This window comes from Bradyrhizobium sp. LMG 9283 (assembly GCF_045571415.1).
Lineage (GTDB): Bacteria > Pseudomonadota > Alphaproteobacteria > Rhizobiales > Xanthobacteraceae > Bradyrhizobium.
Genome location: NZ_CP120691.1, coordinates 7,782,763 through 7,894,627, shown reverse-complemented (window position 1 = coordinate 7,894,627; position 111,865 = coordinate 7,782,763). Strand labels below are relative to the sequence as shown.

Here is a 111,865-nt window from a genome sequence, read left to right as displayed (position 1 = left end):
CTCGGCATGATCGGCATGGCGATCGCGGTCGCTACCACGCTCGCAAGCCATCCGCCGGCGGACGGCGTGGCCTGGATTCTCGTGATCCTCGCCGTCGCGATCGGCGGCGGCATCGGCGCGGTGATCGCCCGCCGCGTGCCGATGACCTCGATGCCGGAGCTGGTCGCCGCCTTCCACTCGCTGGTCGGCATGGCCGCGGTGCTGGTCGCGGCTGGCGCATATTATGCGCCCGAAGCCTTCGATATCGGCACGCCCGGTCACATCCACACCCAGAGCCTGGTCGAGATGTCGCTCGGCGTCGCCATCGGCGCGCTGACCTTCACCGGCTCGGTGATCGCCTTCCTGAAGCTGTCTGCCCGCATGAGCGGCGCGCCGATCATCCTGCCGGCGCGGCACCTCATCAACATCGCGCTCGCGATTGCGCTCGTCGTGTGCATCGTCGGCCTCGTGATGACCGGCAGCCCGGTGTTCTTCTGGCTGAACGTGATCCTGGCGCTCGCGCTCGGCGTGCTCATGATCATCCCGATCGGCGGCGCCGACATGCCGGTCGTGATCTCGATGCTGAACTCATATTCGGGTTGGGCCGCGGCGGGCATCGGCTTCACGCTCGGCAATTCCGCGCTGATCATCACCGGCGCGCTGGTCGGCTCCTCCGGCGCGATCCTGTCCTACATCATGTGCCACGCGATGAATCGGTCGTTCATCTCGGTCATCCTCGGCGGCTTCGGTGGCGAGACGGCTGCTGCCGGCGGTGGTACCGGCGAGCAGAAGCCGGCCAAGCTCGGCTCGGCGGACGACGCCGCCTTCATCATGAAGAACGCCTCCAAGGTCATCATCGTGCCCGGCTACGGCATGGCGGTGGCTCAGGCTCAGCACGCGCTGCGCGAAATGGCCGACCTCCTGAAGAAGGAAGGCGTCGAGGTGAAATACGCCATTCACCCGGTCGCTGGCCGCATGCCCGGCCACATGAACGTGCTGCTCGCCGAAGCCAACGTTCCCTATGACGAGGTGTTCGAGCTGGAGGACATCAACTCCGAATTCGCGCAGGCCGACATCGCCTTCGTGATCGGCGCCAACGACGTCACCAATCCGGCGGCGGAAGAGGATAAGTCCTCGCCAATCTACGGCATGCCCGTGCTTCAGGTCTGGAAAGCCGGTACCGTGATGTTCATCAAGCGCTCGCTGGCCTCGGGTTATGCCGGCATCGACAATCCGCTGTTCTATCGCGACAACACCATGATGCTGCTCGGCGACGCCAAGAAGGTCACCGAGAACATCGTCAAAGCGATGTGATCGCGGAAGGGACCGTGGCCATCAACAAAGGATGGCGCCGGTCCCATTCCATGCGGCCCAATGCCATGCGCGAGCGGCGCGTCAAATGGCACGCTGCCCCACAAGGTGGCGTGCGGCTGCCGCGATGGTTCGGCGAGCCTCCGGCCCGACGTCATGAAATTGCTGCGGAGCCGTCGCAAGCCCTAGTCTCAACCGAGGGCGGGCCGTGCAATGATGACCATCGTCAAGTGGATCGCCATTGTGCTCGTGACCGTCTATTGCGCCGGTCTCCTCGTGCTGTATGTCCGCCAGCGCGAGATGCTGTTTCCGATTCCGCCCGTCGGCCGCACCGCTCCCGATGCTGCGGGCCTTCCCGAGGCGGAAGAGCATGTCCTGACCACGTCGGACGGTGAGAGAGTCATCGTCTGGCACGTGCCGGCCAAGCCCGGCCATTCCGTGATCCTGTACTTCCCGGGTAATGGCGATTTTCTCGCCGGCCGCATCAGCCGTTTCAAGGCGATGACCGCCGACGGCACTGGCCTCGTTGCCCTGTCCTATCGCGGCTATGCGGGCTCGAGCGGGATGCCGAGCGAGCAGGGCCTGCTGTACGACGCTGCGGCCGCTTACGCCTTCACCACTGCGCGCTATGGAGCGGAACGAATCGTCGCGTGGGGCTTCTCTCTGGGGACGGGCGTGGCGGTTGCCATCGCCTCGGAACATCGCGTTGGAAAGCTCATCCTGGAGGCGCCTTATACATCGACCGTCGACGTTGCGGCTTCGTCGTTCTGGTTCGTTCCGGTCCGCCTTCTGATGCGCGATCCGTTCCATTCGGACCAGCGCATGGCGCGCGTCACGGTGCCGCTGCTTGTCATGCATGGCACTAATGATCTTGCCATTTCGATTATGTTCGGAGAGCGTCTGTTCGCACTCGCCCACGAGCCCAAGCGGTTCGTTCGCATGGTGGGCGGCGGGCACGACAATCTCGATCAATATGGCGCGATCGAAACGGCGAGAGGCTTCATTGGCGGCTGACAGCTTGGTTAAACGTTGCGTTCCTGCACTCGCTGTCTCCTGCTTGACGCTTCTGCCGCAGAATGCGCTGGCGGCGACGGGGCTCGATGGTGCGGCGATGCGCTGGCCCTATGCGCTGCCCTTTGCCGGCTTGTTGCTGTCGATCGCCTTGGGGCCGCTGTTTTTTGCGAAATTCTGGCACCATCATTACGGCAAGATCGCCGCGGCTTGGGCGCTGCTGGCGCTCGCCTCGCTCGTCTTCTTTGCCGGCGGCATGGCGACGTTGGCGGCGCTCGTTCACGCCATGCTCGCCGAATATCTCGGCTTCATCGTGCTGCTGTTCTCGCTCTACGTCGTGGCCGGTGGCATTCTCATCACAGGAGACATCAAGGCGACGCCAGCGACCAATGTGGGCATCCTCGCCCTGGGCACGTTCGGGGCGAGTGTCGTCGGCACCACAGGTGCCGCGATGATTCTGATCCGCCCCTTGCTCCGCGCCAACCGGCTGCGGCGCCACAACACCCATGTCGTCATCTTCTTCATCATCCTGGTTGCCAATGTCGGCGGCGCGCTGAGCCCGCTTGGCGATCCCCCGCTCTTCGTCGGCTTCCTGCACGGCGTCGACTTCTTCTGGACCACGCGGACCATCTGGTTGCAGACCGTGATCGTGGCCGGGCTGCTGCTCGCGATCTTCGTCACCGTCGATGTCTGGCGCTTCCGGAGCGAGCCGCCGCCCGATGACACCGGCCCCGCGCAGCCAGTCCGCATCCGCGGCCTCGTCAATTTGCTGCTGATCGCGGCCATTGTCGCCAGCCTGCTCGCCTCGGCGATGTGGAAGCCCGGCATTGCGTTCGACCTTCTCGGCACTAAGCTGGGGCTGGAGGATGTCGGCCGCAATCTGGTGCTGCTGGTGATCGCGGCGCTGTCGGTGTGGCTGACGCCCGATGAGCACAGGCAGGCCAACGGCTTCACCTGGGAGCCGATCCGCGAGGTCGCCAAGCTGTTTGCGGGCATCTTCGTCGCCATCATCCCGGTCATTGCCATGCTCAATGCCGGCCATCACGGTGCGTTCGCTTGGCTGCTGTCGGCCGTGACGGAGCCGAACGGCGTACCGCGCGAGGCTGCCTATTTCTGGTTCACCGGCCTGATGTCCGCGTTCCTCGACAATGCGCCGACATATCTGTTGTTCTTCGAGCTCGCTGGTGGCGACCCGCAGGTGCTGATGCATGAGCTCTCGGGCACGCTCGCTTCGATCTCCATGGGGGCGGTCTACATGGGTGCGCTCACCTATATCGGCAACGCGCCGAATTTCATGGTGAGCAGCATTGCCAGCGAGAATGGCATCGAAATGCCGAGTTTCTTCGGCTATCTCCTCCGCGCGGGCGCCGTGCTGATCCCGCTGTTCCTGCTGCTGACGTTCCTGCCGGTCGCCCCGATCCTGCAGTGGCATTGAATCTCGCGCCTGATTTGATACTGCTCATTCCAGCAACTGGAAGCGGTGGATGAGCGCATATAGTCCGATGCCCCGGTCGGCCTGGATATTCCCAGCGCTGGCTGTGCTGTTGTTCGCAGGCGTCAGCGCGACGGGTTATGTGTTCACGCTGTCGTTTGGCGGGCTCCTCTTCGCCATCGTCCTTCTGGTTGTCCTGTTCGGCACGGTGTTCGCCGCTGTTCATCATGCCGAAGTGATCGCGGAGCGGGTCGGCGAACCCTATGGCACGTTGGTGCTGACGCTCTCGGTGACCATCATCGAGGTGGCGCTGATCACCACGATCATGCTGGGCGACAAGCCTGCCCCGGCACTGGCCCGCGACACCGTGTTCGCCGTGGTCATGATCGTCTGCAACGGCCTCGTCGGCCTCTGCATCTTCATCGGCGGCCTGCGCTATCGCGAGCAGGGTTTTCAGCTCTCCGGCGCCAACGTTTATCTCAGCGTGCTGTTCGCGCTCGCGACCATCACGCTGATCCTGCCGAACTACACCACCACCACACCGGGTCCGGTCTATTCCGCGGTTCAGCTCGGCTTCGTCGATGTCGTCACGCTCGCGCTGTACGGCGTCTTTCTCTACACCCAGACCGTCCTGCACAAGGATTACTTCGTTCATGAACGGGTGAAGGGTGAGGGCGGGGAGGTGCACCTGTCGGCCGGGATGCTCGCGCTCACCGTGGCGCTGCTCCTGGTCTCGCTGCTGGCGGTCGTGCTGCTCGCCAAGAAGTTTTCGCTCGTGGTCGATGCCGTCGGCGCCAGGATCGGCGCGCCCCCGGCCTTCGCCGGTCTTCTGGTCGCGCTGCTGATCCTGATGCCCGAGGGTGTCGCGGCCATCGCGGCGGCCCGCAAGAACGACCTCCAGAAGAGCATCAATCTCGCGCTCGGCTCGTCCCTGGCGACCATCGGCCTGACCATCCCCGCCGTCGGCGTCGCCACCTACGCGCTCGACAAGGAGCTCGAGCTCGGCCTCAGCGCCCAGGGCAGCGTGCTTTTGCTGCTGACCTTCTTCCTGAGCATGCTGACCTTCGGCACGGGCAGGACCAATGTCCTGTTCGGCCTGGTCCATATGGTGGTATTTGCCGTCTACGTGTTCATGGTTTTCGTGCCGTAGAAGGAACTCCAGATGCTTGCCGCCAAGTCCGAGGTTCAGGTCGACAACGAAGAGGTCCGGGTCACGGAATGGCGCCTTCCGCCTGGCAGCGCGACCGGCCATCACACCCACGGGATGGACTATGTGATTGTTCCGGTGGTTGCCGGCGAGATGACCATCGTGGCGCCCAATGGCGAGCGGTCCAAGGCGCAGCTCGCCGCCGGAAAATCCTACTTCCGCAAGGCGGGCGTCCAGCATGACGTACTTAACGAAACCTCAACTGAGATCGTGTTCCTTGAAGTCGAGCTAAAACGTTAAGTTGGCGCGACTGTTTGCCATCGATCCGTCGCAGTTGATCCCTCACAATGCCCTAAAGTTCCCGCATGAGATCGCGCGGGGAGTGGTCGGAATGCTGAAATACCTCGCAAAAATTTCGATGGATATTTTCCCCTCGGTGCTCGCGACGATCATCGGGGCCTACATCGTTAATCATTACATCAACGCCAAGCCGGCGGCCGACACCCCAACTGCCGTGGTCGCGCCTGCCCAGACCGGCAGTCACAAGCCCACGGATACCGCCAACCTTCCTGCCCCCGGCGTCAAGGCCAAGGGCATCTCCGAGAAGGGTGTCACGGACAAGGCGGCGGTCGAGAAGCCTGCCGATCATCAGGCGGCTGCCGAGACCAAGGCCGCAGACGTGGCTCCCGCTGAAGCCAGCCCGCGCGGCCGTCCCTCTGCGCGCGACAAGGCCGCGGCCAAGTCCGCTCCGGCTGCCTCTGCTCCTGTGGTTGAGGCCAATTCGGCCGCGACCGCGGCTTCTCCGGCCGCCACCCCCGACGCCAACGATCTCGCGCGTGCTGCGATCGAGCGCCTGCGCAAGTCGCCTGAGGGCAAGGCTGCTGAGGCCAGATCTTCGGAAGCCAGATCTTCGGAAGCGAGGCCTGCCGAGATTCGCTCGTCGGATACCAAGCAGGCCGAGAGGTCGGCAGAGTCCGGAGTCCGGGAAGCCGCCCGCACGCCGGAAGCCCCGCGGGTCATTAGTATGGAGCCGACCCCGGTCCGTCCGCTGCCGCCGCCGATCACGGTGTCGACGCCCTCGCCTGAGGCCTATGGCAATGGTGTCTCCAATCCGCCCTACACGGCCTCGATCGGCAGCGACGATCCGAATCGGGTGACGCCGCCGGCTGACATTCCCGTGCCGGTCATCGCGCCACCGCTCGATCTGCGTGCCGACGCTGGCGCCTCCATGCCGCGGCCGAAGAAGACCAATGTCGCCGACGAGATGCTGTCGGGCATGAAGTCGATGTTCAACGCCGTTCTGCCGAAGAGCACTACCCCCGACTAAACTGCGCTCCGCGTTGCGCCAAACCGTCAGCCGCCGACGCGGGCGAGGCCGCTGCGGGCGGCGTCATCGCGTGGACGCAGCGCGACCGCCTTGGTGTAGGACGCCGCCGCCTTGGCCCTGTCGCCCAAGCGCTCATAGGCCTGTCCGCGCGTGGTCCAGACCTGGGCGTTGTGCGGATCGGCCTCGGAGGCTTCATCGAGATCGGCTGCGGCCTCCTTGATCTTGCCGAGCGCAAGATAGCTGTTGGCGCGGCCGAGCAGCGGCTCCGCCTTTTGCGGGTTGAGCCCGCTCGCGGCGCTGAAATCGGCGATCGCGAAGTCGTGCTGGTTCTTGCCCTGATAGATCAGCGCGCGGCCATAGAGCGCCTGCGCATTGTAGGGGTCGAGCCCGACCGCGCGATTGAACTCGTCGAGCGCTGCCGCGGTCTCACCTGACTTGGCCAGGGACTGGGCCTTTGTGGTGTGGGCCTGAGCTTCGGCGATATTGCCGGCGCTCACCGCGCTCTCGGTGGGCGCGGCCGCCTTGGGTGCTTCTTGCGGCTTGTCCTTCTCAGGGAGTAGCGATCCGAGATCGAAGGAGCAGCCGCAAAGCGCGATCCCCATCACGGCCAGCGCGAGCGGCTGCCGCCAGATCTGGCGTAGCCGCGCCAAGCCACGCTCGGGGAAAGGAGAGGCCATCTACGGTTCGCTCGCGCTAGAGCATGATCCGGAAACGTGTGAAGCGGTTTTCCGAAGAGATCATGCTCAAACAAAACTAAAGCGCGATGATAATTCGTCCTAGTCTCATCGCGCTTTAGCGCCGCATCGGTAGTGCCCGTCCCAGAAAGGCACCGCTCACAAACAATAACGCGGGCCAAGGGCCCGCGTTATCGAAAACTGAGGTCTTACAGGTTCGGCAAATCAGCGCGGACCGCGCGGGCCTGCACCGGCGCCGCCACGAGCGCCGCGATCACCGCCCGGGCCGGCGCCGAACACCGGCTTCGGCTTCATCGGCAGCAGGCCTTCGCGCTGCAGCTTCTTGCGGGCCAGCTTGCGCGCGCGGCGCACGGCTTCGGCCTTTTCGCGGGCCTTCTTCTCGGAGGGCTTCTCGTAATGACCGCGGAGCTTCATCTCGCGGAAAATTCCCTCGCGCTGCATCTTCTTCTTCAGCGCCTTGAGGGCTTGGTCGACATTGTTATCGCGGACGAGAACCTGCACGCGGCATCCTCTTCAGGTGGATCGGATTTGAATTCTGGTAAGTCAAAGGGGATGGCAAAAAGCCCGGCGCCCTTAACCTTGAGCGCGCGGATGTATCAGACAAAACCAGAGATGTCCACCGGCCAAGCGGATTTTCGGGCCAAGTTCGGCCATTAAATGTGGCGAAAATACCTCCATGCGGTCCCGATTTTGGAGATTTGGCGCCATTTGAGGGGCCGTGACCGGAGCCTTGTTCCGGTCTCTTTGAAATGAGGGGACTATCCATGGATATGAAAAAATATGCTGCCGAGGCCATCGGCACCTTCTGGCTCACTTTCGCAGGCTGCGGGAGCGCGGTCATTGCGGCAGGCTTCCCCCAGGTCGGCATCGGCCTGGTCGGTGTCTCCCTTGCGTTCGGCCTGAGCGTCGTCACCATGGCCTATGCGATCGGCCACATCTCGGGCTGCCATCTCAACCCGGCCGTCACGGTCGGTCTCGCCGCCGGTGGGCGCTTTCCGGCCGGCCAGATCCTGCCCTATGTGATCGCCCAGGTGGCGGGCGCGATCGTTGCCGCGTGGCTGCTCTATGTCATCGCGAGCGGGGCCCCCGGATTCGATGTCGGCAAAGGCTTCGCCTCCAACGGCTATGACGCGCATTCGCCCGGCCAGTACAGCATGATGGTGTGCCTCCTCACCGAGGTGGTGATGACCATGATGTTCCTGTTCATCATCATGGGGGCGACCCACGGCCGCGCGCCGGCGGGTTTCGCACCGCTCGCGATCGGGCTCGCGCTGGTGATGATCCATCTCGTCAGCATTCCCGTCACCAACACCTCGGTGAACCCGGCGCGCAGCACGGGCCCGGCGCTGTTCGTCGGCGGCTGGGCGCTGTCGCAACTCTGGCTGTTCTGGGTTGCACCGCTAATCGGCGGTGCCCTGGGTGGGGTGATCTATCGCTGGCTCAGCGACGAGCCCACCGGCGTCGTCGCGGGCGTGAAGACCGCGTGATCGCAAAGAGCGGGATCGCAGGTCGAAGCTGCGGTCCCGTTACTTGCCTATGGTGGGGCGCACTTCGGTGACGTGGCCCATCTTGCGGCCGGGACGCGGCGTGCCCTTGCCGTAGATGTGGACGGTGGCGCCCGGGACGGTGAGCCACTTCTCGTAATCGTTGATCTCGTCCCCAATCAGGTTGGTCATGGTGACGACCTCGCCATGGCGCACCGGCTTGCCGAGCGGCCAGCCGGCGATGGCGCGGATGTGCTGCTCGAATTGCGAGACCGAAGCGCCGTCGAGCGTCCAGTGTCCGGAATTGTGCACGCGCGGGGCGATCTCGTTGACCAGTACCTTCGGTCCGGTGCCATTGGCGAGCACGAACATCTCGACGGCGAGCACGCCGACATAATCGAGCGCGTTTGCGATCTTGGTCGCGACGCTGCGCGCTTCATCGGCGAGAGCGTCCGGGATCGGTGCCGGTGCGCGGGAGATTTTCAGAATGTGGTCGCGGTGTTCGTTCTCGGTGACGTCGAAGCACTCGACCTGGCCTGTGGCCGAGCGCGCAGCGATGACGGAGATCTCGCGCTCGAACGGCACGAAGGCCTCCAGGATCGCCGATTTGGTGGCGAGACTGGTCCACACCTTTGCGATGTCGTCGCCCTCGCGGATGATGGCCTGGCCCTTGCCGTCATAGCCGAAGCGGCGGGTTTTCAGCACCGCCGGAAGGCCGATCCTCAGGATCGCCTCGCGTAGCGAGGAGACGGAGGTGACGTCCGCATAGGCCGCAGTGCCGATGCCGAGCTTCGTCACGAAATCCTTCTCCGCGAGCCGGTCCTGAGTGGTCTCGAGAATCCTGCGATTGGGCAGCACCGGGCGGCGCGCGTCCAGCACCATCGCGGCGGCGGCCGGCACGTTCTCGAATTCGTAGGTGATGACATCGACATCGCTCGCGAACAGCTCGAGCGCTTCGACATCGGCGTATTCGGCGCAGGTCGCGTTCAGCACGACGTCGAAGGCCGGCGAATCCGGATCGGGCGAGAACACCTGGCAGCGCAGGCCGAGCCGGGCCGCGGCCATGGCCAGCATCCGGCCCAATTGTCCGCCGCCGAGGATGCCGATGGTGTCACCGGGCTTCAGCTTCACGTGCCTGGTGTCAGTCACGCCTTGTCCTCCGGGCGCTCGGCGACCGCCTCAGTTTGCGCCTTGCGCCAGGCGGCGAGGCGATCGGACAAGGCCGGGTCGGACAATGCCAGCACGGCGGCTGCCAGCAGCGCGGCGTTGATCGCACCGGCCTTGCCGATGGCGAGGGTGCCGACCGGGATGCCCGCTGGCATCTGGACGATCGAATAGAGCGAATCGACGCCCTTGAGCGTCTTGGATTCGACGGGAACGCCGAATACCGGGAGTTCCGTCAGCGCCGCCGCCATGCCGGGCAGATGTGCGGCGCCACCGGCGCCGGCGATGATGACCTTGTAACCCGCGGCCTTGGCGCCCTTGGCGAAAGCAAACAGCCGGTCGGGAGTGCGGTGGGCCGAGACAACGCGGCTGTCGGCGGCAATGCCGAGCGCGTCAAGCGTATCGGCGGCATGCCGCATCGTGTCCCAGTCCGACTGGCTTCCCATGATGATGGCGATCGGCGCGGTCATGACGTCAAATGTGCCCGGAAAAACAGAAAGATAGGCCAGATTAAAGGTTCCGGCCGGCGGCTCGCAAGGCGGTGGCAAGGAGAAGGGAATGCACTATCCTGTCTTGGTGAATCCCCGCAAGCCTTCATTGAGCAGGATGCCCATGAAGAAACCAAAAAGGGCTAGCGCTGCGAAGGCCAAAGAGGGCCGGAAGATCAGCATCGGCCGATCCAATGCCGCCCCCAAACGGCTGACCAAGCCTCCGGCAAAGCCGCCGCGGCGCGCCGCGTTGGGCGATGACGCAGCCCGAGACAACGTCAGGGCGACGATTCGGGGCTTGCGGGCCAAGCTCAAGGAAGCGCAGCGCCGGGTCGCGGAACTGGAAGCTGCGGCCGACACCGATTTCCTGCTCGAGATTCCCAACCGGCGCGGCTTCGAGCGCGAGCTCGCACGCGCCATCGCCTATATGAAGCGCTACCGCGCCAGCGGGGCGCTGATCGTGCTCGACGTCGATCGGCTGAAGCCGATCAACGATTCCTTCGGCCATGCCGCTGGCGACGAGGTGCTCAAGGCGATTGTCGCCACGCTAACGCGACAGGTGCGCGCCTCCGACGTGGTCGGCCGGCTCGGGGGCGACGAGTTCGCGCTGCTGCTCTGGAATCTCAGCGAGACCGATGCCAAGGCGAAGGCCGCGGCCTTGGAGCAGGCGATCGACGATTTATCCTTCGTCTTCCGCGCGCAGCACGTGACCGCGGGCGCCTCTGCCGGCGTCGCGTTACTCGGCCCCAACTCCGACGCAGGCCGCGCCCTGGAGGAGGCCGATGCCGCCATGTACGTCCGCAAGGCGCACCGCCGGCACGAGCCGCGGATCAGGCTCGCCCGCAGCGAGCGCTAGAGGGTCGCAAGATCTTCGGGCACGTTGCCGAATTTGCGCAGCAGCGTCGCATCACCGAATTCGCCGGTCATGGGGTCGCCGCTGCGGCTGAACGCGACCGCGCCGATATGGCCGGCGCCGCGCGCCAGAATCTCTGCGCGTCGTAGCGCCGCCGTCGAGGACTGACACTCCTCCGCCGCGCCTGCGACGGGTGATCCGTCGGCATCGATCAAGAAGGGCATTGCAACGTAGTAGGTCACATCCGACATGGCGTTGCTCCAATGATGAACTCAGGCGGCGCTGCTCTTGCTCCGCGAGGTTTCCGGAATGCAGCCGGCCGAAATCGCCGCCTGCAATTCCTCCAGCTCGACTTCCAGATATTCGTTGGCCATGATCAGCGCCTTGATGGTGCTGCGCAGATTGCCATCGCACATCGCGATCGCCTGATCGCAGGCCTGTTCATAATGGCTATTGTCGAGAAGAGGCGTTGCCGACATCTGCGTTGTCCTTGTGCCTTGTCTTTGCGTTTCCTAGGGCCGCTGGGATCCCCTGAATGTTCCTATTTTGTTCTTTTTGAGTCAAGCGGATTCGGATGCGGCGAGCGGCCGCGAAAGACCGGCTCAGGGGCTCAGGCGATGATGTCGGGGGTAATCTGGTCTTCGATGAACGCGATGCGGTCGCGCAACAACAGCTTGCGTTTCTTCAGCCGCTGTAGCCGCAATAGGTCGGGGGCGGGCGATTGATGCAACGCATCGATCGCCGCATCGAGATCTCGGTGTTCCTGCTGCAACCGGGTGAGCTCGGCTTCGAGCTCACGCTCATCTTCTTTGGTCATGTCTGCGGTGGCCGAAAACCGATAGGCGTGAAATCTGGGCTGTGGATGCCCTGTGGAAATTATCGTCCTTGCGCAGCGCGATCGCAAGCGATCTGCGACCCTCGCTCGCCGATCTCCCGCAACATATTTCTGCGAGGAGCTGCGGCCTTGCGCAGCCGCATTGATATCATGGATTTTTCCCGCGTGGTTCCCTTAGTCACGCTTCGTTACATATGAACTTTCAAAAAAGACAGTACGACGACGGATACCCATCGACAGGACGAATCGGTGATGTAGACTTGGCTGTCCGGATCGAATCCTGAGGTTCAACCCTACCGAGGAGGTTTCGAATGACAATTCAGGCACATCTTGTTGAATTGGAACGGAAGCACAAACTTCTCGAAAACGAATTGCACGAAGCTCTCGTGCACCTTTCAACAGACGACCTGCAAATTGTTGAGTTGAAGCGCCGGAAGTTGATGGTCAAGGACCAGATCGAGCGTCTGAAGCAAGGCGACACGCTCCACTAGTGATCCCCGTAACAGCGTAGAGTTGATCACATCCTTTCATGCAGGGGTGAGAGCATCCGTGCTCATCCCTGCTGCAAGGTGCACGCCGTGCAAGATCTTTGTGCGGCGCTAGTTTTTTGTTTGGACACGTTGTCCTGACGTGACCTGGTATCCACTTCGCTCGAAGACGCTCTAGATGCCTGCGAGCTCGGCGACGTGATCGGCGATCGCGAGCGACGACGTCAATCCCGGCGATTCGATGCCGAATAGGTTGATCAACCCTGCGACGCCGTGATCGCGCGGGCCTTGCATCAAAAAGTCCTGCGTGGCCACAGCCGGCGGCACGATCTTCGGGCGGATGCCCGAATAGCTCGGCATCAGCGCACCATCGGGCAGTGTCGGCCAGTATTTGCGGATCGCCGGGTAGAAGCGCTCGGCGCGTGAGGGATCGACCTCGTAATTGATCGTTTCGATCCACTCGACGTCAGGCCCGAAGCGCGCCTGCCCTGCCATATCCAGCGTCAGGTGCACCCCTAATCCGCCGGGTTCGGGGACCGGATAGATCAGGTGCGAGAACGGCGCCTTGGCGCTGCAGCTGAAGTAGTTTCCCTTGGCGAGATAGGCCGGCGGAATCCGGTCCAGCGGCATGCCCTCGATGTTGCGCGCCACATTCGTCGCCGAGAGCCCCGCGGCGTTCACGAGAAGATCGCATTGCAGAGTCATCGGTGCCTCGCCGCCGGCATCGATCTCGATGACGCCCGCCGCCGCCTTGGCGCGGATCAGCGGGGTGTGAAACGCGAAGGCGGCGCCGGCGTCCTCGGCTTCGCCGCGCAGCGAGAGCATGTAGGCGTAGCTGTCTATGATGCCGGTTGACGGCGACAGCAGCGCAGCGTCGCAGGCGAGCGCCGGCTCCAGCGCGCGTGCTGCCTCGCCCGTGAGCAGCTGCATGTCGAGCACGCCGTTGGCTGCGGCATGCGCCTTGATCGATTGCAGCTTCTCGGTCTCTTTCGGGGTGGTCGCGACGATCAGCTTGCCGCAATTCTTGTGAGGGATGCCGCGGTCGGCGCAGTAGCGGTAGAGCGCGTGCTTGCCGGCTACGCACATGCGCGCCATCCAGCTCCCGGCGCGGTAGTAGATGCCGGCATGGATCACCTCGCTGTTACGCGAAGAGGTGACGGTTCCAATGGCCTCGGCTTCCTCGAGCACGATCACCTCGCGCCCGGCCTGCGCGAGCTTTCGGGCCACCGCGAGACCGACCACGCCGGCTCCGATGACGACGCAGTCGACCCTATCCATGGTTGCGCAGGATCTCCGCGGGAAGCGCCGGTGGCACCAGACCGGGGAGCGGCGGCGCAGGGGAATTTTCCGTTAAGAAAGCATTTATCATGTCAGGGCAATTGCCGTACTTCACGTCACATTTTTCTGTTGTGGGTACAGGCGTTTACCCGATCCAAACCCGCGAGGCCAGACAATCCGGCGTTGAAATCGCGGGTGGCTGATGGCTGAGAAGAACTGGCACGTGGGCAGCACGCTTCCGATTGCTGTGCAGGCCGTCATGTGCCTGGCCGGCGCGGCCACGCCTGCGCGTGCCTTTGCGGCATCGGACGGCTTTAGCGTTCCCGGCGGTCTCGCCAAGCTCGATCCCGGCGTGATCTGGGAATTCCTGATCGCCGGCATCGTCGTCTGCTCGTTCCTCGTCGCGATCGGGCTGTGGATCCATTCCTCGCTGCGCCGGAGCAGGCGTTTGCAGTTGCGGCGCAACGCCTTCATCTCCTCCGCCATGAACAATCTCAACCAGGGCGTGGTGATGACGGATGCGCAGCGCCGCATCATCTTCTGCAACGACCGCTATCTCGAGATCTATGGCCTGACGCGGTCAGATGTCCGACCTGGCATGAACGGCCGCGAACTCCTCGAGTTGCGCCGCAGGCGCGGGGTGCTGGATGGCGCTTCCGACGACGAATTTTACGACAAGGCGGCAAGCGCCAATGGTCTGATCACGGAACTGCCGGACGGGCGGGCCATCCTGGTCAAGTTTTTCGTACTGCCCAACGGCGGTTCGGTGGCGACGCATCTCGACGTCAGCGAACAGCGCCGGCTGTCGCGGCAACTCGCCTCGACCAAGCAATTCCTCGAAACGGTGCTGGACAATGTGCCGGCCTGCGTAGCCGCGAAGAACATCGAGGACGGCCGCTATATCTTCGCCAACAGCGCCTATGAGCGGTTCTGGGGGTTCTCGCGCGATCACGTCGTCGGCAAGAGCGCGCGTGAGCTGTTCGCCTCCGCTTCGGCGGACATCATCGAGGCGACCGACCGGGCAGCGCTCGATTCGCCGGACGGCCAGTTCCGCAACGAATTCGAAGTCGACCGGGGCGGCGAGCGGCGCATGGTCGCCTCGATCCGGATCGTGGTCCGCAACGAGAGCAACAAGCCCGAATTCCTGATGCTGGTGTTCGACGACATCACTGATCGCCGCTCGCTGTCGAAGGAGCTGGAGACCGCCAAGAAGTTCCTGGAGCTCGTGGTTGACAACATCCCCGTGGCGCTGATCGTCGAGCAGGTCAAGGACGGCCGCTATCTGCTCGCCAATCGCAGCGCGGAGACGATCCTCAACCGGCGGCGCGAGGAGGCCACAGGCCTGACCGCCTCCGACATCTTCAACGCGAAGGAAGCGAAGCTGATCATCGCCCGCGACGAGGCCGCGATCAAGAAGCGCGGAATGATCACCGAGGAGCATCCGATCTCCACCAAGGACGGGCTGCGGCTGTTCCTGACTCGCCGCGCCACGGTGCTCAGCGATGCCGGCGAGCCGCAATATCTGATCAAGACCCACGAGGACGTCACCGACCGCCGGCAGACCGAGTCGCGCATGGCGCATATGGCCTATCACGACGGCCTCACCGACCTTCCGAACCGCGCCGCCTTCCTGCAGGCGCTGACTCAGATGATCGAGGCCTGCGAAGGCACCGGCGAGGAATTCGCCGTGCTCTGCGTCGACCTCGACGGGCTCAAGGAGGTCAACGACGTCTTCGGCCATGCGCTCGGCGACAAGCTCCTGATCGAGGTGGCCCAGCGGCTCCAGGACTCCGCCCGCGGCGGTGTGGTGGCACGCCTGTCCGGCGACGAGTTCGGTCTCATCATCGACGGCAAGCAACCCGAAGCGGGGCTCGCGCTGGCGCAGCAGATCGGCGAAGCCGTCGCGCAGGAGTTCCAGATCGATGGCCGGCCGGTCCGTGCCGGCGTCACCACCGGCATGTCGATCTTCCCGCACAATGGCGCGGATGGCGCCTCGCTGCTCGCCAATGCCGGCGCCGCACTGTTCCGCGCCAAGCAGAAGTCGCGCGGCACGATCAGCCTCTACCAGCCGGAGATGGACCAGCAGATCCGCGATCGCCGCGTGCTGCACCAGGACCTTTCGATGGCGATCAAGAACGGCGAGCTCTCGCTCGCCTTCCAGCCACAGGGGGCCGCCCGCCACAGCGTCGCCGAGAGCGAGATCATCGGCTTCGAGGCGCTGGCGCGCTGGCAGCATCCGGTTCGCGGCCAGGTCTCGCCGGCCGAATTCATCCCGATCGCCGAGGAGAGCGGGCTGATCGTCGAGATGGGCGAGTGGATCCTGCGCGAGGCCTGCCGCGAGGCGGCGTCGTGGCCGAAGCAGCTCCAGGTCGCGGTCAATTTGTCGCCGGCGCAGTTCATGCACGGTGACGTGGTTGGCCTCGTCCATTCGATCCTGATCGAGACGGGCCTTGCGCCGGGTCGGCTCGAACTCGAGATCACTGAGGGTGTGCTGATCGAGGATTTCGATCGGGGCCTTGCACTGCTGCGCCGCCTCAAGGCGCTCGGCGTGCGCATTTCCATGGACGATTTCGGCAGCGGTTACTCCTCGTTGAGCTACCTCCAGGCGTTCCCGTTCGACAAGATCAAGATCGACCGCGCCTTCATCATCAATCTCGGCCGCAACCCGCAATCGGCGGCGATCGTGCGTGCAGTGATCGATCTCGGCCACGGCCTCGAAATGTCGATCATCGCCGAGGGCGTCGAGACGGTGGACCAGCTCGCCTTCCTCGCCAAGGAGGGCTGCGATGGCGTGCAGGGCTATCTGCTCGGCAAGCCGCTGCCGATCGGGAAATATGCCGATCTCGTCGGCCGCGCCGAGATCATGGAGCTTGCGCTGAAGACCGGCTAGTGATGGTGAGCGCTACCAACGCTCCCATTCGACGGCCTCATGGCGGATTACGATCTTGCGATCATCGGCGGCGGCCTGAACGGTGTCAGCCTCGCCCGCGATGCGGCGGGCCGCGGCCTGCGCGTGATTCTGTTCGAGCAGGGTGATCTCGCCGGCGCGGCGTCGTCGGCGACACCGCGGCTGATCCACGGCGATCTCGCGGTGCTGGAGCGCCGCGGCTTCTGGCGGGTGCGCCGGGCGCTCGCCGAGCGCCGGATCTGGCTCGCCATCGCGCCGCACCTGGTCCGGCCGATGCGCTTCGTGATTCCGGCCCATGCGGACGAGCGTCCACCGTGGCTGCTGCGCGCCGGGCTGTTCCTCTATGACAGCCTCGCCGGCCGGAACGGTCTGCCCGGATCGACGACCCTCGACATCACGCATCATCCGGTCGGCAATGCGCTGAAACGTCCGTTCGGCACGGCGTTCGAATATTCGGACTGCGTCGTCGACGATTCCCGCCTGGTCGTGCTCACGGCCCTGGATGCCGCCGAACGTGGCGCGGCGATCCGGACCGGGGCGCGCTGCGTGCGTGCCGACCGAACCGAGACCTGGCGGCTCGCGGTGGTCGATCGCGGCCATCGCCGTGCCGTCACGGCGCGGGCGCTGGCCAACGCCACCGGCGGCTGGACCTCCATGGTCGCGGAGACCGTGCTGCGGCAGCCGCAGCCGGCGATGGCGGCCACTCAGATGAGCCAGATCATCGTGCCGAGGCTGTTCGATTCCGAAAACGTCTACGTCTTCCAGAACAATGATGGGCGGCTGATCTTCGCCCGGCCCTTCGAACGCGATTTCACGCTGATCGGCACGGTCACGCATGCCTTCACGGGCGATCCCGCCATCGTGGCGATGCGAGGAGCCGACGTCAGTTATCTCTGCGAGGCCGCCAGCCGCTATTTCCGCGAGCGCGTCGCCCCGACCGACGTGATCCGCACGGTCTCGGGCGTCAACCTGACGCTGGCGTCCGCGCGCGGGCGCGACGAGACGACGCTGTTCCATGCGCGCCGGGGCAAGGCGCCGCTACTCACGATGTTCGGCGGCGACGTCACCACCGCGCGGCTGCGCGCGGAGCGGGCGGTGACGAAGCTGACCCCGTTCTATCCGATGTCGCCGCCCTGGACCGCGGGCGCGGCGCTACCCGGCGGAGATTTCGCCTGGGACCGTTTCGACACCGAGATCGACCTCGCGCGCGACCGCTGGCGCTTTCTGTCGGAGCCGCAGGCCGAGCGTTTGGTTGGGGCCTACGGCTCGCGATTGCCGGCGGTGCTCGGTGACGCCAAGACCCGCGACGAGCTCGGCCCAGTCTTTGGTCCCGAACTGACCGGCGCCGAGGTGCGTTATCTGATGACCCACGAGTGGGCGCGCTTTGCCGACGACGTCCTGTGGCGTCGCTCCAAGCTCGGGCTGACGATGCCTGCCGCGGATCGCGAGGCGCTGGCCGCGTTCATGGCGGCTGTGAACGACCCGTCCCGAAGCTGTTGAGCAAAGATCGATCGACCGCTAGCGTGCGGCGGAATTGGGGTTGGCAGGGATCATGGCGGAAGAGTTGCCCGGAAGGGATGTTCGAGCGGATATGATCGGCGGAGATGCGCTTCCCGCGGCGGGCCAGCCGCTGCTGCGCATCGAGGGCGTGGCCAAGACCTTTGGAACGTTCCGGGCCGTGGATGGCGTGTCGCTCGATATCAAGGCCGGCGAGTTCTTCGCGCTGCTGGGGCCAAGCGGCTGCGGCAAGACCACGCTGCTGCGCATGCTCGCCGGGTTCGAGGCGCCGGACGAGGGACAGATCCTGCTCGGCGGCAAGGATATCGCGCAGGCGCTGCCGCATGAGCGTCCGATCAACATGATGTTCCAGAACTACGCGCTGTTTCCGCATCTGTCGGTGCGCGACAACATCGCCTTCGGCCTGAAGCGTGCCGGTATGGCGCGGGCCGACATCGCCACCCGCGTTGCGGAAATGGTCGCGCTGGTGAAGCTCGAGGGCCTCGAGAAGCGCAAGCCCGACCAGCTGTCCGGCGGCCAGCGCCAGCGCGTCGCGCTTGCCCGCGCCCTGGCGCGCCGGCCGCAACTCCTGCTGCTCGACGAGCCGCTCGCAGCCCTCGACAAGAAGCTGCGCGAGAGCACGCAAGGCGAGCTGATGGAGCTGCAGCGCCGGCTCGGCATGACCTTCATCATCGTCACCCACGACCAGGAGGAAGCGATGACGATGGCGAGCCGGATCGGCGTGATGAAGGCTGGCAAGCTCGCCCAGGTCGCGAGCCCCCGCGAGCTCTACGAGGCGCCGCGTTCGCGCTGGATCGCCGAGTTCGTCGGCGACATCAATCTGTTCGACGGCGAGACCAGATTGCGCGACGGTCATCGGCTGATCATTGGCACGCGTGATGCGGGTGCACTGGTGGTGGCCGAGCCGCGCGAACCGCTCGGCACGGGAACATTCGCGGTCGCGATCCGACCCGAGAAGGTCAAGCTGTCGCGTTGCGGCCCGGTGAGCGAGGCCGGTCGCGAGACGGCGATCAACCGGCTCGACGGCGTTATCGCCGATATCTGCTATCTCGGCGGCACCACCACCTACAAGGTAAAGCTCGATACCGGCGGGATGCTGCGGGCTTCGGTCGCCAACAGCGCGCGCCTCGACATCGATGCCTACAGCCTGAACCAGCATGTCGTCGCCTGGTTCACGCCCGACGATTGCATGGTGCTGCCGTCATGAGCTCCCGCCGCATCTTCGCGCGGCCGGCGCGCTTCGCTGCGATCGCACCCTATGTCTGGATGGTGCTGTTCTTCCTGGTGCCGTTCGCCTTCGTGCTCAAGATCAGCCTGTCGCAGACGGCGATTGCGCAGCCGCCTTACGAGCCGGTGTTCGACCTGACTGCCGGGTGGGATGCGCTCAAGGCGGCGTTCGCAGCGTTGTCGGCCGACAATTTCAAGCTGCTCGGCTCTGACGACATCTACGTGTTTGCCTATGTGCGCAGCCTGACTGTCGCCATCACGGCCACCGCGCTGCTGCTCCTGATCGGCTATCCGATCGCCTATGGCATGGCGCGATTGCCAAAACGCTGGCAGGCGGTGGCGATGGTGCTGGTGATCGTGCCGTTCTGGACCTCGTTCCTGATCCGCATCTATGCCTGGATCAACATCCTCCAGCATGACGGGCTGCTCAACCAGATCCTGCTGGCGCTGCATCTGGTCAGCCAGCCCCTGGTGTGGCTCTCCACCGACACCGCGATGTATATCGGCATCGTCTATTCCTATCTGCCGTTCATGATCCTGCCGCTTTACGCCACGCTCGCCAAGATGGAGCCGGTGCTGGAGGAGGCGGCCTCCGATCTCGGCGCGCCGCCGTGGCAGGTGTTCTGGCTGGTCACCTTTCCGCTGTCGCTGCCCGGCGTCGGTGCCGGCGTGCTGCTATGCTTCATCCCCATCGTCGGCGAGTTCGTGATCCCTGATCTGCTGGCCGGCTCCAATTCGCTGATGATCGGTCAGACCCTGTGGCTCGAATTCTTCACCAACAAGGACTGGCCGGTCGCCTCCGCCGCGGCCATCGTGCTGCTGGTGGTGCTGCTGCTGCCGCTGCTGTTGTACGAGCGGCTGCAGAAGCGGCAGCTGGAACGGGGGCGCTGAGACGATGCGCAAGGTTTCGCGCCTGTCCCGCTTCAATATCGCGTCGCTGGCGCTGGGGCTGGCGTTCCTCTATTTGCCGATCCTGATCCTCGTTCTCTATTCCTTCAACGCCTCGCGGTTGGTGACGGTGTGGGGCGGCTGGTCGCTGCGCTGGTACCACGAGTTCTTCAATGATCGTGCCATGATCGAGGCGGCCTGGATGAGCCTGCGGGTCGCGGTCTCCTCCGCAACCATCGCCACGCTGCTCGGCACGCTCGCCGCGGTGGCACTGTCGCGCGGCGAGCGGTTTCGCGGCCGCACGCTGTTCTCCGGCATGCTCTATGCGCCGCTGGTGATGCCGGAGGTGATCACCGGATTGTCGCTGCTCCTGCTGTTCGTGGCGCTGAACGCCGAGCGCGGCTTCTGGACGGTGACGATCGCCCACACCACGCTGACGATGTGCTTCGTCGCAGTGGTGGTGCAGTCCCGTCTCGGCTCGCTCGATCGTTCGCTGGAGGAGGCGGCGATGGACCTCGGCTGCGACCCTGTGCGCGCGTTCGTCGCGGTTACCCTGCCGCTGATCGCGCCTGCGATCGTCGCAGGCTGGATGCTCGCCTTCACGCTCTCGCTGGACGATCTCGTCATCGCCAGCTTCACCACCGGTCCCGGCTCGGCGACGCTGCCGATCCGGATCTATTCGGAGGTGCGGCTCGGAGTGAAGCCTGAGATCAACGCGATCTGCACGCTGGTGATCGCCCTGATCGCGGTGGTCATCGTGATCGCCTCGCTCGCCTCGAAGCTGTCGAGCTCGCAAGGCGAGAGCGCGGCGCCGCTTTAGAGCAGGACGAGTTTTGCTTGAAACGATGCGCGTTCAGGCTTCGGTTCACCTCTCCCCGTCGGGGAGAGGTGAACCGAAGCCGCCTCGAGACGCTCTCAGGACTTCACCGCACCAGCCGTGAGCCCGCCCACCATGTAGCGGCGGAAGGCGTAGTAGACTGCAGCCGGCGGCAGCGCGTAGATGAAGCCGGTCGTCATTAGGAGCTCCCACGGCGAGTCGTCGGCGGCGAGGAAGTTGCCGAGTGCGACGGGGAGGGTGATCTCGCGGTCGTTCGAGAGCAGCAGGAACGCGTAGAGATATTCGTTCCAGGCGAGCAGCACCGCATAGGTGCCGATCGCGACCAGCGAGGGCATCATTAGCGGCAGATAGACCAGGCGGAAGATCTGCAGCGTCGTGGCGCCGTCCATGACCGCGGCTTCGTCCAGCTCGACCGGCAGCTTGTCGGAGGCCTGTTTGAGCACCCAGATCGCATAGGGGCTGGCGATCGTCACCATGGCCAGGATCAGCGACCAGTGATTGTTGAGCAGGCCGTAATTGCCCATGGTGCGATACATCGGCACGGCGAGGAACGCCGCGGGGATGAAATAGGTGAAGAGCGCGAGGTTCAGCACCACGCGTCCGCCCGGCACCTTCAGCCGCGAGATCGAGAACGCCGCTGCGGTCGCGATGAACAGCGTCAGCACGCCGACGGACGCCGCGATCACCGTCGAGTTCCAGAACTGGACGTAGAAGTCGCGCAGGAAATAGTGCTGCTGCTTGAACACGATCTCGAAGTTGTGCAGCGTCGGATGGTCCGGCCACAGCTTGCCCGAGAACGCGTCCTCCTTCGGGGAGATCGCGAACAGGAACATGTGATAGATCGGGATCATCGTCCACAGGAAGACGGGAATGCCGATCAAGAGCAGCCGCGCTTCCGTCGCGACTTCACGGAGAGAGGGGAGCTTCATCGCGACAACCGTTTCATCATGAAGTACACGAGCGGCAGGACGAACGGCATTGCGCAAACGATGGATGCCATCGCGAGCGAAAGCTGGTCGAGCCGGAGATAGCGAATGCCGAGCGTCGCCAGCACGTGCGTGAGGTCGGCAGGTCCCCCGCCGGTGAGCAGATAGACGCTGTTGAAATCGCCCAGCGTCCAGATCATCGAGAGCAGCGTGCAGGTGACATAGAGCGTCTGCATCGACGGCCAGGTGATGTAGCGGAATTTCTGCCACCAGCTGGCGCCGTCGACCTCGGCGGCCTCGAACAGATCGTGCGAGATCGCAAGGCGTCCGGTGATCAGGATCAGCGTCCAGAACGGCAGCGACTTCCAGATATGCACGGCGATCGCCATGCTCAGCGCCACGGTCGGATCGTTCAGCCAGTTCGGGCCGTCATCGCCGGTAAAGGAGAAGATGAAATGGTTGATCATGCCCCATTCGGGATTGAGCATGAAGCGCACCGACAAAATGGTCGGGATCGACGGCACCGCCCAGGGCAGGATGAAGATCACCGAGAGCCATTTGATCCAGGTGCGCTGCTGCGCGAAGAAGCCGGACAGGAACAGCGCGATCAGCATCTTGATGTTGATGCCGATGACCAGGAAGATCAGCGTGTTGACCGCGGCGCGCGCGAAGATTGGATCGTTGTAGAGCGCGACGTAGTTTTCCGGCGCGCGTGCCAGCCACAAGCCGTAGCCGACGGGATAGACGACGAATGCCAGGAAAACGAGCAGATAGGGCGCAAGCAGGATGATGCCCCAGACCTGCGCCGGGGTCAGCCGCGACGACAAGGGCGGGCCGGGGATTGCCTGATCGCCAGAGAGCGTGATCGCCATTCTTTTCGGACTCTTCAAAGAGAAGCCGGCCGCGAAACGCGGCCGGTGTTGCTTTTAGCACCTCTCCTCGCAAAGCGGGGAGAGGGCAGGATGGACCTAACCCGCGACCTGCTTGATGCGGGCGATCAGTTCGTCGACGGCCTTGTCGACCGGAACCTTCTCGCTGACGACGCGGTTCATCGCCTTCGCCCACACGTTCTCGTTGTTGAGAATCGTGAACTTCCAGTTCTTGGTGAAGTCGAACGCCGCGGTGCCGCCTTTGAACTGCGTGTAGACCGCCTTGCGGTGCTTGTCAGCCTGCCAGAACGGGCTTTCCTGGCTTTCCTTCGTCACCGGGAACCAGCGGCCGAGCGCGCCCTCGATGTAGGGACGGACGTTCTCTTCCTGGAGCAGGAAGCTGATGAACTGCTTGGCCTCGGCCTTGTTCTTGGCCGCGGTGAAGATCAGACCGGTCTTGACGTCGGAGCGATACTTGATGGTCGAACCATCCGGCGCCTTCGGGAAGGACGCCGTGATGATGTCCTGCTCATAAGCCTTCTTGCCGGCCTCGCGCTGTTCCGGCGTGAGGTTCTGATTCTGGGAATCCTCGAACCATTTCGCCGCGATCGAGATCGTGAAGTTATGGGTCATCACGATCGTCTTGTTGTGGAAGGCGACGTTGTTGTCGGGATCTTTCCAGGTGGTCGAGGACGGTGGGGTGCAGCCCTTGATGTAGGTGTCGGTATAGTCCTTCATCGCCTTGATCAGGCCGTCGCGGACCTTGGGATCGTCGACCAGCAACTTGCCGTCGTCGTCGACCAACTTGACGTGGTAGGCGTCCATGAAGGTGTAGAACGACTGGAAAGCGTCGGTGGATTCCACGCCCATCGGCTGGCCCACGGCGTAGATGCGCTGGCCGGTGGCCTTGCGGATCGCCGGCTGCACCTTGTCGCACCAGAACGTCCAGTAACCCGTCCAGTCGTTCGGGATGTCGCTCTGCTTGAAGCCGGCCTTCTCCAGCAAGTCGTTCCAGATCTGGACGTGCATGCTTTGCTGCTTCAGTGGGAAGCCGTAATAGGCCTTCTTCTTGGTGACATCATTGTAGAGGATCGACGCATCGAGCGTGTTCTGCACGAACCGGCCTTTGATCGGCTCCATGATGTCCGTGAGGTCCTCGAGCTTGCCCTCATAGGCCCACTTGCCCTGCGCCTGCACGTCATAGGAATCGGAATAGGCGACATCGGGAACGGTGCCGGCATCGAGCGCGGCGACCGTCTTCGGAATCATGTCCTGGATTGCGTATTGCGACAATTCGACCTTGATGCCGGTCTTGGCTTCGAATTTCTTGATCGTCTCGATCAACGCGTCGTCTTCGGAGCGATAGAAGCCCTTGCCCCACCAGACCGTGATCGTCTTCTGCTGCGCAAAGGCGGGTGCAGTGGCGGCAAAAAGCCCAACCGCAGCGACCGCCAATGATACTGCGCCAATAACCTTGGATTTCACGTTTTTCTCCCTCAAACGGCCGGTGTTTTAACCGGTCGTATAAAACACTAGCGCATGGCCGTCATCCGATCTAGCGACTTCTTGTCAGACCAATGTCGTGGGGGTGGAGGGGCTGTGGAGATGCGAATTCCGTGCATCGATCCAAAGGCCGCATCAATGCATGCCAATCAATTCGCCTCGTGGCTTCTGGCTTTGTCAGCGTTTCCCTTTGATGGAGGCGGCATTCGGGCTCGTGTCAGCGGATCGGGATCGCGGCCTGCCATGTCCGCTCGTCCGGGAAGGCGAGCGCCATGCCTCAAGCAGCATCTTGAGAAATTGGCCGGCATGAGGAGATAGTGTCGCCCCGCGCCTGCGCACGATTCCGATCGTCCGCGACACCTCCGGCTCGGTCAGCCGAACGGTGTGAATGATGGGGTGGCCGGCCGCCGGCGTCGCGAGCCTCGGCAGCACAGCGATGCCGAGTCCCGCTTCGACCAGGCCGAGCGAGCCGGAGAGGTGGGCGACTTCATAAGACCAGTTCAGCTGCAGGCCATGTCGCGCCAGCGCATTGTCGATCAGCGCGCGATTGCCGCTGTTGCGACCAACCGTGATGACCCGGTGCGACACGATTTCCGACCAGCTGACCTGCTTGCGCGAGGCCAGCGGATGGTCGTGACGGCAGGCCAGGACGAAAGGATCCTCGACCAATTTCTCGAATTCGATTTCCGCATGCGAAGCGCCGATGAAATTGATGCCGAAATCGGCTTCTCCGCGTGCGACCGCTTCCAATCCCTCGTTGGCGCCGATGTCCAAAATCCGGATGCGAATGCGCGGATACGCTTCGGCAAACCGGCCGATCGCACGCGGCAGAAAGTAGAACACCGCCGTCGGCACCGCGGCCACCGACACCAAACCTGAGCTTCGCGCGCCGATATCGTGGATGGCGAGCACCGAGGTCTCGAACTCGTCGATGAGGCGGCGCACCTTGGGCAGGAAGTCGCGGCCGGTCATGGTGAGATTGACGTGGCGCGTCGACCGTTCGAGCAACGGCGCACCGAGACCTTCTTCCAGTTTCTGAATGCGTCGGCTCAGCGCCGGCTGCGACAGGTTCAGCGCCCTGGCGGTGCGGACGAAGCTTCCCGTCTCCGCCACGGTGATGAACGCCTTGAGGTCGAGCAGTTCTGCGTTCATGGTAGCCTCCAATTATTTCGATAATCGGAATAATACCTCAGATATTTGCATTTCACAAAAGAGTTCTGCCGGAGGATGCTCTGGATCGCGCGAAGATGTCGCCGAACGGAAGAGCTCCATGAACGATCAGATTGCCATTCCCTGTGTGGTCATGCGTGGAGGAACCTCGCGCGGGCCGTTTTTCCTGGCCCGCGATCTTCCGGCCGAACCCAAACTGCGCGACGCGGTCCTGCTGTCCGTGATGGGAGGAGGACACGACCTTGGAATCGATGGGATCGGCGGCGGCAATGCCGTCATCAACAAGGTCGCGATCATCGGACCGGCAACGGTGCCCGGCGCCGATGTCGATTACCTGTTTGCCCAGGTGCGGGTTCGTGAAGGGATCGTCGATACCTCGCCGAATTGCGGAAACATGCTGGCGGCCGTGGGTCCGTTCGCAATTGAAGCCGGCCTGGTCGCCGCCGCGGCAGATCGCACCCATGTGCGCATCCACAATGTCAACACCGGCAAGTTGATTGACGCGACCGTTCCGACCCCTGCAGGACGCGTGACGTACGACGGCGAGGCGCGGATCGACGGTGTTCCGGGAACGGCCGCGCCGATCGAGCTGTCGTTCCCCAACGCGGCTGGTGCACGCACTGGTCGCTTGCTGCCGACGGGATGTCCGGTCGAGCGCATCGAAGGGATCGATGTGACCTGCCTCGACGCGGCGATGCCCGTCATGTTGGTCCGCGCGGCGGATCTGGGATGGACCGGCCGTGAGGCGCCCTCGGATTTCACCGACAGCCGCTTTCGCGCGCGTCTCGAAGCCTTGCGCATCGAGGCGGGGCGGCGGATGGGCTTTCCAGATCCCGCGACGATGGTGATCCCGAAACCGGTTCTGATTGCGCCCGCGAGGGAGACGACATTGAACGTCAGGTACTTCATGCCGCATGACTGCCATAACGCGCTGGCGGTGACCGGCGCCGTCGCTATCGCGACGGCATGCGTCACGCCTGGAACGATCGCGGCAGAGATGGTCGGACCACTGGCGCCGCCGGTGCCGATCACGCTCGCCCATCCCTCCGGCCAACTCGTGGTCAGGCTGGAGCCCGGCCCGGTTGCCCGGGTGCTGCGAACAGCCCGGCGAATCTTCGAGGGCCACGTCTTCGCTCGTCGGTCGCACGTGACTCATTCGGTCCTGGCGGCCTGAAGCCCGCCGCTTCCGAAACCATCAAATCAAGAAGAATCAGAGCCATGGGGGAAACAAGAATGCACAAGGAAGCACTGGTTGGGCATCCGAGCACCGAGGCGGGAAAGCCATTCTACCGGATTCTCTATGTCCAGGTGCTGATCGGCCTCATGCTGGGTGTTCTCACGGGCCATTTCTGGCCTGAATTTGGCGCCGCGCTGAAGCCCTTTGGCGACGGCTTCGTCAAGCTGGTCAAGATGATGATCGCGCCGATCGTGTTCTGCACCATCGTCAGCGGCATCAACAGCATCAGCGATTCCCGCGAGGTCGGCCGCACGTTGGTGAAATCCATGGCGCTGTTCTACCTGCTGACCGGGCTCGCTTTGCTGGCCGGGCTGATCGCCGTGTCGCTGATCCAGCCGGGCGTCGGCATGCATGTTGCGGTCAATACGCTGGATCCGTCGGTCGCCGCGAAATTCACCAAGCAGGCAGGTGCGACCGGATTCGCGGATTTCATGCTGCACATCATCCCGCATTCATTCTTTGGAGCGTTCGCAGATGGTGAGGTGCTGCCGGTACTACTGATCTCCATCCTCATCGCCTTTGGCCTCAGCCGTGCCGGTGATGGAGGTGTCCTGGTCACAAAGGCAGTCGCCTCGTTCTCTCAGGTGCTATTCGTGTCCTTCGGCTTCATCATGAAGCTCGCCCCGCTTGGCGCCTTTGGCGCCATGGCGTTCACCGTGGGCCGCTACGGCATCCGTTCGATCGGCTCGCTCGGACTGCTGATCCTGACCTTCTATATTGCTTGCTCCGTCTTCGTGGTGGTCGTGCTGGGTGCGCTGGCGCGGCTGAACGGCTTCAGCCTGTGGAAGACGATCCGCTACTTCAGGGAAGAGCTGCTGATCGTGCTCGGCACGTCCTCGTCGGAGCCGGCGCTGCCTGGCGCGCTGCGCAAGCTGGAGCAGCTTGGATGCCGGAAAGGCGTATCGGGGCTCGTGTTGCCGATGGGCTATTCCTTCAATTTGGATGGCAGCGCGATTTATCTCACCCTAGCGTCCATCTTCATCGCGCAAGCCTGCGACATTCACCTGTCATGGGGGCAGATCGCGGCGATGCTTGGACTGATGCTGCTGACGTCCAAAGGGGCGGCCGGTGTCACTGGCAGCGGCTTCGTCGCACTTGTCGCGACCTTGTCGGTCATGCCGGATCTGCCGGTGACCGGCGTGGCGCTGCTCGTCGGCATCGACCGCTTCATGTCGGAGGCGCGCGCGCTGACCAGCATGATCAGCAATTGTGTCGCATCCATCACCATTTCGCTGTGGGAAGACGCCTGTGATCGCGAGGTGTTGGCCCGTGAACTGGGACAGGGCGGCACTCTCACGGCCGCCAGCGGGACAAAGATGGGGGCGGCGCCGGTGGTGAGGGGGGACAAGAGCTGGATTTCGACGACGCAATCGGCCGCGTGACGCCGCATTTGCGCGAAACCGATCGCAGTAGTCAGCTTGGCAAGTCGAGCCCGTGGCGTGCAGGCTGCCATCCCAAGAGAAGCGACGTTGATACCTCTAGTCGGATTTGGCGCTGTCCTTCGCGTTCTCCGCCGTCGGCGATTCCGCCGGCGCGGGACGCTTTCCGGTGCCGGTGATGCGCTCGATTGCGGAGCGCACGGCGTCACCCCCCTTGCGGTCCTTCAGCATGTCGAGCAGCGGCGCGGAGGCTGGCGAGCGGCGGATCAGGCTTTCCGGATCGGGGAAGATCAGCGGATCGTCCCAGGGGCCCTGCACCACGAAGGGCAGTTCGAACCCCGACGCGCTGTTAAGGCTCGCCACGCCCTTCATGTCGTATTCGCGTGCCGGCACCGAGGCGGTGCCGGTGAGCGTGATCTTCGTCGCCGGCCCCTCGACGCGGATGTCCTCGGCGGTGGCGATCCCGTCGGAGAATTTCACGGCGATGGTGAGATTGTTGTAAGGCGTCGAGCCGTTGCGGAAATTGCCGCCGCCCGATAGCGGCCGCCGCTCCAACCGCTTCAGGAGCTGCTCGGCGTTGAAGCCCGAGATCGCACCATCATGCCCGGTCACGGTGGCGCTTCCGTCGAGTGACTGCACGAGGCCGAACGGGCTCGATCCGGAGGCGAGGAGGGAGACGTTGATGTTGCCGCGGCCCGACAGCTTGTTGAGACCGAACAGTTCGGTAGCGCAGGCCTGGAGATCGACGTCGGTGAACTGGAATTGCGCCTTGATGTCGGCGACGGTGTCGGACCGCGCGATGCCGAACGAGCCCTTTGCGATCCCGCCATAGACCTGCGCCTCGCCGACCGAGAGCGCCAGCGTGCCGTTGCGCAAATTGGCGCCGATCGCGGTGCGGCCGAGCTTCGTCGGCCCGACCGTCAGCTTGGCAGCCGACAGGCGCATGTCGAGGTCGGTGGTCGATAATCCGTTGAGATCGAACAGCTGCCTGTTCCAGTCGCGCGCGCCGCTCGCGAGCAGGCGGAACGTCGAGATATAAGGCGTGAAGTCGAGCGCGTCGGCGGCGAGCGTCGCCTGCAGCGTCTGCCGGCCGTTATTGGCGTAGGTCATGACGCCCTCGGCGGCATTGCCGTCGAGCTCGACATTGACATTGGTGAGCGCGATCGAGGCGCCAACGACGTTGGCGCGCGCCTTCAGCGCGAAGCGGCCGAAGCCGCCGCTGCCGGGCTGCGGCTGCCCGGTCCAGCGCAGCGCGTTGCGCAAGGACGGGCTGTCGACGGTGAGCGTGCCTTCCATCATCGGGCTGGTGCGATTGGCGACGCTGCCGTCGAAGGCGAGCTTGAGCGGCGCGCTGGCGATTCGCGCCTTCAGGCCGGACCGGTCGCCGGAGAGGGCGGCGACGAAATCGGAAAAGCTGATCGAGCCGTCGACGCGCTCGCCGCGCCAGTCGAACTGCCCGGTCGCAGCAAAGGAGCGCGAGATCGAAGGCCAGGCCAGCGACAGGTCGATGTCCTCGAGCTTCTCGGTGGCACGCGTGGCGGCGTCCTCGTAATCGAGCACCCCGTCCTGGATGCGGATTTCGGAGAACGAGACCTGGTTCTCGGCCCCGGGCTTCATGGTGCGTGCGATGGTCTGGATGAAGGGCGTCCAGTTGCTCTCGCCGTCCGGCTTGAGGCTGACATGGATGCGTGGCCGCAGCAGCATCAGGTCGGCGATCTCGAATCGTTGCAGCAGCAGCGGCAGCAGCCGCAAGTTCGCGGTGAGCACGTCGACCTGGAGCGCGGGAGCGCTGGTGCCGCCGCCCTTGAGGCCGACGTCGTGGAAGGAGATGTAGCTCGCCGGCAGCACCGAGATGTCGATGCTGCCCGCGACGTTGAGCTCTAGCCCGGTGACGTCGCGGATCTGCGCTTCGACCGCCTTGCGCAGCGCGTCGCGGTTGATGAGCCAGGAGGTCGCGATCAGGGCGATCAGCGCGACGCCGAGCAGCGCCGCGATCGGCGTCCCGAGGCGCTTCATTCCTTGGGCCATGGTCAATGGCATGTCCTGATCGGGTTGGTCGTTGGAGCCAGAAGGGCGGGCCGGGAAACCTGCGCGCCCACGCCCAACCCCCGCAACTTGATGGGTTTTCTTGACGCTTTCAAGGCCGCGGCACGGTTATGCCCACGGCGTGGGCAGCTTCTATCACCCAGGGGCGGAGCGGAGAACCCCGTATCATTGACGGCTTCGGACGATTTCGCCTAATAATCGCCGCCAATAAGGCGCGACGCCTGGCAGCCGAAGGTTCAGTCGAGGTTTTTTGCATGAATAAGGTCTATCCCGACGCCAAGTCGGCGCTCGACGGCATTCTAAAAGACAACATGATGATCATGTCGGGCGGCTTCGGCCTCTGCGGCATCGCCGAGGAGCTGTCGGACGCGATCCGGGAGTCCGGCGTCAAGGGCCTGACGGTGGTCTCCAACAATGCCGGCGTCGACGGTATCGGCCTCAGCCGTCTTCTCGAAACCCGCCAGATCAAGAAGATGATCTCGTCCTATGTCGGCGAGAACAAGCTGTTCGCCCAGCAATTCCTCGCCGGCGAGCTGGAACTCGAATTCAATCCGCAGGGCACGCTGGCCGAGCGCATCCGCGCGGGCGGCGCCGGCATCCCGGCCTTCTACACCAAGACGGGCGTCGGCACGCTGATCGCCGAAGGCAAGGAAGTGAAGGAGTTCGACGGCGAGAAGTATCTGATGGAGCGCGGCCTGTTCGCCGACCTCGCCATCGTGCACGCCTGGAAGGGCGACACCGCCGGCAACCTCATCTACCGCAAGACCGCGCGCAATTTTAACCCGATGATGGCGACCGCCGCGAAGATCACGGTGGCCGAGGTCGAGCATCTGGTTCCGGCCGGTGAACTCAATCCCGACCACATCCACACCCCCGGCATTTTCGTGAAGCGCATCGTCGAGGTCGGTACGGCCAAGAAGCGCATCGAATTCCGCAACACCCGCCCGCGCACCAGCGCATGATCCGGACCCGAAGGGCCGCGTTAGCGCAAAGTGGAAGCCGGTTTTCCGATCAGATCATGCGCCACTAAAGAATCGACAGGAGACCAAGATGGCCTGGACCCGTGAACAGATGGCTGCGCGCGCCGCAAAGGAGCTGCGCGACGGCTACTACGTCAATCTCGGCATCGGCATCCCGACGCTGGTCTCGAACTACATCCCTGATGGCATGGACGTCAGCCTGCAGAGCGAGAACGGCATGCTCGGCATGGGCCCGTTCCCCTATGAAGACGAGGTGGACGCGGACTTGATCAACGCCGGCAAGCAGACCGTGAGCGAGCTGCCCTCGACGTCCTATTTCTCCAGCGCCGATTCCTTCGGCATGATCCGCGGCGGCCACATGGATCTTTCGATCCTCGGCGCCATGCAGGTGGCCCAGAATGGCGATCTCGCCAACTGGATGATCCCCGGCAAGATGGTCAAGGGCATGGGCGGCGCGATGGATCTCGTTGCCGGCGTCAAGCGCGTGGTCGTGGTGATGGAGCATTCGGCCAAGGACGGCCCGAAGCTGCTGAAAAAGTGCAATCTGCCGCTGACGGGCGAGCGCGTGGTCGACATGGTCGTCACCGATCTCGCCGTCTTCACCATCGACAAGCACGGCGACGGCGGCATGGCGCTGATCGAGCTCGCCGACGGCGTCACGCTCGACGAGGTCAAGGCCAAGACCGAGGCCGAATTCCGCGTCGCGCTGAAGAACACGTAAGGTATCGCAAGGGGGCGTGCATGACGATACGGTCTGCACGTCCCGGCCTGGTGCAGGCGCTGATTGTCCACGCACTTGAGAAGGGACGGTCGGCCGGATTTGCGCGGGCGACGATATCGTTCCTGATCGGTAACGATGCGGCCGAGCGCGCCTACACCAAGGCGGGGTTTGTCTTTGCGGAGGAAAAGCGTGATCCGGCCTTCGAGGCGATCATTGGCGCGCCCGGCTTTCGCATGTTTGCACGGACGATCTGATCGGTCCTGTCCCGGCATTTTGCACTGTCAGTTTGAGCCTGAATGCGATCAGCACGGTCATTCCCCGAAATAAGAAGGGGCCGGCGATGACCGGCCCCTTCTCGAGTCTGTTTGGTGCCGGCGGGCGGTATTTCAGCAGGCGCCTTCACCTGGATCATCAGATCGACGTTCCACTTGCCTTCGACCTTGAAGTGCGCGGTGGCACCGAGATCGGCGGCGGCCCGTGCATATCGATGTATTCTTGCACATCGCCGCCTGCGGCTGGATCGTCGCCTTCCTCGGATTTGCCATCGCGTTCGGCCCGCTGTTCGCCTGCGGCCAGTGGCGTGCCCTCGCCACGATGGGCGTGCTGGCGCCGGCACGCTGAACTCAAGCTGCAGTCGCCGAGGGCGGCGCTGTCAGAGGTCGCACGCCCTTGCGCCACTCGGTGATGGTGCAGCCGAACCGGCCGCGGAACCAGCGTGCCGTGGCGCTTTGCGCGGAGAAGCCGAGCTGCACCGCGATGTCAGTCAGCGGTCGGGCGGGGTCGTCGATCAGCTGGATCACGAGATCGGCGCGTTGCGCATCCAGGATGGCCGAGAAGCTGGTGCCCGATGCGGCGAGGCGGCGGTGGATGGTGCGGCGGGTGCAGGCAAGATGCTCGGCGACGCGCTCGACCGTGCAGTCGCCGCCGGCGAGCAGCAGGCGTACGATCTCGTCGACCTTCTGCTCCCAGCTTGCAGGCCGTGTTTCGATCGCCTCGATCCGCTTGCGTAAGTAATTCGCGATCAGTGGATGCGCACTCGGGATCCGGCGATCCATATCGTGCGCCGACAGCAGGATCGCGTCATCCTTCGCGTTGAAGATCACGCGGCAGCTGAAGAATTCGCGGTAGCGCTTGCGGTCGTGCGGCGGTGGGTAATGCAGATGCACCTCCTGCGGCCGCCAGTCGTGACCGAACAGCGATTGGATGATGCGGTGGACGCTGCCGAGCGCCATGTCGATCGACTGCCGCGACGCGCGCGGGTGCCGGCCGCGCAGATGCATCGCGACGGTCACGGTCTGTTTGCTGCGCGCAACGTCCAGTCGCATGCCATCGTGATGGATATGGATGAAGCGCGAGAACGCATCGATGGCCTCCCCGACGGTCGCTTGTTCGCGCACGATCAGGCCGACCGCGCCGAAATTGGTCAGGCCGCCGCGCTCGGCGAGACGCAAGCCGAAATCTTCGGCGCCCGACGTCTCCGCCGACAATTCGAGCAGACGGCGCAGGCCGGCGACGGCAATGGGCGTGTCGGGCTTGTCGAGGCAGGCTGGCGGCAGCCTGGCCTTGCGCATCATCTGCATGGGGTCGAGCCCGACCGACCCGGCGACCTCCGGATAACAACTCAGGCTTGAGCTGCGAATGAGGTCGGTCATGCGAACCGTTCCCGCCAGCTATTCCCAAGGCTGTCCCGAAATGTAAAATTTCTGTCCCGGTCAGTCAAATCCAGGAACTGGCCGGAACATACATAGGAGAAACCGAAGCACGGGCGTGAATGCCGTGTTGATGACGGCGCGGCAGGGCGATAGAGCCGGCTACCGTCTCGGACCATTTGACCAGGACATTTGCTGGATCGGGATCGTGCCGGGAAACATGCTTTCCAAAGGTGAGATATTCGTCGTCGATACCGACGCTGCCTCCCGCGAACAACTTTCGACCGTGCTCCAACAGAACGCCTATGAGGTGATCTGTTTCGCTGACGGAGCGTCTCTCTTGTCCGCAGCAAAGGCGCGGATGCCGGCCTGCGTGCTGCTGGAGCTGCCCTCCGATCACTCGGGCCTCGAGGTGCTCAAGCGGCTGCGCGGCGAGAACTGCATGGCGCCGGTGCTGGTGACCTCGGCGAACGGCAGCATTGCCATGGCGGTCGACGCCATCAAGAGCGGCGCGGCCGACTTCATCGAAAAGCCGTTCCGCACCCACGACATCGTCGGCCGGATCGATGCCGCCATCGATGAGTTCGCCCAGCCCGCCGCGATCCGGCAATGCTGGCTACCCGGTTGCGAGCCCCTGACCGAGCGCGAAGGCGATGTGCTCGAGCATCTCGCCGCCGGTCTCACCAACAAGGAGATCGCCCGGCGGATGCATCTGAGCGCCCGGACGGTCGAAGGCTACCGCGCCAGCATCCTGAAGAAAGCCGGCGCCCGCAACGTGACCGATCTGCTCCGGCGCATCTTCGGGCGGGGCGCGCCGACCCAGGCCTAAAGGGACGTCAAAGCGTTCCGCGGCCATGGTGCCGCCGCGGCGGCGCCCCACGGAAACCCCAATCGAACCAGTTCCTTCCCTGCCGCGTCCAACCACGATGGCGAGGCATTTCATCGCGCGTCCGGCTGGCGGCGCGGCGATACCGGCAGGAGGGACTTTATGCGCATCACCGCAAAATATTTGGCAACCACGGGTCTGGTCCTGGTGACCACGGCCATCGCATCGCCGTCATGGGCGGCCAACGTGGACGCCACGTCGACGATCGACACGGTCACCGTCTACCCCGACGGCGCCACCGTCACCCGCGTCATTTCGTTGGACCTCGCCTCCGGTGACTCGACGCTGGTCGCCAAGGATTTTCCACTCTCGCTCGATCCGTCTTCCCTCCGCGTCGAAGGCGAGGCGGGGGCCAAGCTCACGATCGGCACGATCGATGCGCGGCCGCCGAAGGCCCTGCCGCCCGCGAACCTCTCCGAGCTGGACAAACGTATCGAAGCGCTGAAGGACCAGCGCGCCGATTTGCAGGGTGCGATCGACTCGGCTGCCGCGCGAGGTAAATTCGCGCAGCACTTTGCCGAAGCCTCGCCGGCCGGCCTCGGCGAGAAGGGCGAGGCGAGACCGATCACCGAATGGCGCGCGGCCTTTGCAGCGGTTGCCGAGGAGATCGCAACCGCCGACACCGCAATTCGCGATGCGACGCGAAAGCAGCGGGAGATTGACCGCCAGATTGCGCAATTGGAAGCCGAGCGCTCGGCCAAGCCGCCGAGCAAGCTGGAGGTACGGATCGACGTCGCCTCAGCCGCCGCGACCAAGGCGACGCTGCGCGTGACCTACACCGTGCGCAACGCGCGCTGGGTGCCGCTCTACGATGCCCGGCTCGATACCGGTGCCAAGGATCGCAAGCCGCAGCTCGAACTCGTTCGTCGCGCCGAGGTCACGCAGTCGACCGGTGAGGACTGGGCGAACGTGACGCTCGGCGTCTCCACCGTGCGCATCAGCCGCGGCGGCAGTGCCCCGGAGCTGAGCTCGCTGGTTGCGCAATATCCGCAAGTGCCGAAGCCGCTCGCGCTCGGCACGGCCTCGGATCTGGCGCGGCCCGCTCCCGTAGCGCGTCAGATGCAAATCCCATCATTCGCTGCCAAGGTTGCGGAGTCGCCCGAGCCGCGCGAGCGCGCCGATGAGCAACAGGCCGTCGCCGAGATCGGCGACTTCCAGGCCACCTTCAAGATTCCCGGCCGCGTCAGCCTCGGTGCTGCCGAGGGCGCCACGAGCCTGCGTATCGCTTCGGTGAATGTGCCCGCCGATCTCGCGGTACGCGCCGCGCCGGTGCTGGACCCGACCGCGTTCCTCGAAGCCAGCTTCAAGCAGACCGACGATACGACGCTGCTGCCCGGCAAGGTCGCGATCTATCGCGACGGCACCTTTGTCGGCCGCGGCAAGATCACGGCGTCCACCAAAGACGACATCGTGCGGCTCGGCTTCGGTGCTGACGACAAGGTGAGAATCGAGCGCGCAGTGCTCAAGCGCAACGAGGGCTCGTCCGGCCTGCTCGTCACGACGTCGAAGACTGACGAGCGCGCGTTCAAGACCACGATCCGCAACGGCCATGATTTCCCGATCAAGGTCGCGATCGAGGACCAGTTGCCGGTCAGCGAGAACGAGGACATCGTCGTCGAGATGCTGCCCGCGACCACGCCACCGACCGCCAGCAACATCCGCGACAAGCGCGGCGTGCTGGAATGGTCGTTCGACGCCAAGCCCGGCGAAGCCCGCGACATCAACTTCGCCTGGCGCGTCCGTTGGCCGAAGGACAAGAGCATGGTGATCGTGCCGGCGGGATAGATTGGTAGCCACGAACGAGGTGCGCTCCCTCTCCCGCTTGCGGGAGAGGGTTGGGGTGAGGGCTCTATCCTCTGGGGGAGTCTTCGTTATCGAGACACCCTCTCCCCAGCCCTCCCCCCAAGCGGGGGAGGGAGCGCACCTTCACTGTGGTGGCACCGCCGCCCGCATGGATTGCGGCAGCACGTACGGCACGCCGTCGGCCTGATGCACCACCGCATCGATCTCGAAAATGTCCCGAATCCTCTCGCGCGTAACCACCTCGGCGCGCGGCCCGTCGGCGGCGAGCCTGCCGCCGTTCAGCACCACCAGCCGATCGGCGAAGCGGATCGCGAGGTTGAGGTCGTGCAGGATCGCGATGACAGCGGCGCCGTCGGCCGCGCGGCGGCGCGCCGCTTCGACGAGGTCGATCTGGTGACGCAGATCGAGGCTCGAGGTCGGCTCGTCCAGCAGCAAAAGTCCCGGTCCATGCTCGGCCTCGCCGCAGGCGAGCTGCACCAGCACGCGGGCGAAATGGGCGCGCTGTTGCTCGCCGCCTGACAGCGTCGGCAATTGCCGTTCGCGGAAATGTGCGAGGCCGACCTCGTCGAGGGCGGAATCGACGAGCGCTCCAGCCTCGCGCAAGCTGCGCTCGCCTGCTCCCATCAGCACGATCTCCTCGACCGTGAACGGGAAGGTGACGTTGATGTGCTGGGACAGCATCGCGCGGCGCGCGGCGAGCTCGCGCGGCCTATAGCTGCCGATGCCCCGCTGCTTGAGCCGCACCTCGCCTGCGCTCGGGCGCAGATCGCCGGACAGCAGCCGCAGCAGCGTCGACTTGCCGGCGCCGTTCGGACCGATGATGGCGACCATCTCGCCGGCCGCAACCGTCAGGCCGACGTCATCGAGCAGCGTCGCGCGGCCGACGCGCTTGCCTAAGTGTCGTGCTTCGATTACGGCCGTCATAGCGCGGCAAGCCCGCGCTGCCGCAGCAGGATGAAGAGAAAGACGGGCGCGCCGACTGCGGCGGTCAGGATGCCGATCGGCATCTCCGCCGGCGCCACGATGGTGCGCGCCAGCGTGTCGGCGCCGACCATCAGGATCGCGCCGAGCAGCACCGAGGCCGGCAGCAGCAGGCGATGCCCCGGCCCGATCATGAGACGGAGCAGATGCGGCACCACGATGCCGACGAAGCCGATGACGCCGCTGATCGACACCGCGACACCGGTCATGGCGGACACCATGACGATCGAGATCCGCTTCAAACGCTCGACATCGACGCCGCCGTGAAAGGCATCGGCCTCGCCGAGCACCAGCAGATCGAGGCCGCGCGCGATGAAGGCGCACGACGCGAGGCCCGCGACGAGGACCGGCGCGAGCACGGCGGCCTTGGTCCAGGTCGCGCCGCTCATCGATCCCAGCATCCAGAACGTGATATCGCGGAGCTGGCGGTCGTCGGCGATGAATACCAGCAGCCCGATGCCTGCGTTAGCGATCGCGGTGATGGCGATGCCCGCGAGCAGGAAGATCGCGATCGAGGTCCGCCCCGAGCGGCTCGAGATGCCGTAGAGGATTGCGGTGGTCGCCAGCGAGCCTGCAAAAGCTGCCAGCGGCAACAGCTCGGTCTGGAGAAAGCGCAGCGCCTCGCCGAAGCGCGAATCGGTGAAGACGATCGCGCTCGCGGCTGCGAGTGCACCGCCGCTGGAGACGCCGACCAGGGCGGGGTCGGCGAGCGGGTTGCGAAACAGCCCTTGCATGATCGCGCCGGCCGCGGCGAGCAGGCCGCCGATCATCGCGGCCGCCGCGATCCGGGGGATGCGGATCGACCACAGCACGAGCTGGTCGCGGGCCGTCATGGTAGTGCTTTCGCCGGCGAAGCCCAGCGCGGCAGGCAGCCGGGAGAGCGGGATGCCGGCCGCGCCGACTGTCAGTGCGACGACGATGGTGATCAGTAGCACCACGAGCAGAAGGAGAATTGCGAGCGATGCGAACCGCCGTCCCGCGCTTCGTGGCGGGCTCCGTGCTTCGATCCCGACGGCCACGCTCATTGCCGGCAATTCGCCGCCGAGAGGGCCGACGTGAACGCGCCACCCTGGTCGGCCAATGCCGGATAGAGTTTTACGGACAGATCGCGCGCCGCCGCCGCCGTCCGCGGCCCGAAGCCGAGCAGATAAAGGCCGTCCATGGTGATGAAGCTCTTGTTGGCTGCGACCGGCGTCAGCGCAAAGCCCGGATGCATATAGACCGCATCGGCCTGCAGCGACTCCTTGCCGCGCTCGATCGACAGCACGAATTCGGGCTTGGCGGCCACGATCGCCTCGTCGCCGATGTTCTTGTAGCCGTCGTAATCGTTCACCGCATTGGTCGCCCCCGCGAGCTGGATGATCTCGTCAGCCGCGGTCTTGTGGCCGGCCACCATCGCCCGCCCGTTCTGGAGCGACATCACGAACATCACGCGCACCGGCTTCGTCACCTTGGCGCGCAGTGCGCGCAGCTGCGCAAGATCGGCACCGACCGCGGCGCTCAGACATTCAGCACGCGCGTCGACGCCCATGGCGTGGCCGACCAATTTTATCTTCTCGATCAGGCCTTCTTCGGAGAAGGTCTCGGGCACCAGCACCAGCGGCACCTTCGCCGTCTCCAGGATGTCCATGGTCTCGCGCGGGCCCGAGCCCTGGATCGCCAGGATCAGCGTCGGGTTGAGGCCGAGCACACCTTCGGCCGAGATCTGGCGCATGTAGCCGACATTGGGTTTGTCCTGCAGCGCCGCCGCCGGATAAAGGCTCGTGGTGTCGACGCCGACCAGTCGGCTCTCCAGCCCGAGCGCATAGAGGATCTCGGTGATGGCGCCGCCGATCGAGACCGTGCGCGCGAAGTCGGCAACAGTGACCTCGCGATTGCGCGCGTCATGCACGGTGATGCCGGCCGCGTGCGCGGCAGACGCGAGTGCGATCGTGCCGGAGAGCAGGAGATTGATGGACGTGCGACAAAATGTCATTGCCATCTACTTCGTCAGGATCAGCTTGTTCTGCGAGGTCAAGCGGAGACGATAGCTGTCCTCGCCATGCGCAATGATGATCTCACGCTCAGCCGCAAACAGCTCGCGGCTGTCGATCCGGCTCCCGCGCATGGTGAGAGTTCGCGTTGTTGCGGAAGGGCTTTGTGCCGGTCCTGCCGCGCTGGCGCTGCTGTCTCCTGATGTTGCTGACATTGTCGGTGTGATGCGCCTTCGAAATCTTGAAGTACTGCTTGTTTGTATAGGCGGCGCGAAGCGCATTCCAACGGTTGCAATTTACAATCGATATAAAGTGCAACCTGATGTCATTGACCGTCAGAGTGTCGCCACGTAACCATTTCTTGCAGCGGGGAACATGCCCGCCTCTTGAGACAATCAGCCAGCCAGTCGCTCGCGTTGCGAGCGCGCGCCAGCCAACAGACTGAAAAAGCTAAAGTGAAGTGCAGGCTGGGGCTGATATGGCTGACGGGGCTAAGTATTCGCGCGCCCTGATTTTGGGCGCGTCGGTGGTTTCAATTGCGGCAATGATGGCGGAGGGCAGTCTCGCGCAGACCGCATCACCGCAGACTGACAACGCGTCCTCGGAGCGACCGAAACAGGCCAAGCGCAAGCCGTCCAAGCCGCAAGTCGCACAACAAGCAACGCCGGAAATCCTGAATGCCCGCGCCCAGGCCGGCAGCGCGGCGCCCGTTCAGGTGCTCGACACCATCACCGCCGCCGCAACCAAGACCAAGGAGCGCGCGATCGACGCGCTCGCGCCTGTCAGCTCGATTACGCTCGACCAGATCCAGGGGATTCAGCCGAACCGGCTGTCGGGCATTTTCTATGCGGTGCCCGGCGTGTCGTTCCAGGAGCGTGGCGACGATCCCGCAACGGTCATCAACATCCGCGGCCTGCAGGATTTCGGCCGCGTCGCTGTCGTCGTCGACGGCGCGCGGCAGAACTACCAGCGCACCGGCCACAATGCCAACGGCTCCTTCTTCCTCGATCCTGAATTGATCGGCGGCGTCGACGTCGTGCGGGGCCCGACCGCCAACATCTACGGCTCCGGCGCGATCGGCGGCCTGGTCTCGTTCCGTACCAAGGACATCGATGACGTGCTGCGCCCCGGCGAGCGCTGGGGCGTCGATCTCTCGGGCTCCTACGGCTCCAACAACAATCGCGGCCTGGGTTCGGTGTTCGGCGGTGTGCGCGCCACGCCCGATGTCGACATCTTCGGCGGCGCGGTCTACCGCACGCAAGGCAACTACAAGGACGGCAACGGCACCGAGATCGGCAACACCGGCAATCAGGTCGAGGCCGGGCTGATGAAGCTGACGGTGCGTCCGGCGCTCGGTCACGAGGTCAAGTTCGGCGCCGTCTTCCAGGACTATCAATACAATATCGGCCAGTTCAACCGTGGTCCGGTGGCAACGGCGGCGCAGCGCGCGCTCTATCAGGGCTCGTCGGTCTATGCCTCCGATGCGAAGAACTACACCGGCACTATCACCTGGAACTATTCGCTGCCGAGCGACAATCTGTTCGATTGGCATATGTCGGTCTACGGCAATCGCGTCGACAACGACCAGACCAAGACGTATCACTACTCGACCGGGGGCGCCGCCTATTGCGGCGCCGGCAATTTCGGCAACAACATTTCGGGCTGCGTCGGCGACAAGCGCGGCTACGTCCTCAATACCTACGGCATCGACGTCAACAACACCACGCGCTTCAACGTCGGCGACTGGCGCAATGCCGTCACCTGGGGCGTCGACGCCTTCCAGGACGATGTGATCACGACCGACAGCCGCGGCAATTCCAACATCACCACGCCGAGCGGTATCCGCACCGTGTCGGGCGGTTTCGTTCAGTTGAAGCAGAATTACAGCACCTGGTTCGAGGCGGTGAGCGCGATCCGCTATGACCGCTACGACCTCGATTCCGGCAGGACCAGCACCGGCGGTGACCGCTTCTCGCCGAAGATCACGGTTGGCGTCACGCCGGTGCCGGGCTTCCAACCCTATGTCAGCTATGCCGAAGGCTACCGCGCTCCATCGATCACTGAGACGGTGATTTCCGGCGCGCATGCGACTGGCGGCGGACCGGCCTTCTTCCCCTGTCCTGACGGCACGGTCGGCCTGTTCTGCTTCCTGCCGAATCCGAACCTTCGTCCTGAGGTCGGCAAGAACAAGGAAATCGGCATCAACCTGAAGTACGACAACATCTTCAGCGCCAACGACTCGTTCCGCGGCAAGATCAATCTCTTCCGCAACGATGTCAGTGACTACATCGACCTTGTCGCTTCGGCGCCTGTCCCAGTGCCGCCGTTCGGCTCGTTCAGCCAGTACTACCAGTACCAGAACATCGCACAGGCCCGCATCCAGGGCTTTGAGGCGGAGACGATGTACGATGCCGGCAATTGGTTCATCGGTATCGCAGGTCACTACATCCAGGGCAAGAACGTCGCCACCAATATCGGGCTCGCCACCATCACCCCGCGCAAGATCGTCACGACCGGCGGCGTCCGCCTGCTCGATCGCACGCTGATCCTGACGGCGCAGTGGGCTTCGTTCGGTCCGAACAACGACGTGCCCGCCAATTATCTTCCTGCGACCGGCTACGAGCTGGTCAACCTCTACCTGACCTACAACGCGACCAGGGACATCGTGTTCTCGGCCTCGATCGATAATCTCTTGAACCAGTACTACCGGCCTTACGCCATTCCCGGCAGCTCGACCGACGGCACGTCGCAGAACGATGTGCTGTGGTCGAGCCCGGGTCCAGGCAGGGTCTACAAGGCCGGCATGAAGATCCACTTTGGAGGTGCGTAAGCCGGAGGGCGCCGCAACACCACAACCTCCGCCGGGCCGCGCTGATGCTCTAGCGCGGCTTCGGCGCGTTTTCGTCTTGATAGCAAGGAGAGACTTTCATGTTCATCGCTATGAATCGTTTTCAGGTGAAGAAGGGCGCGGAGACCGCGTTCGAGACCGTCTGGGCGACCCGCGAATCCTATCTCGGCAGCATGCCGGGATTCGTCGAGTTTCATCTGTTGAAGGGTCCGGAGGCTGAGGACCACACGCTCTATTCGTCGCACACCAGCTGGGTCGACAAGGCGGCGTTCGAAGCGTGGACTCGCTCGGAGGAATTCCGTCGCGCCCACGCCCGTGCCGACAACAGGACGGGCGAGAGCCTGTATCTCGGCCATCCAAAATTCGAGGGCTTTGAGGTGATCCAGAGCGAGCGCAAGGCCGCGGCTGCAATGATGCACGAGAGGAGCCGGATGTGTTGAGCACCGATCTCGCCGATCTCAAGGCGTACATGGCCGACAATCCCGGCGCGGTGATCGAGGACGTTGCGCGCGAGCGCAAGGTGACCCCGCGCACGGTGATCGAGGCGCTGCCGCCGTCCATGATGCGCATCGGGGGCGGCGAGCACTTTGCTGCCGTCATGCAGGACATTGCGGAATGGGGCGAGGTCACGCTGATCGTGCATACGGATGATGCGATCTTCGAGTTCACGGGTCCAATTCCCGCGGGCGAGATCGGCCGCGGCTATTTCAACCTGATGCAGCCGAAGGGATTGCACGGCCATCTTCGCCATGAGCGCTGCGCAGGTGTCGCCTTCGTCGAGCGGCCCTTCATGGGCAAGACCTCCGCCTTCGTCGCGTTCGTGAACGCCGATGGCGGCGTCATGTTCAAGATCTTCGTCGGTCGCGACGAGACCCGGGCGCTGCGGGTGGACCAATTGACGCGGTTCCGGCAGCTTGCTGAGCGGGTCGCGGTGCAGCCGGTAGCGTAGCTCATCTCTGTCTGTCGGGAGATCAGGATGCAAGGCAAATCCAGGCTTCGGCACGTGATCGCAACAATCGCACTGGCCTTCGCGCCGACCCCGGCCTTCGCGATCGACCAAGCCTTGTTGCCGCGCAATCTGTCGCCCTGGGGCATGTTCGTCAGCGCCGACATCATCGTGAAGATTGTGATGGTCGGGCTCGCCATCGCCTCGCTGATGACATGGACGGTGTGGCTCGCCAAGACAATCGAGCTGCGCCGCAAGGGCTCGCTCGCCCTGCAGCGGACGCGCGCCCTCGAGGGCAACATGACGCTGGCAGAGGCATCCGCACGGGCCGGCGACGCGCGCGACGCGGTCGCGCAGCTGATCCAGTCCTGCGCCAGGGAGGCCGAGCTTTCGGGCGGCATTCTCGACGACGGCCTGCAGGAGCGGATCGCGTTGCGGCTGGAGCGGGTCGAGGCGGCGATGTCGCGGCAGATCGCGCGCGGCACCGGCGTGCTCGCGACCATCGGCGCCATCGCGCCCTTCGTCGGCCTGTTCGGCACCGTCTGGGGCATCATGAATTCCTTCATCGGCATCTCCGAGAGCCACACCACCAGCCTTGCGGTCGTCGCGCCCGGCATCGCGGAAGCATTGCTGGCGACGGCGCTCGGTCTCGTCGCCGCGATTCCGGCGGTCGTGATCTACAATCATCTCGTCCGCGGCATTGCCAATTACCGCGCTCTGCTCGGCGACGCCTCGGCGCAGCTGATGCTGCTGGTGAGCCGCCAGCGCGACCACGGCCATTTCCGTCTGGCCCGGGCGGCGGAGTAGGCCATGGCCGCGAAGCTCGGCGCACGTTCGCCATCGCCGCTCAAGCGCGGTGCCACTGACGATCTCGACGTCACCCACGAGATCAATGTCACGCCGTTCATCGATGTGATGCTGGTGCTTCTGATCATCTTCATGGTCGCCGCGCCGCTTGCCACCGTCGACATCGGCGTCGATCTGCCGGCAACCGCGGCCGAACCGGCGCCGCGTCCCGACAAGCCGCTCTTCGTCACCGTCAAGCCGGACCTTTCGATCGCAGTGGGTGAGGACATCGTCGCTCGGGACGCGCTCAGCACCTCGCTGGACGCCGCCACCAAGGGCCGCAAGGACGAGCGCATCTATCTGCGCGCCGACAAGGCCGTCTCGTATGGCGACCTGATGGAGGTGATGAACACCTTGCGCAATGCCGGCTATCTCAAGGTCGCGCTCGTCGGCCTCGACGGACGCAGCTGATGGCCGCGAACGCCTTCGCCCTGCACGAGCCGCTCGGCGAACGCGAGGGCGCGCGCTGGGGCGTCTCGGCGGCCGTGATGGTGGTGTTGCATGTGGCTGCCGCGCTGCTTGCAACGAGCTGGCTCAGGTGGCAGCCGGAGCAGGGCGTCAGCCTGCCGGCGATCATGATCGACATGTCGCCGGTGACGTCGGCGCCGCACCCGACGCTGGACAATGTCGCGCCGGGGCCGCTGATGCAGGAGGCAGATGCCTCGCCGCCGGAGCCGGTGCAGCAGCAAACCGTCGAAGAGACCATTGCGCCGACGCCGCCGCAGGAGCAGCCGGACGTCGTCGCGCCACCTGAGCAGAAGCGGGAGCCGCTACCTGCCAAGCCGGAGCCCGCTAAGATCGTGCCAGTCGAAAAGACCGCGCCTGAGGAGCCGAAGGTGGTTCGCCGCGAGGCGAAGAAGCCGTCGGAGGCAACGCCCGCGCCGCGCACCAGCGCGCCGCCGCGCGCCGAGCGCGAGGCGCCGATGGCATCGGCCATGAGTGCGGGTGCGATGGCCTCCGCGATCGCATCCTACAATCAACGCGTCCGCGCGCATCTGATGCGTTTTCACCAATATCCGTCCGGAGGCGGCGGTCAGCGCGGCATCTCGAGACTGAGCTTTACGATTACCCGTAGTGGGCAGGTCACATCCAGCCGCGTCAGCGGCACGTCCGGCATCGCCGCCTTCGACGCTCAGGCGATGTCCATGGTCCGTCAGGCCTCGCCGTTTCCGCCGTTTCCGGATGAGATCAAGAACGGGTCGATGAGCTTTACGATCCCGGTGGAGTTCACGGTGAGGTGACGATGCTCTTTCACGCCTCTTCCCGCTCTGACGGGGAGAGGGTGTGAGGGGGTCGTCCCCGCCACCTCATCGCGAACGTGGGAATGAAGTTCTATCCTCGTCATTGCGAGCGCAGCGAAGATTCCATGGGGAGTGGATAGCGACCGGGTCTGAGGCCAGACTGAGGTTGCTGAAGCACTCAACCTGGAGACAGCGATGTTGCTCGATCATCTTTCCGACGGACTGGCCGCTATCCGGACGCAGATTGGCGCAATTTTTGTGTCATTGGAACTGAGCCGTTCGACATGGCTGGTTACATCGCTGTCGCCCGGCAAGGGCGAGAAGATGTCCAAACACAGCGTGAAGGCCGGCGCTATTGCGGAGCTTTTGAAGCTCTTTGCAGCGCTGAAGCGTAAGGCCCAGGCGCGAACGGGCGAGAGATATCCGATCATCACCATCCAGGAGGCGGGGCTGGATGGGTTCTGGCTTCACCGCACTCTGCAGTCGGAGGGCGTCGAGAGCTACGTGGTCGATCCGGCCTCGATCGCGACGCCGCGCCGGCGCCGGCGGGCCAAGACGGACCGGTTGGACGGCGAGACGCTGTTGCGGTCGCTTCTGGCCTACAAGCGCGGCGAGCCACGGGTCTGCGCGATGGTCGTTGCCCCCTCTCCGGAAGAAGAGGACCGCCGCAGGCTTTGCCGGGAGCGGCGGACCTTGATCGCGGAGCGGATCGTGCATGTGAACCGGATCAAGGGTGTTCTGTTTGCGCAAGGGATATTCGACTACGTGCCGCTGCGGCGCGATCGACGGACGCGGCTCGAGGCCTTGCGCACGGGGACGGGCGGCTGCTGCCGGCGCATTTGAAGGCGCAGATCAGCCGCGAGCTCGACCGGCTCGAACTTCTGCTTGACCAGATCGCGGCGGTAGAGCGCGAGCAGGATGCATTGCTGGCTGCAAGCCGACCAGCAGGCGAGAAGGCTGCATCGAACCCGGTCGCGATGCTGCTCGACTTGAAGGGCCTGGGCCCGAACTTTGCTGCCATTCTCTGGTCGGAGGCCTTCCACCGTCAGTTCACCAACCGCCGCCAGGTTGCGTCCTATGCCGGTCTTGCGGCCACGCCATGGCGCAGTGGCGGCATTGAGCGTGAGCAGGGCGTGTCGAAGGCCGGCAATCCGCGCCTGAGAACCACGATGATCCAGCTCGCCTGGCTGTGGATACGTCACCAGCCTCAATCGGCTCTGACCCAGTGGTTCAAGGCCAACAGCCAGCGCGGCCGCAAGCGCACAATCGTCGCGCTGGCGCGCAAGCTGCTCGTGGCCCTGTGGAAATACGTGACCGCCGGCGTCGTGATCGAGGGAGCCGTGGTGAAGCCCGGCGCCTGACACCACGCCTCTCAGCCTCAAAACCAATCCGCCGAGGTTGATCAGCCTCGGCCGATCCGGGTGGACGAACCGATGGATTGCATGGCTTCAAACGCCGTAACGAAGAAGGGTCTCGTCCTCTCGAGCCTGCCCGCCGCAAGCGGAATGTTGGTGCAGTCGCCACCGCGCAACGACCGAATGTGAGTTTGATCTGGCATGCAAACCAGATTGCCAAAACCGGCTCGACCCTTGGATCGCCAACCATAGGAGTAGTTCACGCCGCACTTCCCGACCTAACGAGCCTGAAGGCGTGCTCGCTCAGGTCAAGACCAAGCCGCTTCGCGGCGGCCCTCACGGGCCGGTCTTGACCTGATCTGCGCGCGCCATCCGAAAAGTTCCGCGGTCGGGACGAAGAGCTGGCCTGCAATCGAACAAAGAGCTGACCATAAATCTTGACACATCAAATCCCCATGTGAGCAATCCAGGAATCCCTCCGTGGAGACAGTCTGGATTGCTTCGCTGCGCTCGCAATGACGAAGGACAGGCGCCGTTGTTGTTTTCTGACCCTCTCCCCGCTAGCGGGGAGAGGGAGAGAATTTTACTTCGCCTTCAGGAAATCCGCGACCTCGAGCAGCACGAACTCGTTATCGTCGGCCTTATTGGGATCGCGGCTGGAGGAGAACGGCAGGTTATTGTCGTTGCCGACAATGATGTAGGTGTCGTCGACGCGATCGACGTTCTCGATGGTGAAGAACGGGAAGGTGTAGACGCCGTCGTTGAGCGGCTTCCTCGCCTTCTTGTCGGGATCCCTGATCTTCATCAGGTCGACATAGCCGATCTTGCGCACGGGCTTGCCGACATTGGCGTCGGTCAGCTCGATCTTGTAGATGCGCTTGAACTTGGCGAGATCCGGGAAGCAATTCTCGCCGCGGGTGCCTTGCGGGCAAGCCTTGTCGGCCGTGCCTTCGCCGTTGTCGCGCTCGATGACGAGGCCGGAGGCCTGATCGATCATGTTGAAGTCGCCGATAGCGTTGCCGTTCTGCTCGAATACATATTGCCAGTAGCGGCCAGTGAATTTCTCCGCGGCGACGTCGAATTCAAGGATGCGGGAAGCTTCCTTGCCATCGACCTTCTCCCAGTCCTTCTTCTCGGCATCCCACAGCGGCCCCTCGAGCAGGCCGTAAAGGAATTTGCCGTCCTTCGACGAGGCGAACCCCTCAAAACCCTTGGAGCGGCGGAGATTGACGTTGCTGTAGGTCGCGCCGGGTGCGCCGGGCGTCGCGACGGCCCAGTTGTCCGGCGAGCGCACCGGCTTGCCATCCGCAACCGTATCGAACACGCCGAGGATTTTTCCGGTCTTGTCCGCCTTCAGAATATAGGGACCGAATTCGTCGCCGATCCAGAAGATGTCGCCAATGATCTGGAAACCTTCGGTGTCGAAGTCCGAGCCGGTGAGATAGCGCTTCTGGGTGTCCTCGTGCACGATGCGGAAGGGGACCTTCTTGTCGGGATCATGCAGGAAGATGGTCTCCAGCCGCTCGATCTTGCCGCCGGCCCAATCCATCTTGTAGCGGTTGAGGTACAGCATCGAGTCCGGCGAGTTGGCGCGCGCGCCCATGCCGTTGTCGGTGATGACCCAGAAGCCGCCGTCGGGCATGGTCTTGATGCCGGAATGGCCCTGGAGTGGCTGGCCCTTGAACGGCAACGACACGCCGGTCAGTCGCTCATAGGACTTGCCCATGACGGTGCCAACCGCGTCGACGCGCTTGCCAGTGGTGTATTTGCCGGAGGTCTTGAGATCGGCAGGGGCATCGGCCGGAGCTTCGATGAAGGACTCGGCCGGCATCACCACGTGGCCGGCGAGCTTGGCCGGGAATTCGCCTTCGCTCTGCGCGAGCGCGGTGCTCGCGGTGAGAATGATCGTTGCGACGGAGCTGAGAAAAGTCGCGCGCATGTGCGTCTCCTGTTGGCGGACGCACGCCTTATGCGGATCGCATGTTGCAGTATTGTGAAGCCGGACCAAACGCCGCAGCGCTCTTCGCCTCTCCCCGTAAGAAAGGGGAGAGGGGGCGAGAGAGCGAGGCTACTCCTTCACCGCGCCGGTCAGCGAGGACACGTAGTAGTCCACGAACAACGAGTAGAAGATCGCAACCGGCAGCGAGCCGAGCAATGATCCCGCCATCAGCGCGCCCCATTGGTAGACGTCGCCGGTGACGAGCTCGGTCAGGATCGCGACCGGCACGGTCTTGTTGGCGCCGCTCTGGATGAAGGCGAGCGCGTAGATGAACTCGTTCCAGGACAGTGTGAAGGAGAAGATGCCGGCCGAGATCAAACCGGGCACCGCGAGCGGCAGCGTGATCCGGCGCAGGATCTGCAGCCGCGTGGCGCCGTCCACCAGCGCGCATTCCTCGAGCTCATAAGGGATCGACTTGAAATAGCCGATCAGGAGCCAGGTGCAGAACGGCACCAGGAAGGTCGGATAGACCAGGATCAGGGCGAGCGGCGAGTCGAACAGGCCGAACTGCACCACCACGGTGGCGAGCGGAATGAACAGGATCGACGGCGGCACGAGATAGGCGAGATAGATGCCGAGGCCGACATAGGGGCTGCCGCGGAAGCGCAGGCGTTCGATGGCGTAGGCGGCGAGCGTCGATGCGATCAAGGACAGCGTGGTCGAGCCGATCGCCACCAGCATCGTCGTCCACAGCCAATGCGGGTAGGCGGTGTTGAACAGGAGGTGCTTGATATGCGCCAGCGTCGGCGAGGAAATCCAGAACGGATTGTGCTCCTTGTAATTCATCAACTCCGCGTTCGGCTTGAACGAGGTGATCGCCATCCAGTAGAACGGGAACAGCAGGATGAGCACGAAGCAGCCGAGCGGCAGATAGATCATCATCAGCCGCCGCAGCCCGGAATCCCAGGCCATCGTGTCGGGCGCACCCTTCGCGTCGGCGACAGCGGCTCGTGCGACTGTATCAGTCATTGCTCTCTCCCTGCTGCCATTTGCGGCGCGCCAGGCCGAAATACGAGAACAGCGTCGCGAACACTAGGAACGGGATCATCGACACCGCGATCGCGGCGCCTTCGCCGAGCTCGCCGCCGGCGATGCCGCGCTGGAACGCCAGCGTCGCCAGCAGATGGGTCGAGTTGCCGGGGCCGCCACGGGTGATGGCGTAGACCAGCTGGAAGTCGGTGAATGTGAAGATGATCGAGAAGGTCATGACGATGGCGAGGATCGGCATCATCATCGGAAAGGTGATGTAGCGGAAGCGCTGCCAGGCGCTGGCGCCGTCGAGCATCGCAGCCTCGTAGAGCGAGGGCGAGATGGTCTGCAGCCCCGCCAGCAGCGAGATTGCGACGAAGGGAATGCCGCGCCAGATATTGGCGGCGATCAGCGAGAAGCGGGCCGGCCAGGGCGAGCCGAGGAAGTCGATGTTGTCGCTGCGCCAATGCAGCACGTCGACCAGCAGGTAGGATATGATCGAGAATTGCGGATCGTAGATCCACCAGAACGCCAGCGCCGACAGCACGGTCGGAACGATCCAGGGCAAGAGGATGATGGCGCGCAGCACGCTCTTGAATGGAAAATGGTTGTTGAGCAGCAGCGCGAGCCAGAAGCCGAGTGCGAACTTCCCGAACGTCGCGATTCCCGTATAGACGACGCTGTAGAACACTGCGTTCCACCACAGGGAATCGGTGAGCAGGTACTGGAAGTTCTCGAGGCCGACATAGATGCCACGCCGGCCGATCGTGGTGTCGGTGAAGGCCAGCCATACGCCGAGGCCGAGCGGATAGGTAAGGAAGACCGTGAGCAGTCCGATCGCAGGGGCGAGGCACATCACGATCAGGAACGGCTTGTAATCGAACAGCCGCACCAGCCAGTTCGGCTGCCGCTGGGCCAGCGCGGGAGAGGAGAGGGTGGTCACGGACATCAGCTTGTTGTCCAGTCGTTGAACGTTACCACACCGTCATTGCGAGCGAAGCGAAGCAATCCAGTCTGTCTCCGAGGTTGATAGTCTGGATTGCTTCGTCGCTCCGCTCCTCGCAATGACGGCTGTCTCGTCGGGGGTCCTACCGGCCCTGCCGCCGGAAGTACCGCTTGCAGCGCTGCTCGGCTTCCGCGGCCGCGGCCTCTGGCGTGGCCGCGCCGGTCGCAACGGCAGAGCACATCTGAATCAGCACGTAGTCTGCACTGACCGCACCCGTCGCCGTGGAGATCGGTCCCTTGTAGCCGTCATAGTATGTGCTTTTCATCGTATCCTTGAAGATCGAGACCTTGGGGTCGCCTTTCCAAACAGCGGCATCGGCATAGGCGGCGAGCGGCTGCGACCAATAGCCGGAGTTGGCATTGAGCCAAGGCTCGTACTGGTCCTTCTCCAGCATGAATTGCAGGAAGGCCTTCGCCGCGTTAGGGTACTGGCTGTGTTTGAACACCATGGCGTTCAGCGTCAGACCTGCCATCGGCGAGACTTTGGCCAGGCCCTTCGGCAGCAGCTGATGCTCGCTGTCGTCGGCGATCGCCTTGGTCGCCGGATCGTTCTTCAGCGAAAAATACAGTGAGACGCCGTTGGCGGTCAGGGAAATCTCCTGCGAGGAGTAGGCCCGGTTGTTGCTAACGTCGTTCCACGACGTCGTGCCGGCGATGAAGGTCGGGTACAGCTGTTTCACCCAGTTCAGTGCGGCGATGGTCTCCTTGCTGTTGATGGTGAGGTTGCCCTCTTCGTCGAGCAGGGCGGCATTGTGCGACCATAGAGCCCAGTTCGCAAAACCATTGCCGTCGCCCTTGGCGTTGCCGAGCGCGAAGCCGGCCGGCTTGCCGGCCTTGTGCAGCTTCTGGCACAGGTCGACGATTCCGGCATGGTCTTCCGGCACCTTGTCGAAGCCGACCGATTGCAGGATGGACTTGCGGTAGATCAGGGGACCCGCAGTGGCGCCGAACGGCAGCCCGATCCAGGACTCGCTCTTGTTCTTCTTGCCATAGCGCTGCGCCAGCGGCAGCCAGCCGCCATAACGCTTGCCGACATAGTCGGCAACGTCGGTCAGCTCGATCAGCTTGTCGATATAAATGTGCGGCGCGTCGGAGAAGCCGATGATGATGTCGGGACCGGCGCCGGAATTGGCAGTCACCGCGGTCTGCTGGTTGATGTCTTCCCAGCCGACGAAGTCGACCTTCACCTCAACGCCGGTCTCCTTGGTGAACTTCGCTGCATTCGCGCGGAACACGTCCTCGTCGGCCTGGACGAAGCGCACCGGGCGCAGCATGCGTAAGGATGCGCCCTTTTCGATCGGCAGCTTGGGCGCCGCAACGTCGGCGGCTTTGATCGTTGATGTCGGTGTTTGCGCTGCAGCACCGGTGGCCGCGAGCGTTGCAGCGGACAGGCCCAGCGCCAAGGCATCACGACGTGTGATGTCGTTCCTCATCAGTACCTCCCTATGGTGTTCCCTTCCCGGCGTTGATCGCCGGTGAAGGGCCGTTTCGGTCGTCGGCGTTTTACGCCGGCCCGCCTAGCTGTTCGGTCCGCGATCCATGCTGACGGGCTGCCAGCGGCGGAGCGCGGTGTTCTGCAGCACCGACGGATTGACGCAGCTTACCGGCCACATGCCCTGAAGTACCAGTGACAATTCGTAGCCCACCCGGCGCTTGCGCGCTTCGTCAAACCGTGCCGAGGCCGAGGCGACGTGGGCGGTCAGCGTCACGTTCTCCATGCCGAGCAGGGGATTGTTGTGCGAGGGCGGTTCCTGCTCCAGTACGTCGAGGGCGGCATGCGCGATCCAGCCCTCTTGCAGCGCCTTGATCAGGCTCTCCTCGTCCACGGTGGCGCCGCGGCCGGTGTTGATGAAGATCGAGTCCTTCTTCATCTGCCGGAAGTGTTTCTCGGTCAGCATGTGGTGCACCTCCGGCCTCGCCGGGGCGTGCATCGAGACGAAGTCGGATTGCGACAGCACCTCGTTCAGCGTCGCCGGCATCACGCCGTGGTCGTACATCAGCGTTTCCTGGATGAAGGGATCGTAGGCCATCATGCGCAGGCCGAACGGTGCGGCGCGCTTCGCAACCGCGCGCGCGACGCGGCCAAACGAGATGAAGCCGAGCGTCTGGCCCATCAGCCTCGGGATCTTGAGCAGCGCCGGCCGGCCCTCGGCCCAGCGGCCGTCACGCACCATGCGGTCCTGCTCGACCAGGCGGCGGAAGCCCGCGAGCAGCAGCATCATGGCGTGGTCGGCGACCTCCTCGATGAAGGTGTCGGGGATGTTGGTGACGGGAATTCCACGGGCGGTGGCGGCCTTGACGTCGACACTGTCGACACCGACCGAGCCGAGCGTGATGACCTTGCAGCTCTCCAGCGCGTCGATGATCGATTTGGTGATCGGAATGCCCTTGGCATAGATGGCGTCGGCATTTTTCGCGGCGGCGATGAACCCGGCCTCGTCGGCGGGCGCCTCGACGATCTCGGCATCGATCGGATCGAGCGCCTCGCGCTCATAGGAATAATCGCTGCCCGCGACGGTGAAGCTCGCACCCTTCGGCGTCACCACCCTGTATTTCGGCATGTCCTGCTCCCGATTTGGTTTCTTGTTGTGACCCGCCTTCGTGGCGGGCCTTTGCGTCTTTTACGCGAAATCCCGACGCGTGCGTACAATTGACGGTTGTCCGGACCGGTGAATATTGCCGGTTTTGTCGGCGTCGTCAGGGCTTCTACGGAGGCTCGTAAGTAACTTGCTAAGGGGTCGAACACTAACAGTTGATTCAATTTCGACCGATTCACTCGCGTGCCCCGTATCCCTTTTTGCCGGAGCTATCACCGTGAAGTTGAGCAATCTGAAGATCGCGCCCAAGCTGGGCATTCTTGTTGGCGTCACCTTGTTCGGCTTGAGCGTCTCCGGTGTTATCGCCGGCTATCTGATGAAGCGCGAGATGGTGAATGCGCGCATCGACCAGACCAAGGCGATCGTCGAGCTGGCCCGCAACTACACCGCGACGCTGATGAAGCGGGTCAATGCAGGCGAGATGACCAAGGACGCCGCGCTCGCGGACCTGCGTCGCTACGGCAACGCGATGACTTACGACAAGGGCTCCGGCTATCTGTTCGGCACCACCTATGACGGCATCACGCAGCTCGCGCCGGATCCGAAGCAGATCGGCCAGAACCGCATGGACGTGGAGACGAACGGCCGCAAGCTGTCCCGCGAGATCATGGACGGCGTCAAGGCCAACGGCGAACTCCTGCTCTTCTATGAATATGTGAAGCCCGGACAGCCAAAGCCGATCCGCAAGCTCGGCTACGCGGTCGCCATCCCCGGCTTCGACATGTATCTCGGCACGGGCGCCTATCTCGAGGACATCGACGAGAAGATGGGGCCGGTCTACTGGCTGCTCGGCCTTGCCATGCTCGGCATCGTCATCGTTGCCGGCAGCGTCGCCTGGCTGATCGGTCGCAGCATCAGCGCTCCGCTCGCCCTGCTCGGCACTCGGATGCGGGAGCTGGCAGACGGCAAGCTTGAAGGCGACATCCCCGGTGTCGGTCGCGGCGATGAGGTCGGCGCGATGGCTTCGACCGTGCAGATTTTCAAGGACAATGCCGTTCGCATCCGCGAGATCGAGCGAACCGAGGCCGATGCCAAGGAGCGCGCCGCGGCGGAACGTCGCAGCGCGATGGAGGAGATCGCCAACGACTTCGAACGCAGCGTCAACGGCATCGTCCGCTCGGTCTCCTCGGCCGCGGCCGGCATGCAGACGACGGCGCAGTCGATGACCGCAAGCGCCAGCGACGCCTCATCGCGTGCGGCGACGGTCGGTGCTGCCTCGCAAAAGGCTTCCGGCAATGTCGGCACGGTCGCGGCGGCCGCCGAAGAGCTGTCGAGCTCGGTTGCGGAAATCTCCCGCCAGGTCACGCGCTCGACCGAAGTGGCGAGCCGCGCCGTCAACGACGCCGAGCGCACCAACGCCACCGTTCAGGTGCTCTCCTCAGGCGCCGAGAAGATCGGCGAGGTCGTCAAGCTGATCCACTCGATCGCGGCGCAGACCAACCTGCTCGCGCTCAACGCCACCATCGAAGCGGCCCGTGCCGGCGAGTCCGGCCGCGGCTTCGCCGTGGTCGCCTCCGAGGTCAAGGCGCTCGCCAATCAGACCGCGAAGGCGACCGAGGAGATTTCCGCCCAGGTCGCGGCGATGCAGACCTCGACCAGCGACGCGGTCGCGGCCATCTCCGGCATCACCCAGACGATCGCCGAGATGAGCGAGATCACCGCGGGCATTTCCGCGTCGATCGAGCAGCAGGGCGCGGCGACCCGCGAGATCGCGCGCAACATCCAGTCGGTCGCGGCCGGCTCGAGCGAGATCAACGCCCATATCGGCAGCGTCACCTCCGCCGCCGAAGCGACCGGCAGTGCTGCCACCGACGTGCTCTCCAATGCCCGCGAGCTGGACAACCAGTCCGGCGCGCTGCGCAGCGCTGTCGACAACTTCCTCGCCAAGGTGCGCGCGGCGTAGTTTTCGCGCGTGCACCGACACTTCGATCTACTCCGCCGTCATGCCCGGGCTTGTCCCGGGCATCCACGTTCTTAGGCACCTCACATGTGGATATGCGTGGATGGCCGGGACAAGCCCGGCCATGACGCAGAGTGCGGAGGGATATCGTGCCCCGGACGCAGCGCAGCGCTCCTTCAGCGATGCGCTGCAGAGCCGGGGCTCATGCTTGCGGCAGTCTGGGTCCCGGCTCTGCGATGCATCGCTGGCGCGCTGCATCTTGTCCGGGACGCAGGGACCCGCCCTACTGCTTCTCGATCTTCGCGTTGGTGATCAGCTTTTCCCACAGCACGAGCTGCTCATTCACGAAGGTGCCGAGCTCCTCCGGCGTGCCGGAGAAGGCGTCCATGCCGAGCGTGGCGAGCTGCGCCTTGATCTCCGGCTTCTCGACGATCTTCCGGATCTCGGTGTTGAGCCGCGTCACGATCTCCTTCGGCATGCCGGCGGGGCCGAAATAGCCCTGCCAGGACGAGATGTCGAAATCCGGCACGCCCGCCTCCTGCATCGAGGGCAGGTGCGGCACCAACGGCGAGCGCTCCTTGGTAGTGACGGCGAGCGCGCGCAGGGCGTTGCCGTTGACGTGGGGCAGGCCGGTCAGGATGTCGACGAACATCATCGAGACGCGGCCGCCCATGACGTCGTTGAGCGCCGGCGGCGAGCTCTTGTAGGGCACGTGCAAGAGATCGAGCCCGGCATTGTGCGCGAAGGTCGCACCCGAGACGATCGCCGCCGACGAGCCCGAGGCATAGCTCAGCTTGCCTGGATTGGCCTTGCCGTAAGCGACGAGCTCGGCGACGGACTTGGCCGGAAGGTCCGGGTTGACGACCAGCATGAAGGGCAGATCGCCGGTGCGGGCGATCGGGGTGAAATCCTTGACCGGATCGTAAGTCAGGCTCTTGAGCAGATAGGGATTAGCCGAATGCGTGGTGTTGGTCGTCACCAGCAGCGTGTAGCCGTCGGGGGCGGCCTTCGCGACGTAGGTCGCGGCGAGCATGCCGTTGGCACCTGCCTTGTTCTCGATGACGATGCCGACGCCGAGCGCCTGCGACAGATGCTGCGAGATCAGGCGCGTCGTGGTGTCGGTGCCGCTACCGGCCGCGAACGGCAAGACCAGCGTGATGTTGCGGCTGGGATAGGTGTCGGCCTGAGCAGTGGATGCTGCGGCGAGGCAAAGTGCGGCCGCGCCGACGGTGCGCAGGTTTCGAATCAACGCTGAAAGCATGTTTGGTCGTTCCCTCTTTTTTCGTTGGCGGGGAACCTAGCTTCTCTTCGACGAAATCGGAAGGCATGAGTTTGCCCACCTCTCGTGCCCCGGACGCAGCGCAGCGCTTCCCCGGCGATGCGAAGCATCGTCCGGTTCAGCGATGCGCTGCTGAGCCGGGGCCCACGCTTGTGGGAATCTGCGTCCCGGCTCTGCGATGCATCGCTGGCGCGCTGCATCTTGTCCGGGACACGAGAGGTGAAATCCGCTCAGCGGAATTACTTCGCCGCCGAGCCCTGGTGCGATGCGAGCACGACGCCGGCGAGCACCAGCGCATAGCCGATCAGGTGGAACGGCTGGAGCTTTTCGCCCAGTAGCAGGATCGCCATCGCCGAGCCGAACACCGGCACGAGATGGAAGAACGGCGCCGCCCGGTTCGGCCCGATCAGCGCCACGCCGCGATTGAAGAAGAGATAGGCGAGCGTGGAGGGAAAGATCAGGATGTAGCCCAGCGTCGCCAGCGTCATCCCGTCGAAGTGCAGCACCCGGCCGCTTGCCGCCTCCCAGATCGCGGTGGGCAGCAGCATGGTCGCGCCACAGCAGGTCGTGAAGGAGAGAAACGAGAGCTGATGGATCTTCGGACGGCGCGGGATGAAGGCGGAGTAGAGACCAAACGCCACCAGCGAGGAGGCGAACATGATGTCACCCCTGTTGAAGCTGATGCTCGCGAGCGCGGCGAGGTCGCCGCGCAGGATGATGATCAACACGCCGAGCAGCGAGATCGCGATGCCGCCGAGCTGCGCGCCGGTCAGCCGCACGCCGAACAGCACCAGCGACCACAGTGCCACGAACAGCGGACCTGCCGATTGGATCAGCAGCGCGTTCAGCGCCTCGGTGTATTGCATCGCCCAGTACGAGATCGCATTGTTGAAGGCAAAGCCGACCAGCGACAGGAACAGCATCAAGGGCAGGCTCTTCCGCAAGGCAGGCCAGTCGCGCTTCAGATGCGGCCAGGCGAACGGCAACAGGATCAGGAACACGCCGAACCAGCGGATCGTGGTCATCGTCAGCGGCGGCACATGCGCGCCGACATGGCGTGCGAGCACGATGTTGCCGGCCCAGAACAGCGAGCTCAGGCTGAGCAGCAGATAAGGCTGGTTGTTGAGCCGACTGGCCGGACTGGCGGTCGGTGGCGCGGGCGAAGCGATCGTCATGGGCGTTGCATGCAAGCTTGCGCCGGATTGCCGTGATGACACAAGTCACAGGGCCGCAATGCTACAATGCGCGCATGAGCTGAGGAGGTGCCGTTGGCGGTTAATATGTTGAACATCGAGGGCCTGGAGCGGCTCGAACCGAATGCGCCGGTGGTGATGCTGAACCTGATGCGTTTCCATACGCGCTCGCGCGATGGCAATGGGTCCGGCTGGGACGCTTACTTGCGCTACAGCGCGATCACGGTGCCGATGATCAGGGCGCGCGGCGGCACGCTGCTTTGGACCGGCGAAGCGAAGGCGGTCGCACTCGGCCCGCACGCGGGCAACGACTGGGACTTCGTCGCGCTGGTCTACTATCCGTCCGTCTCGGCCTTTCTCGACATGATGACGTCGGAAGCCTACGAGCGTGAAGCCGATCCCCATCGCGTCAACGCCTGCGCCGAGCACGTCATCATCGCGACAAGCGAGGCCTACAGCAAGTTCAGGGCGAAGTAGGCGCGGATTTGCTTACCCTCCCCTGGAGGGGGAGGGTCGATCGCGCGTAGCGCGAGCGGGGTGGGTGATCTCTCCACTCGGGCAGCGCGTCAGCGGAGAGACTGTCACCCCACCCCCGTCTCACATTTCGCTGTGCTCAATGTGAGCCGCCCCTCCCAGGGGAGGGGGAGCGGGCAGCTGTGCGCTCTGAGAGCACTTGCGCCTACGCCGCCTGCTTCCTCGACGCCGCGAACACGCCCGCCAGCACCAGCGCGAAGCCGATGAAGTGGAACGCCTGCGGGTGTTCGCCCAGAAATGCCATCGCCATGATCGAACCGAACACCGGCACGACGTGGAAGAACGGCGCGGCGCGGTTGGCGCCGATCAGCCGCACGCCGCGATTGAAGCAGAGATAGGCGAGCGCCGAGGGGAAAACGGCGACGTAGAACAGGGTCAGCAGGTTCGGCCCGTCGAGCCTCATGACCGGGCGGGCGTACAGTTCCCAGATCTCCAGCGGAATGAGACAGGCGGCGCCGCAGCCGAAGGTGAAGGCGAGGAACGAGAGGCCGTGCATCGGCGGCCGCTTCAGCGTCAGCACCGAATAGAGCGCGAAGATCAAGAGCGCGAGGAGGAAGATCAGGTCGCCCTTGTTGAAGTCGATGTTCGACAGCGTGGTGAAATCGCCGTGCAGCAGGATGGTCAGCACGCCGCACATCGACAGCAGCACGCCAAAAGCCTGCGCCGCGGTGAGCCGGATGCCGAGGATGACCAGCGACCACAACGCCACCAGCAGCGGCGCGGCCGACTGGAGCAGCAGCGTGTTGAGCGCCTGGGTATGCTCCAGCGCCCAATATTGCAGCGTGTTGAAGGCGCCGATGCCGGTGATCGACAGCGTGACCATCAGGCCGAGCTTGCCGCGGATGGCCGGCCAGTCCTGCACGAGGTGCTTCCAGGCGAACGGCAGCACCAGCAGGAAGGCGAAGAACCAGCGCAGGAACGACAGTGTGACCGGCGGAATGTGGCCCGCGGCAAGCCGCCCGACGATGGCGTTGCCGGCCCAGCACAGCGCCGTGATGCTGAGCAGCAGATAAGGCTGGTTGGCGATCCAGCTGTGGCCGGATCTTTCCGCGCTAGTGGTCTGGCCGGTGGCGGACATGTGATGATGCGGGCCCCGCGTGGAGTACGCCGAGCCCTCCGGCCCGGCGAGATCCGGGCCGGCTGATCACCCGGCACCGTCCAAAGACACGGAAAACGGGGCTGCAGCAACGGGGGGCGGACGCATCGCGACCATGCTAGCCGCGAAGGCGGCCTCTCAGGCTTTGGTCGAAGCCATCGCGCCGGCTGCGAAGGTTTCTGGATTTTCCGGGGATATCAAAGGCTTGGAGCGTGCGTTGAGCCCGAAAAAAGCCCCGTTCTTGCTTGCCTAGAGGGGCCGCTTCCTTTATCCGGTTGGGCTGCCTCGCGTGCGACCGGCCTTGGCCGGGAATTGGGCTGGGCGCAGGCATGATCTTAGGAAGAGTGGGTCCCGGTTTTCCGTTCGGATCATGCCACTTACAGAGAAATCTTCGAAGGATTACCCGCGAATGGCCAATGTTGTCGTCGTCGGCGCCCAGTGGGGCGACGAAGGGAAGGGCAAGATCGTCGACTGGTTGTCGGAGCAGGCGGATATCGTCGTCCGCTTCCAGGGCGGCCATAACGCCGGCCACACGCTGGTGATCAACGGCAAGACCTACAAGCTCGCGCTCTTGCCGTCCGGCGTGCTGCGCGACGGCAAGCTGTCGGTGATCGGCAATGGCGTCGTGTTCGATCCCGCCGCGTTCCTCGACGAGGTCACCAAGCTCAGGGCCCAGGGCGTCGCGGTCTCTCCGGAGAACCTGCGTATCGCCGAGAACGTCACGCTGATCCTGCCGCTGCACCGCGAGCTCGATGCGCACCGCGAATCCGCCAGCGCCGCGACCGCGATCGGCACCACCCGCCGCGGCATTGGCCCGGCCTATGAAGACAAGGTCGGCCGCCGTGCCATCCGCCTGATGGATCTCGCCGACCTCGATACGCTCCCGCACAAGATCGACCGGCTCCTGGCTCACCACAATGCGCTGCGCCGTGGCCTCAATCTGCCGGAGTTCGACGGCAAGGATATCCTGAAGGAGCTAACCGCGCTGGCGCCGCAGCTGCTGCCCTATGCCGAGACGGTGTGGCGGCTGCTCGACATCGAGCGGCGCGCCGGCAAGCGCATGCTGTTCGAGGGTGCGCAAGGCGCGCTGCTCGACGTCGATCACGGCACTTATCCTTATGTCACCTCGTCCAACACGGTGGCGGCGCAGGCCGCGACCGGCGCCGGCCTCGGGCCGGGAGCGGTCGGCTACGTGCTCGGCCTGTGCAAGGCCTACACGACCCGCGTCGGCCAGGGCCCGTTCCCGACCGAGCAGGACAACGAGATCGGCCGCAAGATCGGCGAGCGCGGCCGCGAGTTTGGCACCAATACCGGCCGTCCGCGCCGCTGCGGCTGGTTCGACGCCGTGCTGGTCCGCCAGGCGGTCCGGACCTGCGGCATCAATGGCCTGGCGCTGACCAAGCTCGACATCCTCGACGGCTTCGACACGATCGAGGTCTGCACCGGCTACAAGCTCGACGGCAAGGAGATCGACCATTTCCCGGCCGGCGAGGGCGCGCAAAGCCGGGTCGAGCCGATCTACGAGACCATCGAGGGCTGGAAGGAGCCGACCGCCAGCGCGCGGTCCTGGGCCGACCTGCCCGCCCAGGCCATCAAGTATGTCCGGCGGATCGAGGAATTGGTGGGGTGCCCGGTCGCGCTGCTTTCCACCAGCCCCGAACGCGAAGATACTATCCTGGTACAAAATCCGTTTGAGGCTTAACGATATCTTACCGGGACGCGCGTATAGTTGAGTAGAAATGGCTGATTACTACCCGCTGATCGCCCGCGCTATTGCCGCCCTGGACCCCAACGCTCCCGGCGAAAGCCGTCGCGCGCTCTATGAGCGGGCGCGCACGGCCCTGATCGCGCAGCTGCGCAGCGTGCAGCCGCCGCTTTCCGAATCCGAGATCACGCGCGAACGGCTGTCGCTGGAAGAGGCCGTCCGCAAGGTCGAATCGGAGGCCGCCCAGCGTGCCCGCGAGGCCTCGCGCCCAGGTGGGGCAGGTGGGGCGGGGCGCCCTGGCGGCAGTGGCGATGCCTTCCGCCGCGCCAGCACCCGTGCCACCGAGGGCAACCCGGCTGCGGCGCCGCCGCGCACGCGTCCGGCCCCGACGCCGCCGCGGGCCGACCGCCCCTCCTTCAACGTCGATGACCAGGGCGAGGCCCCGCGTCCGCCGCGCGCTCCCCGTTTCGACGCCCCGCGCCAGGGAGGACCCTCCGCCCCGCCGCCGACGCCGGAGCCGCCGCCCGGGCGCGATCGCCAAGGTGCGCGCCGTCCGCCCGACATGGGACCGCCACCGCCGCTGCCGCCGGCGCCCGGCGTGCGCGGCTTCCGCGACATCACGGCCGATGCCAATGATCTCGGCGGCGCTGCCGCGCAGGCCAGCCGCGCCGCGCGGCGCACCTATGCCAACGTGCCCTCGCCGTCGCCGGAATTCGACCGGCTGGAGCCGAGCCTAGAAAACCGCGCCGCCGAGTCCGAGGCGCCCTATTCCTACGACGAATCGATCGAGGAGGCCGAGCGCTACGCGCCGCCGTCGCCGCGTCCGCGTATTGCGCCCGACCGCGACGCCAAAAAGCGCGCTCGCACCGGCTCGGCCTTTCCGTTCAAGAGCGCGATCGCCGTCGGCATCGTGCTGATCCTGGTCGGCGCCGGCATCCTCTGGGGCAAGCCGCTGCTCCAGACCGTGACCAACCTGTTCAAGTCCTCGCCGACCCAGGTGGTGGAGGCGCCGAAGGATGCCTCGCAGCCGCAGAGCAAGCCGAAGATTCCCGATCGCGTCGGTCAGCCCTCCGCCAGTGATCAGCCGGTCGCACCGGTGGCGCAGAAGGTCGTGCTCTACGACGAGGATCCGTCCGACCCGAAGGGCAAGCAGTATGTCGGCTCGGTGGTGTGGCGGCTCGAGCCGATCAAGGCCTCGGGCAACCAGAAGGCCGACGTTGCCGTGCGCGCCGACATCGAGATCCCCGACCGCAAGTTCAAGATGACGATGTCGTTCCGCCGCAACACCGACTCCTCGCTGCCGGCGAGCCACACCGCGGAGCTGACCTTCATCCTGCCGCAGGATTTTCCCGGCGGCAGCGTCTCCAACGTGCCGGGCATCCTGATGAAGTCGAACGAGCAGGCGCGCGGCACGCCGCTCGCCGGCCTCGCGGTCAAGGTCACCGACGGCTTCTTCCTGGTCGGCCTCTCCAACGTCGACGCCGACCGCAGCCGCAACGTGCAGCTACTGAAGGAGCGCTCCTGGTTCGACGTGCCCTTGGTCTACGCCAATCAGCGCCGCGCCATCATCGCCATCGAGAAGGGCGCCCCCGGCGAGCGCGCCTTCAACGACGCGTTTGCGCAGTGGGGCGATTGAAGCGCAATCAGTTTTGATTGAACGAATGCCAATTGAGGATTCACCTCTCCCGTAGGGAGAGGTCGGATCGCATCGAGAGATGCGATCCGGGTGAGGGGTTACAGTCTCGCTTCGTGCTGCGGCCCCTCACCCGGATTGCTGCGCAATCCGACCTGTCCCTGGCGGGGAGAGGTGGACCGAGGCTCAACGATCCAGCCGAAATCAATCCGGCACTACTGCGCCGCGGCTTCCCGCTTGCGCGCTGCTGCGGCGGCTGCGTGCTCGCGGTCCATCACGGCGCGGCAGCCGGGGCTGACGTGGTGCTTGTTCCGGACCATGCAGGCGGTGATCCGCGGGATATCCGGGATCTCGCTGGAGCACAGCCGCATCGCATCGCCCGAGCACATCTGCTGGGCTTCTTGCGAGAAGGCGAGACTGGGTGATGTCTGGAGTGCGAAGGTGGTGGCGAGTGCGAACAGCGAAGCGATGGTCTGATAGCGTGTCATGAAGGATGGGTCCCCGAGTTCCCTGGGCTTGAGCCGCTTGGTTTTGGGGCGCCGCACGCGGCTTGATCTGCCGCATGTCACAGCCTTCATGCCGGGACCTTGGTCCCGCATGTGGTCGCTCGATTACGTGATGTTCGAATCGAAAGTGCTGCGCCGCCCGAGCGAAGTATGCGCCATTGTCACGGACCTGCAATGGTCAGCGCAAAGGAATTCGCAATTGTTGCGCGCTGGTCACGTCGCGCGCGATCAGATCGGCCGATCGGAAGATGCGCTCGCTTGTTCCGCTTCGCTCACGCCGAGAGCTGCCGCGTGTTCCTCGAGGGCGGTGACGCCCTTGGCCGTGAGCTCGAACAGATCGCCGTCCTTCATCACGTAGCCCTCGGCGATCAGTTGCCCCACCTTGCCCTGCCGGTCGTCGGCAAATGCAACGGATTGGCTGATGTCCCGCAGGATTGAGAGTTGTTCGTCGCGCAACATGGCTTCACTCTCCGTTCGCGGGGATTGGGGTCCGTTCCTCACATGCCGTGGCTCTGAAAGACCTTGCTGCAAGCCCGCGACAATTTGGATCGATTGGCTTGCAGGCAGCTCTGCACCGCGCCGTCATTGCCGAGATCCTTGCGGCAGAAGCGCGAGGCGTCCCGCGAACAGGCCTTCTGCTCCTGCGGCGTACCCATATGGCCTTGCGCAAGAGCGGGCGCGTCGAACAGGCCGCTCAGGGCTGCCAGCGCGATCGTCGCCAGGAGAAATTTGCGGGCCATCGGCCGCTCCAATCCGACAGGGAAGATTCTGGTCCTGTCTGAACTCGTCGCCCTGCCACTTGTTCCCCCTAGGGCCGCGCCCGGCCTCGGCTGTTCAAGGTTCCCGCTGCGCTGCTATAACACTGGCGAGGTGTGAGGGTTGTTTGATGAAACGCTATCTGATGTTTGCGCTGGTTGGCCCGTTCGTCGGCGGGTTCCTGCTGCTCCTGACGACGACCTACCAGTCCGGCTATTGGGCCCAGACCAATCTCGGCGAGATCGGCAAGCTGTTCGCAGTGTTCTTCAAGACCCTGCAATACAGCTACTTATTCGGCTTCCTGCCCTCGCTGATGATCGGCGCGGTCGACGACATCCTGATCCACATCCGCCGGATCGGCCCGGGTTTGCGGATGCTCCTGGTCGGCCTGTTCGCCTTCGCTCTGGCCTCGCTCACCTATAGCTCGCGCGGGCCGGATTCGGGCGCGGTGCAGTTCATCCTGTATGGCCTCGTCGGGTTCGTGCCGGCGGTGATTTCATCCTGGCTCGTGCACCGCTATGTCGAGGAGCCGCAAGCGGCGGCGGCGTCGACCTGACGCGCGGCGTTCGATCGCGGCAGCAACCTCCGCCGCGCTGGCGCGTTCACCGAAGGCCATGATCATGTCCGAGGACGATATCCTTGCTCCACGCAAATCCCGTACGGGCAGCAGCTCGCGCGCGACCTTTTCTCGCAACGAGGCGCGCGGGCCGATCATCGACCAAGAGGGCCACGAGATCAGGCCGGAAAGCCTGGAGCAGGGGTTTCGCGAGTTTCGCTTCGAGTTCGGGCAGGCCAGCCCGTTCGGCAATCTGACACGCGAGCAGCGGATCGCGCGTCTCGAGGCGATCGCAAAGCTGCTTGACGTCGCCTTCATCCTGCCCGGCACCAACATCCGCTACGGCATCGACGGGCTGATCGGCCTGATCCCCGTCGTCGGCGACATCATCACCACCGCGATCTCGCTGTGGCTCGTGCGCGAGGCCCGCGCGCTGGGCGCGCCCTGGTACATCACCGCGCGCATGCTCGGCAATGTCGCGGTCGACGGCGTGTTCGGCCTGGTCCCGTTCGCGGGCGACGCCTTCGACGTGATATTCCGAGCCAACATGCGCAACGTGCGTCTCTTGCGCCGCTGGCTGGAGAAGCAGCCGCGGATTTGAAGTTGGAAGATCTTGATTGAGTCGGTCGAGCGGCAGGCTCGCTGCACCTCTCCCGCTTGCGGGAGAGATCGGCGCGTAGCGCCGGGTGAGGGCTTTCGCCTCTTGGGGGTCTCGATCGCGGAGACACCCTCATCCCTGCCCTCTCCCGCAAGCGGGAGAGGGGGAACAAGAACACAAAAAGCGCGACGACCTTTCGGCCATCGCGCCTCTTGCGCACATCGAAGGCTTGCGAAAGTTTACGCCGCGTCGGCGTCGGTCTCCGAGGCCGGAGCCGGCTTGGGCCGACGGGGCAGCGGGAAGGCATCGCTCTCGTACAGCGAGCGGATGCCGTTCTGGTCGAAGCGCGCTTCCTCGACCTGGAGATAGGCGCCGTTCAGCGAATCCGTCGGCAACTGCTCCATCGCGAACTGCACGGCCTCGGCCGCAGTGCCGAACCGCCGATAGGTGAAGCCCGCACGCTTCTTCTTGCGGATCGCGGCGGGGAAGAGTTCGGCGGAAGTGTTGAAGTTGAACGGACGCAGTGGACGCATGGTCAAAGACCTCGTGATCTTCTCTGGGGCTTTAAGCGCGTGGGGTTTGGGGAGGGCAGGGGCCGCAATCGAGCGGGCCCGCCGCATGTCATTTTCGACTACTAATATAGGCCGATTTGACAGAAATGCGACCCCCGCGATGCGAGATGATGAATCCGCGCATGGCAGCTCCGCAGCTGAAATAAATGTATTAATATCAAACAGTTAAATCGTTTACACTTTGCCAAGAAGCAGCAGCACGATCAGCACCACGAGAACGACCCCGCCGATGCCCATGCCGGAATGGCCGAGACCATAGCCGTAGCCGCCGAACCGACCGGACAGGCCGCCGATCAGATAGATGATCACCAGGATGATCAGGATGGTCCCAAGCGTCACGGCATCCTCCCTGTTGGCCGCCAAGATGCGATGATCGGCCGCACCGCCAGAGGAGAAAAGCACATCATGCCGCCGGGTTCCACGGGGGAACCCGGCGCGCGCGGCGTTATTTCGGCTCCAGCTTCAGCGCCGCCGAGTTGATGCAGTAGCGCAGACCGGTCGGCCCTGGGCCATCGGGAAAGACATGGCCGAGATGACCGCTGCATTTGGAGCAGAGCACCTCGGTGCGGATCATGCCGTGACTCGTATCCCGTTCCTCGTCGATATGGCTCTCCACCACGGGCTGGGTGAAGCTCGGCCAGCCACAGCCGGAATCGAACTTGGCGTCGGATTCGAACAGCACATTGCCGCAGCCGGCGCAGACGTAAGTGCCGGCACGCTCCTCGTGCTCGTATTCGCCGGAGAAGGGCCGCTCGGTCGCCTTCTCGCGCAGCACCGCGTATTGCATCGGCGTCAATTCGCGCCGCCACTGCTCTTCGCTCTTGATGACCTTGTCGTCGGTGGTCTTCGTCTTGGTATCGGGCATGGGTCTCCCGTTTCTTTGGTGATCTTGCGATCAGTTGGTGGCCTTGCTGGCATTCACCAGCGTCGGCTTTTCAATGTAATTATCCGCGAACAGCTTTTTCAGGTTCTCGACCTTCGGGATGTCGTTATAGGCGATGTAGGGCTGGTTCGGGTGCAGCGTCAGATAATCCTGGTGATAGGCTTCTGCCGGATAGAATGCCTCGAGCGCGCCGACCTTGGTCACGATCGGCTTGTTGAAGACCTTCGCACCGTTGAGCTGCGCGATATAGGCCTCCGCCACCTTCTTCTGCTCGTCGGAAGTGGTGAAGATGGCCGAGCGATATTGCGGGCCGACGTCGGGACCCTGGCGGTTGAGCTGGGTCGGGTCGTGCACCACCGAGAAGTAGATCTGGAGGATCTTGCCGTAGGAGATCTTCTTTGGGTCGTACTTGATCTCGACCGACTCGGCGTGCCCGGTGCGGCCGCTCGAGACCGTCTGGTAGTCGGCGGTCGCCTTGGTGCCGCCGGCATAGCCGGAGACGGCGTTGATGACGCCGGCGGTGTGCTGGAAGACGCCTTGCACGCCCCAGAAGCAGCCGCCGGCAAGCACCGCGGTCTGGATGCCGCTGGCCGGCGCCGCGTCCATCGCGGGCGCGGGGATCACGACCGCATCCTCCGCGGCCCGGGACGGCATCGTGAAAGCCAGCGTCAGGGCGGTGGTTGCGGCGAGCAGGGAGGCGAGGGCGGTTCGGCGCATGGCAATCCTCTTTCGGAAGAGCTGACAGTCTAGGGCGGTCGGGACCGGGCGAACAGCCTGCCCGGGGTGTTTCCGCCTCATCCGAGATACGGGCACCGCCGGTGATTGTTACGGCAGGGCGGACACGAGGCCGTGAAGACCGTGGCGGGCAGCGCGACTTGGAGGCCGACTTGGAGGCCGACTTGGCGGGATGCGGAACTCCGCGCTAGATGAACCGGCGCGATCGACGATCGACCATACGAAATGGTGGCTGGAGCTGACCTGACAACATGCTGCGTGTCGTTTCCCTGACCCTCGCCGCCCTGGCCGCCTTTATCTCGACTGCCGCGGCCGATCCCCAAGCCGGCGACGATCTCGCCCTTTGCCGCGACCGCCAGGCGGAGATACAGGCCCGCGCCGCCGCCTGCGACAATCTGCTGAACGCCGACCGTCTCACCGGCAAGGACAAGGCGGTCGCGCTGTCCGTGCGTGGCAATACCCTGCTCAACAAACGCGACCATGTCCATGCAATCGAGACGCTATCCATGGCCATCGACCTTGATGCCGACAATGTCATTGCGCTCAACCTGCGCGGCCTCGCTTATGAGCGCAGCGGACAGGATGACCTCGCGATGGCCGACTACAACCTCGCGCTCCAGAAGCGCCCGGCCTACGGCGTTCCCTACAACAACCGCGGCGTCATCTACGCACGCCGCGGCGCGCTGCAGAGCGCGATCGACGATTTCAGCCTGTCGATCAAATACACGCCGAAACTCCTGCTCGCCTGGACCAATCGCGCCCGCACGCGAACGCTGATGAAGGATTTCGACGGTGCGATCGCGGATTTCGCCGAGGCCGAGAAGATCGATCCGGCCGCGCCGCAGATCGCCGGCAACCGCTGCGTCACTTACGGCATGATGGGCAAGTTCGACCGCGCCCTGGCCGACTGCAACGGCCTGATCGAGAAGCAGCCCAAGAACCTGTTCGCGATCAACAACCGCGCTGACGTCAATATGATGAAGGGCGACCTGGAGGCCGCGCTGAAGGATTACAACACGGCCATCCAGATCAACCCGAACAATGTCCGCGCCCATTCCGGACGCGGCCAGATCTACGAGCGCAGGAAGGATCTCGCGCAGGCCCGCGCCGACTATCGCGCCGCGGCCTATTCGCTGACGAAATTCGACGAGACCGAGGTTGCGCGCGCCCGCGCCATCGCGCAGGAGCGGCTCGCCGCCCTGACGCCACAGGCTCCAGGGATCGCGCCCAGCGGCCGCCGCGTTGCGCTGGTGATCGGCAACGGCGCCTACAAGAACGCCCAGGCATTGCCCAATCCGCCCCGCGATTCGAAGCTGATCGCGGGTGTGCTGCGCGACCTCGGCTTCCAGACCGTGATGGATACGAAGGACCTCACCCGCGACAAGTTCTTCCAGACGCTGAAGGCCTTCGCCGAGGAAGCAGAAAAGGCCGATTGGGCCGTGGTCTATTATGCCGGCCACGGTTTCGAGATCGGCGGGGTGAACTATCTCGTCCCGATCGACGCAAAGCTCACCGCCGACAAGGACGCCGAGACCGAGGCCGTCGCGCTGGAGCAGGTGATCGCCGCCGTCGGCGCCGCGCGAAAACTGCGCCTCGTCGTGCTGGATGCCTGCCGCGACAATCCGTTCGCGCCGACCATGCAGCGCACGCTGGCGCTGAAGCTGGTCGACAAGGGCTTTTCCAACATTGAGCCCGGCGCCGGCTTCATGGTGGTCTACGCCGCCAAGCATGGCGAGACCGCGATGGACGGCGACGGCAGCGCCAACAGCCCGTTTGCCACTGCGCTGGCGCGCGAGATCAAGCAGCCGCGCGTCGAGATCAGGAAATTGTTCGACATCATCCGCGACGACGTCTGGGCGGCGACCCAGCATGCGCAGCAGCCGTTCACCTACGGCTCGCCGCCGGGGCGGGAGGATTTTTATTTTGTCGCAGGGAAGTGAGGGATTGGGCTGCAGAGCAACTCGCTCAGTGCCGTAGGGTGGGCAAAGCGAAGCGTGCCCACCATTTCTATTGCGTGTGAGGAACGATGGTGGGCACGGCGCTTTGCGCCTTTGCCCACCCTACGAAAGTGGAGTTCTAAACCACCACGCTCAGCCGCTTCGCCGCCCGCGTGATCCCCGTATACAGCCACCTGGCGCGGCTATCCTGAAACGCAAAGCTCTCGTCGAACAGCACGACGTCGTCCCATTGCGAGCCCTGCGATTTGTGCACGGTCAGCACGTAGCCGTAGTCGAACTCGTCATAGGGCTTGCGCTGCTCCCAGGCGATCTGCTCGATGCCGCCTTCGAAGCAATCGGCGCGCACCGAGACCTTCGTCACCTTGTGGCCGAAATCCTCGTCCGGCGACAGCCGCATGGAGAGGATGCGTGACTTCGAGCGCGAGGTGTTGCGCGACTTGACGCGCCACAGGCCGCCGTTGAACAGGCCCTTCTTGCGGTTGTTGCGCAGGCACACCAGCTTGTCGCCGGCGACCGGAAAGGTGTCCTCGATGTTCTGGCGCTGGCGCACCCGCATGTTGTAGGCGCGGCGGGTGTTGTTGCGGCCGACCAGGATCTGGTCGGCGCCCATGACGCGGTCGGGATCGAGCTCTTTCCGCGACACCACCTCGCTCTCGCCGTAGCGGCCAATGTCGAGCTCGCGGCCCTCGCGCACGTCCATCGACATCCGCACGATCGGATCGTCCTGGGCCTGGCGGTGCACCTCGGTCAGCATCGCGTCCGGCTCGGAATTGGTGAAGAAGCCGCCGCCCTGGATCGGCGGCAGCTGCGCGGGATCGCCCAGCACCAAGAGGGGACAGTCGAACGACATCAGGTCGCGGCCCAATTCGGCATCGACCATCGAGCATTCGTCGATCACGATCAGCTTCGCCTTCGAGGCCGGCGCGTCGTCCCACAATTCGAAGCTCGGCTGCTCCTCGCCGGATTCGCGGGCGCGGTAGATCAGCGAGTGGATGGTGGAGGCGCCGTCGCAGCCCTTGTTGCGCATGACGAGGGCCGCCTTGCCGGTGAACGCGGCGAACTTCACCTCGCCATCGACGCCATCGGCGATGTGCCGCGCCAGCGTGGTCTTGCCGGTGCCGGCAAAGCCGAACAGGCGGAAGATCGGCGGCGTGCCGCCTCGGCCGGGTTTTGCTTTCAGCCAGTCGCCGACGGCCTTGAGAGCGGCATCCTGATGCGGGGTGAAGGTGGCCATATCTGTCTTGAGGAAGGGCGAAACGCGGCGATTCGCCATCCCCCAAAACTAACCATTCGCCCCGCCCGTTCAAGCGGGGGCATGGCTACCCTACTGCCAGCCGGGAACGCCGCGCGTGTCGGGCAGTTGATGGGCGATGCCCTTGTGGCAGTTGATGCAGGTCTTTTCCTGGGTGAACAGGAAGCGCTGGTGCGCCACCGAGGCCCGGGGCGACCGCTTGGTGATATCCATGGAATCGGCGCTGTGGCAGTTGCGGCATTCCAGCGAATCGTGATGAGCGGTGAGCTCAAGCTGGAAGAGATCGACACGGACGCCTTCACCGACCGCTACGGCAAGCTCGCAATCAACGTCGCTCGTGCGGGGTAGGGCGTCTGCTAGTCCCAATAAGGAATGGCCGGGCGGGCGATCATCAGCCAGAAGATCATCAGCACGGCTGCGAACGCCGGAAAGCCGAAGGCGAACCACCATCGGAAGAGAAGGTGATACCGGGCAGGCAGCTTGGTGTTGCTCGCAACCGCTGCGACGGCGAGATCGCGCATCTGCATCTGCATCCACACCACCGGCAGCCAGAAGGCGCCGGTCACTACATAGAGTGCGATGGACGCCGCAATCCAGCCGTCGCGAAGGGAATACCCGCCCAACCACGCGAGCCATGTGCCGGTGATCGGCTGCAGGATCACGGCACTCGCCGTGAACAGGAAATCGGCCAGCACCACCGTCTGCGCGACCCCCGCAATCTCACGCGGGTCGCCGCGCAGATGCGCCACCAGCATGAAGAAGGCGATGCCGGCACCGGTGCCGAGCAGCACTGCGGCGCCGATGATGTGCGCCATCTTCACGAGGAAGTAGAGCATCAGCGATCCTCCCGGATCGCCATGGCGACCAGGTTGAGCATGATCACTGGCCAGATCTTCAGCATCGGCCCAAGCGGATCGGCCCACAGCCGCGGCACCAGCACGGTGCCGATCACGGCGTAGGTGAGCGAGATGATCAATGCTGCCCACAGCCCGTAACGGCTCAGAGGCCGCCAGAGAATGGCAAGGCCAATGACGATGTCTGCGAGCGCGCCGGCGGTGACGGTGAGCGCTGCGACGTTCTCTTGCAGCCCGCCTTCCCGCAGCAACGACATGCCAATGTTCCAGCCCGCGCTCAGCGAGATGATGCCTGTGGCGATCCAGAACATGCCGAAGATGCCGAAGATCAGCGGCTTGAGCGCATACAGCCGTGCAAACCAGCGTTCCTGCACCGAGGCGGGCTCACGTGCGAGCGCGACCTCGAGATCGCGTGGCGTGACGCCGGTCATTCGACGCCAGGGCTCGGGATCGCCGGTCGCGCCGCGCCGCATCTCGGCCTGTGCCGTCGAGTTGACGGGCGTTCTCCAGCCCAGCATCTGCGCAACGTCGCCCACGCGATAAGCGGCTGAGGCAACCCAGGACGGCAGGTGCAAGCGGTAAGCAGGCCTCCAGCGCAGCCAGGACCGAAACAGCGCGACCGCGTCGCTAAAACCAATCCGCTCTGGACCGGCCAGATCAAGCGCGACGCGGGAGGGAGCGCCCCGTCGCAGGAAGAACACGACCGTCTCAACCACGTCGTCGAGATGCACGGGTTGAATAGCTGCCGTGTCGGGCAAGACGGGTAGGATCGGGAGTGACGCCAACCCTCGCAACAGCGCGCTGCCACCATAGGCGGGCCGTCCCACCACGACGGAAGGCCGCAGCACGACCCAGTCGAGGTCCCGCGCCATCAAGACAGCTTCGCCGTCCCGCTTGCTGCGCGAAAAATCGGTGCGGGCATCGCGATCGATGCCGATCGCCGAGAACAGGATGACACGGCGGACGCCCATGCTTTCACAGGCCGCATAAAGCGCCGCGCTGCCGGCGACATGAACGCCTTGCATGTCCTGTCCCTGCAGCGCACCCGCCGCATTGATGACGGCATCGGCGCCTGCAAGAAGGCTCTTCCATTTCGAAGCGTCGGTGGTCCGCGCAACATCGAGGGTGACGTGGTGCCTGTCGGGTGACGTCACTGGATGACGCGAGACCAATACGCATTCATGCCCTTCGGCGGACAGCCTGGCATGGATTGCCGATCCAATAAGCCCCGTACCTCCAACGAGAAGGATGCGCATTGATTGCTTCTTCGATCTGTCGGCCAGGATAATGCGAGCCGCTGATCAACTCCGAAGATCTGGAGAATAAAGCGGGTGTGATGCGATCGTTCCTCGCGACGGAACTGGAAGCACGCCAAGGGCCGCTAAGTCATGTTGCTGACGCAATCTCTGTCTTAGTCGGGGACAACTTAAAAACACTGCGTGGGAACCACCCCGGTTCGCACGACGGTTCCAGAGCCAAGGGGTTGGCTCGAATCCGCAAGAATACCGGCGCAAGTTTCATGAACGCTTTCGCGTTCGCTTGCGCTGTTTGCGGGTTCGGAACCGGACGACGAAAAAATCACAGGAGTTATGATGCTGTTCCGCTCGAGCGCCGCACTTTGCGGCGCCCTGGTTGCGCTCGCCTTGTCTGTTGCCGTTGCTAAATGTGAAACGCGTGGGGTTCACTCAACGGCCGTCGTCGATGCCGCCTCCGGGGATGCGGTCGTCGGCGCTGCATCCATGTACAATCCGTTCAAGCCCGGCAAGGAGGAGGGCGGTCCGCGCACAGCCTCCGGCGAGCGCTATGATCCCTCCGCCTGGACGGCTGCCATCAAGACGAGTCTGCGAAGGAAATTTGGTGGGGTCCAATTTGGCGCGAGGCCGAAATATGCTCTCGTCGAGGCCGCAGGCAAGAAGGTCATCGTCAAGATCAATGATGTGGGTCCCCTCAGGCCTGGCCGCATCATCGACTTCAACGAGCGCACGATGCGCCATTTCGATCCGAGCCTGGAGCGCGGAGTCATCAAGGACGTGAGAGTCAGCCCGCTTGCAGGGGACGATTGGACACTGGGGCCGGTGGGCTGACGTTGCACGCGGTTGAATGATAACCGCGTTGGCGACTTCCATTGATCTCGTAGCCGAACCACGCTGATCCCATCGTGATGTCGGCTATCGTCGGTACAGCGGACGCGAGAGCCGCACTCGCCGCGACCGCCGCTCGTGACCCTGGCTGTGTAAAAACGAGAGAATGCGAAAGACGGATAGAATAGCGTTCTTCAGTTCGCCGTCTAACTTGAAATCGCTTGCGAGCATGAGCGCTAGATCAGCCTTGGACGAACAACTTCTTCTATCGCTCTCATCCATCTCGGCATTTTCACACAGCCAAGACCCAGAGCGGATATTGGAGCTGCCCAAGATACCCGTTCTTTTTTCGCGGATCACCCCTCCGGCACGCCGGCCAGGCGCAAACCCTCAAAGTAGCGTTGGCGTCGAGCGAGATAGATTGGATTGTCGCCTTTGGCGTTGATGCGGTAGCGACGGATCGTGAAGCCAGGATCGAGAGCGAGTCCTGCTGCGGCGATCGATCGAGCCTCCTGGAGGTCTCCCACCAGGGCCAGCGCGGTCGCAAAGTGAAAATGCGACAGCGCGTGATTTCGGTTCGCTTCGAGGCTCCGGCGAAACCAGTCGAGGGCCTCGCGGTCGGCGTTGACGCTCAACTTGGCCAGCCCGACAAACATATACCACAGGAAAGCGCGCGTATCACGCGGGGACAGCCGGAGCGCCTCCTGAATGTGCTCCTCGACCTCCTCGCTTCGGCCCGATTGATACTTGCCGAGGCCAATGAACCCGTGTGCATCGGCCAGATTTGGATCGAGCACCAGTGAGCGCCGGCATTGCGCGATACCGTTGTCGATCCGATTCGTCTGGATCTGCACGGCGCCGAGAAGCATGTGCGCTCTGGGATGATTAGGAGCATGAAGCAACGCGCTGTTTAAGGCCATTTCTGCAGCGCCAAAGTGCACGTTGACGTCATCGGCCATGAAGGCCGATCCCACGGACACGTCGACCTGAGCGGCGGCGATAGCCGCTTCGATGTTGCCGGGATCGAGCGCCAAGGATCGCGCGAAGAAATCCCTGGCCTGCGTCAGAAGCGCTCGCGTCACGCCTTTGTTCTGGAGTGCTCGGCCCTGGAAATACAGGTCCATCGCGTCCGGGCGGGCTGATCGTTCCGCGCGTCGCGCTTCGGCGGCCATGAGCTCCGCGTTCAAGGTGTTGGCCAGCCGGGACACGATCTCGTCTTGCATGTCCAACAGTTCGGCCGCCGGCTTATCGAACCGGTCGGCCCACACATGGCTTCCGGTTTCGGTATCGATGAGCTGCGCATTCAGGCGGAAACGGTTGCTGCCACGCTGCACGGAGCCTTCCAGCACGTAGCGCACGTTCAGGTCACGGCCGATCTGCCTGGCGTCGACCGGTTTTCCTTTGAAGGTAAACGCGGTGTTGCGGCCGATCACGAACGAGCCGGCGATGCGCGACAAATCTGTCGTCAGGCTTTCGGTCACGCCGTCGACGAAATAGTCCTGCGCGGGATCACCGCCGATATTGGCGAACGGCAGGACGATGATCGACAAATGCGGCATCGATGAAGATCCCGATAGCTCTTCGATACCGGCTAGTTGCGGCGTATTGCCTGAGATGACGTTGGCTTCGATCGGCCTTTCATCGGCCACCAATATGTAGCCGCGGCGAGGTAGTGTCCTTAGGGCCGATCGGCCGCCGTCTCCCAGGGCTCGCCTGATGTCGCCGATCGCCTGGACGAGAGAATCCTCCGTGACCTCGCAGTCCGACCAGACCTCATCCATGATCTCGTTCTTGCCGACCAGGCGCCCCGCCCGTGTCGCAAGCAGCCGCAGCACCGCCCAGGCGCGCGGACGCAGGGGGACGATGTCGCCGCACCCGTCCCGCAATGTTTCATTCGCCAGGTCCACGACCCGGTCGCCGACGACAATGGAAGGGTGCGACGACTTCAACAAGGGCCGCTCGTGAAAGTTCTTTCGGAAAATTTCGGTAAAGTTTCGGGACGCAGCGATGATTGTACAGCATCATCTTACAGTCCGGGATAGCAAAACGCTCCCGATCGAAGCCGCCAAACCGAGGTGAGCCTTCCATGATCCGGCCCCTGATCCTTGCCACGCTCAGTCTCTCGATCGCCGGTCCTTCACCCGTTGCCGGGGCGGACAAAAAATACGGTCCTGGCGTCACCGATACTGAGATCAAGATCGGCCAGACGGTTCCCTATAGCGGGCCGATCTCGTCGCTGAGCCGCTTCGGCCGGATTGAAGCGGCCTATCTCAAAATGATCAACGCGGCCGGCGGCATCAACGGCCGTAAGGTGACGCTCGTTTCCCTTGATGACGCCTTCACGCCGGCCAAAACGGTGCAGCAGACACGCAAGCTGGTCGAGGACGACGACGTGCTTGCGATCGTTGGATCGGTCGGCACGCCGACTAACCTTGCGGTGGCGAAATATCTCAACAGCAAGCAGGTCCCGCAGATCCTGCTGCTCGCGAGCACGCCCAAGCTCGACGACCCCGAGAATCTGCCATGGACGACCACGTTCATGATACCGCAGCCGGCTGAGACCAGGATCTACGCCGATTATCTGCTGAAGACCAAGCCTGACGCGAAGGTCGCCGTGATCTACCAGAACGATGATCTCGGGAAGGGCAACTTGGCCGGCCTCAAGGCCGCTCTGGGATCCCGCGCTTCGACGATGGTTGTCGCGGAGGCTGCCTACGATATCATGGAGCCGACGGTCGATTCACACATTGTGGCGCTCAAGGCCTCCGGTGCCGATACGTTGTTTCACGCCTCCAATGCACGTTTTGCCGCGCAGGCCATCCGCAAGGCGTATGAGCTCAACTGGAAGGTCCAGCATGTGCTTCTGTCCGGCGTCAGCAGCATTTCAGCTGTCCTGCGTCCTGCAGGACTTGCAGCCGCGAAAGGGGCGGTCAGCGCGTTCTGGCTGAAGACATCTGAAGACCCGATGTGGGATGACGATGCCGGCATGCGCGAGTTTCGAGCCTTCATGAAGGAGTGGGCGCCGAACGACGATGTCGAGGAATCCATTTTTCCCTATGCAACCGCTCAGATCATCGTCGAGGTCCTGAAGAAGTGCGGCGACGACCTGTCGCGGGAAAATCTCATCAAGCAGGCCACCAGCATCCAGGGGCTTCAGCTGCCGACGTTCCTGCCGGGCATCACCATCAACGTTACTCCATCGAGCCGGATCGGCTGGAGAAAGGCGAGGATGGCGCGTTTCGACGGCACCAGGTGGGTGCTGCTCGATGATGTCGTCGGCAATTGACGGTTGCGAAATCAAATGTTCGGCAAAAGTGGGTCGAACGAATGACCGAAAGACTGAATATCGCAATCGTCGGTGCGGGCATCGGAGGATTATCTGCGGCGCTGGCGCTGAGCGCGCGGGGCATGACCGTCACCGTTTTCGAAGGCGCAGAGTCGCCGCGAGAAGCCGGGGCCGGGCTATCCATCCCACCGAATGCACTGATCTTGCTCAAACGCACGGCGCTTTGCGACGAGATCGAGAAGATCACCACGAGGAGCCAGGGGCTAACGCGTCGGACGTCAAGGGGAGAGCCTATCTCCCCTGGCTCTCCCACCGTGCTGAGCTATCAAGTTCACCGGGTCGAGTTTCTCGAGATGCTTCTTGGCGTCGTGAAAGGATCAGTTCGGTTCGGACATCGCTGTATGGCCGTCGAAAACACGCAGACCGGAGCGCGACTGAGCTTTGCCAACGGCGTCGTCTACGATGCGGACGTGGTTATCGGTGCGGATGGCATCCATTCGGTGGTCCAGCGGCAGATCGGGCTGACGGCGCACCCGACCAGTGAAGGCATCGTGGCCTATCGCGGCCTGGTGCAGTCGCAAAAGCTTTCGTGGGGCGTGGAGCTGCGCGGCCTGAACATGTGGATGGGCGAGGGCCGCAGCTTCATCTGCTTTCCGGTGTCGCTGGGGCGGCTGATCAACATCGTCGCGTTCGTCCCGACCATGCATGACATGGAGGAAACCTGGTCCGCGCCGGGAGACCTCAGGGCTCTCGCAGCCGAGTACGAGGGCTGGGATGCGCCCGTCCGAGATTTAATTGCCGCGCTCGAGCATACGTTTCGCTGGGGCATCTACGATCGGCCGCCATTGCCGTATTGGTCGCGCGGACATGTGACGCTGATCGGCGACGCCGCCCATCCAATGGTACCGCATTTTGGGCAGGGCGCCGGGCAAGCCATTGAGGATGCCTTCGCGCTTGCCGTCCTACTGGAGCACGCCAAACGCCACGAGATTCCGGGACGCCTCAAGGCCTATCAGGATCTGAGATGGGAGCGGACCAGCCGGGTGCAGGCCGCCTCACGACTAGCCGGCCGGTTCTACCGATCTGTCGGCGATCCCGCACAGGCGCAGAGGTTGCAGGCTTGGATGTCGGCGGCGGAATGGATCTTTCCGCACGATGCGGAGAAAGCTGCCGTGGCACTTCGAGGGTGAATTCAGCTCCAGGGTCGATTTGTCAGGATGTTCTGAACGTCCGCCTTTGTGAAGGGTTTCGGATGCCGGCCGCATGAGGGACGGCGCGGCGTGTTCGGCGGCCGGCGTCCGAAAGCCTCCAAGGGAGGAAACCGCGGGTAAGGGATGTAAGGTCGGGCCGCAGGCGCTATGGGGTTTTGAGCGCCGCGGGCGAACTCGTTGATTGGGATCGAGTCGGCCCAACGAGTTGCACGACGGTGAAGTCGCTGACGAATGCGCGGCGGATGGCCTTGAACTCCAGAAGTTGTCCGACGATTTGCGACGGCTGGTGGATATCTGGGCGCGCTCTGCCGTGGCTGGTCGAGGGCCAGCGAGCGCGGCGAGCGGATTTGCGGGATTGCGGCACGGTCATGAGGTGTCGATCCTGATGTGGTTCGTTGGAGCTGTCGGCCGATGCCGTGGCATTGCACCGCGCTCGAAGACTTCGATTATGATCATGCGACCGCCGCAGCATGGACAACTCGGTTTGCCGGGATCGGCGGCGGCAGTGGGCTGGCCTTCAGGTCTTGCGACGGCGAGCAGTTCACGCGCGTGGGCGACGTTGTCAGCGCAAGCACTCTTGGCGAAGAGGCCGTAGTGGCGGATGCGGTGCAAGCCCTTCGGCAGCACGTGGATGAGAAAGCGGCGGATGAACTCGGCGATGGCGAGCGTCATCTGCTTGTATCGGTCGCGGCCCTCGATGCGGTAGTCCTTCCATTTGAAGGTGACGAGCTGTTCGTCAAAGGCGATCAAGCGGCTGTTGGCGATGGCAACGCGATGAGTATAGCGTGACAGATAGGCCAGCACCGCCTCGGGGCCACCGAATGGACGCTTGGCGTAGACGACCCACTCGGCTTTACGCAGCGGCGCGAGATGGGCTGCGAAGGACTGTGCGTCAGCCAGATGCGCGTAATCGCCGAAGAAACTCAGGCGACGGGCTCGGTGGGTCGCGATGAGCTTCTCCAGGAACAGCCGTCGGAACAGGTGGGAGAGCACGCGCACCGGAAGGAAGAAGCCCGGTCGGCATGATACCCAGCGCTGGCCATCTGGTGAGATGCCGCCACCCGGCACGATCATGTGCACGTGCGGGTGATGGGTCAGTGCCGAGCCCCAGGTGTGCAGCACGGAGGTGATGCCGATCCTGGCACCGAGATGCTTCGGGTCGGCGGCAATCGTCAGCATGGTCTCGGCCGAGACCTTGAACAGCAGGTCGTAGACGACGGCCTTGTTCTGGTAGGCGATGTCGGCGATGGCCGCCGGCAGTGTGAACACGATGTGATAGTACGGCACCGGCAACAGCTCGGCTTCGCGTTCGGCGAGCCATTGCTTCGCGGCGGCGCCTTGGCACTTCGGGCAGTGGCGGTTGCGACAAGAGTTGTAAGCGATGGTCGTATAGGCGCAATCCGCGCAGCGCGCGACATGGCCGCCGAGTTCCGCCGTGCGGCAGTGCTCGATCGCCGACATCACCTTCAACTGCTGGAGGCTCACATGGCCGGCGTTGGCCTGACGCCACGCCGGACCATGGCCGCGGAAGATGTCCGCGACCTCCAATCTTGGACGCGCCACGTGCCTTCCGCTTAGGCCGGTGGCGTGTCCCTGGACTCATTCTTCTTGGACGTCAGCGGCGTGAGGCGATCCAGCGGGCTCATGACCTCGCGGATGGTGTTGGTGGCGACGCGGGTGTAGAGCGCCGTCGTCTCGAGTTTAGCGTGGCCCAGCAGGACCTGAATCACTCTGATATCGATGTTCTGCTCGAGCAGGTGGGTCGCGAAGCTGTGGCGCAAGGTGTGCGGCGTCACCCGCTTGGCAATCTCGGCCATGTCCGCCGCAGCATGGCAGGCACGCGTGAGCTGGCGTGTCGTCATCGGGCTGGCCGGCTTCAGTCCCGGAAACAGCCAGCCTTGCGGGCGGCCGATGCGATACCAGTCGCGCAAGAGCGCGAGCAGCACCGGAGACAGCATGGCGTGGCGATCCTTGCGGCCTTTGCCCTGCTCGACGCGCAACATCATGCGTTCGGAATCGATGTCGGACACCTTCAACGCAACGACCTCAGAGACGCGCAGTCCCGCACCGTAAGCGACGCTGAGCGCAGCTTTGTATTTGATGCTTGGCGCTGCCTCCAGAAAGCGCGTAACCTCTTCCGGGCTTAACACAACCGGAACCTTGCGCGGCTCGTGCATGAACGACAGGTGCTTGGCAAGCTCGGGCCGATCGAGCGTCACATTGAAGAAGAAGCGCAGCGCCGAGACCGTGGCGTTGATCTTTGGCGCGTGGGCGCCGATCGACGCCAGATGAAGCCGAAAGCGGCGCACGTCCTCCGGCTGGGCCTGGTCGGGCGAGCGGCCGAGGAACGCCGCGAAATCCTTGACCCTTTGCACGTAGTCATGTTGGGTCTTCGGAGCGAACTTGCGGATCGCCATGTCTTCGATCATGCGCTGGCGCAACGGGCTGATGGCCTGCTTGGTCATTGGGGATGCTCCTGTCTTGAGTGAGGTTGTCGAACCCCTCGATCTCAAGACAGGACGCCCCGTTGCGCTATCCTGTTGGCTGCCCCGCCTGCCGTAGCGCCCTACCGCGCGAGCGGTTTAGTCCTTTGGCCCCTTTGCCGACTTGTCCGGCACGTTCAGCCGAGGACCGTTTTGCGGCCGCCAGCGGGCGTCGAACCGGACGTCCTTGCGCTTCCCGAACATGATCGCGACCTATGCCGCAGGCCTCTCTGTCTTCCGCGGAAATCACCTTGCTGCTATCCTCCCGCAAACAAGATTTTGCGGAGGAAACGATGCGGTCTCAGACAGTGCCCGCGAATCCGGGAGCTGCCGATGTGACGTCCGCGGTGCTCGCCATCGGCCGCTCTGATTTCCCAGATGTGCTGATCGACACGCTGCGCCGGCAAGCGGAGGTCGGCCATTGCATGGTGTTCGCGCTGAGCCGGGCCGGTGCCGCGCGCTGCCTGCTCGATGCCGGCAACATCCCGATCGGCGGCGATCTCGGGGCGGCCTATGCCGGCCAGTTCCACGAGTCCGATCCCAACCGTGACGCGCTGTTCGAAGGCGATGGCGGTCCAATCATGCTGCCAACGTTCGCGCCGCGCATGTACGGCGCGCGTTACCGCAAAATCTTCTTCCAGGATTCCGGCATCATCGACAAATGCGCGACCGCGATCTGGACCGGTGACACCTGCTTCTACGTCAATTTTTACCGCATCGCCGCGCAGGGTCGCTTCAGTGCCGCACAGCGTGAGCGGCTTGAGGCCATCGCGCCCGCGATCGCGGCAAGCGTCGCCCGCCATTTTCAGGAGGAGGCAACGCCGGATCAGTCTCTCGCCGCACTGTTTGCGACCCGTCCGCCGCTCTCCGCTCTCACGCCGCGCGAGCAGGATGTCTGCCGTCGCATCCTCGCAGGCTTCAGCTCCGAGGCGATCTCGCAAGCGCTCGGTATCAGCCTGCATTCGACGCTGACCTACCGCAAGCGCGCCTATGAGCGGCTCGGCATCTCCTCGCAGAATGAATTGTTCGGAATTGTACTGCGGCTGCTCGCGGGGCCTCACGGCCTGAACTGAGGGGACAGCGATACGCCGAACTGAAGCTCGGCGTTAACCATCGCGAACGGTTCCAGTCCGGGCGAAATCGCTTCGAAGTTTCTTAAACGTTGCTGGATACCTCTTCAGGGCATGGTGACCCTGGGGAAAGACATGAGCAAGCGGGCCAAGCGTGGAAAGGCAGAGACGCTCGCACTACCAATGACCGCGAGAGTTGCAATTGGCGCCGTGGCCGTCGCCGCAGTGGGGTACAGTTTGCTGTCTCGCCCGGCGAGCGTGCAACCGGCGCGAAAGCCGTCGGCGCCCCAGGCCATGGCATCGTCAACTCCGGTGTATGTGGCACCTCCGGCTCATGCATCAGCGCCGGCTCCGGCGCCGATTGCAGCCCCGGCGCCGCTGGTTGAACCACCAAGAGCCGATGCCGACGTTCCCGGAGCATTGGTCCGGCAGGTGGTTGACTACGCCAGCCACCAGACGCCGGGCACCGTGATCATCGATACCAAGAACACATTCCTCTATTTCGTCCTGAACGACACGCAAGCGATGCGCTACGGCATCGGTGTCGGCCGCGAAGGTTTTGCATGGTCCGGTGAGCAGACCGTGGCTCGCAAAGCTGAATGGCCGGATTGGCGCCCGCCTGCGGAGATGGTCTCGCGCCAGCCTTATCTGCCGCGGTTCATGGCAGGCGGTCCCGGCAACCCGCTCGGCGCTCGGGCGATGTATCTGGGCGAGACGGAGTATAGAATTCACGGCACCAACAAGCCCGATACGATCGGGAAGCGGGTTTCGTCCGGCTGTATCCGGCTGACCAACGAGGACGTCGTGGACCTCTATGAGCGGGTGAAAGTCGGAGCGAAAGTGATCGTGCTTCCCGCAACCGCCGCCCGTCGACCGTCCCAGGGAGCGCCGGCCGACGCCGCTTCCCGATCGCCGGAGCCATCGTCGTCCAACCGACCCTCGGCAGCTAACGCGCAGATGCTGTCACCTGGACCGAAGATCGCCGAGGCCCGGTAACTCGGTCCTCCGTCCTCGGTCTCCAACTGAGGACAAGGAGGCAGTTCAAGTCGTCGCTTTCAAGTCAGCTTTTGTGAAGGGTTTCGGATGCCGGCCGCATGAGGGACGGCGCGGCGTGTTCGGCGGCCGGCGTCCGAAAGCCTCCAAGGGAGGAAACCGCGGGTAAGGGATGTAAGGTCGGGCCGCAGGCGCTATGGGGTTTTGAGCGCCGCGGGCGAACTCGTTGATTGGGATCGAGTCGGCCCAACGAGTTGCACGACGGTGAAGTCGCTGACGAATGCGCGGCGGATGGCCTTGAACTCCAGAAGTTGTCCGACGATTTGCGACGGCTGGTGGATATCTGGGCGCGCTCTGCCGTGGCTGGTCGAGGGCCAGCGAGCGCGGCGAGCGGATTTGCGGGATTGCGGCACGGTCATGAGGTGTCGATCCTGATGTGGTTCGTTGGAGCTGTCGGCCGATGCCGTGGCATTGCACCGCGCTCGAAGACTTCGATTATGATCATGCGACCGCCGCAGCATGGACAACTCGGTTTGCCGGGATCGGCGGCGGCAGTGGGCTGGCCTTCAGGTCTTGCGACGGCGAGCAGTTCACGCGCGTGGGCGACGTTGTCAGCGCAAGCACTCTTGGCGAAGAGGCCGTAGTGGCGGATGCGGTGCAAGCCCTTCGGCAGCACGTGGATGAGAAAGCGGCGGATGAACTCGGCGATGGCGAGCGTCATCTGCTTGTATCGGTCGCGGCCCTCGATGCGGTAGTCCTTCCATTTGAAGGTGACGAGCTGTTCGTCAAAGGCGATCAAGCGGCTGTTGGCGATGGCAACGCGATGAGTATAGCGTGACAGATAGGCCAGCACCGCCTCGGGGCCACCGAATGGACGCTTGGCGTAGACGACCCACTCGGCTTTACGCAGCGGCGCGAGATGGGCTGCGAAGGACTGTGCGTCAGCCAGATGCGCGTAATCGCCGAAGAAACTCAGGCGACGGGCTCGGTGGGTCGCGATGAGCTTCTCCAGGAACAGCCGTCGGAACAGGTGGGAGAGCACGCGCACCGGAAGGAAGAAGCCCGGTCGGCATGATACCCAGCGCTGGCCATCTGGTGAGATGCCGCCACCCGGCACGATCATGTGCACGTGCGGGTGATGGGTCAGTGCCGAGCCCCAGGTGTGCAGCACGGAGGTGATGCCGATCCTGGCACCGAGATGCTTCGGGTCGGCGGCAATCGTCAGCATGGTCTCGGCCGAGACCTTGAACAGCAGGTCGTAGACGACGGCCTTGTTCTGGTAGGCGATGTCGGCGATGGCCGCCGGCAGTGTGAACACGATGTGATAGTACGGCACCGGCAACAGCTCGGCTTCGCGTTCGGCGAGCCATTGCTTCGCGGCGGCGCCTTGGCACTTCGGGCAGTGGCGGTTGCGACAAGAGTTGTAAGCGATGGTCGTATAGGCGCAATCCGCGCAGCGCGCGACATGGCCGCCGAGTTCCGCCGTGCGGCAGTGCTCGATCGCCGACATCACCTTCAACTGCTGGAGGCTCACATGGCCGGCGTTGGCCTGACGCCACGCCGGACCATGGCCGCGGAAGATGTCCGCGACCTCCAATCTTGGACGCGCCACGTGCCTTCCGCTTAGGCCGGTGGCGTGTCCCTGGACTCATTCTTCTTGGACGTCAGCGGCGTGAGGCGATCCAGCGGGCTCATGACCTCGCGGATGGTGTTGGTGGCGACGCGGGTGTAGAGCGCCGTCGTCTCGAGTTTAGCGTGGCCCAGCAGGACCTGAATCACTCTGATATCGATGTTCTGCTCGAGCAGGTGGGTCGCGAAGCTGTGGCGCAAGGTGTGCGGCGTCACCCGCTTGGCAATCTCGGCCATGTCCGCCGCAGCATGGCAGGCACGCGTGAGCTGGCGTGTCGTCATCGGGCTGGCCGGCTTCAGTCCCGGAAACAGCCAGCCTTGCGGGCGGCCGATGCGATACCAGTCGCGCAAGAGCGCGAGCAGCACCGGAGACAGCATGGCGTGGCGATCCTTGCGGCCTTTGCCCTGCTCGACGCGCAACATCATGCGTTCGGAATCGATGTCGGACACCTTCAACGCAACGACCTCAGAGACGCGCAGTCCCGCACCGTAAGCGACGCTGAGCGCAGCTTTGTATTTGATGCTTGGCGCTGCCTCCAGAAAGCGCGTAACCTCTTCCGGGCTTAACACAACCGGAACCTTGCGCGGCTCGTGCATGAACGACAGGTGCTTGGCAAGCTCGGGCCGATCGAGCGTCACATTGAAGAAGAAGCGCAGCGCCGAGACCGTGGCGTTGATCTTTGGCGCGTGGGCGCCGATCGACGCCAGATGAAGCCGAAAGCGGCGCACGTCCTCCGGCTGGGCCTGGTCGGGCGAGCGGCCGAGGAACGCCGCGAAATCCTTGACCCTTTGCACGTAGTCATGTTGGGTCTTCGGAGCGAACTTGCGGATCGCCATGTCTTCGATCATGCGCTGGCGCAACGGGCTGATGGCCTGCTTGGTCATTGGGGATGCTCCTGTCTTGAGTGAGGTTGTCGAACCCCTCGATCTCAAGACAGGACGCCCCGTTGCGCTATCCTGTTGGCTGCCCCGCCTGCCGTAGCGCCCTACCGCGCGAGCGGTTTAGTCCTTTGGCTCGTGACTGACCTCCGCTGTGGCCGTCGCACTGTCCGCTTCCGATAGCTGAGAAGAATAAGCCATGCAGACAGCCGAGGGCATCCTCCCCTGGTTCCAACCGTTCCTGCGATGCCGACCCGAGCTGCGGTCCTGCACCAGAAATCCCAACCCGTCGTCTTGAAAGATCCAGACGTTCTCCCGTAGAGTGTTCTCAAGGGGGAAAGCAGACTCCCCTCGAGACTTCGGTCCAAGCTCTGCGCAGCACGCACCACGTGGAGCTCGCGCATGGACACCGAACATCGTTCCCCTTTCCGACATTCCGTAGCCGTTCTCTCGCGGGGCGATGCTTCCGCCCGACGGGAAGCGACCCCGCAGAACAGCCGCTTCGTGCAGGTCTTCGAAGCGCTCGCTGCCTTGGGCATCGATGCGCGCCCTGCGATCTACGATGAAAGTTTCGCCGAGGAGGTCCGCGAACAGCTGCTCGCGGTCGACGGCGTGCTCGTCTGGGTCAACCCAATTCAGGACGGCCGGACCCGCGCGGGCCTTGACGCCTTGCTGCGCGATGTCGCCGCGCGCGGCGTGTGGGTCAGCGCTCATCCGGACGTCATCCTCAAGATGGGCACCAAGGAGGTGCTCTATCGCACCCGCTCGATGGGGTGGGGAAGCGACACGGCGCTGTATCAAACCGTCGAGGCGATGCGAGACGAGTTGCCGGAGCGGCTCGCCACCGGTCCGCGTGTGATCAAGCGCAGTCGGGGCAACGGCGGCCAGGGCGTTTGGAAGGTCGAGAAGCTGCCGACTTCTCCCATGCTGAGGGTGCTGGACGCGACCAAGGACGCATCCGAGGAAGTGACGCTTGACGATTTTCTCCGCCGCTGCGCCGAGTATTTCGAAAACGGCAGCGTGGTCGATCAGCCATATCAGCCTCGCTTGGGCGAAGGTGTCGTGCGCTGCTATATGGCAGGCGATCGCTGCGCCGGTTTCGGCCACCACAAAGTCAAAGCCCTGGTCGATTCGCCCGCAGCGCGTTCAGAAGCTGGACCGCGGCTGTACACATCCAACGCAGACCCGCGCTTCCAGCGGCTGCGTCGGTTGATGGAAGACGAGTGGACGCCGCAGCTCACCTCGTTGCTGGATATTGCGCGAGGTGACCTGCCCATGATCTGGGACGCCGACTTCATGCTTGGCCCGGTGCAGAGGGACGGGAGCGACAGTTACGTGCTGGGCGAGATCAACGCCAGCTCCGTGCATCCTTACCCGGACGAAGCGCCGGCGGAGATCGCCAGGCGGGTTGCCGATCGGCTGCGGGGCAAGCTTTGACACATGCTGACAGTCCACGCGCTTAAGCGCTTGCACATCTGCGCTTCATTCGACTTGCAGGATGGGGAATGCATCGCCCTGCAAGGACCCTCTGGCGCCGGGAAGACTCTGCTGCTTCGCGCCATCGCAGATCTCGATCCCAACGAAGGAAGGGTCAAACTGGATGGAACGCTCAGGGAGGCCATGCCCGCCCCCGTCTGGCGGAAACGAGTGACCTACCTCGCTGCAGAGCCAGGCTGGTGGTCGGATACGGTGCAAGAGCACTTCAGCGATTGGAATGATGCATTGCCGCTGGTCGAACGATTGGGATTGCCGCCCGGTTGCGGACCTTGGTCGATCCAGCGACTCTCCACCGGAGAGAAACAGCGGTTGAGCCTTGCGCGGGCCCTGATGCTGCGATCGCGGGTGCTTCTCCTGGACGAGCCGACTTCGGCACTCGACGCGGCATCGGCCGCGGTCGTGGAATCCTTGATCGCTGAACGCATTTCGAATGGAACGAGCGTCATGTGGAGCACGCACGACAACGCCCAAGCCCGCCGCGTCGGGTCCAGGGTCCTGGTGATGAGTGCCGACGGCGTGCTCGGAGGAAATCGATCGTGACTTACATTCAATTGGCATACGGTGATTTGATCCTGCCCGCGCTCCTCGTCGTCATGGACGGCGCTCTCTCGATTGTTTTGCGCCTCAAGCTTGAAAGACAACTGGCCATCGCGGCCCTGCGGATGGTGCTCCAGCTCGTCCTCGTTGGATACGTACTGACGTTCCTGTTTGCTGCGGTTTCGCCGCTTTGGACCGCCCTCGCGGCCTTCATCATGGTTCTCTTCGCCGCACGGGAAATCGTCGCGAGGCAGAAGCGGCGCCTGCCAGGCATTTTGAGCTACGGCCTGGGCGCGGGATGCACGCTGCTCGCGGCCGGTACGGTTACGATGTTTGCGCTCTTGACGGAGCTACGCCCCGATCCCTGGTATCATCCGCGCTATGCGCTACCCCTGTTGGGAATGATCCTCGGCAACACCATGACCGGGATAAGCCTGGGCTTGGATGTGCTGACAAATGGCTTGGTACGTGAGAGGGCCGCCGTAGAAGCTTGTCTTGCGCTGGGTGGCACCCGGTACCAGGCCGTGCTGCCAGTCATACGGGACGCCCTAAGAAGCGGTTTCATGCCAATCATCAACAGCATGGCGGCGATCGGCCTTGTTTCCTTGCCGGGGATGATGACTGGCCAGATCCTTGCGGGCGTCGAACCGGTCGATGCAGCAAAATATCAACTGCTGATCATGTTCCTGATCGCCGGTGGGACAGGGCTGGGAACGCTGGCCGCCGTCTTGGGTGGTGCACATCTGCTGACCGATCATCGACATCGATTACGTCTCGATCGAATTGCAGCCGAAAGGTCAGGTTAACTGTTGCTCCTTTCGTTGCGATCGATGCAGGCTCGTCCCGAGGCCGCCTGTCCCAATCGCTGGGGACAGACGGCGGCCCCCTGAAGGCGCTAGCCTCGGCATTGAGGAGACAACAAGGGAGCGAAGCTTGAGCACCGCGCCGCGCATCGATATCGACCCCGCCGCGTTCTGGGCCGACCCCTATCCGATGCTCGCGAAAATGCGGAAAGAGGCGCCGATCGCGTTCGTGCCGCAGCTCGGCTCGACGCTGCTGACGAGCCGCGACGACATCTCGATCTCCGAGAAGCAGATCGACGTGTTCTCCTCGCATCAGCCGGCCGGCCTGATGAACCGGCTGATGGGCCACAATATGATGCGCAAGGACGGCGAGGCGCATCAGGTCGAGCGCCGTGCGATGTTTCCGACGGTGTCGCCGAAGACGGTGAAGGCGCACTGGACCGCGCAGTTCCAGGCCCATGCCGATCGCATCCTCGACGCCATCGAGCCGGGGCGGATCGACTTCATGCGCGACTTCGCGCTGCCGTTCTCCGGGGAATGCCTGAAGTCGATCACCGGCCTCACCAATATCGGCTTCCAGGATATGGACGCGTGGTCGCAAGGCATGATCGAGGGTATCGCCAACTACGCCGGCGACCCCGCGGTCGAGGCGCGCTGTCACGCCGCAACATCAGGCATCGATGCCGCGATCGACGACATCCTGCCGGTGATGCGCAAGCATCCCGACCAGAGCATCCTCGGCGTCCTGCTCGCCTCGGGCATGCCAATGGAGAGCGTGCGCGCCAATGTCAAGCTCACGATATCGGGCGGCCAGAACGAGCCGCGCAAGGCGATCGCCGGCACGGTGTGGGCGCTGCTCACCCATCCCGACCAGCTCGGTCTGGTCCTGCGCGGTGAGGTGTCCTGGCTGCAGGCCTTCGAGGAATATGCCCGCTGGATCTCGCCGATCGGCATGTCGCCGCGCCGCATCGCCAAGCCCTGGACCATTCGCGATGTGTCGTTCGAGCTCGACGAGCGCGTGTTCCTGATGTTCGGCTCCGCCAACCGCGACGAGAAGCATTTTGAGCGCGCCGACGAATTTGATGTGAGACGAGACACCTCCAAGAGCGTCGCATTTGGCGCGGGACCGCATTTCTGCGCCGGCGCCTGGGCCTCGCGTGCCATGATCGCCGCTGTCGCGCTGCCAACCGTGTTCGCGCGTGCGGGGCGCATCGAGATCGCCGACGACGAGCCGGTGCGAAGCGGCGGCTGGGCGTTCCGAGGACTGCAGAACCTGCCGGTGAGGTGGTTGCATTAGGCTGGCCGGACTCGTTCATCCCGAACGCCGCTATGATGCCATTCTGCTCCTGTTTTGCCCGACAAGTCAAATGGACTTCGGATAATACGTAAGTCATTGTTTTCACATGCCCCTGCTACTGTGCATGGGGTTGTTTTGCGACTTTTCATGTTTGGGTCGTCTGGGACTCGACGGAGTCCACGCAGCTCTCACATTCGCGTGCGGAAAAATTCCGTCTGCATCGTCGCGACCGCTTGAAAGATTAATCATGCACTCCGCTACACGCGCAGTGCTCGCATCGCTATTTTCCCGCACGTCTCGACACCTCCGGCAAGGCACACCATCATTCCCGACACATGAATGATGACGGCCGCTGGCGGCCGGGAGTGTGGAATGCGACGTCGGGACTTTCTCAAACTGTCTGCCGGAACTGCCGCGCTGGCGGCGCTGTCTGCCCCCGCCATCGCCCAAGGCGCGGTGAAGGAAATTCGCATCGGCTACCAGAAGAACGGCGTGCTGGTCATCACGCGCCAGCAGGCCGCGCTGGAAAGACATTTTTCGCCGCAAGGCATCGAGGTGAAGTGGGTCGAGTTCTCCTCAGGTCCCCCGATGATGGAGGCGATGAATGTCGGCAGCGTCGACTATGGCGCGGTCGGCGATTCCCCGCCGGTGTTTGCCCAGGCGGCTGGCGCTGCGATCGTCTATGCCGCCGGCCAGCCCATCACCAACGGCCAGGGCATCTTGGTACCGAAGGATTCACCGATCCGCGACATCGCCGAGTTGAAAGGCAAGCGTATCGGCTTCGCCAAGGGCTCCAGCGCCCACAACATCGTGGTGCAGACGCTGGAGAAGGCGGGTCTCACCTATGCCGATATCACGCCGGTCTATCTGACGCCGCCGGATGCGGGCGCCGCCTTTGCCAATGGCAGCATCGAGGCCTGGGCGATCTGGGATCCGTATTTCGCGATCGGCGAGACCAAGCAGAACGGCCGCATCCTGATCAATGCGCGCGAGGTCACCAAGACCAATTCGTTCTACATCGCCAACCGCGACTTTGCGAAGAACCACGGCGTCATCCTGCAGCAGATCGTCGACGTCACCACCGCGACCGCCAAATGGGCCGAGCAGCACCGCGACGAGGTCGCCAGATCACTGGCCGCAGTCACCGGCATTCCGCTCGAGATCCAGACCATCGCGGCCAACCGCTCGTCCTTCGTGGTCGGTCTCGTCACCGATGACATCGTTGCGACCCAGCAGGGCATCGCCGACCGCTTCCACAAGCTCGGCCTGATTCCGAAGCCGATCGTCATTCGCGACATCGTCTGGCGCAACCCGGCAGCCTGATCGTGCCGACCGATCTTCCCATCCAAAAAGGTCCGAACATGAAGCGTATCGTTCAACGCGTGATCGCAGTCATCGTCATGTCGCTCGGCATCGTCGCGGCCGCCGTCGGCACGACCTACGGCTAGGAGCACATCCATGAGCCAATCCAGCGCCAACATCCTCTGGTTCCTGCCGACGCACGGCGACGGCCGCTATCTCGGCACCGGCATCGGCGGCCGCGAGGTCAATTTCAACTATCTGCGTCAGGTCGCGCAGGCCGCCGACCAACTCGGCTATTTCGGCGTGCTCTTGCCGACGGGGCGGTCCTGCGAGGACTCCTGGATCGTGGCTTCCAGCGTCGCGCCGTTCACCGAGCGGCTGCGCTATCTCGTGGCGGTGAGGCCCGGCCTGCAATCGCCTGGTGTCGCCGCGCGCATGACGGCGACGCTCGACCGCGTCACCAATGGCCGGCTCCTCGTCAACGTCGTCACCGGTGGCGATCCCGTCGAGAACAAGGGCGACGGCATCTTCCTCGCTCACGACGAGCGTTACGAGGTCACCCGCGAGTTCCTGGGCGTCTATAGCGATCTGCTCGCCGGCAAGACCGTGAATGTCGAGGGCAAGCACATCCATGTCGAAGGCGGCAAGCTGTTGTTTCCGCCGGTGCAGTCGCCGCGGCCGCCGCTCTATTTCGGCGGCTCGTCGGATGCCGGCATCGACGTCGCGGTCGACACCGTCGACAAATATCTCACCTGGGGCGAGCCGCCGGCGCTGGTCGCTGAGAAGATCGCGAAGGTGAGGGAGGTCGCCGCTGCGCGCGGCCGCAAGCTGTCCTTCGGCATCCGTCTTCACGTCATCGTCCGCGAAACCAACGAAGAAGCTTGGCGCGCCGCGAACGAATTGATCAAGCACGTGAGCGACGACACCATCGCGCTGGCGCAGAAGAACTTTGCCCGCATGGACTCGGTCGGTCAGCAGCGCATGGCACAGCTTCATGGCGGCAAGCGCGACAAGCTCGAGATCGCCCCCAACCTCTGGGCCGGTGTCGGCCTCGTGCGCGGCGGCGCCGGTACGGCGCTGGTCGGCGATGCCCAGACTGTCGCGGCTCGCATTAGGGAGTATCAGGAGCTCGGCATCGATACCTTCATCATGTCGGGCTACCCGCATCTGGAGGAGGCCTATCGCTTCGCCGAGCTGGTGTTTCCGCAGCTCGCGCTGGATCAGCCCAGCAACGTGACCAGGCTTCACTTCAACGGCGGCCCCTTCGGCGAAACGGTCGGCAGCGATTTCCGTCCGCAGCATCGGGTGTCGCAATCATGAGCCTGATCGACAGCATCTCTCTCCCCCGCAGCGTCCGCCTGCCGCGGATCGACGGCCTGGTCCAATGGATCGTGCCGCTCGCCATCATCGCGATCTGGCAAATCGCCTGTGTCACCGGCTTCGTGCCGACGCGCGTGCTGCCGGCACCGAGCGACGTCGCGCTGGCGGGCTGGAAGCTGCTGCTCTCCGGCGAGCTCGTCCGCAACATCTGGGTCTCGTTCTGGCGTGCCTCGATCGGTTTTTTGATCGGCGGCAGCATCGGCTTCGCCTTCGGGCTCGCCAACGGCCTGTCGCAGCTCTCGGCTAGGCTCACCGATACGACGCTGCAGATGGTCCGCAACGTGCCGCATCTGGCGCTGATCCCGCTGGTCATCCTCTGGTTCGGCATCGACGAGAGCGCCAAGCTCTTCCTCGTTGCGCTGGGCGTATTCTTCCCGATCTACCTCAACACGCTGCACGGCATCCGCACCGTCGATCCGCAGCTGATCGAGATGGGCCGCATCTACGGTATGACCGACGGCGAACTGTTCCGCCGCGTCATCTTCCCAGGCGCGCTGCCCTCGATCTTCGTCGGCATCCGCTTCGCGCTCGGCATAATGTGGCTGACGCTGATCGTCGCCGAGACCATCGCCGCGTCATCGGGCCTCGGCTACGTGGCGATGCAGGCGCGCGAGTTCATGCTGATCGACGTCGTCGTGCTCTCGATCCTGATCTACGCCCTGCTCGGCAAGCTCGCCGACAGTGCCTCCCGCGTGCTGGAGCGTCTGACGCTCGCCTGGCACCCCGCCTTCCAGAAACGTTGAGCAGAAATACTGGGAATCACATGCAGACAGCGCTTCGTACCTCCCTTCCCGAGTCCGAGCTCGCCAGCCGCGCCAATTTCGCCCCACACGCCCGCGTGGTGCGGGAAGAGCGCCCGGTGCAGGCCAGCGGCCTGCCGCTCAGCATTCGAGGCTTGCGCAAATCCTTCGGCAGCAACGAAGTGCTGCGCGGCATTGACCTGCACATTCCCGCTGGCCAGTTCGTCGCGATCGTGGGCAAGAGCGGCTGCGGCAAGAGCACCTTGCTGCGCCTGATCGCCGGACTGGAGAAGATCGATGCCGGCAGCATCAGCTTCGGCCAGGACATCCAGCCAAAAGACATCCAGCCCGAAGACATCCGCGTGATGTTCCAGGAGCCGCGGCTGCTGCCCTGGGCGCGCGTGCTCGCCAATGTCGAGGTCGGCCTCGGCCGCGATCGTGCCTCCAGCGATGCGCATGCGCGCGCCGAAAAGGCGCTGACCGAGGTCGGTCTCGCCGACAAGCGCGACCAGTGGCCGTCGGTGCTTTCGGGCGGCCAGAAGCAGCGCGTCGCGCTCGGCCGGGCGCTGGTGTCCCGCCCGCGGGTGCTCGCCTTCGACGAGCCGCTCGGTGCGCTGGACGCGCTGACCCGCATCTCGATGCAGCGCCTCCTGGAGCGGGTCTGGCGCGACCAGGGCTTTACCGCGATCCTGGTGACCCACGATGTATCCGAAGCCGTCGCGCTGGCGGACCGGGTGCTGGTGATCGAGGAGGGCCGGATTGCCCACGATGTCGTGGTTAACGCAGGCAGGCCGCGCCAGCGTGGTTCGGCCGAGCTTGCCGGCCTCGAAGGCTCGATCCTGAGCCACCTGTTGTCGGCGGACGATCGTACCTAAATACAGGGAACCCCGCTTGCGGGGAGCAACGCCATGAATGTAGTGCCCCGCGATCTCATGACTGAAATCCCCGTCTCGTCCGCCGATTTCCGCGGCGCCATGCGCCATCTCACCGGCGGCGTCAGCGTCATTACCGCCGGGCGGGGCAAGGACATCACCGGCATGACGGTGACCTCGGTGACGTCGCTGTCGGTCGAGCCGCCGACGCTGCTGGTCAGCATCAATCGCGACGCCTCGTCCTTTCCGCTGATCCGCCGCCACGGCGCTTTCGGCGTGAACATCCTCAATGCCGACCAGCTCGATGTTGCCGAGCGCTTTGCCGGCAAGGGCGGGCTGAAGGGCGCCGACCGCTTTGCCGGGGCAAAATGGGTGACGGCGGTCTCGGGTGTTCCGCTCCTGGTCGGCGCGCTCTCGGCCTTCGATTGTGAAGTCGAGGAGATCGTCGAACGGCACTCGCACGGCATCATCATCGGGCGGGTCAGGAACATCAGGAGCTCGGCTCGCACCGCTGCACTGGCCTATTGGCACGGCCAATATGTGGCGGTCGATCAGGACGAAGATGCGGCCAGGCTCGCAGATGTCAGCCTTCCCGCACGCGGCCGGCGCGGCATTTGATCGCCGCGGGCTGTCGGCGCAGAGGCTGGCCTTTTCCTCGTCATCGCTCTAGAAGCGCCCAGAGCCTTCCGTACCGGGACGGCAATGGAGCGGAACGATGAAGCGCGTGGCGACCTGGGTCTTCTACGCCATCGGTGCGCTCGCGATCGCCTATCTCGCGCTCTACGCCTACACGATGTTCTCAGGCCAGCCGATCGTGCCGGGCGATCCCATTCACATCTTCCGCAAGCCCGACGCGCCGAGTTATTCGTGAGGCTAGTCGCGTAGGGTGGGCAAAGCGAAGCGTGCCCACCACTTCTATCCAGTGAAGAAAAATGGTGAGCACGGCGCAAGTGCGCCTTTGCCACCCTACGGCATCTCCCTCACCCCTGCAAAATCGCCAGCGCCAGCGCCTGCGCGCGCGGGACGATGCTGTCGATCTCGAGATATTCCTCCGGCGTGTGCGCGAGACCGCCGACCGGGCCGAGGCCGCAGATGGTCGGCGTGCCGACCGCGGCGGTGAAGCCGGAATCGGCGCAACCGCCGGAGAACTCGCCCTGGAGCGTGGTGAGGCCGACCTGTCTTGCGGCGGCCTGATAGCCTTCGAACAGCGCCTTCGACTCCGCGCTCTGCACTACCGGCACGAACTCGCCCTTGATGGTGAGCGTCGCGCTCGTGCCCGGTACGTACGACGTCGCGGCGATCTTTTCGATTGCGGCCATCACGGTCGCCCGATCTGCCGGATCGACGTAGCGCAGGTCGATCTGGCCCTCGGCGTAAGGCGCCGTCGTGTTGACGGACTGACCGCCCGAGACGAGGCCGACATTGAGCGTGATGCCCTTGTCCAGATTGGTCAGCGCATGGATCTGCACGATCTTGTGCGCGAGCTCGCCGATCGCGCTGACGCCGGCTGCGAAGTTCGCGCCGGAATGCGCGGCCTTGCCGGTGATGGCGAGATGCATGAAGATGCCGCCTTTACGTCCTGTGACCACGTTTCCGGTGGGTCGGCCAGGCTCGGAATTGAACACGGCGCGCGCAGCGCGCCCCTCGCGTTCGATCACGGGCCGGGAGGAGGGCGAGCCAATCTCCTCGTCCGAGGTGATCAGCACCTTGATCGGATGCGGTGCGCCGCCGAATTTGTGGAAGGCTGTTGCGACGAACACGTTCATGACGAGGCCGGACTTCATGTCGGCGACACCAGGTCCATAGGCGCGGCCATCTCGGATCGTGAACGGACGCCGTCCAGCCTCGCCCTTGCCGAACACGGTGTCGCGATGTCCCATCAACAGCACCGGCTTCTCGTTGCTGCCGGGCTTGGCCACTTCGGCATGGATCGCATCGCCGAAGCTGTCGTTTTCCTCGCGCCGGTACGGAATGCCGTGCTCGGCAAAATGCCGCTCGAACCGCGCACCGACCGCATCGACGCCTTCCTTGTCGTAGGACCCGGAATCGATGTTCACGACCTCGCGCAAGAGATCGATCATCGCCTGTTTCTGCGACGCCAGCCAATCCGTGATTTGAGCTTCAGACATGGGTATCCTCGCGTGAGTCCGATTCGGGTTATAGGGCCTGGCGTGCGGGCGTCCTAGTCGCGTGGCGCGCTCCCGTTATGCGAGGAGCGCTCTCTCCGCCGTCGTTGCGAGCGCAGCGAAGCAATCCAGTCTGTCACCGCGGCAAGATTCTGGATTGCTTCGCTGCGCTCGCAATGACGAGGGTTGGCGGCCTGCACTGAAACAAGATGCCCGGGACTGAGCCCGGGCATCTGCAGTCTCGACCGGCGTGGAGCCCTCACGCCCCCACCATCGGCATCCGCGGATACTCACCCGGCGTGCCCGCGGGCGGGATCGGGATGCCGCCGTCGGCGTATTCGTTGAGCTTGTTGCGCAGCGTGCGGATCGAGATGCCGAGGATGTTGGCGGCATGGGTGCGGTTTCCGAGGCAGTGCTTCAGCGTTTCCAGGATGAGGTCGCGCTCGACGTCGGCAACGGTGCGTCCCACCAGCGCGCGCGTCACCTGCTCGGCGGCCATGGTGGCATGGGCCACGGCCGGTGCGGTCTTGGCGAGATCGAGGCGGTCGCCGTCCGGCGTGATGATCGCGTCGGGGCCGATCTCGTCGCCCTGCGCCATCAGCACAGCGCGGTGCATGGTGTTTTCGAGCTCACGAACGTTGCCCTGCCAGCGGTTGGTGGAGAGCACGCGGCGGGCTTCCGCCGAGATCGGGCGCAGCGGCACGCCGTTGGCGTCGGCGTATTTCTTCACGAAATGCTGGGCGAGCTCCAGAATGTCCGCGGGGCGCTCGCGCAGCGGCGGGATCTTCAAATTGACCACGTTGAGGCGGAACAGCAGGTCCTCGCGGAACGTGCCTTCGCGCACGGCCTCGGCGAGATTGCGGTTCGAGGTCGCGATGATGCGGATATCGACCGGAACCGGCTTGGTGCCGCCGACGCGGTCGATCACGCGCTCCTGGATGGCGCGCAGCAGTTTCGATTGCAGGCGGACGTCCATCTCGGAGATTTCGTCGAGCAGCAGCGTGCCCCCGGTCGCTTCCTCGAACTTGCCGATGCGGCGCGCGACCGCGCCGGTGAAGGCGCCCTTCTCGTGGCCGAACAGCTCGGATTCCAGGAGATGCTCGGGGATCGCGGCGCAGTTGATCGAGATGAAGGGCCGCTTGGCGCGGGCCGAGCGGGTATGGACGTAGCGGGCCAGCACTTCCTTGCCCGTGCCGGATTCGCCGGTGATCATCACCGAAGCGTCGGAGCCGGCGATCTGCTGGGCGAGCTTGATCACTTTTGCCATCGCGTCGTCGCGATAGACCAGCTCGCGGGAATCGTTGGCGACCGCAGCCAGCACCGCAGCAATCAGCTCCGGATCCGGCGGCAGCGGGATGTACTCCTTGGCCCCTGCGTGGATCGCGGCGACGGCGGCGCGGGCGTCGTTGGTGATGCCGCAGGCGACGATTGGGGCGTGGATGTGCTCGGCCTCGAGCCGCAGCGCGAGGTCGCGGATGTCGAGGGCGACGTCGACTAGCAGCAGGTCGGCGCCCTTGCCGCCACGCAGCACGCGCATTGCCTGCTCGTGATCCTCGGCATGGGTCACGGTGGCGCCGTTCTCCATCGCGATCTTGGTGGCGGTGGTGAGCTGGCCCTTCAATGTGCCAACGATGAGAAGCCGCATGTCAGTCTCCTGTCCGTCTGCCCGCGCTGCCGCGCGTCATGTCCTTGTGGGCTAGCCGCGTTCGGCCTTGATGATTTCCGTCATGGTCACGCCGAGCTTGTCCTCGACCAGGACGACCTCGCCGCGGGCGACCAGCTTGTTGTTGACGTAGATGTCGATGGCTTCGCCGACGCGGCGGTCCAGCTCGAGCACGGTGCCTGGTCCGAGCTTCAGGAGCTCGCCGACGTCCATCTTGGAGCGGCCGAGCACGGCCGAGACCTGCACCGGCACATCGAACACAGCTTCGAGGTCGGCGGCCGCGCGCGCCGCATATTCGTCCTCGTTGTAGCCGACGTCGGTGCCAGCAGGTGGCATCGGGCCGTTGAGATCGGGCAGCGGGACCTGTCCGTCAGTGTCGCTCATGGGTTAGCTCCCCTGCGGGACGCGATATAGCGTCCGACCATTTCGTCGATCTTGGCTGCGATGGCGCCGCGCTCCAGCACCACGCCGCCATCGGCCCATTCGATCCGGCAGTCGCCGGTGGCAATGTCCGGCTCGGCCAGGATCACCAGCCGGCCCTCGAAGCCGCTCTGCTTGGCGAGCCGCTCGATCTTCTCGCGCGCGCTGTCGTAGAGCGCATCGTTGATGCGGACGACGAGATGCGGCGTCGCGACCAGATGCGAGAAGCAGTCCTTGACCAGCGCGATGACCTCGCCGAGCGGCTCGGCCGCGATGAGATCGGCGCACAGCTTGCGCGCCACCGCGACGGCGACCTCGACCGCCTCGGTCTCCATCTTGGTCTCGATGGTGCCGATGCCGGAAGCGACGCCCCGAACTGAAATGTTGATCTCTTCCATGGCGAGCGCGACGCGGCGGTCGCTCTCGGCCTTGGCCTCGCGCTGGCCGGCGGCAAAGCCGTCCTGATAGGCGCGCGCCTCGGCTTCCGCGACCTTCTGGGCGATCTCGGCTGCAGTCGCGCCCTTCTCGCGCGTCGTCCGCTCGGGCGCCGCGAAATCGGTATCGAACAGGAATTTTGCCGGAGCGGCCATCAGTACACCAGCTCGTCGTCGGCGCGGTTCTTGGTCAACATGATCTCGCCCTTGGCGGCGAGGTCCTTGGCGAGGTTGACCAGCAACGCCTGGGCCTCGTCGACGTCGCGCAGGCGGACCGGGCCCATCGCCGCCATGTCGTCCTGGAGCATCTTGGCCGCGCGCGAGGACATGTTGCCGAAGAAGAAGTTGCGGACGTCCTCGTTGGCGCTCTTGAGCGCGACGCCGAGCTTGTCCTTATCGACGTTGCGCATCAGGGTCTGGGCGGAACCGGAATCGAGCTTCACGAGGTCGTCGAAGGTGAACATCAGCGCCTTGATGCGCTCTGCGGATTCGCGGTTGTCCTCTTCCAGCGAGGTGATGAAGCGGGTCTCGGTCTGGCGGTCGAAATTGTTGAAGATTTCCGCCATCACCTCGTGGGCGTCGCGGCGGCGGGTCTGCGACAGGTTGGACATGAATTCGGTGCGCAGCGTCTTCTCCACGCTCTCGATCACCTCCTTCTGCACCGCCTCCATCTTCAGCATGCGGTTGACGACGTCGAGCGCGAGCTCCTCGGGCAGGATGGCGAGCACCCGGGCGGCATGCTCCGGCTTCAGCTTCGAGAGCACCACCGCGATGGTCTGCGGGTATTCGTTCTTGAGATAGTTGGCGAGAACCTCCTCCTGCACGTTGGAGAGCTTCTCCCACATGTTGCGCCCCGCGGGACCGCGGATCTCGTCCATGATGCCGTTGACGCGCTCCGGCGGCAGGTATTGCTGGAGCAGGCGCTCGGTGGCGTCGAAATTGCCCATCAGCGCGCCCGAAGCCGACATGCGCGAGACGAATTCGAGCAGCATGTCCTCGACGGTGTCGACCTCGACCGTGCCGAGCGTCGACATTTCCAGCGAGAGCTGGCGCACCTCGTCGTCGTCGAGCAGCGACCAGATCTTGCCGCCATATTGCTCGCCGAGCGCCAGCATCAGGATCGCGGCACGCTTCGGCCCGGCCAGACCTTCGGTCTTGGCGCCGCCCGCGCGGTTGCCGGCGCGCTGACCGAGCGTGGAGATCACGCTCGTGATGTCGTTCGAGTTGGCGTTTTGCAAAGAGGCGGCCATGTCAGATCACTTCTTGATTCACTTGGCGGTTACTTGGCTGGCTCGGTCAGCCACTGGCGGATGATGGCGACGGTTTCGTTGGGATTGCGCTCGGCGAGCTCGCCGACGCGATGAACGGATTGGGCGTGGACCTGGCCCTGGATGGTGGCGACGTCGATCGCGCTGGCGGCGCCGCTCGGCAGTAGCTGCTGGCCGGCGGCGGGTGCGGCCTCTTCCGAAGCCGCGGGCCCCGTTAGCACGCCGGAGATGGCGGCGGCCACTTCGTCGGAGGCGAGGATGCGCTTGACCAGCGGGCGGATCACCAGGAATAGCACGACGAGGCCGAGCAGCATCATCACGCCGAGCTCGACGAAGTACATGACATCGTCCTTCGTGAACTGCAGCATGCCGAGGAAGCCGCTAGGTTCGCCGATCGGGGTGGTGGAGGGGGCGTCGGCGAAGCGCAGATTGACGACCTCGACCTGGTCGCCGCGCTTCTGGTCGAAGCCGATCGCCGAGCGCACCAGCGCGGCGATGCGGTCGAGCTGCTCCTTGGTGCGGTCCTGGTAGGCCAGCTCGCCCTTGTCGTTCTTGGTGTAGATGCCGTCGACCAGCACCGCGACCGAGATGCGGTTGACCCGGCCGGCTTCGGTCACCTCGGTCTTGGTGGTGCGGGAGATCTCGTAATTGTTGGTCTCTTCGGTCTTCTTGCTCTGGTCCTTGGCCGCGACGCCGTTGTTCTGCTGGTTGCCGGGCAGCTCGTTGTTGACGGTGACCTGACCGTTGTTGTCGGCGGTCATGCTCTGCTCTTCGCGGGTCTGGCTCGAGCGCAGCACGCGGCCTTCGGGGTCGAACTTGTCCGAGGTCTGGGTGATCTTGTTGAAGTCGAAATCGGCGGAGAGCTGCACCCGGGCGCGGCCCGAGCCGACCACGGAGGAGACGATGTCCTCGACCTGTTTGCGCATGCGCTTTTCGAAGGCGATGCGGCGCTCGTCGCCGACCGCCTGCTCCGGATCGGTCGCCGCACCATCGGCCAGCAGTTGGCCGGCCTCGTCGACGATCGACACCCGCTGCGGCTTCAGCCCGTTGACGGCGGAGGCGACGAGGTGGCGGATGGCGCGGATCTGCTGGGCTTCCAGCGAGCCGCGGACGCGCACCACGATCGAGGCCGACGGCTCCGGTGCCTCGCGCGCGAACAGCGGGCGCTCGGGCAGCACCAGGTGGACACGGGCGGCCTGGATGCGGTCGATGGCGCGGATGGTACGGGCGAGCTCGCCTTCCAGCGCGCGCAGGTGATTGATGTTCTGGACGAAGGAAGTGGTGCCGAGCGCGTCCGACTTGTCGAACACCTCGTAGCCGACGCCGCCCCCCTTGGGCAGACCGCCCTCGGCGAGCTTCATCCTGAGACGCGTGACCTTGTCCTTGGGCACCATGATGATGGAGCCCTCATTGCGGATCTCGAACTGGATGCCCTGGCGTTCCAGGTCCTTGATGATGCTGGAGGAATCCTCGACCGATAGATCGGTGAACAACGTCGTCATCTGCGGCGTCGTGACGCGCATGATGACGAAGGCAAAGAAGCCGATGAGCGCGGCAGTGACCGCGATCATCGCCCCGAACCGGGCGGCACCGATACTCTTCAGAAAGTCCGCAAGCCCTTGCAAGCAACCGCCCCACAGATTCGGCCGCTTTCACCGGAAAGGCCGACTGGGCAATTATTGCCTAGGTGATGGTTTCGATATGGTTAACGAAGGTTAAGAGGTCGGACAAAACTGCATCATGAAAAAAATCGGCCTCGCAGGGCGAGGCCGATTTTCGTCGAAAGCCGCAGATTTCCGGATCGCTTACTGGCGATATTGCTGGATGCGGGTGGTGCGAAGACCCGCCAGACCGTGCTGGTCGATGGAAAACTGCCAGGAGAGGAATTCGTCGACCGTCAGGGTATAACGGCTGCAGGCCTCCTCGAGGGAGAGAAGTCCGCCACGGACAGCGGCGACGACTTCGGCCTTGCGGCGGATGACCCAGCGTTTGGTGCCGGGTGCAGGCAGGTCCGCGATCGTCAACGGACTGCCGTCCGGCCCGATGACGTATTTTACCCTCGGGCGATGGGGTTCTGTCATGGCGTACTCACAAACTCTCAACCACTGAACTCACGCCGCAACCCTACGCTCCTCGGCTTAAAAATCCGCTAAGCCTAAGGCTTCAATACAATTCTCGTTGAAACTTGCGGGAACGCGGCCGTCTCGGCGGGCGGGAGACGTGATCTCGGCCGGCTGAGCGGGGCAGAAGGTAAATACTTTACTAACGCCGAACGACTTTTGCGGGCTCGGCGCGAGCCCGGACCTCAGATCCACCTCTTCCGAAGGGAGAGGTGTTGCGAGCGTCAATTGCTGCTCGTTGCAACAATGCTCTTGACCTGGCTCAGCGTGTAGCTGGCGCCGTCGATGGTGAGCAGCGGCGGCGACTGGGTCAGGTCGACCGACGACACCACGCCCTGCACCTGTGCGGCGATGCCGACATTGTTGTTCGCGACGTCCTTGCCCGTGGCCGAGATCGTGTACTTGCCGTCGGGCCATTGCGTGCCGTCATTGCCCATGCCGTTCCAGGTGAACGGGATGTCGGTGCCGGCGGCGGCGGTGTATTTGCCGGTGAACACGGTCTGGCCGCTGGAATTGGCGATGGAGATCTCGACGGTGGAGTCGGTCGGCACGTTGAGATGCCAGGTCGCCGACGAGTTGGTCATGGCCGCCGTCGAGCCATCGACCAGGGCGGTCTTACCGACGAAGCCCAGCGCCTGGGTCGCCTGCGTGGTCTGCTGCAGGGTGACGAGCTGCGACAGCGAATCGTTGGTCTTGAGCTGCTGCTCGACCCCGGCGAACTGCACCAGTTGCTGGGTGAACTGGTTGGTGTCGAGCGGATCCAGCGGGTTCTGGTTCTGCAGCTGCGTCGTCAGCAGCGTCAGGAAGGTCTGGAAGTTGCCGGCGAGCGTCGACCCCGTGGTCGAGCTCATCGACGAGTTGGACGAGGATTTCGGGATGTCGGTCGTCCCGGAGACGGGCGTCGGGGCGGTGGCGGCATTCGTGGTGGTCATTGTCGAATACTCCTCACACTCTGATGTCGACGCCGCTGCTCGATCCGAGCATGCGGCCATAGCCGCGCCCGACGGGCGGGGCGGGAACGCTGTCGTCCTCGCTGATGATCAGCCGACGGGCATTGCCGCCATTGTCGTTGTTTTGGCCGGACTGCTGGCCCGATGAATTCTGATCGCGCAGGCTGAAGGACAGCCCGTTGCTGCCGGTCTTGAAGCCGGCATCGTCGAGCGCGCGCTGCAGTTGCGGCGCGTCCTGACGCAGCATCTGCAGCGTCTCCGGCTTCTCCACGGTGAGGTGCGAGGTGACCTGGCCGTTGCGATCGACATTGATCCGCACGTCGATGCGGCCGAGCTCGGCCGGGTCGAGGCTGATATCGAACCGCGACTTGCCGGCGCGAATGGCGGCTGCGATCTCGATCGGGATGCCGCTGATCGGCACGGCGGTGTGGGTCGCCGCGGTCGCGGTGAGCGTCGCGGTCGATGCCGTGGCAGCCGAGGTGGTGTTGGTCAGTGGCGCCTGCACGGCGGAAGCGGCTTGCGCGCTGGTGTCCGTCGAGGCGACGGCGGCTTGCGTACCCGCATGCGCGGGCGCGGCCGGCGGGCCTTGTGTCGGATCGGCGGCGCGATCGGCGGGACCTGCCTTCGCGTCGGTCGCTCCGCCATCTGCCTGTGGCTTGAGGCCTTGGGCATGCGCGGAGCTGGCGGTGGCTGTTGCCGGAGCCTGCGCCGTCGCGGCGTTCGCCTTGCCGGCGTCCTGGCCGATATTCGAGACGTCGGTCTGGGCCTGCGCCGTGACAGCGTCCTTGAATGAGGTTTTTGGCGTGCCTTGGCTGGCGACGGCGATCAGCCCGCCATTGGCTTTCGCATCGGTCGTGGCGGCCTCGCTCGTGCCGGTTGCGGTCTCGCCGAGCGTCGTCGTGGTGTCGGCATCGACCTCGGCGCCTGCAGCCTTGGCGCTCTTGTCGCCGGCGGTGGCGGTATCGGTCTTGGTGCCGGCGATCTGCGCCGCAGTGGAGGCACTGGCGGCAAGACCTGCCGCGGCGATCGTCAGCGGTGAGGCGGCGGCATCGCTGGCCTGGCTCGCTGCCGCATTCGGATCGACCGGGACGACCGGCGCGGCAACGACGACGGTGGGATCGGGCAGGGCGGTCTGCGCCGCATCGGCCGGCACGGCGGCAGCCGCATCGACCGCGGCGGTGGGGCCGTCGGTGCCGTCGGTCTTGTCGGCCTTGGTCTCGTCGGATTTGTGCGCCGGTTTGGCATCCGATGTCTCGGACTTGTCCTTGATCTTGCCGGCGTCCTTGCCCGCGTCCTTGGCCGGATCGCTGGTCGCGTCACTCTTGTCATTCTTCGCCGGCGCAGGCGTATCGGTATCGTCGCTCGCCTTGCTCTGCGCAGGCTGGTCCGTGGACGAGGTGTCGCGCGGACTCCGGTCGGATGCCCTCGAGGATGACGCGGAATCGCTCCGGCGCGGCGCGCTGTCCTGCTCCTGCGCATTGTTGCTGATCGCCTGGGTGTTGCTGTCGACCAGCGAGCCGAAGGAGTCTGTCGCGGAGGCGTCCTTCGGGGCCTGCGAGCGGGCAGGCTTTTGCTGCGCGCTTTGGACTTGCATGCTTGCCACGACATCTGACGTACGACCAACCACAGGCAACCCCTTGGAAGCAACTTCGGACAAGTGCTAGCAAGGAGCGGGCCAGCGTCCCTTCATGTCAATTTATCTAGCAAAATCAATATTTTGACGATTTGAAGCGGCCGCCGGGCAGCGCGCTGCGGCCCCGCCATTTCTGCCGCCCCGGCAAGAATTGCCCAAAGCCGGCTGCCCGCGTGATTGCTTCACCGGAATGCCGCCTATATTAAAGAGGTTACTCTCAACCGCTTTCGACTTGGGCAGTCGTGCTCTTCGGGAACTAAAGTTCCGGGGGATTGCCGATGTCCCGCGAGAAGGCACAGTAATCGCGGATCGCGCTACGCCGCCGTCACAACGCTTTAGGGCCGATGCTCAATAGTCTGGATCTCGAAGGCCGTCCCGAGGACACCAGAGTCGTCGTCGCCATGTCGGGCGGTGTCGATTCCTCGACGACGGCTGCGCTGCTCAAGGCTGAGGGCTACGACGTCGTCGGCATCACGCTGCAGCTCTACGATCATGGCGCGGCGACCCACCGCAAGGGCGCCTGCTGCGCCGGCCAGGACATCCACGACGCCCGCGACGTCGCCGCCAAGCTCGGCATTCCCCATTACGTGCTCGATTACGAGGACCGCTTCCGCGAGTCCGTCATCGACAATTTCGCCGACTCCTATGCTCTTGGTGAAACGCCGGTGCCGTGCATCGAGTGTAACCGCAGCGTCAAATTCCGCGACCTCCTGAAGACCGCGCGTGAGCTGGGCGCGCAGGCGCTCGCCACTGGCCATTACGTCGCCTCGCGCCGGCAGGGCGACGGCTCGCGCGCGCTGGTCTGCGCGGCCGACGCCGACCGCGACCAGAGCTATTTCCTGTTCGCGACCACGCAGGAACAGCTCGACTTCCTGCGCTTCCCGCTCGGCGACATGACCAAGCCCGAGACGCGCGAGCTCGCGCGACGCTTTGGGCTCGCGGTCGCCGACAAGCACGACAGCCAGGACATCTGCTTCGTGCCCACGGGCCGCTACACCGACATCATTACCCGCCTGCGCCCGAATGCGATGGACCCCGGCGACATCGTCGATCTCGACGGACGCGTGCTCGGTCAGCATCACGGCATCGCCAATTTCACCGTCGGCCAGCGCCGCGGCCTCGGCATCGCCTCCGGCTCGCCGCTGTTCGTGGTGCGGCTGGATGCAGCGCACCGTCGCGTCGTGGTCGGCCCGCGCGATGCGCTGAAGATGCATCGCATCAGCTTGCGCGACGTCAACTGGATCGGCGGCGGCGACATCGACCGCGCCATCGGCGGCGGCCTCGAGATGTTCGTGCGCGTGCGCTCGACCCGCAGCCCCCAGCCCGCGTGGCTGCGCGGCGGCAATGGCCATTACGAGGTCGAACTCGTCGCCGGCGAGGAAGGCGTCTCGCCGGGACAAGCTTGCGTGTTCTACGACGCACCTGGCGGCCAGGCCCGCGTGCTCGGCGGCGGCTTCATCCAGAGCGCCGCGGCGAAGGTCGCAGGCCACACGGCGCGACCGCTGGTGGAAGCGGTCCGCGGCTGACGGATGATGGCATTGGAATGCACTCTCGCGACACCGGAAGTGCGCCCCCTCTCCCGCTTGCGGGAGAGGGTTGGGGAGAGGGCTCTCTCCACATGCGATATCTCGCGAGCGGATAAAGCCCTCACCCGCCACGCTCTTGCGAGCGTGTCGACCTCTCCCGCAAGCGGGAGAGGCACAGACCGCGCAAGGGGCTGGATTTGATTTCACCAGCGGCTTTTACACTCCAGAGTTTTTATTAGGGCAGGGGCATGGCAGCAGACATCTCGCGGGCCGGGGTCGAGAAGGCCTATGGCCGCTGGGCGCCGGTCTATGATCTCGTGTTCGGCAAGGTGTTCGACGCCGGCCGGCAGTCGACGATTGCGGAAGCCGACCGCATCGGCGGCCGCATCCTCGATGTCGGCGTCGGCACCGGGCTTTCGCTGTCGGACTACGCGCGCACCACGAGAATCTGCGGCGTCGACATCTCCGAGCCGATGCTGCGCAAGGCGCAGGCGCGCGTGCGCGCGCTTCGCTTGAGCAACGTCGAGGTGCTCTCGGTGATGGATGCGAAGAACCTCGCCTTCCCCGACAACTCCTTCGACGCGGTGGTCGCGCAATATGTCATCACCGCCGTGCCCGATCCCGAAGGCACGCTCGACGAGTTCGTGCGCGTGCTCAAGCCGGGCGGCGAGCTGATCCTCGTCAACCACATCGGTGCCGAGAGCGGCCCTCGAAAATTGTTCGAGCTCGCTTTTGCGCCCATCGCCCGCCGCCTCGGCTGGCGGCCGGAATTCCCGTGGGCCCGCCTCGAGGGCTGGGCCGCCAAGCATGGCGGCATCACCCTCACCGAGCGCCGCCCCATGCCGCCGATGGGCCACTTCTCGCTGATCCGCTACCGCAAATCGTAATGTTCTGGGAGCGGAACAGCGCGCCCGTCGCGCGCGTTTTTCTCTCATGCGCACGACATCAAACATCATTCTCGCGGGCCTCCTGATCGCCGCTTCAGGCGCTGCGATCGCGCAGGCCCCGCCCGCCCCGGCGACGCCGCCGCAACAGACCGCGCCGCCATCCCCGCAACATGCGACGGGTTGCACCCCGCAGGACCGTCCGAATCGCCAGTCCGACGGCACCACCACCGGCCAGTCCCGGGAACCGCTCGGAGACAAGCTGGCCAAATCGGAGGGCGTGCTCTGCCCGCCCTCCGGCATCGACCCCGAGATACACGCCCCAGCCCCCGACACCGGCGCCAATACCCCGGTGATCCCGCCCCCCGGCAGCCCCGGTGGCGACCCGAATGTGAGGCCGAAATAGGCGCTTCCTCCTTCGCTTCTCCCCGCGCGCGGGGAGAGGCCGGAATCCGCGCAAAGCGCGGATTCCGGGTGAGGGGAAGTCTCCGCGAGGCTGGTGCCCAAAATCCTACGGATCCGGCCAGAAATGGTCGTTTTCCCGCCGACTTGTCCCGCCGAAGCCTTGGCGAAGGCGGCAGCTTTTAGCGAAGGCGGATTGACTTCCCGCCGCCCCCTTCTTTATATGCCGCGCGTTCGCGAGATCGGCCCTGGTTGCCGCCGCGATCCCTGTGGCGGGGTAGCTCAGCTGGTTAGAGCACGGGAATCATAATCCTGGGGTCGGGGGTTCGAGTCCCTCCCCCGCTACCATCTTTCCCCACACTCCCTTTACCCCGTTAGGGTAGGCAGCTTCGCCGAGCAGGGCATTTAATCGGCCTGCAATCTCAATCGCTACTCCACCCGGTCTGTCTGGATCCCGGAACACAGTGACTGTATCGACAAGGTCCCTGATGGCTTGTGCGGCCTCTGCGTCGCCAGCTGAAACACTTTTCCCCAGCGCTTCTTCAAGCCGACCGAGTTGCTCCTCGTATCGTTTCAGGATGCCCGGATGTAACGCGACTTCCTTTAGTGTGTGCGGTTCGCTCTGCAACTCCTCAGAAATCCGCTTTCGCTCGGCATCTAGAGCCGTCGATCTTGGCCCGAGAATCGATGGATCGCCGTGTCCTTTTGCAATTGCATCCACTAGTCGTTCGATTTCTCGGTTCAATTGCCCTAGCTGCTGCTCAAGGCGCTGCCGCTTTGCCTGTGATGTAGCTGCGAGGCGCTTCCGCTCCTCCAGATACGTTCGTACGTATTCCGAAATAACCTTCGGGGCGCGCAGTTCGGCCTTCAGCCCGCTGAGGACTGCACTTTCGACCGTGTCTAAATAGAAAGTCTTGGCATCAGTACATGTGCCGCTCTCTATCGCCGCGGAGCAGCGAATACGGACGCGCCCTGATTTGTCCCGCCCATTGGTTGCCATACCCGAACCGCATGAGCCGCAACGGAGCAGGCCAGATAGCATCCGACGAGGTCGACGTTGGTGGCTGGGATGATTGTGACTGCGCTCTTCCTTGCGTTGCTGAGCAGCTGTGAACAGCTCTGCATTGACAATTGCAAGATGCGGTACTTCAGCAACTTGCCAGTCACTCTTCGGATTCGGTCGGGACAGGCGCTTTCCCGAGTCAGGGTCTTTCACCATCCTGACTTTGTTCCAGACAAGGCGCCCTATATAAAGCTCGTTCTGCAGAATGCCGGCACCCCTCTCATGATTGCCATTAATTGTTGAGGCATTCCATGCTCGCCCCCGCGGAGGTGTTATCCTCTCCTTGTTGAGATCGTGCGCGATTTCCCGAGGCGTACGGCCGTCCACGTATTCCTGAAAGATGCGCCGGATCACTTGTGCCTCGGTCTCGACAACTACTCGTTCGCCACTTCTTCCAGTGACCGCGGCGTATCCGTATGTCAGGCCACCCCCAGCCAAACCTTGCTTGACCCGCCCCGCTTGGCCACGACGCACTTTGTGCGCGTTGTCCTCACGATAGAGTTGTCCGACCAAGCCGCGAAGGCCGACCAGCACGGTGTTAACGACGCCCTCGTGGACCGCCCGGATCTCGATCCCGAGAAAGGATAGCCGCTTATGAATGCCTGCGAGATCTTCCATGTCGCGAGAGAGGCGATCGAGCGCTTCGACGATCACTACGTCAAAGGATCTCTCCCGCGCTTGGTCCAACATCCGCAGAAGGCCTTCGCGTCCCATGACAGAGCCGCCTGAACGAGCCCGATCTTCATGGGTACTGATAACGGTTAAGCCTTCGCGCTCGGCATAGCTTTGACAAAGTGAAAGCTGATCCTCAATCGATCGCTCGTTCTGAAGATCGGTTGAGAATCGAGCATAGATCGTCGCTCTTTTCCTTATCGCTTCGATTGGCGAGCTGTCTTTCATGATCTTCCCTCGCGGCCAGACGAGCAAGTACGCGCGCGAGGCGTAAGATCGCCTTGTCTGGATTCGTCTGCAAGGACAATTTGCGATGGGCGTCCCGCACGATCGAATCTAGGTCATCGCGCAACTCAACGAGGTGCACGCACCTGCGCTGGCGCCAATCGACAAGAGGTGGAGGGAAGTGATCATCCCGTGTATCATGCTCGGATGGTGCCTAAGCGCAACGGCCGCTATGAGCTCGTCGTGCAATCGGAGGCCCCGGCGAAGAAAAAGAGCGGAGCCAACGGCTTCGCTCCCGCCGAAGTGATGCTGCTTGGAAGCGGCACACCCTTTGCAGCTGGCGAATACCTGAATCGAAACTTCCGGGCCCCGTCACGAACAGGACTCTATCCCAGCTCGTTCGCCGCCAGTTCGGCCTGAATGGAACCGGTAGCTAGACCGTATTATCAGGAGGTGGTGGAGGGCTCAAATGTCCTTGGACACGTGGTCCATCCAGGCGAGCGGGACATGGTCTCGGCGGTTCTGGCAACGACCAGACAGACCAAGGCCTGCGCTCTTAGCCTGTCTGGTCGCTATGGCTCCGCCTATGTGCCTGGACATTGCGTAAAGCGGGCGGGACCGGAGGAGATCAGCCAGCTGAGCCGCGCAGATCGTGCTCGCTTCGTTGCAAATTCAGTCTTTGGACATGGAATCCGTCCGAGCCGCAATTCCGTGGGTTTCGGTCGCTTCTTCCTGCAGGCGCTGGGCGTCTCTTGCGTCGCCGAGTCCGTGGCACCCGCGCTTTCGCCTTACCTGGCAGTTCCGCCAGTGGCTGATCGAGCCAAGCGCGGATCCGGAACGATACCATGCACTGCAGTTCCAGCTTCCAAAAGGCATCTTGCTCTATGGACCGCGAGGATTCGGCAAGACCCACGCGGTGGACACGCTCGTGGCCGTCCTCGGGAGACCAACCTTCAGGTTTGACCTAGTCACGCGATCGAAAGGTGGAGGACCTGACGGAGATCCACCGGATGCTTATACCGGACAGTACAATCGTCTTGCCCTCGTAGCTGCTGAACGGATCCTGGCCAGATATGAGGCGTCCGGGTAATTCATGTTTCGTAAACAACGAGTCGATGTCGTTACCGAGCTGATCGGCCTTGCGGTTGCGCGCGAGAGTCCGTCTGCGATTCGATCGATGTGGTCTTGTTCTTGGCTGTGAATAGGACGATGTGGCGAATCATGGCTGGCTAGGACTCGTGTGAGATGAAGGCTGATCGCAGGACTATCTTGATATCGTGCCAGCGATGGACGCCGCATGGTGCTCTGCGATTGCATTTTTGTCCCTCATAATGACGCTGGAAGGGCGAGGCGCTCAATGGTTTGAATGTGACGCGCAAGCAGATCGCAGGCTTGATCGATATTGCGCGCTCGTAATGCTTGCAGAATCAAGCGGTGATCCTGATTGGAGCGCGGACGCCATCCGGCACTGCGCGCCATCGCGAACACCAGTCGCGAGTTTGCGAGTTGCAGTCCATCGAGGCAGGCGAGCAATCGAGGCATTGCGCAGGGCGCCACAAGGGCGTGGTGAAATGTGCGATTCGCGATCTCGAATTCCTGAATTGTCTCCGCGTTGTCTGCTTCGATCAGGGCCAGCTCAATCCGCGCCAGATGAGCCGACGTGAGTTTCGGCGCGGCATTCCGCAGCGCGACCACCTCCAGCGCGGCACGCATCTCGGCGATCTCCTTCACCGACTTTGCGTCGAGCGATGCGACGCGCACGCCGCGGCGGGGGGCGGCAACAACGAGATGTTGTGCCTCCAGTTGCCGAAAGGCCTCCCGCACCGGGACATGGCTCGAGTTGAATTCGCGCGCGATATGGTCCTGCCGCAGCGGTGCGTCTGGTTGTAGCGCGCCGCTGATAATGCGGTGCCCGATCGAATGCGCAATGCGTTGCGCAGTTGTCGTGTTGTCGCTCAAACTCATCATAGATTATCTATCAGAAAACATCGTGCGTGGCAGCCACACGTCAGTTAGCATACCTCAAGATGTAAGATCATAGATAATCATAAGGATTATCTATAGTTTGCAGAGGAGGCCGCGTGGCTCGGATGATCCCAAGCGCGAAAACAGAATCGGACGACGGCTACATCGAACCCCTCCGCCACGACTGGACCCTTGGGGAGGCGGAGGCGCTCTACAACGCGCCATTCTCCGACCTGATGTTTCGCGCCCAGGCAGTTCACCGCCGCCGCTTTGATCCCAATCATCTGGAGACCGCGAGCCTTCTCAGCATCAAGACTGGCGGCTGCCCAGAGGATTGCGGTTATTGCTCGCAGAGCGCGCACTATGACACGGGGCTGAAAGCGACGCGGCTGATGGACAAGGCGGATGTGATCGCGGCGGCCGAGCGCGCGAAAGCGGCTGGCGCGACGCGGTTCTGCATGGCGGCGGCGTGGCGCAGTCCGAAGGACCGCGACCTAGACCAGGTCTGCGAAATGATCAGCGCGGTGAAGGGTCTCGGAATGGAAACCTGCGTGACGCTCGGAATGCTGACCGCTCCTCAGGCGCAGCGTTTGTGTGAGGCCGGCCTCGACTTCTACAACCACAACGTCGATACCTCGCCCGAATTCTATGGCCAGATCATCACCACGCGGATCTTGCAGGATCGTATCGACACGCTCACACAGGTGCGCGCGGCAGGCATCAAGCTCTGCTGTGGCGGCATCATCGGCATGGGGGAGCGCGTCGTGGACCGGCTAGGCATGCTGGTGCTGCTCGCCAATCTGCCGAGCCATCCAGAGAGCGTGCCGATCAATCTCTGGAACGAGGTCAAGGGCGTGCCGGTTATGGAAACCGCGGAACGGCCCGATCCAATCTCCCTCGCGCGTCTCGTCGCGGTCGCACGCATCCTGATGCCACAAAGCGTGGTGCGGCTGTCCGCCGGACGGCAATACATGACCGACGAATTGCAGACGCTGTGCCTTCTCGCCGGCGCTAACTCGATCTTTATCGGCGACGCGCTCCTGACCACGCGCAACCCGCAGCGCGAGCGCGACGTGGAGTTGCTTGGGCGGCTCGGCATCAAATCCAGCCTCGACCAAGCGCAGCCGGTCAACACGCAATCTGCGCCGGCTAACGATAGGGTTCACAGCGATTGACGCCCAAACCGCGTCCGCTGACCTCGAGAGACGTTTTGAAGAATGTCAGGAAGAAGCGGGGCTTCGTGATTAGCGGCTGCCTGAGTGATTTGCGCAACCAACCCTTCTACACGCGGGATTGATTAATGACTCCAACACGCGCGGACAAGGTGGCCACGTATCACGCCGCCTTGCGGGCCCTGAACGAGCAGGACCGGCTGCGGCGCCTAGCGCCGCGTTCCGGTATTGATTTTGGATCGAACGACTATCTCGCGCTGGCGAGTGCGCCGCGCATGAAGAAGGCTGTGGCGGCGGCGCTGGAAGCCGGCACTCCAATCGGGGCCGGCGGGTCACGACTCCTGCGCGGAAACTGCGACGAGCACGAACGTCTCGAAGCGAAGGCCGCGCACCTTTTCGGAGCCGAGACGGCGCTGTTTTTCAGCGGTGGATATGTGGCGAATTTTGCGATCTTGACCACGCTGCCTCAACG

At 64.1% G+C, this 111,865-nt stretch carries 109 protein-coding genes, 1 tRNA gene and 3 pseudogenes (2 of these 113 running past the window's edge); 60 read left to right on the top strand and 53 right to left on the bottom strand.

What is annotated here, in order from left to right; genetic code table 11:
- The 6 genes from P6U29_RS36745 to P6U29_RS36720 form a co-directional block, all read left to right on the top strand.
- Positions 1–1,293 carry the 3' portion of an NAD(P)(+) transhydrogenase (Re/Si-specific) subunit beta gene (locus P6U29_RS36745; RefSeq protein ID WP_407115013.1) on the top strand. It extends 105 nt beyond the left edge of the window, so 1,293 of the gene's 1,398 nt are visible here — the last part of the coding sequence; the start codon falls outside the window, past its left edge; its stop codon occupies positions 1,291–1,293.
- Between the two features lie 213 nt (positions 1,294–1,506).
- A complete protein-coding gene (locus tag P6U29_RS36740) occupies positions 1,507–2,304 on the top strand; it encodes an alpha/beta hydrolase (protein ID WP_407119536.1) in 798 nt (265 codons plus the stop codon).
- Between the two features lie 97 nt (positions 2,305–2,401).
- Positions 2,402–3,736, top strand: a complete 1,335-nt coding sequence (locus tag P6U29_RS36735) for a sodium:proton antiporter (protein WP_407119535.1) — start codon at positions 2,402–2,404, stop codon at positions 3,734–3,736.
- Positions 3,737–3,785: 49 nt separating this feature from the next.
- The gene (locus tag P6U29_RS36730) at positions 3,786–4,883 is read left to right on the top strand and encodes a calcium:proton antiporter (protein ID WP_407115012.1); all 1,098 of its coding nucleotides are present in this window, start codon (positions 3,786–3,788) and stop codon (positions 4,881–4,883) included.
- Positions 4,884–4,895: 12 nt separating this feature from the next.
- Complete coding sequence (locus P6U29_RS36725; protein ID WP_407115011.1) at positions 4,896–5,180, top strand: cupin domain-containing protein; 285 nt, start codon at positions 4,896–4,898, stop codon at positions 5,178–5,180.
- A 91-nt stretch (positions 5,181–5,271) separates the two neighbouring features.
- Positions 5,272–6,207: a hypothetical protein gene (locus P6U29_RS36720; protein ID WP_407115010.1), complete on the top strand. Its 936-nt coding sequence runs from the start codon at positions 5,272–5,274 to the stop codon at positions 6,205–6,207.
- 26 nt (positions 6,208–6,233) lie between these two features.
- Here the strand turns inward: P6U29_RS36720 and P6U29_RS36715 are convergent, their stop codons facing one another.
- Both P6U29_RS36715 and rpsU read right to left on the bottom strand, forming a co-directional pair.
- On the bottom strand, positions 6,234–6,884 hold the full coding sequence (locus tag P6U29_RS36715) for a tetratricopeptide repeat protein (RefSeq protein WP_407115009.1): 651 nt from the start codon (positions 6,882–6,884) through the stop codon (positions 6,234–6,236).
- A gap of 222 nt (positions 6,885–7,106) precedes the next feature.
- Positions 7,107–7,403, bottom strand: coding sequence for a 30S ribosomal protein S21 (rpsU, locus tag P6U29_RS36710; protein WP_027573137.1), 297 nt, complete (start codon positions 7,401–7,403; stop codon positions 7,107–7,109).
- A gap of 263 nt (positions 7,404–7,666) precedes the next feature.
- Here rpsU and aqpZ point away from each other — a divergent pair, with 263 nt between their 5' ends.
- Positions 7,667–8,389, top strand: coding sequence for an aquaporin Z (aqpZ, locus tag P6U29_RS36705; RefSeq protein ID WP_407115008.1), 723 nt, complete (start codon positions 7,667–7,669; stop codon positions 8,387–8,389).
- Between the two features lie 39 nt (positions 8,390–8,428).
- Here aqpZ and P6U29_RS36700 read toward each other — a convergent pair whose 3' ends face one another.
- Positions 8,429–9,535: a 5-(carboxyamino)imidazole ribonucleotide synthase gene (locus P6U29_RS36700; RefSeq protein WP_407115007.1), complete on the bottom strand. Its 1,107-nt coding sequence runs from the start codon at positions 9,533–9,535 to the stop codon at positions 8,429–8,431.
- The gene (gene purE / locus P6U29_RS36695) at positions 9,532–10,020 is read right to left on the bottom strand and encodes a 5-(carboxyamino)imidazole ribonucleotide mutase (protein ID WP_122405599.1); all 489 of its coding nucleotides are present in this window, start codon (positions 10,018–10,020) and stop codon (positions 9,532–9,534) included. Before purE ends, P6U29_RS36700 begins: the two co-directional genes overlap by 4 nt.
- Positions 10,021–10,162: 142 nt before the next feature.
- Here purE and P6U29_RS36690 point away from each other — a divergent pair, with 142 nt between their 5' ends.
- Entirely contained in the window at positions 10,163–10,894 is a 732-nt protein-coding gene (locus P6U29_RS36690; RefSeq protein WP_407115006.1) for a GGDEF domain-containing protein, read from the top strand.
- On the opposite strand, the gene P6U29_RS36685 is transcribed toward P6U29_RS36690, so the two are convergent.
- The 3 genes from P6U29_RS36685 to P6U29_RS36675 all read right to left on the bottom strand — a co-directional run bounded on the left by P6U29_RS36685 (position 10,891) and on the right by P6U29_RS36675 (position 11,708).
- Positions 10,891–11,142, bottom strand: coding sequence for a hypothetical protein (locus P6U29_RS36685; RefSeq protein WP_407115005.1), 252 nt, complete (start codon positions 11,140–11,142; stop codon positions 10,891–10,893). The two genes, P6U29_RS36690 and P6U29_RS36685, sit on opposite strands and share 4 nt — an antisense overlap.
- Positions 11,143–11,163: 21 nt before the next feature.
- Complete coding sequence (locus P6U29_RS36680) at positions 11,164–11,370, bottom strand: hypothetical protein (protein WP_407115004.1); 207 nt, start codon at positions 11,368–11,370, stop codon at positions 11,164–11,166.
- A gap of 131 nt (positions 11,371–11,501) precedes the next feature.
- The gene (locus P6U29_RS36675) at positions 11,502–11,708 is read right to left on the bottom strand and encodes a YdcH family protein (protein ID WP_407115003.1); all 207 of its coding nucleotides are present in this window, start codon (positions 11,706–11,708) and stop codon (positions 11,502–11,504) included.
- Between the two features lie 329 nt (positions 11,709–12,037).
- Between P6U29_RS36675 and P6U29_RS36670 the strand changes: the two genes are divergently transcribed.
- Positions 12,038–12,217, top strand: a complete 180-nt coding sequence (locus tag P6U29_RS36670; RefSeq protein WP_025034152.1) for a YdcH family protein — start codon at positions 12,038–12,040, stop codon at positions 12,215–12,217.
- Positions 12,218–12,388: 171 nt separating this feature from the next.
- Here P6U29_RS36670 and P6U29_RS36665 read toward each other — a convergent pair whose 3' ends face one another.
- A complete protein-coding gene (locus P6U29_RS36665; protein ID WP_407115002.1) occupies positions 12,389–13,492 on the bottom strand; it encodes an NAD(P)/FAD-dependent oxidoreductase in 1,104 nt (367 codons plus the stop codon).
- Positions 13,493–13,694: 202 nt separating this feature from the next.
- On the opposite strand from P6U29_RS36665, the gene P6U29_RS36660 reads away from it, so the two are divergent.
- Genes P6U29_RS36660 through P6U29_RS36640 form a run of 5 tightly spaced genes read left to right on the top strand, consistent with a single transcriptional unit; the run spans position 13,695 to position 20,853 of the window.
- Entirely contained in the window at positions 13,695–16,382 is a 2,688-nt protein-coding gene (locus P6U29_RS36660) for an EAL domain-containing protein (RefSeq protein WP_407115001.1), read from the top strand.
- Positions 16,383–16,421: 39 nt separating this feature from the next.
- The gene (locus tag P6U29_RS36655) at positions 16,422–17,900 is read left to right on the top strand and encodes a glycerol-3-phosphate dehydrogenase (RefSeq protein ID WP_407115000.1); all 1,479 of its coding nucleotides are present in this window, start codon (positions 16,422–16,424) and stop codon (positions 17,898–17,900) included.
- Between the two features lie 52 nt (positions 17,901–17,952).
- Positions 17,953–19,125, top strand: coding sequence for an ABC transporter ATP-binding protein (locus tag P6U29_RS36650; RefSeq protein WP_407119534.1), 1,173 nt, complete (start codon positions 17,953–17,955; stop codon positions 19,123–19,125).
- Positions 19,122–20,036 carry an ABC transporter permease gene (locus P6U29_RS36645; RefSeq protein ID WP_407114999.1) on the top strand — a complete coding sequence of 305 codons (915 nt, stop codon included), beginning with the start codon at positions 19,122–19,124 and terminating at the stop codon, positions 20,034–20,036. The genes P6U29_RS36650 and P6U29_RS36645 overlap by 4 nt, the downstream gene beginning before the upstream one ends.
- 4 nt (positions 20,037–20,040) lie before the next feature.
- Positions 20,041–20,853, top strand: coding sequence for an ABC transporter permease (locus P6U29_RS36640; protein WP_407114998.1), 813 nt, complete (start codon positions 20,041–20,043; stop codon positions 20,851–20,853).
- A 95-nt stretch (positions 20,854–20,948) separates the two neighbouring features.
- Here the strand turns inward: P6U29_RS36640 and P6U29_RS36635 are convergent, their stop codons facing one another.
- The 4 genes from P6U29_RS36635 to P6U29_RS36620 all read right to left on the bottom strand — a co-directional run bounded on the left by P6U29_RS36635 (position 20,949) and on the right by P6U29_RS36620 (position 25,321).
- Positions 20,949–21,800, bottom strand: a complete 852-nt coding sequence (locus P6U29_RS36635) for a carbohydrate ABC transporter permease (protein ID WP_407114997.1) — start codon at positions 21,798–21,800, stop codon at positions 20,949–20,951.
- Positions 21,797–22,669, bottom strand: a complete 873-nt coding sequence (locus P6U29_RS36630; protein WP_407114996.1) for a carbohydrate ABC transporter permease — start codon at positions 22,667–22,669, stop codon at positions 21,797–21,799. Before P6U29_RS36630 ends, P6U29_RS36635 begins: the two co-directional genes overlap by 4 nt.
- Positions 22,670–22,765: 96 nt before the next feature.
- A complete protein-coding gene (locus P6U29_RS36625; protein ID WP_407114995.1) occupies positions 22,766–24,151 on the bottom strand; it encodes an ABC transporter substrate-binding protein in 1,386 nt (461 codons plus the stop codon).
- A 195-nt stretch (positions 24,152–24,346) separates the two neighbouring features.
- Positions 24,347–25,321, bottom strand: a complete 975-nt coding sequence (locus P6U29_RS36620) for a LysR substrate-binding domain-containing protein (RefSeq protein ID WP_407114994.1) — start codon at positions 25,319–25,321, stop codon at positions 24,347–24,349.
- A 118-nt stretch (positions 25,322–25,439) separates the two neighbouring features.
- On the opposite strand from P6U29_RS36620, the gene P6U29_RS36615 reads away from it, so the two are divergent.
- Together P6U29_RS36615 and dctA are read left to right on the top strand one after the other, a co-directional pair.
- Positions 25,440–26,513 (top strand): 4-oxalomesaconate tautomerase, encoded by a 1,074-nt coding sequence (locus tag P6U29_RS36615; RefSeq protein ID WP_407114993.1) that lies wholly within the window; start codon positions 25,440–25,442, stop codon positions 26,511–26,513.
- A 59-nt stretch (positions 26,514–26,572) separates the two neighbouring features.
- Positions 26,573–27,958: a C4-dicarboxylate transporter DctA gene (gene dctA, locus P6U29_RS36610; RefSeq protein ID WP_407114992.1), complete on the top strand. Its 1,386-nt coding sequence runs from the start codon at positions 26,573–26,575 to the stop codon at positions 27,956–27,958.
- A gap of 96 nt (positions 27,959–28,054) precedes the next feature.
- Here dctA and P6U29_RS36605 read toward each other — a convergent pair whose 3' ends face one another.
- On the bottom strand, positions 28,055–29,983 hold the full coding sequence (locus P6U29_RS36605) for an AsmA family protein (protein WP_407119533.1): 1,929 nt from the start codon (positions 29,981–29,983) through the stop codon (positions 28,055–28,057).
- A 272-nt stretch (positions 29,984–30,255) separates the two neighbouring features.
- Here P6U29_RS36605 and P6U29_RS36600 point away from each other — a divergent pair, with 272 nt between their 5' ends.
- The 4 genes from P6U29_RS36600 (at position 30,256) to P6U29_RS36585 (ending at position 32,323) form a co-directional block, all read left to right on the top strand.
- Positions 30,256–30,963: a CoA transferase subunit A gene (locus tag P6U29_RS36600; RefSeq protein ID WP_027573157.1), complete on the top strand. Its 708-nt coding sequence runs from the start codon at positions 30,256–30,258 to the stop codon at positions 30,961–30,963.
- 88 nt (positions 30,964–31,051) lie between these two features.
- The gene (locus P6U29_RS36595; RefSeq protein WP_407114991.1) at positions 31,052–31,702 is read left to right on the top strand and encodes a CoA transferase subunit B; all 651 of its coding nucleotides are present in this window, start codon (positions 31,052–31,054) and stop codon (positions 31,700–31,702) included.
- 20 nt (positions 31,703–31,722) lie between these two features.
- Positions 31,723–31,956, top strand: coding sequence for a hypothetical protein (locus P6U29_RS36590; protein ID WP_407119619.1), 234 nt, complete (start codon positions 31,723–31,725; stop codon positions 31,954–31,956).
- 223 nt (positions 31,957–32,179) lie between these two features.
- Positions 32,180–32,323, top strand: coding sequence for a hypothetical protein (locus tag P6U29_RS36585; RefSeq protein WP_407119618.1), 144 nt, complete (start codon positions 32,180–32,182; stop codon positions 32,321–32,323).
- A gap of 2 nt (positions 32,324–32,325) precedes the next feature.
- Here P6U29_RS36585 and P6U29_RS36580 read toward each other — a convergent pair whose 3' ends face one another.
- A complete protein-coding gene (locus P6U29_RS36580) occupies positions 32,326–33,354 on the bottom strand; it encodes an AraC family transcriptional regulator (protein ID WP_407114990.1) in 1,029 nt (342 codons plus the stop codon).
- A 217-nt stretch (positions 33,355–33,571) separates the two neighbouring features.
- Between P6U29_RS36580 and P6U29_RS36575 the strand changes: the two genes are divergently transcribed.
- The gene (locus P6U29_RS36575; RefSeq protein ID WP_407114989.1) at positions 33,572–34,180 is read left to right on the top strand and encodes a response regulator transcription factor; all 609 of its coding nucleotides are present in this window, start codon (positions 33,572–33,574) and stop codon (positions 34,178–34,180) included.
- 159 nt (positions 34,181–34,339) lie between these two features.
- Complete coding sequence (locus P6U29_RS36570; protein ID WP_407114988.1) at positions 34,340–36,022, top strand: mucoidy inhibitor MuiA family protein; 1,683 nt, start codon at positions 34,340–34,342, stop codon at positions 36,020–36,022.
- Between the two features lie 141 nt (positions 36,023–36,163).
- On the opposite strand, the gene P6U29_RS36565 is transcribed toward P6U29_RS36570, so the two are convergent.
- From P6U29_RS36565 to P6U29_RS36550, 4 genes are read right to left on the bottom strand one after another with little or no spacing between them, the layout of a single operon-like run.
- Positions 36,164–36,964, bottom strand: coding sequence for a heme ABC transporter ATP-binding protein (locus tag P6U29_RS36565; protein WP_407114987.1), 801 nt, complete (start codon positions 36,962–36,964; stop codon positions 36,164–36,166).
- Positions 36,961–38,046, bottom strand: a complete 1,086-nt coding sequence (locus P6U29_RS36560; protein ID WP_407114986.1) for a FecCD family ABC transporter permease — start codon at positions 38,044–38,046, stop codon at positions 36,961–36,963. The genes P6U29_RS36565 and P6U29_RS36560 overlap by 4 nt, the downstream gene beginning before the upstream one ends.
- Entirely contained in the window at positions 38,043–38,996 is a 954-nt protein-coding gene (locus P6U29_RS36555) for a hemin ABC transporter substrate-binding protein (protein ID WP_407114985.1), read from the bottom strand. Before P6U29_RS36555 ends, P6U29_RS36560 begins: the two co-directional genes overlap by 4 nt.
- A gap of 6 nt (positions 38,997–39,002) precedes the next feature.
- On the bottom strand, positions 39,003–39,209 hold the full coding sequence (locus P6U29_RS36550) for a hemin uptake protein HemP (RefSeq protein ID WP_407114984.1): 207 nt from the start codon (positions 39,207–39,209) through the stop codon (positions 39,003–39,005).
- Between P6U29_RS36550 and P6U29_RS36545 the strand changes: the two genes are divergently transcribed.
- The 8 genes and pseudogenes from P6U29_RS36545 (at position 39,127) to P6U29_RS36510 (ending at position 46,236) form a co-directional block, all read left to right on the top strand.
- Positions 39,127–39,348, top strand: coding sequence for a hypothetical protein (locus P6U29_RS36545; RefSeq protein ID WP_407119617.1), 222 nt, complete (start codon positions 39,127–39,129; stop codon positions 39,346–39,348). The genes P6U29_RS36550 and P6U29_RS36545 overlap by 83 nt on opposite strands.
- Before the next feature lie 124 nt (positions 39,349–39,472).
- The gene (locus P6U29_RS36540) at positions 39,473–41,824 is read left to right on the top strand and encodes a TonB-dependent hemoglobin/transferrin/lactoferrin family receptor (protein ID WP_407114983.1); all 2,352 of its coding nucleotides are present in this window, start codon (positions 39,473–39,475) and stop codon (positions 41,822–41,824) included.
- 98 nt (positions 41,825–41,922) lie between these two features.
- Positions 41,923–42,282: an antibiotic biosynthesis monooxygenase family protein gene (locus P6U29_RS36535; protein ID WP_407114982.1), complete on the top strand. Its 360-nt coding sequence runs from the start codon at positions 41,923–41,925 to the stop codon at positions 42,280–42,282.
- The gene (hutX, locus tag P6U29_RS36530; protein WP_407114981.1) at positions 42,276–42,791 is read left to right on the top strand and encodes a heme utilization cystosolic carrier protein HutX; all 516 of its coding nucleotides are present in this window, start codon (positions 42,276–42,278) and stop codon (positions 42,789–42,791) included. Before P6U29_RS36535 ends, hutX begins: the two co-directional genes overlap by 7 nt.
- 27 nt (positions 42,792–42,818) lie before the next feature.
- The gene (gene exbB / locus P6U29_RS36525) at positions 42,819–43,595 is read left to right on the top strand and encodes a tonB-system energizer ExbB (RefSeq protein WP_407114980.1); all 777 of its coding nucleotides are present in this window, start codon (positions 42,819–42,821) and stop codon (positions 43,593–43,595) included.
- Between the two features lie 3 nt (positions 43,596–43,598).
- Positions 43,599–44,045: a TonB system transport protein ExbD gene (gene exbD / locus P6U29_RS36520; RefSeq protein WP_407114979.1), complete on the top strand. Its 447-nt coding sequence runs from the start codon at positions 43,599–43,601 to the stop codon at positions 44,043–44,045.
- Positions 44,045–44,875, top strand: coding sequence for a TonB family protein (locus P6U29_RS36515; RefSeq protein ID WP_407114978.1), 831 nt, complete (start codon positions 44,045–44,047; stop codon positions 44,873–44,875). Before exbD ends, P6U29_RS36515 begins: the two co-directional genes overlap by 1 nt.
- Before the next feature lie 195 nt (positions 44,876–45,070).
- Positions 45,071–46,236 (top strand): annotated as a pseudogene (locus tag P6U29_RS36510) (IS110 family transposase).
- A gap of 577 nt (positions 46,237–46,813) precedes the next feature.
- Here the strand turns inward: P6U29_RS36510 and P6U29_RS36505 are convergent.
- The 5 genes from P6U29_RS36505 to P6U29_RS36485 all read right to left on the bottom strand — a co-directional run bounded on the left by P6U29_RS36505 (position 46,814) and on the right by P6U29_RS36485 (position 52,764).
- A complete protein-coding gene (locus P6U29_RS36505; protein WP_407114977.1) occupies positions 46,814–48,169 on the bottom strand; it encodes an esterase-like activity of phytase family protein in 1,356 nt (451 codons plus the stop codon).
- 129 nt (positions 48,170–48,298) lie between these two features.
- A complete protein-coding gene (locus P6U29_RS36500; protein WP_407114976.1) occupies positions 48,299–49,198 on the bottom strand; it encodes a carbohydrate ABC transporter permease in 900 nt (299 codons plus the stop codon).
- Entirely contained in the window at positions 49,191–50,147 is a 957-nt protein-coding gene (locus tag P6U29_RS36495) for a carbohydrate ABC transporter permease (protein ID WP_407114975.1), read from the bottom strand. Before P6U29_RS36495 ends, P6U29_RS36500 begins: the two co-directional genes overlap by 8 nt.
- 139 nt (positions 50,148–50,286) lie before the next feature.
- Positions 50,287–51,636, bottom strand: a complete 1,350-nt coding sequence (locus P6U29_RS36490; protein WP_407114974.1) for an ABC transporter substrate-binding protein — start codon at positions 51,634–51,636, stop codon at positions 50,287–50,289.
- Between the two features lie 84 nt (positions 51,637–51,720).
- A complete protein-coding gene (locus P6U29_RS36485; RefSeq protein ID WP_407114973.1) occupies positions 51,721–52,764 on the bottom strand; it encodes a C-terminal binding protein in 1,044 nt (347 codons plus the stop codon).
- A gap of 253 nt (positions 52,765–53,017) precedes the next feature.
- On the opposite strand from P6U29_RS36485, the gene P6U29_RS36480 reads away from it, so the two are divergent.
- Positions 53,018–54,703: a methyl-accepting chemotaxis protein gene (locus P6U29_RS36480; RefSeq protein ID WP_407114972.1), complete on the top strand. Its 1,686-nt coding sequence runs from the start codon at positions 53,018–53,020 to the stop codon at positions 54,701–54,703.
- A gap of 280 nt (positions 54,704–54,983) precedes the next feature.
- Here the strand turns inward: P6U29_RS36480 and P6U29_RS36475 are convergent, their stop codons facing one another.
- Together P6U29_RS36475 and P6U29_RS36470 are read right to left on the bottom strand one after the other, a co-directional pair.
- Positions 54,984–55,961, bottom strand: coding sequence for a Bug family tripartite tricarboxylate transporter substrate binding protein (locus tag P6U29_RS36475; protein ID WP_407114971.1), 978 nt, complete (start codon positions 55,959–55,961; stop codon positions 54,984–54,986).
- Between the two features lie 257 nt (positions 55,962–56,218).
- Positions 56,219–57,154 carry a DMT family transporter gene (locus P6U29_RS36470; RefSeq protein WP_407114970.1) on the bottom strand — a complete coding sequence of 312 codons (936 nt, stop codon included), beginning with the start codon at positions 57,152–57,154 and terminating at the stop codon, positions 56,219–56,221.
- A gap of 105 nt (positions 57,155–57,259) precedes the next feature.
- Between P6U29_RS36470 and P6U29_RS36465 the strand changes: the two genes are divergently transcribed.
- Positions 57,260–57,649, top strand: a complete 390-nt coding sequence (locus P6U29_RS36465; protein ID WP_407119532.1) for a DUF1330 domain-containing protein — start codon at positions 57,260–57,262, stop codon at positions 57,647–57,649.
- A 202-nt stretch (positions 57,650–57,851) separates the two neighbouring features.
- On the opposite strand, the gene P6U29_RS36460 is transcribed toward P6U29_RS36465, so the two are convergent.
- A complete protein-coding gene (locus P6U29_RS36460) occupies positions 57,852–58,784 on the bottom strand; it encodes a DMT family transporter (protein WP_407114969.1) in 933 nt (310 codons plus the stop codon).
- A gap of 427 nt (positions 58,785–59,211) precedes the next feature.
- Here P6U29_RS36460 and P6U29_RS36455 point away from each other — a divergent pair, with 427 nt between their 5' ends.
- The gene (locus P6U29_RS36455; protein ID WP_407114968.1) at positions 59,212–60,504 is read left to right on the top strand and encodes an adenylosuccinate synthase; all 1,293 of its coding nucleotides are present in this window, start codon (positions 59,212–59,214) and stop codon (positions 60,502–60,504) included.
- Positions 60,505–60,541: 37 nt separating this feature from the next.
- Entirely contained in the window at positions 60,542–62,143 is a 1,602-nt protein-coding gene (locus P6U29_RS36450; protein ID WP_407114967.1) for a hypothetical protein, read from the top strand.
- Positions 62,144–62,355: 212 nt separating this feature from the next.
- On the opposite strand, the gene P6U29_RS36445 is transcribed toward P6U29_RS36450, so the two are convergent.
- The 3 genes from P6U29_RS36445 to P6U29_RS36435 all read right to left on the bottom strand — a co-directional run bounded on the left by P6U29_RS36445 (position 62,356) and on the right by P6U29_RS36435 (position 63,386).
- Positions 62,356–62,628 (bottom strand): hypothetical protein, encoded by a 273-nt coding sequence (locus P6U29_RS36445; RefSeq protein ID WP_407114966.1) that lies wholly within the window; start codon positions 62,626–62,628, stop codon positions 62,356–62,358.
- Between the two features lie 246 nt (positions 62,629–62,874).
- Positions 62,875–63,105, bottom strand: coding sequence for a hypothetical protein (locus P6U29_RS36440; protein ID WP_407114965.1), 231 nt, complete (start codon positions 63,103–63,105; stop codon positions 62,875–62,877).
- 38 nt (positions 63,106–63,143) lie between these two features.
- Positions 63,144–63,386: a cysteine rich repeat-containing protein gene (locus P6U29_RS36435; protein ID WP_407114964.1), complete on the bottom strand. Its 243-nt coding sequence runs from the start codon at positions 63,384–63,386 to the stop codon at positions 63,144–63,146.
- Positions 63,387–63,532: 146 nt separating this feature from the next.
- Here P6U29_RS36435 and P6U29_RS36430 point away from each other — a divergent pair, with 146 nt between their 5' ends.
- Both P6U29_RS36430 and P6U29_RS36425 read left to right on the top strand, forming a co-directional pair.
- Positions 63,533–63,958 (top strand): DUF5413 family protein, encoded by a 426-nt coding sequence (locus tag P6U29_RS36430; protein ID WP_407114963.1) that lies wholly within the window; start codon positions 63,533–63,535, stop codon positions 63,956–63,958.
- 58 nt (positions 63,959–64,016) lie between these two features.
- Positions 64,017–64,559 carry a DUF4112 domain-containing protein gene (locus P6U29_RS36425; RefSeq protein ID WP_407114962.1) on the top strand — a complete coding sequence of 181 codons (543 nt, stop codon included), beginning with the start codon at positions 64,017–64,019 and terminating at the stop codon, positions 64,557–64,559.
- Between the two features lie 236 nt (positions 64,560–64,795).
- On the opposite strand, the gene P6U29_RS36420 is transcribed toward P6U29_RS36425, so the two are convergent.
- The 4 genes from P6U29_RS36420 to msrA form a co-directional block, all read right to left on the bottom strand.
- The gene (locus P6U29_RS36420; RefSeq protein WP_407114961.1) at positions 64,796–65,089 is read right to left on the bottom strand and encodes a hypothetical protein; all 294 of its coding nucleotides are present in this window, start codon (positions 65,087–65,089) and stop codon (positions 64,796–64,798) included.
- A gap of 213 nt (positions 65,090–65,302) precedes the next feature.
- Positions 65,303–65,467: a DUF3309 family protein gene (locus P6U29_RS36415; protein ID WP_407114960.1), complete on the bottom strand. Its 165-nt coding sequence runs from the start codon at positions 65,465–65,467 to the stop codon at positions 65,303–65,305.
- Positions 65,468–65,573: 106 nt separating this feature from the next.
- Positions 65,574–65,993, bottom strand: a complete 420-nt coding sequence (gene msrB / locus P6U29_RS36410; protein WP_407114959.1) for a peptide-methionine (R)-S-oxide reductase MsrB — start codon at positions 65,991–65,993, stop codon at positions 65,574–65,576.
- A 30-nt stretch (positions 65,994–66,023) separates the two neighbouring features.
- Entirely contained in the window at positions 66,024–66,728 is a 705-nt protein-coding gene (gene msrA / locus P6U29_RS36405; protein WP_407114958.1) for a peptide-methionine (S)-S-oxide reductase MsrA, read from the bottom strand.
- Between the two features lie 269 nt (positions 66,729–66,997).
- On the opposite strand from msrA, the gene P6U29_RS36400 reads away from it, so the two are divergent.
- Positions 66,998–68,686, top strand: a complete 1,689-nt coding sequence (locus P6U29_RS36400; protein ID WP_407114957.1) for a caspase family protein — start codon at positions 66,998–67,000, stop codon at positions 68,684–68,686.
- Between the two features lie 136 nt (positions 68,687–68,822).
- On the opposite strand, the gene P6U29_RS36395 is transcribed toward P6U29_RS36400, so the two are convergent.
- Positions 68,823–69,938, bottom strand: a complete 1,116-nt coding sequence (locus P6U29_RS36395) for an ATP-dependent RecD-like DNA helicase (RefSeq protein ID WP_407114956.1) — start codon at positions 69,936–69,938, stop codon at positions 68,823–68,825.
- 90 nt (positions 69,939–70,028) lie between these two features.
- Positions 70,029–70,232 (bottom strand): annotated as a pseudogene (locus P6U29_RS36390) (NapC/NirT family cytochrome c); the annotation flags it as partial.
- Between P6U29_RS36390 and P6U29_RS36385 the strand changes: the two are divergent.
- Complete coding sequence (locus tag P6U29_RS36385; protein ID WP_407119616.1) at positions 70,182–70,304, top strand: hypothetical protein; 123 nt, start codon at positions 70,182–70,184, stop codon at positions 70,302–70,304. The pseudogene P6U29_RS36390 and the gene P6U29_RS36385 sit on opposite strands and share 51 nt — an antisense overlap.
- 8 nt (positions 70,305–70,312) lie before the next feature.
- Here the strand turns inward: P6U29_RS36385 and P6U29_RS36380 are convergent, their stop codons facing one another.
- Both P6U29_RS36380 and P6U29_RS36375 read right to left on the bottom strand, forming a co-directional pair.
- Positions 70,313–70,792, bottom strand: coding sequence for a DUF2269 family protein (locus P6U29_RS36380; RefSeq protein ID WP_407114955.1), 480 nt, complete (start codon positions 70,790–70,792; stop codon positions 70,313–70,315).
- Complete coding sequence (locus tag P6U29_RS36375) at positions 70,792–72,066, bottom strand: SDR family oxidoreductase (protein WP_407114954.1); 1,275 nt, start codon at positions 72,064–72,066, stop codon at positions 70,792–70,794. The genes P6U29_RS36380 and P6U29_RS36375 overlap by 1 nt, the downstream gene beginning before the upstream one ends.
- A gap of 333 nt (positions 72,067–72,399) precedes the next feature.
- Here P6U29_RS36375 and P6U29_RS36370 point away from each other — a divergent pair, with 333 nt between their 5' ends.
- On the top strand, positions 72,400–72,894 hold the full coding sequence (locus P6U29_RS36370) for a septal ring lytic transglycosylase RlpA family protein (protein ID WP_407114953.1): 495 nt from the start codon (positions 72,400–72,402) through the stop codon (positions 72,892–72,894).
- Positions 72,895–73,247: 353 nt separating this feature from the next.
- On the opposite strand, the gene P6U29_RS36365 is transcribed toward P6U29_RS36370, so the two are convergent.
- The gene (locus P6U29_RS36365) at positions 73,248–74,843 is read right to left on the bottom strand and encodes a winged helix-turn-helix domain-containing protein (RefSeq protein ID WP_407114952.1); all 1,596 of its coding nucleotides are present in this window, start codon (positions 74,841–74,843) and stop codon (positions 73,248–73,250) included.
- 134 nt (positions 74,844–74,977) lie between these two features.
- On the opposite strand from P6U29_RS36365, the gene P6U29_RS36360 reads away from it, so the two are divergent.
- Together P6U29_RS36360 and P6U29_RS36355 are read left to right on the top strand one after the other, a co-directional pair.
- Positions 74,978–76,177, top strand: a complete 1,200-nt coding sequence (locus P6U29_RS36360; protein ID WP_407114951.1) for an ABC transporter substrate-binding protein — start codon at positions 74,978–74,980, stop codon at positions 76,175–76,177.
- 41 nt (positions 76,178–76,218) lie between these two features.
- Positions 76,219–77,367 (top strand): FAD-dependent monooxygenase, encoded by a 1,149-nt coding sequence (locus P6U29_RS36355; RefSeq protein ID WP_407114950.1) that lies wholly within the window; start codon positions 76,219–76,221, stop codon positions 77,365–77,367.
- A 387-nt stretch (positions 77,368–77,754) separates the two neighbouring features.
- On the opposite strand, the gene P6U29_RS36350 is transcribed toward P6U29_RS36355, so the two are convergent.
- Both P6U29_RS36350 and P6U29_RS36345 read right to left on the bottom strand, forming a co-directional pair.
- A complete protein-coding gene (locus P6U29_RS36350; protein WP_407112447.1) occupies positions 77,755–78,951 on the bottom strand; it encodes an IS91 family transposase in 1,197 nt (398 codons plus the stop codon).
- An 11-nt stretch (positions 78,952–78,962) separates the two neighbouring features.
- Entirely contained in the window at positions 78,963–79,853 is an 891-nt protein-coding gene (locus P6U29_RS36345; RefSeq protein WP_407112448.1) for a tyrosine-type recombinase/integrase, read from the bottom strand.
- A gap of 311 nt (positions 79,854–80,164) precedes the next feature.
- Here P6U29_RS36345 and P6U29_RS36340 point away from each other — a divergent pair, with 311 nt between their 5' ends.
- Both P6U29_RS36340 and P6U29_RS36335 read left to right on the top strand, forming a co-directional pair.
- A complete protein-coding gene (locus P6U29_RS36340) occupies positions 80,165–80,944 on the top strand; it encodes a helix-turn-helix transcriptional regulator (protein WP_407114949.1) in 780 nt (259 codons plus the stop codon).
- Positions 80,945–81,076: 132 nt separating this feature from the next.
- The gene (locus tag P6U29_RS36335) at positions 81,077–81,937 is read left to right on the top strand and encodes a L,D-transpeptidase (protein ID WP_407114948.1); all 861 of its coding nucleotides are present in this window, start codon (positions 81,077–81,079) and stop codon (positions 81,935–81,937) included.
- 412 nt (positions 81,938–82,349) lie between these two features.
- Here the strand turns inward: P6U29_RS36335 and P6U29_RS36330 are convergent, their stop codons facing one another.
- Together P6U29_RS36330 and P6U29_RS36325 are read right to left on the bottom strand one after the other, a co-directional pair.
- Complete coding sequence (locus P6U29_RS36330) at positions 82,350–83,546, bottom strand: IS91 family transposase (RefSeq protein WP_407112447.1); 1,197 nt, start codon at positions 83,544–83,546, stop codon at positions 82,350–82,352.
- A gap of 11 nt (positions 83,547–83,557) precedes the next feature.
- A complete protein-coding gene (locus P6U29_RS36325; RefSeq protein WP_407112448.1) occupies positions 83,558–84,448 on the bottom strand; it encodes a tyrosine-type recombinase/integrase in 891 nt (296 codons plus the stop codon).
- A gap of 396 nt (positions 84,449–84,844) precedes the next feature.
- On the opposite strand from P6U29_RS36325, the gene P6U29_RS36320 reads away from it, so the two are divergent.
- The 11 genes and pseudogenes from P6U29_RS36320 (at position 84,845) to P6U29_RS36270 (ending at position 93,741) form a co-directional block, all read left to right on the top strand.
- Positions 84,845–85,879 (top strand): Cj0069 family protein, encoded by a 1,035-nt coding sequence (locus tag P6U29_RS36320; RefSeq protein WP_407114947.1) that lies wholly within the window; start codon positions 84,845–84,847, stop codon positions 85,877–85,879.
- Positions 85,880–85,882: 3 nt separating this feature from the next.
- A complete protein-coding gene (locus P6U29_RS36315; RefSeq protein WP_407114946.1) occupies positions 85,883–86,479 on the top strand; it encodes an ATP-binding cassette domain-containing protein in 597 nt (198 codons plus the stop codon).
- Positions 86,476–87,282 (top strand): ABC transporter permease, encoded by an 807-nt coding sequence (locus P6U29_RS36310; RefSeq protein ID WP_407114945.1) that lies wholly within the window; start codon positions 86,476–86,478, stop codon positions 87,280–87,282. The genes P6U29_RS36315 and P6U29_RS36310 overlap by 4 nt, the downstream gene beginning before the upstream one ends.
- A gap of 127 nt (positions 87,283–87,409) precedes the next feature.
- Positions 87,410–88,576, top strand: coding sequence for a cytochrome P450 (locus tag P6U29_RS36305; protein WP_407114944.1), 1,167 nt, complete (start codon positions 87,410–87,412; stop codon positions 88,574–88,576).
- A gap of 372 nt (positions 88,577–88,948) precedes the next feature.
- Positions 88,949–89,899 (top strand): sulfonate ABC transporter substrate-binding protein, encoded by a 951-nt coding sequence (locus tag P6U29_RS36300; protein WP_407114943.1) that lies wholly within the window; start codon positions 88,949–88,951, stop codon positions 89,897–89,899.
- A 2-nt stretch (positions 89,900–89,901) separates the two neighbouring features.
- On the top strand, positions 89,902–90,024 hold the full coding sequence (locus P6U29_RS36295) for a hypothetical protein (protein WP_407114942.1): 123 nt from the start codon (positions 89,902–89,904) through the stop codon (positions 90,022–90,024).
- A gap of 10 nt (positions 90,025–90,034) precedes the next feature.
- Complete coding sequence (gene ssuD, locus P6U29_RS36290) at positions 90,035–91,198, top strand: FMNH2-dependent alkanesulfonate monooxygenase (RefSeq protein WP_407114941.1); 1,164 nt, start codon at positions 90,035–90,037, stop codon at positions 91,196–91,198.
- Positions 91,195–92,001, top strand: coding sequence for an aliphatic sulfonate ABC transporter permease SsuC (gene ssuC, locus P6U29_RS36285; protein WP_407114940.1), 807 nt, complete (start codon positions 91,195–91,197; stop codon positions 91,999–92,001). The genes ssuD and ssuC overlap by 4 nt, the downstream gene beginning before the upstream one ends.
- 221 nt (positions 92,002–92,222) lie before the next feature.
- A pseudogene (locus P6U29_RS36280) lies at positions 92,223–92,873 on the top strand (ABC transporter ATP-binding protein); the annotation flags it as partial.
- 33 nt (positions 92,874–92,906) lie between these two features.
- Positions 92,907–93,488: a flavin reductase family protein gene (locus P6U29_RS36275; RefSeq protein ID WP_407114939.1), complete on the top strand. Its 582-nt coding sequence runs from the start codon at positions 92,907–92,909 to the stop codon at positions 93,486–93,488.
- Positions 93,489–93,585: 97 nt separating this feature from the next.
- Positions 93,586–93,741: a hypothetical protein gene (locus P6U29_RS36270; RefSeq protein ID WP_407114938.1), complete on the top strand. Its 156-nt coding sequence runs from the start codon at positions 93,586–93,588 to the stop codon at positions 93,739–93,741.
- A gap of 109 nt (positions 93,742–93,850) precedes the next feature.
- Here the strand turns inward: P6U29_RS36270 and P6U29_RS36265 are convergent, their stop codons facing one another.
- The 9 genes from P6U29_RS36265 to P6U29_RS36225 form a co-directional block, all read right to left on the bottom strand.
- Positions 93,851–94,999, bottom strand: coding sequence for a M20 family metallopeptidase (locus P6U29_RS36265; protein WP_407114937.1), 1,149 nt, complete (start codon positions 94,997–94,999; stop codon positions 93,851–93,853).
- A gap of 256 nt (positions 95,000–95,255) precedes the next feature.
- Positions 95,256–96,641 (bottom strand): sigma-54 interaction domain-containing protein, encoded by a 1,386-nt coding sequence (locus tag P6U29_RS36260; RefSeq protein WP_407114936.1) that lies wholly within the window; start codon positions 96,639–96,641, stop codon positions 95,256–95,258.
- Between the two features lie 51 nt (positions 96,642–96,692).
- Entirely contained in the window at positions 96,693–97,043 is a 351-nt protein-coding gene (gene fliN / locus P6U29_RS36255; RefSeq protein ID WP_035704875.1) for a flagellar motor switch protein FliN, read from the bottom strand.
- The gene (locus P6U29_RS36250; protein ID WP_407114935.1) at positions 97,040–97,669 is read right to left on the bottom strand and encodes a FliH/SctL family protein; all 630 of its coding nucleotides are present in this window, start codon (positions 97,667–97,669) and stop codon (positions 97,040–97,042) included. Before P6U29_RS36250 ends, fliN begins: the two co-directional genes overlap by 4 nt.
- Positions 97,669–98,763 carry a flagellar motor switch protein FliG gene (gene fliG, locus P6U29_RS36245; RefSeq protein WP_407114934.1) on the bottom strand — a complete coding sequence of 365 codons (1,095 nt, stop codon included), beginning with the start codon at positions 98,761–98,763 and terminating at the stop codon, positions 97,669–97,671. The genes P6U29_RS36250 and fliG overlap by 1 nt, the downstream gene beginning before the upstream one ends.
- A 29-nt stretch (positions 98,764–98,792) precedes the next feature.
- Positions 98,793–100,406, bottom strand: a complete 1,614-nt coding sequence (gene fliF, locus P6U29_RS36240; RefSeq protein ID WP_407114933.1) for a flagellar basal-body MS-ring/collar protein FliF — start codon at positions 100,404–100,406, stop codon at positions 98,793–98,795.
- A 180-nt stretch (positions 100,407–100,586) separates the two neighbouring features.
- Positions 100,587–100,862 carry a DUF1153 domain-containing protein gene (locus tag P6U29_RS36235; RefSeq protein WP_002714638.1) on the bottom strand — a complete coding sequence of 92 codons (276 nt, stop codon included), beginning with the start codon at positions 100,860–100,862 and terminating at the stop codon, positions 100,587–100,589.
- 263 nt (positions 100,863–101,125) lie between these two features.
- Positions 101,126–101,833 carry a flagellar hook assembly protein FlgD gene (locus P6U29_RS36230; RefSeq protein WP_407114932.1) on the bottom strand — a complete coding sequence of 236 codons (708 nt, stop codon included), beginning with the start codon at positions 101,831–101,833 and terminating at the stop codon, positions 101,126–101,128.
- Positions 101,834–101,846: 13 nt separating this feature from the next.
- The gene (locus P6U29_RS36225; protein WP_407114931.1) at positions 101,847–103,445 is read right to left on the bottom strand and encodes a flagellar hook-length control protein FliK; all 1,599 of its coding nucleotides are present in this window, start codon (positions 103,443–103,445) and stop codon (positions 101,847–101,849) included.
- A gap of 383 nt (positions 103,446–103,828) precedes the next feature.
- On the opposite strand from P6U29_RS36225, the gene mnmA reads away from it, so the two are divergent.
- From mnmA to P6U29_RS36205, 4 genes are all read left to right on the top strand, one after another.
- Complete coding sequence (mnmA, locus tag P6U29_RS36220; protein WP_407114930.1) at positions 103,829–105,010, top strand: tRNA 2-thiouridine(34) synthase MnmA; 1,182 nt, start codon at positions 103,829–103,831, stop codon at positions 105,008–105,010.
- A gap of 248 nt (positions 105,011–105,258) precedes the next feature.
- Positions 105,259–105,897: a class I SAM-dependent methyltransferase gene (locus P6U29_RS36215; protein ID WP_407114929.1), complete on the top strand. Its 639-nt coding sequence runs from the start codon at positions 105,259–105,261 to the stop codon at positions 105,895–105,897.
- Positions 105,898–105,943: 46 nt separating this feature from the next.
- Entirely contained in the window at positions 105,944–106,300 is a 357-nt protein-coding gene (locus P6U29_RS36210) for a hypothetical protein (RefSeq protein ID WP_407114928.1), read from the top strand.
- 267 nt (positions 106,301–106,567) lie between these two features.
- Positions 106,568–106,644: transfer RNA gene (locus tag P6U29_RS36205), tRNA-Met, on the top strand.
- Here P6U29_RS36205 and P6U29_RS36200 read toward each other — a convergent pair.
- Both P6U29_RS36200 and P6U29_RS36195 read right to left on the bottom strand, forming a co-directional pair.
- On the bottom strand, positions 106,601–108,259 hold the full coding sequence (locus P6U29_RS36200; protein WP_407119531.1) for a recombinase family protein: 1,659 nt from the start codon (positions 108,257–108,259) through the stop codon (positions 106,601–106,603). The genes P6U29_RS36205 and P6U29_RS36200 overlap by 44 nt on opposite strands.
- Before the next feature lie 1,323 nt (positions 108,260–109,582).
- Positions 109,583–110,221, bottom strand: a complete 639-nt coding sequence (locus tag P6U29_RS36195) for a GntR family transcriptional regulator (protein ID WP_407114927.1) — start codon at positions 110,219–110,221, stop codon at positions 109,583–109,585.
- Between the two features lie 125 nt (positions 110,222–110,346).
- Between P6U29_RS36195 and bioB the strand changes: the two genes are divergently transcribed.
- Both bioB and P6U29_RS36185 read left to right on the top strand, forming a co-directional pair.
- Positions 110,347–111,396: a biotin synthase BioB gene (gene bioB / locus P6U29_RS36190; RefSeq protein WP_407119529.1), complete on the top strand. Its 1,050-nt coding sequence runs from the start codon at positions 110,347–110,349 to the stop codon at positions 111,394–111,396.
- A gap of 125 nt (positions 111,397–111,521) precedes the next feature.
- Positions 111,522–111,865, top strand: the start of a protein-coding gene (locus P6U29_RS36185) for an 8-amino-7-oxononanoate synthase (RefSeq protein WP_407114926.1). Its footprint extends 826 nt past the window's final position; 344 of the gene's 1,170 nt are visible here — the first part of the coding sequence; its start codon is at positions 111,522–111,524; its stop codon lies off the right edge, out of view.

Bases quoted from the DNA above. Each gene is read 5' to 3' on its own strand.
- P6U29_RS36250 (WP_407114935.1), bottom strand. From the start codon at position 97,669: ATGGCCGCTCCGGCAAAATTCCTGTTCGATACCGATTTCGCGGCGCCC.
- P6U29_RS36450 (WP_407114967.1), top strand. From the start codon at position 60,542: ATGGCTGATTACTACCCGCTGATCGCCCGCGCTATTGCCGCCCTGGAC.
- P6U29_RS36715 (WP_407115009.1), bottom strand. From the start codon at position 6,884: ATGGCCTCTCCTTTCCCCGAGCGTGGCTTGGCGCGGCTACGCCAGATC.
- P6U29_RS36690 (WP_407115006.1), top strand. From the start codon at position 10,163: ATGAAGAAACCAAAAAGGGCTAGCGCTGCGAAGGCCAAAGAGGGCCGG.
- P6U29_RS36375 (WP_407114954.1), bottom strand. From the start codon at position 72,066: ATGCGCATCCTTCTCGTTGGAGGTACGGGGCTTATTGGATCGGCAATC.
- P6U29_RS36670 (WP_025034152.1), top strand. From the start codon at position 12,038: ATGACAATTCAGGCACATCTTGTTGAATTGGAACGGAAGCACAAACTT.
- P6U29_RS36430 (WP_407114963.1), top strand. From the start codon at position 63,533: ATGAAACGCTATCTGATGTTTGCGCTGGTTGGCCCGTTCGTCGGCGGG.
- P6U29_RS36370 (WP_407114953.1), top strand. From the start codon at position 72,400: ATGATGCTGTTCCGCTCGAGCGCCGCACTTTGCGGCGCCCTGGTTGCG.
- P6U29_RS36215 (WP_407114929.1), top strand. From the start codon at position 105,259: ATGGCAGCAGACATCTCGCGGGCCGGGGTCGAGAAGGCCTATGGCCGC.
- P6U29_RS36400 (WP_407114957.1), top strand. From the start codon at position 66,998: ATGCTGCGTGTCGTTTCCCTGACCCTCGCCGCCCTGGCCGCCTTTATC.
- P6U29_RS36535 (WP_407114982.1), top strand. From the start codon at position 41,923: ATGTTCATCGCTATGAATCGTTTTCAGGTGAAGAAGGGCGCGGAGACC.
- P6U29_RS36500 (WP_407114976.1), bottom strand. From the start codon at position 49,198: ATGACTGATACAGTCGCACGAGCCGCTGTCGCCGACGCGAAGGGTGCG.
- P6U29_RS36590 (WP_407119619.1), top strand. From the start codon at position 31,723: ATGACGATACGGTCTGCACGTCCCGGCCTGGTGCAGGCGCTGATTGTC.
- P6U29_RS36685 (WP_407115005.1), bottom strand. From the start codon at position 11,142: ATGTCGGATGTGACCTACTACGTTGCAATGCCCTTCTTGATCGATGCC.
- P6U29_RS36635 (WP_407114997.1), bottom strand. From the start codon at position 21,800: ATGAAGCTCCCCTCTCTCCGTGAAGTCGCGACGGAAGCGCGGCTGCTC.
- P6U29_RS36440 (WP_407114965.1), bottom strand. From the start codon at position 63,105: ATGTTGCGCGACGAACAACTCTCAATCCTGCGGGACATCAGCCAATCC.
- P6U29_RS36355 (WP_407114950.1), top strand. From the start codon at position 76,219: ATGACCGAAAGACTGAATATCGCAATCGTCGGTGCGGGCATCGGAGGA.
- P6U29_RS36570 (WP_407114988.1), top strand. From the start codon at position 34,340: ATGCGCATCACCGCAAAATATTTGGCAACCACGGGTCTGGTCCTGGTG.
- P6U29_RS36490 (WP_407114974.1), bottom strand. From the start codon at position 51,636: ATGAGGAACGACATCACACGTCGTGATGCCTTGGCGCTGGGCCTGTCC.
- P6U29_RS36725 (WP_407115011.1), top strand. From the start codon at position 4,896: ATGCTTGCCGCCAAGTCCGAGGTTCAGGTCGACAACGAAGAGGTCCGG.
- P6U29_RS36735 (WP_407119535.1), top strand. From the start codon at position 2,402: ATGCGCTGGCCCTATGCGCTGCCCTTTGCCGGCTTGTTGCTGTCGATC.
- P6U29_RS36395 (WP_407114956.1), bottom strand. From the start codon at position 69,938: ATGGCCACCTTCACCCCGCATCAGGATGCCGCTCTCAAGGCCGTCGGC.
- P6U29_RS36680 (WP_407115004.1), bottom strand. From the start codon at position 11,370: ATGTCGGCAACGCCTCTTCTCGACAATAGCCATTATGAACAGGCCTGC.
- P6U29_RS36645 (WP_407114999.1), top strand. From the start codon at position 19,122: ATGAGCTCCCGCCGCATCTTCGCGCGGCCGGCGCGCTTCGCTGCGATC.
- P6U29_RS36455 (WP_407114968.1), top strand. From the start codon at position 59,212: ATGGCCAATGTTGTCGTCGTCGGCGCCCAGTGGGGCGACGAAGGGAAG.
- P6U29_RS36470 (WP_407114970.1), bottom strand. From the start codon at position 57,154: ATGACGATCGCTTCGCCCGCGCCACCGACCGCCAGTCCGGCCAGTCGG.
- ssuD (WP_407114941.1), top strand. From the start codon at position 90,035: ATGAGCCAATCCAGCGCCAACATCCTCTGGTTCCTGCCGACGCACGGC.
- P6U29_RS36260 (WP_407114936.1), bottom strand. From the start codon at position 96,641: ATGCGGCTTCTCATCGTTGGCACATTGAAGGGCCAGCTCACCACCGCC.
- P6U29_RS36655 (WP_407115000.1), top strand. From the start codon at position 16,422: ATGGCGGATTACGATCTTGCGATCATCGGCGGCGGCCTGAACGGTGTC.
- P6U29_RS36485 (WP_407114973.1), bottom strand. From the start codon at position 52,764: ATGCCGAAATACAGGGTGGTGACGCCGAAGGGTGCGAGCTTCACCGTC.
- P6U29_RS36615 (WP_407114993.1), top strand. From the start codon at position 25,440: ATGAACGATCAGATTGCCATTCCCTGTGTGGTCATGCGTGGAGGAACC.
- P6U29_RS36340 (WP_407114949.1), top strand. From the start codon at position 80,165: ATGCGGTCTCAGACAGTGCCCGCGAATCCGGGAGCTGCCGATGTGACG.
- P6U29_RS36630 (WP_407114996.1), bottom strand. From the start codon at position 22,669: ATGGCGATCACGCTCTCTGGCGATCAGGCAATCCCCGGCCCGCCCTTG.
- P6U29_RS36420 (WP_407114961.1), bottom strand. From the start codon at position 65,089: ATGCGTCCACTGCGTCCGTTCAACTTCAACACTTCCGCCGAACTCTTC.
- P6U29_RS36335 (WP_407114948.1), top strand. From the start codon at position 81,077: ATGAGCAAGCGGGCCAAGCGTGGAAAGGCAGAGACGCTCGCACTACCA.
- P6U29_RS36495 (WP_407114975.1), bottom strand. From the start codon at position 50,147: ATGTCCGTGACCACCCTCTCCTCTCCCGCGCTGGCCCAGCGGCAGCCG.
- P6U29_RS36640 (WP_407114998.1), top strand. From the start codon at position 20,041: ATGCGCAAGGTTTCGCGCCTGTCCCGCTTCAATATCGCGTCGCTGGCG.
- P6U29_RS36675 (WP_407115003.1), bottom strand. From the start codon at position 11,708: ATGACCAAAGAAGATGAGCGTGAGCTCGAAGCCGAGCTCACCCGGTTG.
- P6U29_RS36425 (WP_407114962.1), top strand. From the start codon at position 64,017: ATGATCATGTCCGAGGACGATATCCTTGCTCCACGCAAATCCCGTACG.
- P6U29_RS36650 (WP_407119534.1), top strand. From the start codon at position 17,953: ATGGCGGAAGAGTTGCCCGGAAGGGATGTTCGAGCGGATATGATCGGC.
- msrB (WP_407114959.1), bottom strand. From the start codon at position 65,993: ATGCCCGATACCAAGACGAAGACCACCGACGACAAGGTCATCAAGAGC.
- exbB (WP_407114980.1), top strand. From the start codon at position 42,819: ATGCAAGGCAAATCCAGGCTTCGGCACGTGATCGCAACAATCGCACTG.
- P6U29_RS36550 (WP_407114984.1), bottom strand. From the start codon at position 39,209: ATGTCAGCAACATCAGGAGACAGCAGCGCCAGCGCGGCAGGACCGGCA.
- msrA (WP_407114958.1), bottom strand. From the start codon at position 66,728: ATGCGCCGAACCGCCCTCGCCTCCCTGCTCGCCGCAACCACCGCCCTG.
- fliG (WP_407114934.1), bottom strand. From the start codon at position 98,763: ATGGCCGCCTCTTTGCAAAACGCCAACTCGAACGACATCACGAGCGTG.
- ssuC (WP_407114940.1), top strand. From the start codon at position 91,195: ATGAGCCTGATCGACAGCATCTCTCTCCCCCGCAGCGTCCGCCTGCCG.
- P6U29_RS36345 (WP_407112448.1), bottom strand. From the start codon at position 79,853: ATGACCAAGCAGGCCATCAGCCCGTTGCGCCAGCGCATGATCGAAGAC.
- exbD (WP_407114979.1), top strand. From the start codon at position 43,599: ATGGCCGCGAAGCTCGGCGCACGTTCGCCATCGCCGCTCAAGCGCGGT.
- P6U29_RS36545 (WP_407119617.1), top strand. From the start codon at position 39,127: ATGGTGAGAGTTCGCGTTGTTGCGGAAGGGCTTTGTGCCGGTCCTGCC.
- P6U29_RS36315 (WP_407114946.1), top strand. From the start codon at position 85,883: ATGCTGACAGTCCACGCGCTTAAGCGCTTGCACATCTGCGCTTCATTC.
- P6U29_RS36555 (WP_407114985.1), bottom strand. From the start codon at position 38,996: ATGACATTTTGTCGCACGTCCATCAATCTCCTGCTCTCCGGCACGATC.
- P6U29_RS36265 (WP_407114937.1), bottom strand. From the start codon at position 94,999: ATGTCTGAAGCTCAAATCACGGATTGGCTGGCGTCGCAGAAACAGGCG.
- P6U29_RS36300 (WP_407114943.1), top strand. From the start codon at position 88,949: ATGCGACGTCGGGACTTTCTCAAACTGTCTGCCGGAACTGCCGCGCTG.
- P6U29_RS36235 (WP_002714638.1), bottom strand. From the start codon at position 100,862: ATGACAGAACCCCATCGCCCGAGGGTAAAATACGTCATCGGGCCGGAC.
- P6U29_RS36565 (WP_407114987.1), bottom strand. From the start codon at position 36,964: ATGACGGCCGTAATCGAAGCACGACACTTAGGCAAGCGCGTCGGCCGC.
- P6U29_RS36605 (WP_407119533.1), bottom strand. From the start codon at position 29,983: ATGGCCCAAGGAATGAAGCGCCTCGGGACGCCGATCGCGGCGCTGCTC.
- P6U29_RS36275 (WP_407114939.1), top strand. From the start codon at position 92,907: ATGAATGTAGTGCCCCGCGATCTCATGACTGAAATCCCCGTCTCGTCC.
- dctA (WP_407114992.1), top strand. From the start codon at position 26,573: ATGCACAAGGAAGCACTGGTTGGGCATCCGAGCACCGAGGCGGGAAAG.
- P6U29_RS36580 (WP_407114990.1), bottom strand. From the start codon at position 33,354: ATGACCGACCTCATTCGCAGCTCAAGCCTGAGTTGTTATCCGGAGGTC.
- P6U29_RS36325 (WP_407112448.1), bottom strand. From the start codon at position 84,448: ATGACCAAGCAGGCCATCAGCCCGTTGCGCCAGCGCATGATCGAAGAC.
- P6U29_RS36600 (WP_027573157.1), top strand. From the start codon at position 30,256: ATGAATAAGGTCTATCCCGACGCCAAGTCGGCGCTCGACGGCATTCTA.
- P6U29_RS36320 (WP_407114947.1), top strand. From the start codon at position 84,845: ATGGACACCGAACATCGTTCCCCTTTCCGACATTCCGTAGCCGTTCTC.
- P6U29_RS36225 (WP_407114931.1), bottom strand. From the start codon at position 103,445: ATGCAAGTCCAAAGCGCGCAGCAAAAGCCTGCCCGCTCGCAGGCCCCG.
- bioB (WP_407119529.1), top strand. From the start codon at position 110,347: ATGATCCCAAGCGCGAAAACAGAATCGGACGACGGCTACATCGAACCC.
- P6U29_RS36665 (WP_407115002.1), bottom strand. From the start codon at position 13,492: ATGGATAGGGTCGACTGCGTCGTCATCGGAGCCGGCGTGGTCGGTCTC.
- P6U29_RS36360 (WP_407114951.1), top strand. From the start codon at position 74,978: ATGATCCGGCCCCTGATCCTTGCCACGCTCAGTCTCTCGATCGCCGGT.
- P6U29_RS36620 (WP_407114994.1), bottom strand. From the start codon at position 25,321: ATGAACGCAGAACTGCTCGACCTCAAGGCGTTCATCACCGTGGCGGAG.
- P6U29_RS36460 (WP_407114969.1), bottom strand. From the start codon at position 58,784: ATGTCCGCCACCGGCCAGACCACTAGCGCGGAAAGATCCGGCCACAGC.
- aqpZ (WP_407115008.1), top strand. From the start codon at position 7,667: ATGGATATGAAAAAATATGCTGCCGAGGCCATCGGCACCTTCTGGCTC.
- P6U29_RS36595 (WP_407114991.1), top strand. From the start codon at position 31,052: ATGGCCTGGACCCGTGAACAGATGGCTGCGCGCGCCGCAAAGGAGCTG.
- mnmA (WP_407114930.1), top strand. From the start codon at position 103,829: ATGCTCAATAGTCTGGATCTCGAAGGCCGTCCCGAGGACACCAGAGTC.
- P6U29_RS36210 (WP_407114928.1), top strand. From the start codon at position 105,944: ATGCGCACGACATCAAACATCATTCTCGCGGGCCTCCTGATCGCCGCT.
- P6U29_RS36560 (WP_407114986.1), bottom strand. From the start codon at position 38,046: ATGAGCGTGGCCGTCGGGATCGAAGCACGGAGCCCGCCACGAAGCGCG.
- P6U29_RS36505 (WP_407114977.1), bottom strand. From the start codon at position 48,169: ATGCGCGCGACTTTTCTCAGCTCCGTCGCAACGATCATTCTCACCGCG.
- P6U29_RS36540 (WP_407114983.1), top strand. From the start codon at position 39,473: ATGGCTGACGGGGCTAAGTATTCGCGCGCCCTGATTTTGGGCGCGTCG.
- P6U29_RS36435 (WP_407114964.1), bottom strand. From the start codon at position 63,386: ATGGCCCGCAAATTTCTCCTGGCGACGATCGCGCTGGCAGCCCTGAGC.
- P6U29_RS36660 (WP_407115001.1), top strand. From the start codon at position 13,695: ATGGCTGAGAAGAACTGGCACGTGGGCAGCACGCTTCCGATTGCTGTG.
- fliN (WP_035704875.1), bottom strand. From the start codon at position 97,043: ATGAGCGACACTGACGGACAGGTCCCGCTGCCCGATCTCAACGGCCCG.
- P6U29_RS36720 (WP_407115010.1), top strand. From the start codon at position 5,272: ATGCTGAAATACCTCGCAAAAATTTCGATGGATATTTTCCCCTCGGTG.
- P6U29_RS36230 (WP_407114932.1), bottom strand. From the start codon at position 101,833: ATGACCACCACGAATGCCGCCACCGCCCCGACGCCCGTCTCCGGGACG.
- P6U29_RS36445 (WP_407114966.1), bottom strand. From the start codon at position 62,628: ATGACACGCTATCAGACCATCGCTTCGCTGTTCGCACTCGCCACCACC.
- P6U29_RS36475 (WP_407114971.1), bottom strand. From the start codon at position 55,961: ATGCTTTCAGCGTTGATTCGAAACCTGCGCACCGTCGGCGCGGCCGCA.
- P6U29_RS36465 (WP_407119532.1), top strand. From the start codon at position 57,260: ATGTTGAACATCGAGGGCCTGGAGCGGCTCGAACCGAATGCGCCGGTG.
- P6U29_RS36575 (WP_407114989.1), top strand. From the start codon at position 33,572: ATGCTTTCCAAAGGTGAGATATTCGTCGTCGATACCGACGCTGCCTCC.
- purE (WP_122405599.1), bottom strand. From the start codon at position 10,020: ATGACCGCGCCGATCGCCATCATCATGGGAAGCCAGTCGGACTGGGAC.
- P6U29_RS36730 (WP_407115012.1), top strand. From the start codon at position 3,786: ATGAGCGCATATAGTCCGATGCCCCGGTCGGCCTGGATATTCCCAGCG.
- P6U29_RS36200 (WP_407119531.1), bottom strand. From the start codon at position 108,259: ATGAAAGACAGCTCGCCAATCGAAGCGATAAGGAAAAGAGCGACGATC.
- P6U29_RS36195 (WP_407114927.1), bottom strand. From the start codon at position 110,221: ATGAGTTTGAGCGACAACACGACAACTGCGCAACGCATTGCGCATTCG.
- P6U29_RS36740 (WP_407119536.1), top strand. From the start codon at position 1,507: ATGACCATCGTCAAGTGGATCGCCATTGTGCTCGTGACCGTCTATTGC.
- P6U29_RS36270 (WP_407114938.1), top strand. From the start codon at position 93,586: ATGAAGCGCGTGGCGACCTGGGTCTTCTACGCCATCGGTGCGCTCGCG.
- P6U29_RS36515 (WP_407114978.1), top strand. From the start codon at position 44,045: ATGGCCGCGAACGCCTTCGCCCTGCACGAGCCGCTCGGCGAACGCGAG.
- P6U29_RS36380 (WP_407114955.1), bottom strand. From the start codon at position 70,792: ATGCTCTACTTCCTCGTGAAGATGGCGCACATCATCGGCGCCGCAGTG.